A 115343-nucleotide genomic window follows, 5' to 3' on the forward strand; every position below is an offset into this window, starting at 1 on the left:
ATTTTAATGAGTACTGGTTGAGCAACTTCTTCAAATTGAATAATATTTTCAATAATTTCTGTAAAATTCATAAATGAGCTTTAAATTGTAATAGGAGAATCAACATAGATAGTTGGCTCACCAATATCAAAGGCGATACCGTATTCCTTCAAACGTTGGGTAAGACTTTGATTGGCAAGAGTGAGAAGTTGACGCCGCAGTTCCATTGAAACTTCACCAGAACCTAAGATAAAAAAGGTAATTTGTGCCTGCGTTCTCTTTGTGGTTTTTAGCTTAGAAGGCTGCCCTACTTGCTCTTGCAAATCTTTAAAAATGACATCCGTGCTACGCGTATCAATGCCAAAGATATCAACTGTACTTTCAAGGATAACCTGGCGAATCAAAGCTTGTTCTTCATTCTCGATCACCCGATAAAAGTTTAAATAAATAATTGCCATAACTTTCTTAGCGCCAGTGAAGTTTTCAATGTTAACTTGGGTTAGTGAACTGTTAGGGACAATCATTACCGTACCTTTACCAGATGTGCGAATTTTGGTGGAACGCAAGCCTATTGATTCAACTCGTCCAAAAGTTCCATCCGGTAAGCCAATATAGTCATCAATAACAAAGGGACGATCCAGATAAATCACTACACCACCTAATAGTTGTTCTAGGATTTTCTGGGCGGCAAAGGCGATAGCAAGACCACCTACTCCTAAACTAGCTAATATTCCAAAAATATTGATTTGATGAGTTTGAGCAAAAAGAATAATTGCTATAACTACAATAATAATATTCGCGAATAACTTAGTAACAATCAGTAATTCACTATTAACTTTTCGTCCATTTTTAATGGCTGCTTCTAACAGATAAAAATCAAAAAAATACTTGAAGAATTGAGAGCCTAACCAGCTGACAGTAATAGTTAAGGCTAATCCGATAGGAATTTCTATAAGCCTAGACCACTTAGAATCTGGTAATGCAATTGCAAAGATATCGGTCAGAAAAAGACCAAAGGCAACTACCAGCCAACCTTCATAAGGCTTGACGACTTTTTGATAAGCAATTCTTTCTTTCAAAGCAGTAAAACGAGCTAGTTGCGATCGCGCAAAACTGGCAGTACACAAACTCACTAGAGGTAACATGAAGCCACCACTGATGAAAGCCAACAATCCAATCACTCCTAAAGTGCCGACTTCTAATCTCCTATCGTTACTCAAAACTTCAAGCAAGGAATCTAGCACTAGTAAACTCCTTTCAAATGATATATGCTATGAAATTTCACTGAAATAGAACTAAGTTTCTAGATATTCGAGCAATCCTCTAATCGGAATCTCCATTTTAGACTTAACTCTAGATTTGCCCTAAAATCAAGTGAATTCCTACTTTTCTGCCCATTTCACATATCCGCTTGCAGGTAGACTCAAACAGGGATTTAAGCTCTTTCTCTCCTATTAAATCAGTGCTCTTATTAAAGACTACAGCGACGTGAGGTATTCGTTCACGCCCTATTTTATTGTAGCTGTCAAGATTGACCACCTTTACACTTTTAAGCATCTTATAGCGCTTATTCATTTCATCTTCTAGCAGAGATAAAGCGCAGAGAGCGGAAACTACATCTTGGCAATTTGCACGCCACAACCAAGGGGTACTTCTCCCAAATTTTAGAAGAGAATCGTCACGGTTGTTGATAATTTGTACCATTTAAGCATTCATCCTCCAGCTAAAAAAATCAATCTTTGATGCGTTAGTTGTGAGCTTATATTGCTCTTGGCAGTGAGAAAAGATCGTTTTACACTTTGATAGGCAAATATTCCGAGTCAGTTTTTGATTGTTACAGCTACACTAAATTCTGTCAAACATCTGATAGGATAACCGTGCCATATTCAGATTTGTTAAACTTTTCTCTTTTTAGATATATATTAATTGAACTATGAAACTTTAACTAGTTTCAAAAGTTAGACCTAATGCTTGCGAAATTTCTAACTTTTGATAGAAGTTATAAATATTGTGAGTGTGTTCCACAAGTTTTCCACTATTTAGATATATCTTCAAACCAGAAGCGAGTGTTTTGTAGTGGAATATCTTGGCAAGCAATGGAATTATCCATGCAGTGGATTGGAAGCATCCCAATTTGGTACATTGCTCTCAGAATAGAATTCTGGGGTTATACAAACAAAATCCGCGCAAGCGGACTTTATATAAGGTAATAACACTCAAGAAATACAAATTGGATTCCTTGAGAACGCCTATTGCAAAATGATTTTAGAGGTTTGGAAATGAAGAATATTTGGTCAAAGCACCTTTTTGAGTTGCTGATTTTTTCTACAACGACAATTCTTGGAAGCGGGTTGTCTGCTCAAGCACAAACTGCACCGACTTCCGGTAAAATCTCAACTAAGGCTGCCGATTTGTTGACTCCACAGCCGACCATAAAGCCTACGAATGAAGCCTCTAATGAGGTGGCTCAAGTAGATGTTAACCCAGGTCGAACTACACGTAGTGGTTCTAGTTATATCGGGATTGCAGGTAACATTGGTCTGGGTGGTGACTCAGCTATAGGCGAAGGTAGCTTTATGGTGATTAGCAAAGTCGGGCTAACGCGAACTATATCTTTGCGACCATCTGTAGCGGTTGAAGATGACCCCGTTGTGCTTGTTCCTCTCACCTATGACTTTAACTTACGAAGGGAGGATGTTTTTGAAGAAACTTTTTCTGTAGCACCCTACGTCGGAGCTGGTGTAGCGATTGAAACGAGCGATGATACGGACGTTGGCTTACTGTTAACTGGTGGTTTAGATGTTCCTCTAAATAACAACTTCACGGCAAATGCTGCGGTGAATGCAGCCTTTTTGGATGAAACAGATGTGGGGTTAGTGCTGGGAGTTGGTTACAACTTTACTGGTTTCTAGAAAGATTAGAAAATTATTTTTCAGTTAGAGACAAAACTTTCAGTAAAACAAGATTGTTGCGCCTTCTGCCTTAGGCGCTTTTTACTTCTGCCTCCATGTACTAACTAACCGTTTAACAAAGTTGCACTATTTCTTTAGTAGTATTTTTAAGAAAGTAGAGGGTTCCTCCACCAGTTCTCCACCTGTTAGATTTAGACTCAAAAAATGAACAAGTTGAATTGTAATTAGTAAAATTTTACACTGGGTATATTGATATGGCTCTTTACCAGATTGAAGACTTTGATACAAATTACCACGAGAATTCACAAAATAATAATATCAAAAATATTGAGGTTTATTCAGACATAAATGACGAAAAAGTTGGCAGTATCAAAACTATTTTAGTTGATGATACAGGTCGTATACGTTATTTAGTAGTTGATACAGGTTTTTGGGTTTTTGGCAAGCAAGTATTGCTACCAATTGGTCGTTCTCGTGTAGATTACAATGCAAAGCGTATCTATGCTAAAGGGCTGACTAAAAACCAAGTAGAAAATTTACCTGAGTTTCAGGATATTGAAAAGGTTGATAGCAATTATGAACAACTGGTACGCAAAGTTTACCGTACTCCAATAGTAGATCCAATAGTAGAAATTCCTTTGGAGACATCAACGCCTTTAGAAGCATCAGCACCTTTGGATCTTCCACCAGCTTATGCTGAACCGAAAGAAAAACCTGTTATCAAACCTGCTACCAAACCTGCTACCAAACCTGTCACAACACCTGTTTACCAAAGTGATGCTTACAGTGATACTTACATTTATGAACAAGAACCTTCTTTGTACGAAGTGAATGAGCAGAATCATCAAAGTCTCAAGCTATATGAAGAACAGCTAATTGCAAATAAAAATCGTGTAAAGAGAGGAGAGGTAACGGTTGCTAAACACGTGAAAACTGAGACAGCACGAATTTCTGTACCCGTTGAAAAAGAACGAGTGATTGTAGAACGTACTACTCCTACGGACGTTGGTCAGGTAGTTTCTCCTGACAAAGCAGACTTCCGCGAAGCAGAAGTTGCACGCATAGAGATATATGAAGAAATAGCTCAGATTCAAAAGCAACCTGTAGTGAGTGAAGAAGTCAAAATTAAGAAGGTTGTTGAACAAGATACACTTGAGACTCAAGAAACGATTCGTCGAGAAGAACTGGACATTCAAACTGATGAACCCATTCAACAGGGATCTAGACTAAAACGCCCTCGGACGAATAATAAGTTGCATTAAGAGGATTTAACCATCATGTTAGCTAAAATTACGAAATTTATTCGCGCCAATCTCATGTCACTTGGTGTAGTTTCTGCCTTTGCCATAGCCCCTGTATTTATTGGCATTTCACCAGCAAACGCTCAAATTTATGTTGATGGATATCTCGCTGAATATAATCCTGATACAGCTCCTGTTTTGAATTTTGGCGATAGGGGACCATTAGTTAGAGATATTCAAGCTTTTTTACGCAGCAGGGGATACTACTTTGGTCGAATTGACGGTATCTATGGTCGAAGAACAGCTCAAGCCATTAGAAATTTTCAATTTGTAAATGGTCTAAGAGTGGATGGTGTTGTTGGAGAAAATACTTGGCAGGCTTTGTCTAATCGAAGTACATTTGACTATTATGGTTTTTACAACTAAGGATTAGGCAATGTTTTTAGAACAGGATCGTGCCATCCTCTTTATAGCGATCGCAGTTAGAAGAATTGCGATCGCGATTAGTTTAACGCTCATAACTCAGGGTGCAGCCAGATAAACAGCCCAACAGAAGCAATTGTTCCGACAAAGTGAGCGATGATACCACTCATATTTGCCATAGCCACAAAGATATCGAGCGAGCGAATAATGCGAGCCGGGTCATAAATTGCTACCCCTTGAGGTTGGGCAATGGATTTTGCCAGTAGCAATCCCAGAGCCGATGCACCTCCTATAATGAAGAGCAACATTCCCACAGAAGCTGCAATCACAGCAATTCTTTTTCCTTCCCAAGCAGTGGAAAGACCGGGAATAACAGTAACTTGCGGTTCTATATCAATGATATAGGGTTCGATTAAACCGTAATTTAAGAGTGTGTCAATCAATCCCAATAAACCTAGTAAAAAGTATTTAATTATTTTGATAATCCGCTTCATAAATTAGCTTGCGAATTCTGCACGTATTGAAACTTTCCTTGCAATCGAACTTGCTCAAACCCATCAACATCCAAACGATTTTCAAAAGAAGCAACCGACTTACCATCTACCCAAGCTTGCTGAAGTTCAAAACCGTGGAGGTGAAGTTGCACACTCTTGTAAGGAAAGCGGTACTCTCCTTGCTGTTGCCAAGTCAGTTCCAAACTCTTCTCGTCTCTGCTCAGGTGGAATTCATCTACCCGCCAATTGCCATATCCATCACCAGCATCACTATATACCTGACCTTTACAATTTCCTTCCTCTGGAGGATAGATATGGAGAATTAACCTTTCTTCCACTTCCATTGGAAGGATACTACCTGCCTTTGCTAGCAGAGGTATTTTTTCTAAAGGTGCTGCTATCTCAATTTGCTTTCCTCCTTTTATCAAAGCATCGTTCCAGAAGTTGTACCAGTATCCTTTCGGTAAAGTCGCTTTGCGTGAAGTCGCTCCTTCTTCTACAATTGGGTAAACTAAGAGTGCATTGCCTAACAAAAAAGCATCTTCAATATTCCACAGGTTTTGATTATCGGGCTCAATCCAGAACAGAGGTCGCACGGGGGAATGTCCAGTAAGAGTTGCTTCCCACGCTAAGGTGTAGAAGTAAGGTAACAGTCGATAGCGCAAGTGCAAGAATTCTCGAATAATATTGAGCGCCTCTTCACCATAACTCCAAGGGGTACGCGGTTTTGCATTGTCGGCACAATGGGTGCGACAAAAGGTAAAAAAACAAGCCATTTGGAACCAGCGCAGGTAAAGTTCTGATGAAGGATCTCCTTTAAAACCGCCAATATCCGGTCCAGTATAGGGAATGCCTGAAAGTCCCATTCCTAAAACTGTTGGTATCGTTTGACGCAAACCTTCCCAACTGGTAACTATGTCGCCCGTCCATGTCCATGCGTAGCGTTGCAATCCAGCCCATCCCGCACGTGCAACAATAAAAGGACGTTGCTCTTGTCTGTACTCACGCAAACTTTCATACCCCGCTTTTGCTTGCAGCAAGCCATAAATGTTATGTGCCTCCTGGTGGTTACCACCCCGTCCTTCCATAAAGTGTATGGTGTCGCATCTAGGTAGAGTGCGATCGCCCCACAAAACCAAAACTGCTGGTTCGTTCATATCATGCCAAAATCCTGTAATACCCAAATCAAGCAGATATTCATACTGGCGACTCCACCAATGACGGGCTTGAGGATTTGTGAAATCTGGAAAAGCACACCATCCGCTCCATACTGGAGCTAGCACTGGATTTCCATTGGGGTATTTGCAAAATACGTCTTGTGCTCGACCCTCTTCAAAAAGTTTATTCTTTCGATCCGCCTTGATTCCTGGACTGTTGATGGCAATTAACCGCACACCCCGTTCTGCAAGTTCTTTGCTAAATTCAGTCAGTTTGGGAAAGCGGTCTGGGTCGATGGTGAAGGCGCGGAAGTTTTCTTGGCAGTCAATGTCTAAGTGAATAGCGCTCAAGGGCAGATTGTGGGTTTTAAAGCCATCAGCAGTTTTTCTCACTTCTTCTTCCGTTTCATATCCCCAGCGAGACTGGTGATAGCCCAAAGCCCAGCGAGGAGGTAAGGGCGGACGACCTGTCAATTGAGTGTAGTGTTCTAGTACGCGATCGGGGGAACCAAAGGTCAAATAATAACGCAGCGCTCCTCCTTCAAAATCAACTGTTGCAACATCTTTGAAGGTGAAGGTTGCTGGATAAGAATTTTCGTAGAAAATGAGGTAACTGCCGTTTTGATACAAACTCATGTAAAGGGGAGTGCATAGATACAGTGGGTCGTCTCCCGGTCCATATATTCCCGGCCAATCAGAATTCCACATACGGTAGCTTCTGTTTGGATCGGATCGTAAATTGAAAGGGGCGGCGCGTTCTCCCAAACCATAAATGTGTTCGTCCGGACGCAACTTCGCCTGATGCACCCAACCCTCATTTTTGAATCGCGGCGATACCCTTACCTGTCTCTTGGGCGGCATTTCTTTCCGCAAAATTTCCCCGTTAGCGTCTTGAAATTCCAAACCGCCATCGGCACTCACAATAACTTTCAGGGCGGTACTGGATACTGCCCAACAATCATCCTGTTGTTGAAATGTCGTTTCAACAGTTGACCAATCATTACAGGCAATGGCATAAGGAATGGGAGGAACACCTAGTTTCCAATCCACTTTGACAAAATCATCTCTTAGAAAACAGATTTCAAGTTCGAGATCCTTGAAGTAGAAGCGCCCGCCCTTAGCGGTTTGCTCAGTCCGGACAATGTTTCCAGTTTTTTCAGAAGCTTCTAAAGTTTTGGAATTACGAGTTTGGCGTTCTAGGCGATCGCGTTGTAGTGGATATATCAGCGACCCTAAAAACCTTTGGAGTTTTATTAAACGTAGGTTTATTGATAGCAGTTTGAGTATCTTCATATTAATACATCTGAACCATTGACAACTACAATAGGTTCGCCACGAAAGAATCGTGCGTCACTTACTGTGAAGAACTTAAACCAATTCTCTGAATCGATCTACTTCTAATCTTCCAATAAGAAGTTTTTCTTTTTACTTCTATCAGTTTAGATGGAAGTAAAACGAAAAAGTTGAATAGCTCCACTTGATAAGAACGATGAGGAACTATCTACACAAGATAAGCTTGAATAGTGGAAAAGTCGTGAAGGAAAAAAGACAACTTTATCTGCGTCCGTCCCCGTTCATCTGTGGTAGAAGATACAGAGAGGCTGTGGCAGCAGGCTTCCAGCCACATACAGCTAAACTAGTTAGATGGCTGAGTTGATTGCAGTCGTTGCTAGTCTCGCCAAAAAGTCTGGAAACTCTGAATAAGAGTATCAATTCTCCACGAGTTTTCCACTATTTAATTGTTAATTTAGAGAAACATAGCAGTTCTATTTGCTCTGTAAAAATTATCAATCATTTCTAAATCTAGAGTACTAAGAAAAGAGAGAAGAGAGAATTTGACGCATGATTTAAGATTGCTAGAGTATCTTACTCGTTTATAGTTTTTTTAGTTGGAATGTAAACTCACACATTGCACCTGTTTCAAAAATCGTTAAAAAATTAGGAGTAATTATATGCATTACAAACAAGCAATACAAACATATTATCCATTCAGAAATACAACTTATCAGTCAAATCAAAATTATCAAACAATTAAACTTCAACCAACACAATATAATGAGGTCAAAGTCTTTGATACTTTTATTGAGCAAGGAGGAACTACTCTAGCTTTAATTGTTTTTTTGAGTGGGTTGCTAGCATTTTTAAATATTAAGATTTCAAAAGGAACATCAGAAAATTTATTTAATGACTCAGAAATTAATTATACTTATCCTTATGATTTGCCCTGCTCAAAATGTTATTTCTTTTCAAAAAACCACTATTTACCCTGTGCCGTCAACCCTACGATTGTCATGAGTGAAGAAGCAAAGAACTGCTCTGATTATTTATTTTACAAAAAATAGACAATTATCTTTAAAAATTTTTGTAAAATATGAAAATGCTATCTTAATTAAGTAGCATATCTTAACTTAAAAACATGATTTTAGTTAATTTTGCTTCTTCATTTCATTAAGTACCTTGATTAAACTTAAATTTGCTTCTGTTTTCTCATACATTTAAATAAATCTAAATTTTTTATGTATGAGTTTCTTCGCTTCTATGTTTTTTAGTCATATTTTCCATAATACTTAGATCTAATACTTAGATAATAATTCTACATCACAGTGGTTATGCTTGTTTAGTTAAAGAAAATGTTAATATATATATAAAGTTTTATGATTATTTAAATTAAATTTTATATATTTTACTATTCATTTTTCAGTATTTTTTTGTTGAGTAAGGAGTCCTATATGAAAACCAATTTTGTTCGGTCGAGTCTGTTATCTTTTGGTTTTATCTCAGCAATTTCATTAGCTGTTTTATCCTTTGGCAATCAACCCGCACGCGCTCAAACTTCTGAAAACTTCATAAACGTAAAAGACAAATTAGTTCAGGAATTTGGCGTAAATCCGAGCTTAGTTCGACCAATCACATCGTACTATCGTAATTTACCTATAATCGTAACACAGTCAACTCCGGTAGTACGATGAGTAGAATAGAGCGCTTTTCACCTGCATCAAATACATAAATGTTGGGTTTCGTTCCTCAACCCAACTTACGTTTTTCGTATTTTTAGGCAAAACCTACGCAGTATTGGATCGCTATTCCCATTGTCAATATGATTGGTACCCACTTTTCTGGTAAATTGACTTCGCTTGGGTTACTCAATTGGATTGAGTAAAAGAGAAGCGTAGCACTGATTTCATTGAGCAGCTATTCCTTTAGTAGTAATTGTAATAATTTCCTGAAATTATGCACGAGTTTTCCACTATTAAAGTTTAAATTCAGATTGTTAATAGTTACTCGTTCCTTATATTAAGTTGAGCTATTAAGTTGAGTAGCTCAACTTTTTCGTAAACTTGATATTCAAACGGGTTGAAGTGTCAAGATTTTTTTTAAGAATTCTTATTAATAACTGGACAATCTAAACATCAATTTTGAGATGTTCGGTTAATGCTTTATAAAGATGAAATTTATTCACGAAATTTCCACTATCTACCAATAACCTTTAAAAGTGAAATCTCTTTGTCGTTCATTTTTCAAACACCCTTAAACAACTAGTCAAAGTATAGAGGAGGTAGTCTTTATGAAACTCTCATTCAAATTATTTGCTGGTCTTGCTAGTGCTGTGGGTTTTGCATTTGGAATTCAGGTTCCTACTCTAGCTCAAGCCACCCCCAGACCAACTCAAGTCACCCCTACTCCTAAAGTTGTTCCAACTCCTAACATCAATAATGTACCTGCGTCAGATCTACCCTTCTTCACCAGTACAAACACTATTGTTGTACCCCGTAATGCCCAATCTATGACTGCTGGAGAAGTTGTATCCTTAAGTCCATCATTCGAGATGCTCAACTCTCTTTTGCAAGTTGCTGGGCAGAACTCCGATCTCATTTATGAAATCAATAATGATGATGACTTTTACAGAGTTTACGCTCCTACTGATGAAGCTTTTGCTGCTCTTCCAATCGGCACTGTTAAACTTCTAGTACAACCGGAAAATCGAGACTTACTCAAACAAATTCTTTCTTATCACATTAGACAATCAGAAGGAGAAGTAGAGATCCAAGAATCCGGTATTGGAGCTACTTCCACCCCTAACGAGCGGTCATCAGCCGTATCTCAAGAGCCTGGATTAACTGGAGAAGTAAATGAAGGGTTAGATGCACAGACCTCTGAAGAATTAGTAAGATACAAAGCTCTTGTCATCGGTACACCCCTTCAGGTGGACAACGGTGTTATCTACCCTATTAATCGCTTGTTGCTCCCACCCGAACTGCAAGCTCAACTGAATTCCAGTCTTTATCCTGAAACTACTCAGTTGGCTACAAGGAACTAAATTTTTTCTATGTTTGGTTGGAGCGATCGCAAAGCACATTATACTCCAACCAAGCTCCGCTTAATTGCCTCTAAGTGGAACTTTGAGGAGAGGGTTCTGAAAAGGAACCCTCTGGGCATAACGGGCGATTCCTTTACCAATCAATATATGGCGAGCGCAAATTCACAACTAGAGTCACATATGGTGAAAATGTCTTCTTCTAAATATGTTATTAATCATATCAATTCTCCACGACTTTTCCACTATTTAATTGTTAAGTTGGAGAAACACAGCAGTTCTATTTGATCTGTGTAAATTATCAACCATTCCTGAACCAAGAGTGCTAAGAAAAGAGAGAAGAGAGAATTTGACGCGTGATTTAGGATTGCTAGAGTATCTTGTTCGTTTATAGTTTTTTTACTTGGAATGACAACTCACATATTGCACCTGTTCCAAAAATCGTTTTTTTTTGCAATTTTTACAGTCTATGAATCCGTTTTCTTTGATAATAGCGCTGATTTGATGGGAGCCAAAGAGCTTGAATAATTCGTCAGAATTCAGAATTCAGAATTCAGAATCGATTTGGTTGGGGATTCCGACCCACAACCAATCATTAACCACCAAATTTACAATGCGTGGTGCGGTGTTTCACCACTTATTCATCCGCCAGTCCCACTCAGGTAATTCTGAATTCTGGCGACTGACTCCTGAATTCTTTCTTGTTAAATCCATATTTGAATCTACCTGTAAGCGGATAGGAAAAATCGGTAAGGCTGTCGGAATCCATGTAATTTTGGGGCATTTGTAAAGTTTCATTAAGTTAATAGACAAATATTTAGGGATCTGACTTTATCTTGTTTTTTTTCCTGCCCTATCTATGACCGTAAAGTTTTTAGTTAGGAGAGTTTATGAATCAACTCAATCACCTAAGCCAAAAAAGTATTGAGCTAGTGGAAACAATTTGGGCGACACTCTGGGTGAGGCTACTGATTGTTCTTTTAGCTACTCTTTTATCTGCAATTGCAGGTCCTAGTTCCGCGCTCAATCCCTATCTCTGTCCTGGCTTTTTGTACAGAGAGCCTTACAACCATAGGGTCTTGGTTCCTCAGTCATGCCCACCTAATACTATAACCCAACAGCAGCTTGCGCGAGCACAATCTCCTAATCAGTTCGAGGAATGCAGTTACACCAAGGGCTTGTCCTGTTCAATCGCCTCTGTTGTAGAATTGCAATAACGCGACATATGGGTGGCGGGCATTCGACGCCATCGTTCTAACTTTAGAGCATAGATAATCAAGTGTTTGGCGCTGTTCTTGATTGAAGCATATGGAGTTGACTAGTGCTGGATTCGGTGTTTTTAAATAAGGATGTGAGATTACAAATCGGCTGGCTGGGATTGGTTATGCTCTTGGCGTTCGTTAGTGGTGGTTTGTTTTTCTCTAAAAAAACGCTATAAACTCCCAAAACTCGGAAACAATTAATCGTGTAATCGTGTACGCGGATTCATGCCAATGCGAGGCTAAATCGCCAACAGTGTCGAGGATTGAATCACTCTTTTTTTCACGAGACTCAATCGCGAATAGTCTTCGTATTACACCGTTTATCTGACAATGCTTTTTCTAAGTGTTACACGGTATCACCTTTAGAAGATCCAGAATCACCTTGTTTCCTTGGACAGTAAGGTGTTAATTCCTCTCATCCTGACAAATTATTTATCTATAGTGCTGATACCTACGACTATCTTCATCGCCGCAAAAAAAGGAAAAAGCGCAAAAATTAACTAAATAAACTTTATGGTTGAGTGGATTACTAACGTTATTTCTTCCCTTGGTTATCTAGGAATCGGTGTATTGATGACGATAGAAGGCTTTTTCCCACCCTTACCCTCCGAGTTGATTCTGTCCTTAGCAGGATTTAGTGTCACTCAGGGGAAGTTAAGCAGTTTACTTTGGGTAGTTGTGGCAGGGACAATAGGCTCTGTAATAGGTGTTCTCCCCTGGTATTATATTGGCAAGCTTGTGGGTGAACAACGGTTGAGAGAGTGGATAGACAAACATGGTAAGTGGCTGAGGTTATCTGGTAAGGACATTGACAGAATGAACCATTGGTTTGGAAAATATGGACGAAGGGCGGTGTTATTTGGTCGGCTTGTCCCAACCATTCGCACTTACATTTCTATCCCTGCAGGTATAGAAGCGATGCCTTTGCTGCATTTCTTACTCTATTCCTTAGTAGGTATTTCCTTGTGGGTGGGACTTTTAGCATACGCAGGCTATGTACTAGGACAAAATTACCAACTGGTGAAAAAGTTCTTGAGCTTCATTGTTCTGGTTATAATTGCAGCAATCGTAATTGTTTATGGAAGTAGGTTCATCATGCATCGGATGCGTAAGCAAGCAGGAAAGAGCAGACGCTAAGTAAGCTTAATGTAGAAATTACGAATTATTTCGATACTACTGACTAGCAGCAATTTTCCTTTGTAAAGCATCAATTCGGTCTTCTGTCGCTGGGTGAGTGCTCAAAAATTTTGGTTGGTTCGGCTGTCTCTCCAACTTTCTCAAGAATGCAATTATCGCATTTGGATCGTAACCTGCTCGTCGTATATACTGCAATCCTTTGGTATCAGCATTGAATTCTGCTTCACGACTATTGGGTAGGTTTACAGCCAGTTGATAAGCTACACCAGCCAAGGCGCTACGATCTATATCAGCAAGAGAGGCTACACCTTGAGCTATTTGCGCTTGTTTAAGCCGATTGACGAGATCGTCATTACAAATGTGAGCAATTTCATGACCTAAAACTGCTGCTAACTGAGCCTCATTATCCACCGCATTCAGTAACCCTCTGTTGATATATACATAGCCGCCTGTCGTCGCAAAGGCGTTAATGCTTGAGTCTTGAACTACATGAAAGTTGAAAGGAGTTTCAGAACAGCCACTAGCTTGAACTAAGCGCTGACCTACTCGGCTAACATAATCATTGGTAGTGAGGTTGTAATTTCTGCGTACCTGTTGGTGAATGTCACTACCTAGTGCAACTTTTTGTTTTGTTGAGAGGTTAGAGATTTGGTAAAGCTGAATTCCACGCAAAAGTAATTCTCCTATGGAAATTGCACTTGCTGGAGCTGGAGTTGTTAATCCCACACCAACAGCGGTACCCAAGCCACCAAGAAACAAAGCAATACCTCTACGCCATTTAGAAAATTGAGAACCAATCATAGTCAAAATGTCAAAAGTGAATGTTTTCCAGTCAAAAAAGTTGGTTTAGTCTTTTTGTTATCAGCAACAATCTTACAATTAGGAGGATTAAAGATAACAAAATCTTTTATTTAGTAGATTCTATTTTGCTCAATCCACCTATCATGTTTCCTTAATGAAAATATAGGTCTCTAATCCCAAAGAAGAACTTGACACAAAGAAAGAGTTTGAGTGGTCAACTCCACTGCTACAAAAATCATTCGCTAGTAAGGTGTTTTCTTGAACCAGAAGAATTTTTTATCCTACTTTATACATTATAAACTAACGACTCCCTTACTGCTGGAAGATTCTTTATAAGAGTCAGTAGGCATAGCCCTACATATTTATACGGTAGGCACTCCAAAAAACGGGATTTTATAGCGATTCGGGAGTAGCATGGAGTTAGTATTACTATTTATTTAAAACATTTAAGTGGGAACATTTAGATAAATAAAGATGTTTTATTTTTTTAGCTCAGGAGTTATACCATTTGTGTATAAACTAACCTGTAGATTATGATTTCTCAGTTTCGTTTTATAGGTAGACTTAGGCAGGCTTTATCGAGCAGTTTGTTCAAGCTGAGTGGGGGTAAGAGATGTCACTAACGAAAGCGGTAGTGGCTTCTGACTGATAGCATTGACGTAATCTGCGCTTAGGTAGCGACGGTAACTTGATTGATCGATGACGTAAGTTAGAAAAAAAGGAACACTCAAAGCTTGAACGTAACTACGCGCCAAGGCAGGGCTAGGACCAGTAACCTCTGTGGGAACGGGAATAGCAGCATTCGGTGATTCTGCGATCGCGGGATAAGTCATTGAGCTTGAGAACTGACGTAGCGTGCGTAGACAGCCAAGTTATCATTCACAATGCCTGTCTTAGCATAGGCTTCGAGAGAAATTAATAGGGATAGACAGCAAACCCTATTTAGCGCTTTGTGGCAATGCTGATGGATATATACCTTCAACAATCAACACAGGCTTAGTGTTATAATCTGCTTCTAGCTGTTTTCGCAACTGTGGGTCAAAAGCAAAATTGTAGTCTCTCTCAAGCTCAGCGATAACGAATTGGCGAAGTGTACCAGTAGCAACAATCCTTTCGCCTTGTTTAATAGGAGCTTTGTCCTTTAGTTGATTTGTAACCAAGACTAACAATGGGTTATTGCCAAGGAGTGTATCATCTTCAAGAACAAATGCATTAGGACCATAAATTCTTGCAATATCAGCAGGTACAGCAATAACTTTGTTGTAGTACATCTTTGGATTTTCTGCGATTTCACCTGGTACCGGCGCTAGTGCAATCGATCGTGCAATAATTGCAGGTCTACCTTCATATTCTCGATACAAATCTTGTTGACCTAAATCCAAGCCGTACTCTTGCTTAATAGCATTGATGTTAAACTTAGCAACCGTACCCGTAACTTGCAATCTTGCATCCTGAGGTTCAGGTAAGTTAACAGGCTTACCTGTATTATTCACAACTGCAATTCTTTCACCACCAAAAACTTCCCTATCAGTAATTGTAAATACGTTATCACTCACCCTATTGATAGGTTGGCTTCTAACAGTAACGAGTTTACCGATGAGGGCATCTGTATTCTTGCTAACTTCTGGTGCAGTAACGTTTTCTTTTTCTGCTATAGTGTCTGCCGTCGGTTCAGAAGTAGTTGCTTGCTGCTCATTGTTGGCACAAGCGGGAAGAAGTAAAGCCGTTAATGCAATGGCTGTGGCACTTATACGAATATTCCAACTTCCTTTGTAATTATGATATTTATTCAGCATTGTCATTTTTCCTCCTTTACTCTTTTCCGGGTACTAAGATTACCGATGTAATTTCTTCTCCCCTGTTCGCTAAAAGCAGCTAACCCAAAGTAGTCCTTGCCTTACGGACTAAGCTTGTATAGCCGCGAATTCTATTCGCTAGGTATTTTGACAAAATTGGCATAGTACCATAGTTTAAGCATAAGTCTCAAAGGTGGAAAACTGGTGGAGAACGCTAGGAATTTTTCAATTGCCTTTCTATTTCTTATTTCTCGTACAACTGTAGAGTTTAGTGATTTCCAAATCAAGAAATAAATTATCCCGGAATGTGGTATGGGCGTCGTCACTGCCCAGTTTATAGGACGAGCTAGAAGCCCATTCCAAAAAAAGTTGAATATTTTTTAATTTGGAATTTCCTTAGATAAAGGTATGGCGAAATGGCTCAGTCACACTGATTTAAGCTCCCTTTGTTTTAAAGTACCTAACTTTGAAGTTTAATATTTTTACTTTTAATTTATCAAAATTTAACGTTAATTTAACCGCTGAGTTTTCAACTATTAATTAACCTAAAAAAATCTGGTTTTTCTTTTAAGCATTCAAACAAACGAACCTCAGCAAATTATATTGCCTGCAATCAAAGCTAGTAGTCTGATAAGACAACTTTAGATGGCTTGTAAGGCTTTAGCCCTCTTTAAGCGCTCTTGGCGCGACTGCAAACTCTTCAATTCTGGGTTGCTAAACCACTAATTTATGTACTCACAAGGTAAAAGCAAACGACTCTGTTAGAGCAACTTTCATCCGCTGATGCCGAAGTTATCACAAGACTTTTGTTGAGGGACTCTCTAGAAATTCAGTCTCCCACAATTGACCAAATACTGTAATCTCTGGGAGCATCCCAATTTGCAAAAAACACCCTTGCGATGTTCGTAATCGCGTCTATACAAACAAAGTCCACGTAGGTGGACTTTCTATAAGTCCTTGCCTTGCGGACTTAGATTGTATAGCCCCAGAATTCTATTCTGAGGGCAATGTGCCAAATTGGGATGCTCCCTAATCTCTTCAAGAAATTGTAATTTGTATAACCAAAATAAATTTTGAAGTTAGTGATTTAAACTTTTGTTTAAAATTTGTTTAAAATTATGTTAAAAAACAAAAATCAAAAATAATTTATTCCTCAAGATACACGAAAAGTTAGTTATCCATCTAGAAAATGTTAGTGTCTTTAATAAACAAGTTTTATTACTTTGTAACCAAAGTTCTGTAGCTGCAAAGTCAAAAAAATCACATACGAGTTTACGAAAATATTAATAACTTGTGTGTTGTAAGTTAGTCAGCGGAAATAAACAAAACTCAGTTAAAAAATATAAATTGTTCTGAAACTTTTATCCATAATGAATGACAAATATGGTTGTAAATAGTTAACGCTATTTATGCAGACCAACTAAGTGGAAATAATAAGGTTTTTCCTCCAGCTATTATCTCTGTTACTTTTCAATAAGCTTTTTTAAGCAAAGAGTGAGTTTAGTTCTTATTAATAAAAACTAGAAGTAGGTCATTTAAAAATGGAGAGTACAAAGACAATCAAACTGACAGTACTGGCTGTCATAACCGCAGTCACTTTCTTCCTCGGACTGACTCTATTTGAAGGAATTCCCGAGATCCCTGTAGATATAGATTTTAAACCGTTTTTTATTCCCATGTCATTCGTTGCTCTCGTTCCAAAGGGTTGGCCTCTCTTTGCCGTCTCCTTAGGAGCAATGCTTGGAGAATTCCTTCGAGATTTGCTTGAAGGTTATGAGATCGACGATCCCATTGGAGCAGTAGGCTACGTTGTAGGCTTTATGGCTGCAGGTTACCTCATTGGTAACCATCCTCTGAATAAATTTCTTGTTGCTGTTGGAGCTATAGTCGCAGGATTTGTCCATGCAGCAATTGAAGCCACAGCATTCATTATTTTTGACGAAGAAACCTTTAGAATTGCTGTCTTGGCTGCTATCGGAAATACAATCACTGACGGCATAATCCTGGGCGCTATCCCAACTCCCTTTATTGTGCCACAGCTCTATGGTCGTATTGAACGCTACTTGGGTTATGCACCTCGTGGCAAAGAACGACGCTATCGAAGACAAAGACAAGCTCATGCGAGTCACGGTTAATTAGCTTTTTTCAAAAGGAGCAATTTATGTCAGTAGTGAATGCAAAAAACTTTACGTTCACCTACCCAGGATCGGATGAGAGTGCGCTAAAAGAAATCTCTCTTGAAATCAACAACAGTGAGATTATCGGCATTATTGGACCATTAGGAGCGGGAAAAACAACACTTGGTATGGCGATCGCGGGATTAGCACCAAGCATTACAGGTGGTGAAACCTCTGGCGAGCTTGAAGTGAATACCAATGGTCGAAGAAAAGAAGAATCTCAAGATAAGAATCGCGATGGCGATGATACGAGAAAAAAACACGTTGGTATGGTTTTTGAGGATTTCGCCTCACAACTTGTGCAGTTAAAAATGATAGAGGAGATCAGAGTACCCCTGGAAAATAGCGGTGCTTCAGAACAAGAAGCCACTGACCGAGCACGCCAGCTTCTAAAGCAAGTAGGATTGAGTGATGTAGAGGACAATAGACGAATCTGGGATTTATCAGGTGGTCAACAGCAAAGGCTAGCAATTGCAGCAACTCTTGCAATCGATCCGCACATACTCATCTTTGACAATGTGATGGACAAGCTCGATCCTATGGGACAGGAGCGAGTCAGCAATGTTATTAACGACTTGTCTAGAAAAAAAACACTGATAGTCGTCGAGCGAGATCCTAATTTCCTCATGCAAATCGTCGATCGCCTTCTCGTCTTAGTTGATGGTAAAGCGATCGCTGAAGGTACTCCAGAAGAGATTTTGCGAAACGAGGAACTTCTGTCTCGTGCTGATATTGAACCTCCGATTAGCCTGCGCCTTGCTAAAGCCTTGAGTATGTCCTCTTCACCACTAACTTTTGAAGAGTTCCAACAAGCATACAAGGCTAGTCGTATGCAACAACTTTCATCTCTTAGAGTTGAAGAAAGCAAGCACTTTTTAGCAGAATCACCCCAAGCCAAAAACAATTTCGGTAAGCCAGCAGTTTCCATGGAAAAGGTAACATTCTGCTACTCGAACAAAAGACCCAGAGTGCTTCAAAACATCAGCATCACAATTCATGAAGGTGAAGTGCATGCACTGATCGGGCATAGTGGTGCAGGTAAAACAACTATAGTTAAGCATGTCGCCGGATTGGTAAAACCTAGCGAGGGTAGAGTTACGATTTGCAATATAGATACAAGAGACAAAAGTGTTCCCAAACTTGGATTAATGGTCGGAACTGTCCTTCAAAACCCAGATGAGCAGCTCAGTGAGAAAACGGTTAAGGATGAAATCGCCTTTCCACTCAAGCAGCGCCAGTACAAAAGAACAGGCTTATTCTCCAAGCAAAAACGCTATGACGACGACTACATTGAGAATCAGGTGTCACAAGTTTGCCAGTTAGTGGGAATTGAGGAAGATCTGTTAGAGCGCGATCCACTCCTACTTCCACGTGGAATGCGAAAACTTGTCACGATCGCAGGAGCCTTAGTTGTCGATCCAAAGGTTATTCTCCTTGACGAACCAACACTTGGTCTTGGTGCGACATCTATTAGAAAGGTTAAACAGATGCTCAAACACCTGCGCGAGCACGGTAAAGCAGTGCTTCTGGTAAGCAACAACGTCAATTTTCTCACTGAGGTTGCTGATACAGTAACCATATTAGAGCAAGGACAAATTGTCATGCAAGGTCTCATGCGTCAAGTGTTTGCAGAGAATAATTGGGCTAAACTTGCTGAGTTACATATACAACCCCCAGACGTTGCTCAACTGGCTCATCACTTAAATATGAGCGCATTAACGCACGACAACCTTATCTCACAACTCTCAACTGCTCGCAATCTCAACTGAAGTGGGAAAAATTCATGACTTCTTCCAGTGTACCTACCCTTTACCAAGAGCGCAATACATTTATCCACTGCCGCGATCCGCGTGTAAAGATCCTGTTGCTCATTTTGCTTTTCTTTTTCTTATTCCTGGCAGGAAGCTGGCAATGGATGCTAGTGTTAGTCATCTTAGGGCTTATCCAGGCTGCGATCGCACGCACTCCCTGGAAGTGGATGGCTGTTTTGTGGGCAATCCACATACCAACTTTCTTGGCACTGATTCTTATCCCGGCTGCTGGTCCTTTATTTGCAGGAAACTTTGCTAAAGTGGCGGAAGTTGCTACTGCTGAACTACGTCTTATTCTGGCATGGACAGCAGCAATTCTTGTCAGCGTCAGTATGCTCTCTACTATGGATGCTGAAGATTTAACCAAAGGTATCCGAGGACTTCATCTTCCATCAGTTGTTGCTTTAGCGTTCGGTTTGTCCTATCGACTTTTATATACCACCTTGGGAGAAGCATTCCGGATTGCTGATGCTATGAAGATCAAAGGCGTTGACTTAGACCCCAAGCACTTCTTCCGTTTCATTTGGAATTCTTTGAGGATTTCACTACCGTTGCTGTTTGCTGTCGTGCGACGTGCTCCGATACTGATGTCTGCACTGCAGATGAGGGGATTCAGAACGGGTCATGTGCGACTAGGAGCTATCGACTTTTGGGATGCAGTCTATTTTCTCATTGGTCTTACGGTTTTTGGTCTTGCTGTGTGCGATCGCTTTGGAGTACTTTCAATTCCTGTATTATAAACTGCTCAAAACTCCACAAGTTTTCCACCTTTTGAAGATATTCTTTAAAAAAAATCCTTGCAATCAAAGAGGATTTATCAAATATTGAAACAGAAAAGTAGACACTCAATTAAGTAGGAGTTGATGCAAATGCCTCTTGTAAAAATTGATGATTATTATCCTGAATATCGTGAAAATAACGATATGGATGACATAAAAAACTTTGATGTTTATACGGATGGTGATGACAAAGTTGGATCGGTTTTTGATATTTTAGTTGATGAGGATACAGGTCGTTTACGCTATCTTATAGTAGACACTGGATTCTGGATTTTTGGCAAAAAAGTCTTGCTTCCTATCGGTCGCATCAATGTTGATTATAATGACAAAAAGATTTACGTTCAAGGTCTAACCAAGCAGCAAGTTGAAAATCTGCCTAACTTCGACGACTTAGAAAAGGTTGATTACGACTATGAAGAGCAAGTTCGCAGTATATATCGTCCGACGGCTGCTACTTCTGGCATGACTCAAGAGACGACTGCCTATGACCGAGACACTTATAACTATTCGCTTGAACCGTCATTATACGATATTGACGAACAGAACAATCAAAGCCTGAAACTTTACGAAGAAAGGTTAGTTGCTAATAAACAACGCCATAAAGCAGGAGAAGTTTCTATTAGCAAACACGTAGAAACAGAAACTGCTCGTGTTGCTGTACCCGTTGAGAAAGAGCGAGTAGTCATTGAGCGCACAAACCCCACAAGTACTACCTCTAGCAATCCTAAAGACGCTTTTCGTGAAGGTGAAGTTGCTCGTATGGAAATTTACGAAGAAACACCCGATATCCGCAAAGAAGCTGTTGTCCGAGAAGAAGTTCGAGTTAAGAAAATCGTGGATCGGGATACAGTCGAAGCGCAAGAGAAGGTTCGACGGGAAGAGTTAGATATTGATACAGATGGTCGTCCAATAGAGCACAAGCAACTCTAGCATTGTCAAGGCTTACAGATGAAGTATATATCATATGCTGTAAGCCTTGGTAATCAATTCCATGTAAGTTTGGACAGACACAATGGTTGGGCTGCAGGAAATCTAGACTATAAAGTGCAAGTCACACCAGCAATTAAGAAAAAGGAGAAAATTAATCATGTTTTTAAAAACTTGGCGCTTGATTACCTTAATTCTTGTTGCACTATATATGGGCTTGGAGTTTAGCCATGCATTAGAACTGCCAGCTAAAATGCAGTACGATGGCTTACTCTACGTGACGGTTCAGAATACCCTGTATCAATACTTTGGAGCACCTGGTCCCGGTGCAATTATTACCGTTGGCGCATTGATCTGCTCGATCGTGCTATTGTTCCTCGTCCGCAAACGCCACCCTGCCTTTCAATGGACATTGGCTGGAACAATTTTCTTAGCACTCGCCTTTCCGGTCATCTATTTCTCGTTCATTGAACCCGTAAATCGAGTAGTTGAACAAACGACTCCCCAATCTCTTCCGACAAACTGGGTGGAACTACGAAATCAGTGGGAGTATGCTCACGCCACAAACTTTGTGCTGACGCTGATTGGCTTTAGTGCGCTGCTCATTTCCATCCTGGTTGATACTCCAGTAAAACATTCTCGCGATTCCGCAAAGCAGATCGCCTTAAATCATTAATAGTTTGAATAGGAGAGAGAAATAATCAATACAGAGGTTTTTTAGTGATTGCATGGATAGAACAGGCTATAATTGTAGTATTTGTAGTAACGAGTGAAAATATTATGAAAAGAGTTAAACAAGTTTCGCCTGCGGTAGTTCAAATTAATACTTCCCGAACTAACAAAACCCAAGTACCACAACTGCCCGATGTGTTTAACAATAGTCAATAGGGCATAAGTTAATATCTTTTTAAAGCGTTATAGCAATTCTACTTTCGTGAGGTACTCTAAGAAAGAATTAACCGCAGATGAACGCAGATAAATTGGTACCTCAGGAGATTAGGAAATGCTACATTAGGAAAGAGAAATTTTGGAGATTAGAGAAGGTTTTCTAGTTGGTCGTAAGAAAAGTAAGCGTTTAAACTGGCTCCGGTATATCCAGTAAATAACCAAAACAATGCACGACCGCTATCAAGTAGAGTAAACAACCACGCTTCTGTTGGTCGTTCAGTTGGAACAGCTATAGGTGTAAAAGTAATCCCTTGGCTACCCAAGACAATCGTAGCGATCGCTCTAGCTCGTGGCATATGAAAATCAGAGGTAATTAGGTAAAGATGGCGAATTTCATGACGTTTTAAATTATCGATTAGGGTAGTAAAGTTAGTCACTGTATCGACAGCTTCGTAATTCAGATGTATCCGGTTTTTTGATATATTGGCTGCCTGAAAAATGGGACATATTCGTTCGGGAGGTAAACCCGAAGAAACCCAGATATCTAAAGAAGAATGTTTCTGGGCAAATTGAGCTGTAAATTTTGGTCTATCGGGGCTACCCCCCAGCGTTAGAATAGCTTGAGGACGAGGTGCTTGATGATAAGCTATAGTCAATCGCAAAAGAATGGTGCTGTAAACCAAAAAAGGTATAGCAGCAATGTTAATAAAAAGGAAACGGTACTTGTTTAGATTTTTAGAAATAAAAAACATCTGTCCTCCTATAAAATTTTTATCTATCTACATTCATGCTATCCCATAACTTTATGCTTAGTTGACTGTCTTCTGGTGAAAGCTACTGAATCTAGCGCATGACTTTAATCATCCTTTAGTTATGCAAGGCTAACTTTCAAGTAGTATTTTTTAAAATGTTTTAAAGTTTTCCACTAGTTTTCCACTATTAGCATTTAAAATGCAAAAAGAGCAAGTTTTGATGACTACTTAAACAGTTAAGCGGCTCAACTTTTCCAATGGGTTGTGATGAACATTTGATTGTATTATCGGCTCTTGCGATCGCGATTTGTGAGAATATTTTTCGCCGTATTTGCAGTTATTTATTTGTTGCAATTTATTAGAGTTACAGGTTCAGGTACAGATTCTTACTGAAGAGAAGGGCATTAAAAATGACACAGATGCAAAATCAATCCACAGCTTTTGGACAACCAGGACAAAAACCCTGTTGGACTCAAGGCAATAAAGACGGGGTAGGAACTGCTTGCGCCGTCTCCAGTCGCACTTGGTTCACCCTTTCTAATGGCATTCTCAATGAAGTTTATTACCCTACCATTGACCGTCCCCAAATCCGAGATCTACAATACTTGATTACTGATGGCTCTAGCTTTTTCCATGAAGAACAGCGCCATCTGCATACCAAAACTGAACGTATCGTTCCTCACGTTCTTGGATACCGCATTACCAATTCCGATCCGGAAGGACGCTACACTATTACCAAAGAAATCATTACTGACTCGCGAGATTCATGCATTTTGCAACACACGCGCCTTACAGGTCATCCAGAAGTACTAGCAAAACTTCAGCTATATGCGCTCTGTGCGCCACACTTGGGTATCGGCGGCTGGAATGATAGCGCCAGAATAGTAGAAGTAGCAGGAGTAAAAATTTTAACAGCTCAACAAAATGATAATTGGTTGGCAATGACAGCAACGGTTCCCTTCACACGCGCCTCTTGTGGCTATGTCGGTGAAAGTGGCGGTTGGACAGACTTGGCAGATAATTTCCAAATGGATTGGGAGTTTCAGCAAGCCCAAGGAGGGAATGTTGCTCTGACAGCCAAAATTGACCCAAAGAATAATCAAGAATTTACGTTAGGGCTGGCCTTCGCTAGCCACCTCCACGACGCAGTGACAACCCTTTTGCTGTCCTTGGATGTACCTTTTGAAGAACAAAAAGTCCGCTATATCAACCAATGGAACAATGCCTGTGAAAACCGCCTACCACTAGAACAAGTATCGGGGGATGGAGGTAATCTTTATCATAGTAGCTTTAGTGTGCTGCTAGCACATGAAGACAAAATCTATCCCGGTGCAACGATCGCATCGCTATCAATTCCTTGGGGTAATGCCCACGGTGATGAACAACAAGGAGGTTATCATCTGGTTTGGCTTCGCGACATGGTAAATAGTGTAACAGCACTACTGGCAGCCGGACACAAAACAACTGCCTTAGAAGCATTGATTTACCTCGCTGCTAGTCAACAACCAGATGGTGGTTTTGCTCAGAATTTTTGGATAAATGGGGAGCCATACTGGACAGGAATTCAGCTTGACCAAGTAGCATCTCCAATTATGCTGGCATGGCGACTTTATCGGCACAATGCCTTACGCCAATTCGATCCTTATCCAGTAGTGATGCAAGCAGCTAAGTACTTAATTAATTACGGTCCCGCTACCCAGCAAGAACGATGGGAAGAAGTTAGCGGTTATTCGCCTTCAACCCTTGCCTCAACTATTGCTGCACTCATTTGTGCAGCAACTTTTGCCCGCGAACGAGGAGATAAGAGTACTGCTCAGTTCATTGAAGAGTACGCCGATTTCCTAGAAAGTCACTTAGAAACTTGGACAGTAACAACTGAAGGAACTTTAATTCCTGAGATTAAACGGCATTACATTCGGATTAATCCGGTGGATGTTCACAACCCATACCCAAATGAAGACCCGAATCAAGGAGTGCTATCAATTGCTAACCGTCCTCCTGGTAGTCAGTGGCAATTTCCAGCAAAAGAAATTGTCGATGCAGGCTTTTTGGAACTAGTACGCTACGGTATTCGCTCTCCCTACGATCCCGTGATTGTTGATTCTCTCAAAGTCGTAGATGCAGTACTGAAAGTTGACACTCCCTTGGGTTCCTGCTGGCATCGTTACAATCATGACGGTTATGGACAACGAGAAGATGGCGGTCCTTTCTTGCATTACGGCAAAGGACGAGCTTGGCCTTTGTTGACTGGAGAAAGGGGACATTACGAACTCGCCGCAGGGCATGATGTGCAACCTTTTATACAAGCAATGGAAGCCTTTGCTTCAGACACGGGATTGTTACCAGAACAAATCTGGGATGAGCCAGATCAGCCAAACTCTCATTTGTACTTTGGAAAACCTACAGGTTCAGCAATGCCTCTCGCATGGGCACACGCAGAGTATATTAAACTACTACGTTCTGCCCGAGATGGCAAGGTGTTTGATTGGATTCCAGAACTAGTAAATCGTTATTTGGGAAATTCCAAACCAACTCAGTTTCTTGAAATTTGGAAATTCAACCGTCAAATCCGCAGTGTAAAGGCGGGATACACTCTGCGAATTCAAGCATTGGCTCCCTTCCAGTTGCACTGGTCGAATGATAACTGGCAGACGATACAAAACACTGACTCAACACCAACTGCAATTGATATTGCATTCGTAGATATTGCTATTTCTTCGAGTCAGCAATCCCCCATTAACTTTACCTTTTTCTGGACTCATTCACAAAACTGGGAAAATTGCAACTATCAAGTAACCATAATGAGTTAACAATACAAGGGAGAAAACTTTATGGCTAAGATTGGATATCATGCTTCCCACGAACAATTCAAACCTAGCGAATTATTAAAGTACGTACAGATGGCAGAACAAGCAGGCTTTACCCTTGCTCTGTCTTCCGATCACTTCCACCCTTGGAGCGAAAACCAAGGACAAAGCGGTTTCGCTTGGTCATGGCTGGGTGCAGCAATGCAAGCTACTTCGGCACTTTCCTATCGGGTTGTGTGCGCTCCTGGACAACGGTATCATCCCGCTATTATTGCCCAAGCAGCAGCAACTTTGGCAGAAATGTTTCCCAACCGCTTCTGGCTCACCGTAGGTAGCGGTCAAGCACTTAACGAACATATTAGCGGAGAACACTGGCCTTGCAAGAGCGATCGCAATGCCCGTCTCAAGGAATGTGTTGATGTTATCCGCGCTCTTTGGGCAGGGGAAACAGTCACTCATCACGGCAAGGTATACGTTGAAGAAGCAAAACTTTATACCCGACCGCACACCCTTCCTGCAATCATTGGTGCTGCCATCACTGCTGAAACTGCGGAATGGCTGGGCAATTGGGCAGATGGATTAATTACCATATCTCGCCCACCAGAGAAGTTACAAAAAGTTGTCGATGCCTTCCGTAGAGGAGGTGGTGAAGACAAACCGATGATTTTGAAAGTGCAGCTTTCTTATGACCGTGACGAAGAGACAGCATTACAAAAAGCACATCAACAATGGCGCAATAATATTTTTAAGAACATCGTGATGACAGAATTGCGAACTCCTCAACAATTTGATGCGGTAGGTAAATTTGTGCAGCCAAAAGAACTACACGAACACGTTCGCATTTCAGCAGACATTCAACAGCATATTGAATGGCTCCAAAAAGATATTGAACTGGGGTTTGATGAACTAATTTTGCACAACGTCAACCGGGAGCAGGAGCAGTTTATCGAAGTTTTTGGTGAGAAAGTTCTTCCTGCTTTGACAGAGGAAAAAAAATAGGATTGCCAAAAGGAGGAAAATATGTCTAACCGACAAGCGAAATCACTAGAAGAGAGAGTTACCGAGTTTGTAAAGTGTGCTCAACGTCGAAATATCCGTGAGACAGTGGTTGCAGGCGCTCTCATTGCGGTCTTTGCTTTTATTATGGCTTACGATATTTATAAGCAGCCAGAAGACACTCTCTCAATCATTGGGATCGGAGTGATAATCTTCGCTCTGTTGCTGAATATTACCATCATTTGGTGGAAACTGCACATCCCCAAATCGGAGCTATCTACGTTCCCCCCAACTCAGTTTCCAGACAATTGGAAGCAACATCTGACCCATCAGGCTCGTATGCTCAGGCTCGTTTGGCTATGGTATCTTCTGCCTTTATTCTTAGGACTTGTTATTTATTTACTGAGCGTTTACGACGCATCTTCGGGTGCTATTATAATACCACTTTTGATTGAAGTAGTTGTCTTTACCGGAATCTGGCGGTTGAACCTAAAAGCAGCCAAGCAGATCGAAAGGGATCGTAACGCTTGGTTTGCCAACGCTGATTCGCATAGTTTTGCTCCTTAATACAGATAACCTTAAATTTGCACCTGTACCGAGCGATCGCCCGTTAGTCATGAATTCACAGGGTCATGACTTAAATGTTTAACAATATTTTCCATTCTCATTAAATCAAGGAGATTGCTAATGATTGAATACCGAAATAATCCCAACAATAACATTGTGGAAATTAGCGTAGAAGGGAAAATTACTGAAGCCGATTTCGACCACGTTATCGCTCAGTTAAAAGCTGATATTGAAAAGCACGGCAAACTTCGAATCCTTGAAGAAATTCGCAGCTTTACTGGCATCGATCCAATCGCCCTTTGGAAAGATGTTCGATTTGGATTTGCCCATGTCAATGACTTTACCCATGCGGCTGTCGTCGCTGATGCCAAGTGGATGCGGACTTTTGCTGAAGCCGTAAGCAGCGTTTTGTCTGTCGAGGTGAAAGCCTTTGAAGCATCACAAATTGAGGCGGCACGCACTTGGCTTATGAATATATAATCTCCGTTCTTATGAATAAGATGAATCTTGGTCTCGGTATTGGCTTAGGCGTAGGTATCGGAACTGCCATCGGTGTAGCAACAAACAACATCGCTATCGGACTTAGTATAGGAATTGCGATTGGTATTGCAATCGGTCTTCAAGGCGGTAATGACGACAAATAAAATTCGTTATTAGCCTGTTTGTCCTTAGTGGTGATGGAAGTGGTTCGACGAGCGATCGCCCGCAATGGCGCAATTCTACCCCGACGTTGATGGGCGGACATTTGTCATCTTAGGCGCAGGTGCAGCCGGGATTCATGCCGCTTTATCTTTGCGAGTAGCTGGATATCAAGGGCGAATCGTGATGATTACTCAAGAAAATAAATTGCCAAGTTTTCAAAAACATGATTAATTCCTTTTTTTCATAACACCTTTTCTTATCACCATCAATACGCTTGCCCAATGTTTTATGCAGATATGTGTCGTCACTCGTCTGTTATCGTAACGCTTGGTTTGGCAATTCGCATACTGCTCACACCCTGTGACTGCTAGCACTTCTCCCGATCTTGCGCGTCCCCTCTTTTATAAACTATTACTGGGTATTACTAGTACAGCATGGAGGTTAAAAGTTCAAGTTATATGAGTTACGCAAATAAAAAATCAAAAGGATACATAGCATCTGTAGTTGGAGGACTCAGTGGTGCATTACTATTTATAGCGTTAGGACTTTTTCTAACAGGGTTTTACATAACTCAAATTGAACTCCCTACTCTCGCAACAACTCCCCTAATATTTGGCTTTACAATATGTGCTAGCTTGGGAGAAATATTAGGTTGCTGGTTAATGCTTCGCTGGAGAAGGTATAAGTTGGCTGGACGTACCACAATACTTTTAGCTGTCTTAATTATTCCTAGTTGGTTATTATTTTTAGGACTCATCTTTTTAACGCGATCGCTAATTTTTGCTACATCTATAACGCTGGTTATTTTGCCATTAATTGCTCGACTTTTAACTAATAATCCTAGCTACTTGAGGATTTTATCTAAAATTACCAATACTTTTGCTAAAAGACCATAGTGAGAGCCTTTTATTATGACTGTTTCGACCAAACCTTTTTCTAACCGTATCGCTGTAGTTTTCGACTTTGACGATACCCTTGTACCAGATACCGTTGATAGTCTGCTCTCTAGCTTGGGTATTGACGCTCTTAAATTTCGTCAGGAGCGAATTCAACCCTTGATTGACAAAGGCTGGGATAAAATTCTTGCCCGATTCTACGCCCTGATTGAAGAATCAAAACGACAAGACAACAAAATTACACAGGAATATATTGCCAAATTTGGTCAAGAATTAGCTCCCTTTGATGGTGTTACTAAAATGTTTGAGCGTTTGCAACAAAGCGCTAGTGAAACTAACCCAAAGGTAGAAGTTGAATTTTATCTCATTACCTGCGGTATGGTGGAAGTTGCTTGTCACAACTGCATAGCCCCAAATTTTAAAGGAATGTGGGGCTGTGAATTTCACTACAATCAACATGGTGGAATCGAGTTTTTGAAGAAAATTGTGACCCATACCGAGAAAACCCGGTATTTATTTCAACTAGCAAAAGGAATTCAGCATCAACAAGATGATGGGCAGACTTTTGTCTATCGAGATGTACCAGCAGAAGAATTGCACGTACCACTCACGCAAGTCATTTATATAGGAGATGGTGCATCAGATGTTCCCTGTTTTTCCCTGATGAATCAAGAACAGGGTACAGCTATTGGTCTTTATAAGGACGATAAGCCAAAAGATTGGGGGCGGGAATTAAGAATTACTCAAAGTCAGCGAGTTGCCAACCTCGCACCTGTTGACTATAGCGAAAATTCTGAACTGATGCGATCGCTAACACTAGCTGTAGAAAGTATCAGCAAACAGATTTCTTTACAGCAATTGAGCGTCGGTGAGTAGAACTTCTAAAAACAACTCCATCATTGGAATGACGAAATTCTCCGCACACGTTAGATATCTATCAAAGTACGGTGCAACCATGTTAAAAAAATTCGGTAACTCTAATCATACAAAGACTCCTCATTGGATTGTCACAGTAACTGGAGTAGCATTGACTGCAGGTTTATTTTCTTGCCAACCAACTCCAGGGAATCAAGTTTCTCTTAGTGGCGCTGGAGCATCCTTTCCTGCTCCTTTGTATCAATCTTGGTTCAATGTGTATAACCAACAAAACCCAAATATCAGAATTAACTACCAGTCAATAGGTAGTGGTGCTGGTGTTAATCAGTTGATTTTATGTGTCATTCTGCTAGTTGCGCTGATTGAAACCTGGGCAAACTTAAGGATTTACGCCCTTAAGGTCAGGAAAACCGACAGCACCTTGTTTTTGATGGATATGAGGGGTCACTAAGACCTGTACAGTATCACGCCCACTAGGGACTTTTGTTTGCCGTAGCTTGCCGTACAACGAACAGTTAGTTCGTGCCTGTTTGATACCAAGACTATAAAATTTGTGGCGATTAAAACCACCACAAATGTTTATCTTCCTAGCTACCTTTGCCCAGGCTCCCGACTTCAAAAGATCCTCTGGTTTTTTGAAGTAAGTAACTAGGGCGGCGGGTAATGTTTCAGTCCTACCCTGACCACGGCGTGCTATTACCAAAGCAGCAGCGCAACCAGAATTAAGACCGTAAACTGCCATATATTTCGTAGTACCAATTACTGAAGTATAGGCAGCATCAACTTTTATCAGTTCTACACTAGACTTAAGGCATTTAGACTCAATCATCTGGGTAAACTGACTATACGCCATGTTGGAAAGCATCCGCGCATATTTTGCACCTTTTTCTTTCATCGATGCTTTCTTCAGGGCAAAATCCAAATCTTCAATAACTATAGGAACGTGCTCACTAAGTGCAATCCTGATTAACTCAGATACAGCTTTACCGATTATGTCCTTAGTTTGTAATGAGCGCTTATCTTGAACATTGATTTTAATAGAACCGTGGCGCTTTAAATTTCCATGACGGTCTATCAATGTCCAATCTATGCTACCAGGATTAAAGTCTATTCCTAATGCACCATTTTCTAAGGAAGACTTTATTTGAGGGTCAGGACTTTCTAATGTTGCGTTAACATAAAACTTACCATCTCTGTTGACTATTTCGTAAGTGACTGGTAGCTTGCTACCATTCCTAGAAGTCTCTACCTTCTCTCCATTCTTCCCTTTGCGAGTAGACGTATAGCGCACGTTTTCTACTGCTGCTAACAGCCACTCTTCACCATAAGAAAAGTTGATATCATGCAAAGTAACACTATCACCATACTTCGCTCGAAGTCCGGGAGTACAAGTGATAGTTAACGTGTGTTGTTCAGCGTCATATCTAACTAACTGATTACCTGCGTGAAAGTTCTTTGAGCCTATGAAGAATGAGCGGTTAGAACGGGCTATACGCCAGTCTTCCAGCCACTCTTTATGAGAATTGTACCCGTTCTCTTCTAGCCTGTACTGCTTCTCAAATAACTTAGATGAACCAAAAGTTACGCTAAATGTACCGGAAGCTTTTGATTCTTTTAGGCGTACTATCTTAGCTTCAAGCTTGTTAATTTTCTGTTGCTTGTAGTGGAGTTTCTTTTTGAGTTTCTTAACGGTTGAAGTCTGTCCAGCAACAGTAGCCTTGTTAAGCTTGAATTCTAACTTTTTAATTGTCTTACGTACACCTTTGGTGCTGTCGTAAGCCTCATCTATATAAAGGTCTACTAACTCTGCTTGAGAAGCATAAGCGGCAGACGCTTTGTTGTAAACATTCTTAGCTTCTGAATTAGATAAACCAAATCGTGTTTCTAGCTCTTTACAAATTTGCTTCTCTAGTTCAGATTCTTTAGTTTTGGTTTTACCAATACGATTACGTTTTGAAAAAGCTGTGCGAGTAGCTTGTCCAAAAATTACAGCATAGTCTTGCAAGTAATCCAATGCTATTTTATTATCATTTGAATCAGTAGCTAAGGTTTGAATAGTTATTATGGACAAGCGCTCATCACCTCCTTTTTATTCCTAAGCTTACTGGTATTATACAGAATTTTCTAGATTAATTATCAAATTAGCACTCAACCTACTAGAGGAGGGGTATTACAATTAAATGGAGAGACGCAACTCAAAACACTGCAAACAAACTTCAAAGTTCAAGCGCAAAATGTACAAGCCGCTGACCTCAGTCGATTAGTTGAGTTGCCAATTATCTTACAGGCGGGTCGAGTAGATGGTGACCTAACAGTTCAATACCAACCAACGGCTCAGCCAGAAATCGCTGTGACAGGAACAGCTAATGTCGATCGCGTCACTGCTCAAATTCAAAACGTTCCACAAAAGTTCACCGATGCAAGTGGGAGATTAGTCTTCCAGGGTCAACAGGTTACTTTAGAGAACCTGAGCGCAAACTATGGTAAAGTTCCCCTTGTAGCAAATGGAACAGTTGGTACTCAAACAGGATTCAATGTCATAGCTCAAACCAAACCAGTGAGTGCTAAAAATGCTGAAGACACACTGAATGTCAATTTGCCAGTTCCAGTAGAGGGAGAACTGCAAGCAAACATTAAGTTGACCGGATCGATCGAACAGCCAGTTTTGAGCGGAACCGCTAGCACTACAAAACCTGCTCAAATTGACCGCGTTCCTTTTAAGGATATTAGCACTGCCTTCCGATTGAACATAGCAGAAACTGCATCTCAACTTGCTGTATCCAACCTGCGGTTAACCCCAGTTGCAGGAGGACAAATCGTCGGGAACGGTCAAGTTCAACTCGGACGCCAACAAAATCAGGTGAATTTTGATTTTCAAGCCCAAGGTGTTCCAGCAGATGCGATCGCACAGAAATATGGCTTCTCAACTCCCATTACCATTGGTAATGTCACCGCCGATGCCCAAGTTACAGGCTCTGTCAGCGGTAAACAGCCTTTAAAGCTTTCTCTCTCCAATGTTCGAGCGACTCCACCAGTCGGAGGACAAATTACGGCGAACGGTCAAGTTCAACTCTCACCTCAAGGTAACGTAGCACTCAATATTCAAACTCAAGGTTTACCAGCAAATGCGATCGCTAAAGCTTACGGCATTTCTGTTCCCATCAACATTGGTGGTGTCAGCGCTGAAGCTAAAGTTTCCGGCTCTGTTGGCGGTTCGCAGCCTTTGGAAGTAGCTATTTCCAAAATTCAGGCGACTCCACCAGCCGGAGGACAAATTACAGCAAACGGTCAAGTTCAGCTCTCACCCCAAGGTAGGGTGTCATTGAACGTGCAAGCACAAAACCTCCCAGGAGACGCAATTGCAAAAGCTTACAACACTTCACCCCCCATTGATATTGGCAATGTTTCAGCAAATGCCAAAGTGACTGGTACCCTGGGTAACCTGCGAGCAGTAGCCTCTGTGAAAGCACCTGAAGCCACATATCCCACCACTGGAAAAGCTGTTATCTCCCAACAGGGGGATAAAATTGTCTTCCAAGATGCTGTTGTGAACCTTGCTGGTGGTACAGTTACCGCTAGAGGTCAGGTTGGAGAAAGACGCTGGCAAGCTTTTGTGGACGCCGAACAGATACAATTAAGTCGTTTCGCCCAAATACCACAGCAGTTCCAAGGAGTGTTAAGTAGTGAGTTGAACTTGTCGGGAACTACTACTTCCTTCCAACCCGAAACTATCCAAGCTACAGGACAGGCAAGTTTAAAAGGTGTAGCAGGAGGTACAGTTAACCTAGATAATATCACCTTAAATAATGGGCGTTGGCAAGCGATCGCGAATGTATCTCAACTTGAACTCAACCAAGTTTCAGAGCAGGTGCGGGGACAACTTAGCACCAACCTACGTGTTGCAGGAACAACCTCTACACGCCAACTTTCAGATATTCGAGCAGCAGGACAAGTACGCTTTTCAGAATTAGCGCCCCTCGAACAACCATTGACCGCTCAAATTCGATGGAATGGTCAGCAGATTATTGTTGAACGCGCAACGGCACCAGGATTGAGCGCTGATGGTACAATAGCCTTAAATGTGCCAGAAACAGGGACACCGCAAATCGCTGGATTTAATTTAGATGTACAGGCACAAGGTTACAATCTCAAACAGATCCCCGTTAACCTTCCCGGTAACATAGCTTTGGCTGGGTTGTTAGACTTCAACGGACAAGTCACAGGTACCCCATCTTCTCCTAATGCTCGAGGAAACATCCGGCTACGAAATCTTAACGTCAATGGTTTAGCCTTTGACCCGTTACTAACTGGGAATGTAAATTTTCAGGGAGGAGAAGGGACAGAGCTGCAACTTGCAGGTACCCAAGACCGGATTGCAGTTAATCTAAGTCAAAACAATCGCCCAATTTCATTTTTCATCAGACGTAATGGAACTGTCGCAACTGGTAGAACTGAGGGAGAAACCTTGCTCGTCAACGTGCAAGACTTTCCTGTGGCGGTTCTGGAAAGCTTCATTCCTGGCGATAATCTCAATTTACAACCTCTAGCCGGAGAAATATCCGGGGATTTAGCGATTAATTTAGACCAGTTTACAGTTGTAGGAGACGTAGCGATCGCCCAACCTAGAGTTGGTAGAGCCACAGCAGATGAATTCCGTGGGCGTATTAATTTTGCTGATGGCGTTGCAACGTTAACCGATGGGGAGTTATTTCTAGATGATAATCGCATATCCGTAAGTGGAAACTTACAAACTGGAAACAATGCTCAATTTCAAACCCAAATTAGTTTTGACTCTGCCAGAATCCAGAAAATATTACAAGCATTCAACATCTTTGGTTATCAAGACCTTTCTTCCGGATTGCAGGCTCCGGAATTGGCGGGAGCAGAAGTACTTCAAACAGAGCCGATCGGTTTACCCAATTCAGATTTGCTCACCCAGTTAGAGTTTTTCGAGAAAATAGAAAACCTAGTAGCACAACAGCGCACCCAGCGTGAAGAAAGGCAGAGATTGCCAACACTGGCAGAATTACAGGGGACTCTCACGGGACAAATTGAGATAGCAGGCTCGTTGCAGACAGGATTAAATGCAGACTTTAATCTTCAAAGCGCTCAGGCGCAATGGGGAGAATACACTATTGAACAATTCATAGCTAGAGGAACTTATGCAGATGGGATCGTCACACTGTTACCCCTGCGTGTTAATTTAGGTCAAGGACTACTAGCTTTCACAGGACAGTTAGGAACTCAAGAACTATCCGGACAAGTGCGCGTTTCAGATCTACCTCTATCATTATTACAGCCTTTTATAGAAGAATATCCAGTTGATGTCACAGGTCAAGTCAATGCTGTCGCCACTCTGGGAGGGAGTTTAGAAGATCCCCAAGCAATAGGAGAAGTGACGTTGGTAGATGCAACCGTAAACGAGCAACCCGTGCGCTCAGGAGAATTGAGCTTCAACTATAACAATGCTCGTTTCAATTTTGCCAGTACCGTGTTAGTGGCGGGTACGCAGCCATTGGAAATTCAAGGAAGTGTACCCATTGCCTTGCCGAGCGCTGACACGCAGCCAGATAGCAATCAAATTAGCGTCACAGCCAACGTGCAAGATGAGGGCTTAGCGCTGTTAAATCTATTTACCGATGCAGTAACTTGGGTCAATGGAACCGGACAACTGAATGTAAAAGTTGGAGGTACCTTAAACCAACCAACGATCGCGGGAAATGCCACCGTTCAAAATGCAACTTTGCAAGCCACAGCGCTGACTGAACCATTAACAGATGTGACAGGAACGTTGCAATTTAATGACAATAGGGTGATAGTCGAAGGCGTTCAAGGGGAATACGAAGGGGGTCGATTGACTGCGGAGGGAGTTATCCCCATTTATGAAGCAGCTCAAGCACAACAGGCAACTACTAATAATCCTCTCACAGTATCGCTACAAAACCTGGAATTGGAAGTACAGGAGTTGTATCAAGGCGATGTCAGCGGTGATGTCGTCATTGGGGGAACAGTGCTTAACCCAGAAATTGGCGGAGAGATTCGCTTGAGCGATGGACAAGTCAAGATCGGACAAGATGCTAATACTCCCCCTACATCAGCAACCACAGCCTCTGAAGAGAGCACAGAAGCAGATAGTTCAACGAGAAGCGCTGCAACTACAACCGCCCGTTCACCCATACCTATAGACTTTGAAAATTTACGGCTTATTCTAGGCAATGATGTTCAGATAACAACTCAGCCGTTATTTGGAGACTTTATCCCAGGAGGCGATCTCCTGAGTCAATCCATACTAAGTTTTGAAACAAAAGGCGACCTAAGCATTAATGGTACCTTAGCCAATCCCCGCCCTCAAGGTGTTATCCGTCTTACAGGAGGACAAGTTAACTTATTTACCACTCAGTTTACCTTAGCGCGGGGCTACGAACACACTGCAGTCTTTACTCCTAGTGGAGGACTCAACCCCGTCCTAGATGTCCGACTTGTAGCATTTGTACCAGAGACAACAGGAGCATTATCGACTGGAAGCCGTATTCAAAACTCTCCTTTTTCTGCTGAAATTAGCGATATTCCAGCTGTCACCAGTTTAGGGACTTTAGAAACTGTTCGCGTTGAAGCCAGAGTCAGAGGACCCGCTAGTGAATTAGCTGACAATCTGGAATTGACGAGCACACCCGGTCGGAGTGAATCAGAAATTATTGCGTTGTTAGGTGGTTCTATCATTAATACTTTAGGTCAGACAGACTCAGCATTGGGAATTGCTACCTTTGCTGGTTCTACTTTGTTGAGTGGTTTGCAAGAAAACATTAGTGCAATAGGACAAGCGATCGGCTTTAGCGCCTTCCGCGTGTATCCCACCACTGTCGCCAATGAATCATCACGAGCTTCGGTATTGAGCTTAGCAGCAGAGGGAGTGTTTGATATTACTGAAAATTTCTCTGTCTCCCTATCACGAGTGTTTCTGACTAATGAATCTTTCCGTTACAATGTACTCTACCGAGTCAATGACGACATTCTGATGCGAGGCTCTACCGATTTGGAAGACGAAAGTAGATTTGAAATTCAGTATGAGACAAGGTTTTAAGTGCAAGACGAGCATTTAGTATCAATAGTCCTCTCACTTCTTACCTCTGCGTACTCTGCGCCTCTGTGGTTAAATAAATTACTTTTAAACCGCAGAGGCGCTGAGAGCGCAGAGGAGAAAGATGAGGAATTGCCGCTTGACAGGGCGCTTGTGAGCATTGCCCACCCTAAAGTGCTTAAAATTTTTGACGAATGATTTAGGATTGCTACATTACGAAAGGCAAAACCAATTTCAGCTATAGTGAAAAACTCAATGTAGAATTTAAGTACAAGCTAACAATATGAATTAAACACTTGAGCCTAAAGCTGCTGCTACTTGGTCAGCCAGTTTATGAGGATTGAAGGGTTTATTGATCACGCCTGTTACCCCCAGTTGAGCAAACAAACGGTGGTCAGCACTTTGTCCCCTAGCTGTCAGTAAAATCACAGGGATATCCCTAGTAGCTGGATTTGCCTGTAGCTCTTGAAAAGTAGTTGGACCGTCTATCTCAGGCATCATGACATCAAGAAGAATGGCATCGGGCTGAGCAGTCTGAGCCAATAACAGCCCTTCATGACCTGATGTAGCAGTTAACACTTGCCAGCCTCCCATAATCTCTAAACAGGTCTGAATCAACTTGCGAATGTCATCTTCATCATCAATAACTAGGATTTGCTTGGCTGTCATTGTTATTGTCTTCCGTTCTATTGTTCTTACCATTGTCTTGCAATTCTTCAAAACTTTTTGTCCTAACAATAACTGGACTTAACTATACTTTTTCAGGAACTGTGTAAAGTTACTTAAGGTTCCACTACCTCTGTTACAGAAGTTTGCTTTCATTTCTTGTTATCTGCTATGTATATATATAGGAGTTTTTGCGTGTCCTCATAGAGAACACTTGAACATCCGTTAGTCTAAACTCCAGTAGTAACTTCCAGGAATTGTGACTGCAACTCTTTTCAACTTATGCAGAGCGTCATGACAAATTGCCAAAGGCGCTGTTTTGCCATAAGTCCATCTTTCTTGATTAAAGCTTACTGCAAAGGGTAGACCTGGAAAAGCATTAGACTCACAACGAGATATTTCAAAGTGAGGACACTCGTAGTTTTCCAAAACGTTGGCAACCAGTTCTAAGGCTGCGTTAATATCTGTTGAATATGGACGTGCGGGTAAATTAAACTGTTCAGATACAATCTGGTCTAAATCAGCGAGCGAGTTCAGCTGAATAGTTTCAGTAGCGTATCCTTTCATTGTTGTTTTCATTTTGAGCTTGCTTGATGGTTTTGGAAAAGAATATATTTGAGCGCCCATAGTTGTCTATCTTAAATTAACAGCAAGAATCGGCAGTTCTAATCGGGATATACCACGTATTTTTAATTCATTTTTAAAGCTAGAGCTTAAAAGTGGAAAACTTGAGCAGAAGAGTAATTCTCAAGAATTGTCACTGGGGGCATTCACCCAACTACTTTACGAATCTATCAAAAACGCAGCAGTTGAGCGCGGTTGAAAGAAGTCAAATTTTTCCATACACGCGACATAATAGCAGTAGTAGGTGTCAGTTGCCCCAAGTACATCTGCGATATAACCAGCGAAAAAAGAGTATGCTGAAATTGACGCGGTTCCACCTGCAACGCTATGGCGTTGCTGTAATAACGGTTTTACTGGCTCTGGTACTTACACGACTGCTATGGTCACTGCAAAAGCTGTCCCTGTACCCACTGTTTTTAGCTGCTGTTATGGTGAGTTCTTGGTATGGCGGTCTGGGAGCGGGGCTGCTGGCAATTGTTCTATCTGCTTTAGCTAGTATCTACTTTTTTATAGCTCCAATTCATTCGCTGGCTGTTACCATACCTAGCATAGTAGGGCTAATTCAGTTCGTGCTAGTCGCACTGTTGATCAACTCACTAAACGTGGCACTGCGTTTTGCTAAAAAGCAAGCTGAAGTTGCTTTGGCAAAGCTTCGCTCGTCTTGCCAAAAAGTCTGAAGAATATTAAGCGATCGACAACCCCCATAAAACAATTTTGGCAATCTTGCGAGGTGCTCCACAACTTTTCCACCATTTAGAGATATCCTCAGACTAGAAGCAGTTAAGTAGCTTACAGCAGTTTTTAAATCAATGAACCACACTATGCTCTTGTGGTACGGGTGTCCTCGCCCGTACATCATAGAGGTCGGGCGGAGGACGCCCTGTGGTCTTTTAACCTGAAAATTGCTGTTACTGGCTTTCAGCGACTTAACCTCCACTATCTATAAGCGCTAATTGTTGGGTGTTGCACATTTGAAATGATTTAGAAAGAAACATAAAGCGTTCAATAACTAAATCAATTTCTTCACTGTGCAATGCTTATTTTTTGCACGCTCCTTTCACTGCAACCCGATACAGGAATTGTATGTGAGGTAAAGCTTAGAACTCATTTCATAATTTGGAGGATTTTGACAATGTTTAATTTATTACGTTCTTTATCAAGTAGTGCCGCTTTGCTATCTGTTACTATGACAGCCGGCGCAATAGCTACAGGTGCGATCGCTACTCCCGCAATTGCTCAGACGACTTCTCCATCTCCCACACCAAGTGCAGATAACAAGTATTTTGATGTCAACTTTTTTGATGTTGCACCAAGTTACTGGGCAAAACCATATATTCAAACTCTGGTTCAAAACAACATACTTGAAGGTTTTCCTGATGGAACATTTAGACCAGAGCAGCTTGTAGAACGTGCAGAATTTGCTGCAATGATTGCCAATGCTTTTGAACAAAATCAAGTTCGACCGTTAGGTGACACTGGATTTAGAGATGTGCCTGCCGACTACTGGGCAACTTCTGCTATTAAAGAAGCTTTTCAAACAGGATTTATGCAAGGCTACGGTGGTGGGCAGTTTTTGCCAAGACAATCTATTACCAGAGCACAGGCGATTACTGCTTTAGCACAGGGCTTAAATTTGTCTGCTGATGGTACACCTGCGGAAATTCTCAGAAGTACTTATAAAGATGCCGGATGGATACCAGCTTATGCGATCGATCCGATAGCGGCTGCAACAGAGGCAAATCTTGTTGTTAACTACCCAAATGTACAAGCGTTGAATCCGCTCAAATCTCTTACTCGTGCGGAAGCAGCAGCACTTTTACATCAAGCCTTAGTGAAGCAAGGGCGGTTAGAACCACTCGCTGATAATGTTACAGCTAGCCAGTATATTGTGGGTCGCAATAGTGAGGTCAATCAAAGCACCTCAAGTACTGCATCTACAAGCCCTGGCAGTTGATGAAGTTTTACTACTACCTAACTTTAACTGGAACCAGTTAAGAAAATAGCAAAACCTGTTTGCTTGGACATTGGAAAGCAATCCAATGTCATGCGTGAAAAATTCTGACAGAGGAGGGTGTTATGACAGATGAAGAAATGAGAACCATTATTATAGATAACTTCGCGCTTGATGACCGTGTGAACACAGCTGAAGTTAGTGTAGTAGTTGATAATTCCAGAGTCACCCTTACAGGCACAGTATCGAGTTACAGGGCTAAACGTATTGTTGAGGAAGATGTTAGAGAGGTTGTGGGAATCCTTAAGATTAACAATCAACTATGGGTGCAGTATCCGCTTATGACTCCTGTCCTTACAGATGAAGAAATCGCATCAAATGTTGCAAACGCTCTCACTAGGAACCCAGAGATTGACGACAATAAGATCGATGTCAGCGTTATAGGAGGTTTATTGACTCTCCATGGTACAGTAGATGCTTTTTGGAAGAAATTTCAGGCGGAAGATATTGCCTACTCGATTACTGGGGTCATTGATGTTATCAATGAATTAGCGGTTGTACCTACTAAAAACGCTCAAGATGAGGAGCTTGCAAAATGCATTGAGAACGCCTTGGAACGCAATATGGATGTAGAAGCTGAAGATGTAAACGTGATAGTAGAGAATAGTAGAGTTTCTTTGATAGGTTTTGTTCCTAATTGGGCAGCGTGGCGAGCGGCGCATAATACAGCCTCCTATACTACAGGAGTCATTATGGTAGTAGATAAGCTCGCCATTCGTTATCCAGATAATTGATAAAGTGCTTCTTGCAATCTGCGCTTTGCTATCGTGCTCAATCCTAAAAACGGTCTAACGGCTTTCTTACAAGTCCGAACTCCAGAATAGTGTAGTGCTCGGTTCTACAATACCGTTATCGGACATTTGCTCGGACTGAGTGCAGGGTTTCTTGCCGTTGTGCTTCTAGGTGCTAGGGATGCTCCTGCCGTTCTCTCTACTAACCAACTTGTTCCCGTTCGGGTGTGGGCGTCTGTCTTGGCGATCGCATTGAATATGCTAGGAGTGTTATTCTTACGTGCTTCTCATCCTCCTGCTGCTGCAACCACCCTCCTCGTTGCTCTTGGTGGCTTCAAACCGACAGTACAAGACGCCCTAACGATAATGATTGGAGTTTTGATTATTGCAACAATTGGTGAGGGACTTTGACGTATTCGACTAAGGAAAGTAGTAAGTTAATAAGCATCATACATAAATGAAATTTGCATGAAATACCAGTACTTCATAGGTAACAAATATTCCTTATTGCTATTGATAGACGCATTTGTATCTCTACATTTATAAAGTAAGTTTAAAGGCAATTATGCCTGCAATTTAGTAAATACAGAGGTAAAAATCATGGCTATACAACAACTTACCTTGAATCAAGTTAATCAAGAAATGCAGCAGTGTATTCAAAACTGCTTAGATTGCCATAGTATTTGCTTGAATACTGTAAATTACTGTTTGCAAAAGGGCGGTAATCATGCAGAAGCAGCTCATATTCGGTTAATGCTTGATTGCGCTGAAATTTGTGAAACCAGTGCTAATTTTATGCTGCGGACTTCTGACCTTCATACCCGTACCTGTGGCGTTTGTGCGGAAGTGTGTGAGCGGTGCGCTCAAGATTGCGAGCGCATGGGTGATGATGCTCAAATGAAAGCTTGCGCTGATATGTGCCGCCGATGTGCTGAATCTTGTCGGCAAATGTCAATGGCAACTGTATAAGTCACTAGAAACGCTGGCTACTGTAATCCGGTAGCCAGCAAGTGCGATCGACGCTGATGCAGAGGCACTGGCAATCTGAGCCATGTTCAAAACAATACCTTTGCCAATTTACGAGGGTGAATGGATGTATTCACTCTTTTTTCTCTGCAGCTTGGTAAAAACAATTAGTCTTAAAAATTCCTGCAAGGTTTCCCATAAGGTTTGCGGGAGCGAGATTTTGAAAAGGTTATTCATAAGGGAGGAATTTATCCAGAATGACCGTTGAAATATCGAGATTTTGAACCGTACTACATCCAGGCAGAAAAACTGTATGACGTCCACGCTCAGGAAGGAGAAGACCCAACCGAACCTCCTCGTAGCAAGCCATATCCTTATCTGCCTGTAAGTCATGAGCCGGATATGCAGTCCCTTGCTGATGGCATCCGCAAACTAGGTTATTATCCATTTTTCTGCTGCCTAAAATGTCTCAAGAGAATAGTTCTTCATACTTTTTTACACCCTATGATTTTCATCCGATGTATCCATTGTTTATTTTCTTACCCGGTATGGATGAAACGGGAAAAGAACTCATGTGTTTGCAAACAGCAGGTCTAGAAACCGCATTTGATGTACGTTGTTTTGTGATTCCACCTGATGAACTCACAAGTTGGAATGACTTAGCTGAAAAAGTTGTGACTTTAACTCAATCAGAGTTAGAAAGGACACCACGATCATCTGTGTATCTTTGTGGTGAATCTTTTGGTGGTTGTATAGTGCTGAAAATTCTAGAGAAATTTCCGCAACTGTTTACTCGGGTGATTTTAATTAACTGTGGGTCTTCTTTTTCTCGGGTATCTTGGCTCAATTTTGGTTCACTTTTGTTTTCTTTCACGCCCGCAATTTTTTACAAAATCTTCTCATTTGTATCTTTGCCGTTTCTGGCTTCTTTAAATCGACTTTCATCTACTGCTCAAAAAGCCTTGCTAGATTCTGTCTGTTCTGTACCTAAGAAAACTGCTAACCAGCGCCTATGTCTTTTAAGAGAGTTTAAAGTTGATGAGACAAAGCTTTCTCAGATCGTGCAACCTGTCTTACTTATTGCTAGTAAAAATGACCATCTTTTGCCTTCTGAAGATGAAGCAAAACGTTTAGCTAAAATTTTCTATAATTCTCGACTTGTGATTTTGCCTAATGGCGGTCATGCTTGTTTAGTGGAGGAAGATATACATTTAATAAAAGTTTTACGAGCAGAAAATTTTTAATTAATTACCCATCCTTCAAAATAAAGCTTAAGCGATGTACGATCCGCTTCATTGATTCCCTATAGTGAAGGCTTGTTCTCATATCTGTTAGAAGCGACGACGCACAGGCGGTATATTACTGCGTAATGCTTGCCACGTTAGCGTTCCTACCCTACCATCACCAACCAATCTCTGCGATCGCTGAAAGGCAGTTACTGCGCTAGCAGTCTTAGGACCATAAATACCATCAATAGCTCCGTCATAAAACCCCAGCCATTGCAAAACAGCTTGCACATCTCTCACAGCCTCTCCACGAGATGCACGTGTGAGCAAGGGGGCATTCAGGGGAGAGTATTCTGAAAGTCTGCCTGCTATTCTGGCATTATCATTTGTTTGTGCCCTAGCAGCAGGTGCAAAACTAAAGGCTTGCATCCCTAGAAACAATGCAAAAATAAAGCCCCATGTTAGAATTATTGAGTGCATAAATCGACTATTCATAACCTCATTTTCCTTCAATCTTTAGAAATTTTGTTAATATAAAATCCCAATTCATACTAATAGATTAAAACAATTTGTGGAAATTGTTACTAAAAATACTGCCTCGATATACGTAATTTTTTAAGATAATAAAATACACAATATATCTTGCAAAAAAGGGAGCGATCGTAACTGATTTTAGTAGCGATCGTCCAATCTAAAAAAAGCCTTGGAACATGGCTGAAAAAGATATTGACTGGGAAGTTTGTCAGCAGTTTATCACATTTCTGCCCTATTGCGGTTCTTCCGACTTATCAGGCGTTCTTCATAGGTTCTGAGATTGCGATCGCCCAAATCGTAAAAGTAAGGCTCTTGTAAATAATTGTAGGTAGCGGCGTTATAAGAAAACGGGCTCAAAGCCGTTGTTCCTACTAACGGGCGATAAACTCCTCTAACTCGCTCCTCATAATCATTGTCAAGTGCCAAATTTTCACTAAATTCCGGCAAATTTTTCACTTGCTCTTTGGTCAATCCTGAAACATTCAATCGTTTATCATCATAATCGAGGCGAGCTAAACCAACTGGAAGCAATACTTTTTTGCCCAAAATCCAGAAGCCTGTATCAACTATGAAATAACGGAAACGACCATCATCTTCATCTACTAGCACGTTGGTAACAGAGCCAACCCTATCACCATCGGCATAAACACCGAAGTTTTTGATGTCATGACCATCAAAAATGTCATTAGCGTAGTTGGGATCGTATTCATCAAGTTTGTACAAAGCCATGTTTTTATTTCCCTAATTACTATTATTTATTACGTTCAAGTTCAAACATTTTGATATTAAACCTTAATAGTGGAAAACTAGTGGAGACTATCATTAGTCTTTGATAATTCGTCCGTTAACTTATCAACAACTCACTAAGTCTTCGATCCAGCGAACTGGATACCTACCTTCGGTCTGAGCTAAAAGGTATCGAGTTGATGTATCGTTAACGCTTCTGGCATTGGGTAACGCCCGTCGAGTTTCTTGAGGTCTGTATAGTGGCGGGTAGATGATGCCAAGTCTTTGGGGTATGTCTGCTCATTCACGCCAATAAACTGACCGTGTTTGCGTGCTCGACCCAGAATAGACCGCCATTCATCTATCGAAGCAATACCAAGAGAGCGAATACCGTTTGAGAACAGGTTGGCGTAAATTTCATCGTAGGGCTTAAGTCCTGTGGATGATTAAAAACAATCCGACGAATACGAAAGCCATGCTCGCGGGCAAACTGCTCCACATCCTCGCGTAAAGCTGGTTCAAAACCCCACTCTGACTCTGGCAATCTGCCATTAGGAGCGGGCGGGTTCCACTGTTGGTGGTCAGAACGATATCTTTGGAGAAAGTCGGCGATTTGCTGGCTATTTTGAAAATATTCTTCTGGACATAGGTCACCTTTGCCGCCAAACTGGAATATATGGCGCTCTCCTGCATGACTAGATAACCAGGTGTATTGGCACTCTAGTAAAAATAGCGTTGCACCGGGCGCTAAATTCTCCTTCAGGAACTGCTTGAATTCCGCGCCCAAACGAATTCGCTTAGTCCGGAAGTAGGTAACAGCAGGAACTTTCAAGCGGTCTTGGTTGGGGTCGTGCATTTGGTATACCCACAGTACGAAATTTATAACGACTTTTAACTTAAAAATGGGGAGTATATGTTAAAAGTTACAGGGAAAAAAATTTATATTTTCCAACTTTACTTTTTATTGGTATTAGTGTAAGCAATTTATGGTAAGTAATTAGATAATTCCTCATGGATGCAATTGCGATCGCATGACTTTAATAATCCTTAGTAAGGTTCTCCAAGGACTTCAGGGCTTTCCCTCGTTTCTTGACTGGCGTGAAAAATTATTGAACCAAGCACGAAGATTGCTAGGCTAGCGCAAATTAATACGAAGCCACGTATCAATATATCACTGGGACACGGTTTTTTCATTCTTCTGAGTACAGCCTCTATGGTTTATTTATTTCAGGTTACAATTAAGATTTCTCTCTTTTGTTATAGTTTTTACACTGTGTAGCCAATCCGGCAAATCATCTGGAAGTAGTACCTGTAGGAGATGGAAGTGGTTCGGGTTGTAATGTAAATTGCAAATTCTGCCCATTACGTAATACTTCAATTTGCAGATTGTTATTTAAACCACTCTTTTCCAGAATCTGCTGAACTTCTTCAGTAGTGTTAACAGGTTGATTGTTAATTTCTTGGATAACGTCTCCTGCAAACAATCCACTTCTTGCAGCCGGAGAATTGGGAACAATGCGAACAACAAGAATTCCTCGCTCTGCCCCAATCCGAATATTACTGTTTGGAGAATTATTTATTCTTTGCTTAACTTCGGGTGTTAAGGTAAGCGTCTGAAGACCTATGTAAGGATATTCAACTTTCCCCTAGGTAATTAGTTGTTGAGCAATTCTTTGAGCTGTGTCGATAGGAATAGCAAAGCCTATACCTTCAGCTCCTTGAATAATCGCGGTGTTGACTCCTAATACTTGACCGCGAGCATTTAGTAATGGTCCACCAGAATTTCCGGGATTAATTGCAGCATCGGTTTGAATATAGCTACTGGGTCTGCTAGAAAGATTTAAAGAACGGTTGATAGCACTGATAACACCGACTGTTACTGTTTGCTGTAAACCTAAGGGATTACCAATAGCAACTGCCCACTGTCCTGGTTGTACAGAGTCGGAATTTGCGATTTCTACCGTTGGCAAGTTCTCACCTGGAATTTGCACAACTGCGATATCAGTTACAGGGTCTTTCCCCAACACCTTACCCTCAAAAGTGCGACCATCCGAAAATGACACCGTCACTGTATCTGCATCATTAACAACGTGAGCGTTAGTGAGAATTTGACCGTTGGGATTGATAACAAAACCAGAACCAAGACCCCGCACAACTCGCTCTTGAGGCTGTGCTGGTAGAGCTTCGCCAAAAAAGCGCCGAAAGAATGGATCGTTAAACTCATCGGGCAATTGTGGAGTTTGAGTTCTTACGGTTCGGGAAGTATTAATTTGAACTACCGCAGGTTCTACTTTTTCGACAACTTCAACAACAAAGTTGCTATCCTCAGCAGTTGGGGTGAGAGGTCGCGAACTTTGATTTTGTGGCTGATTAATTACTGGAGATGGAGAAGAAACGCCTGGAGGACGAAGTTCTCTGGACAAATCTCCATTACAGCCACTCAAAAAGCCCACAACTAAGCCAACAAAAGGTAGCAAAGGGTAAGTTGTTGGTTTTTGCCAAGAAAACGTACCTATAGTCTGACTTTTTTTAGTTACAGCGATTTGCATCTTTATCTTTAGTTCTCAGTTGAGATAGTTCAGTTCGTAGAAGTAAAATTATTGTAATTTCAGCGTAAGTATCAATAGTGGAAAACTGGTGGAAAAAGTTTGTAATTTCTTAGTTAAATTTTTATGTGTTCTCGATAGCAGCAAATTGTTAAGTAATTAGATAGAAATAACTACAAGTTTGCTCTGGATAGGGTTTGGTTTTTCGATCAAATTTTATGTCATTTATTTTGTCTTGCTACTTTTTCTGATTTTCAAAGATGACTTTTAATGAATTTCTTTTAAGATTTTATACTTGTATTAAAGGCTTCTAAATATTGGTATCTATCTTCTATCTATGGGAAGAAAAATTATAGCCTACTTTTTCCATAAGTTTATCCGCAAGTTTAATGAAACTTATCTCTGCTATTCCTAACTTTAAGGTGGTAAATATTTTAAAAGTTAATGAAGTTACACTATGGATAATTTAAGCTCCAGTGAGATTAACATTGCCCTATTGACTCTAGGCGGATTGGTGTTAGTACTGGGACTGTTTTCTGGTTTTCTCAAAAAGCGATTGTGGCTTTCTGACCCCCTGATGGCACTGTTAGCTGGAGTGCTGTTAAGTCCAGGAGTTTTTGGCTTAATTCACCTGACGCATTGGGGTAAACCGGAAACAATTTTGGAAGAGGGGGCAAGACTGGCAATTGCCATTCAGGTGATGGGAGTAGCACTGCGCCTCCCAAAAGAGTATATATTCAACAATCGGCGCATTCTGTTTATCTTGCTGGGGCTGTTAATGCCACTGATGTGGCTAGCTAGTGGATTGCTGGTGTACCTGATCTTGGGTCTTCCTGTCTGGGTGTCCTTGTTAGTGGGAGCAGTACTCACACCCACTGACCCTGTAGTTTCTAGCTCTGTAGTGACCGGGAAAGTGGCAGAGGAAAACTTACCCGATCGCATCCGCAATGCTATCTCTGCTGAATCTGCTGCCAATGATGGGCTGGCTTACCCCTTTGTCTTGCTACCAATTCTCATATTGACGCGCCCAACGGGAGAAGCTCTTTGGCATTGGTTCGGAAAAACCCTGCTTTGGGAAGTGGGGGGAGCTTTACTTGTAGGAGCTTTAATAGGCTTAGCGGCAGGGAAACTCTTAAAGTGGGCTGAACGCAGGCAAACTGTGAATAAGCCCTCCTTTCTGGCTTATACTATTGCCCTTTCGCTAGTGGTACTGGGGTTTGTCAAGTTGATTGGTTGTGATGGTATCTTTGCAGTTTTTGCCGCCGGAATTGCGTTTGACCAAGTTGTAGGTGGTCAAGAAAGATCGGAAGAAGAGGGGGTACAGGAGGCAATAGACCGCTTTTTCACCACAAATATTTTCTTGCTGCTAGGGTTGTATCTTCCGTGGCAGAAGTGGCTGGAGTTAGGATGGAAGGGTATGCTGTTGGTTATTGCCGTACTCTTCCTGCGCCGACTTCCAGCTGTCCTAGTGTTGCGTCCGTTTTTAGGCAAGCTTAAAAAGCTACCTGATGCCTTATTCATTGGCTGGTTTGGTCCCATTGGTGCAGCAGCACTCTTTTATGCTTTTCTTTCTATGCGTAAGACAGGTTTGGAGGAACCTTGGGTAGTTGCTAGCTTGGTCATCTGCGCCTCTATCCTTGTTCATGGTTTCACTGCTACACCTTTGGCTACACTGTACGCAAAGATTCATGAAAAGCGTTCAGCAGATAGGTTGAGCCACTCCGCACACTAAGGCTCCCGTATGTTTTAGGTGTTTCATAATTAACCGAACTTAATATCAATTACTAGTTCCTAGCACTCCAAGTAACTGAAGCAGATAGATAATGGCAAAGACGGCGAAAAAGACACCAGCGATCGCCGTTGCGCCTAAGGTAAACTTGGAGGGACGCAATTCCTTTGGCAGCATCCGGTAGTTTAGGTAGAGAGTTAGCCCAGTGACGATGGGGATGTGGGCAGCTTCAATTGCTCCTGCCGTTTGCAACAAGCCAACAGGTCTACCGAAGAACAAGTAGATAGCGATCGGTAGAATGGCTAGCAAAACCACAATATAAACACGTTGTAAAAACTTTTCGCTGTTCCATCGACCCCGGACTCCAAAACCTTGCAGAATAATTTGTGTGCCATCAGCAAACATTCGCCCAAAGCCATCTTCAACTGATAAGGTAGTGCTACAGAAGGTAATGAAAACAATAGCCACCATAAACCAGAAGCCAAATGGCCCCCAAAGATTGCCAAGCAGACTACCCAAAGTTTCCGCGACCTGATTTTCTTTTGGGACTAGCCCCTCTGGACGCAGCAACTCTCCACCAAGAATTAAAAAAGACAGCGCCGCCAACAGCGCACCTACCACCGCTAAGGTGTTGGAGAAAGTCATCAGAGAAATCCAGCCGCGCAGCTTTTTTCTTTGCTCCTGACTGAGTTGCTTTGGGTCAATTGCCTCTTGTCCTTTGATACCCGCAGCGCCGTACCCTTTAGCTTCCACCCAATAGGAGTACCACATCAAGCCGGCTGCTCCTGCTAGCATAAAACCCAGCCAAGGTAAGATTTCTTGATATTGCACGTTATTAGGAATTTGAGGAACTAAACCCCCTGCCAGTTCCCCAATGTTGGGGAAGACAAAAATGGCAGCAACTACCACTGCGATTGTACGGGCGATCCCCACATAGGAAGAAATTTTTTCCACTACGTTGTATTGCCCTAAAAGGACGATCGCTGCCGTCACAATGATGATAATTACTGTCCACATCTGGACAGTTCCTCCTGTCATTAAAATCAGTGCTGTGGCGGCAGCACCCGATAATCCTGCAACGGTAGAGATGGCGACAAACACCTGCGGCACCAAAATCAGCCAGACTGCCCAGTTTTTGGGACCGGGAATTTGCTTGAAACCTTCGAGTATCGTTGCCCCCGTACATACGGAAAAGCGACCTACCTCACGGTTAATAAACCATTTGAGGATTACGGCAGCAAGCAGCGCCCATAGGAGAGAATAGCCGTAAAGAGCTGCGATTCTAGGTGTAAACAGTAATTCTCCTGAACCTGCTGCCGAAAGCATCCACAAAAAACTCGGTCCCAGCCACAGAAAACGCTGCCAACCCTTTGGCGGCTGCGGTATCTGTCGTTCGCTGCCCTCACTCTGCTTGTTAGATGTCTCTGTTGAAGAAGTATAATTATTTTTACTGCTCACTTTTGTGTTATCTCCGCTTGCTTGTGGGACTTATTTCCAAAGTCGAAGGCATGAGCTATTCGCTAATGACTGCAATGATGATAGTTAACTAATAAGGTGTCATCACTTATTGCTGCAAACTAATGTTTTCTGGGGCTATACCCAGACGGTCTTCTTCTTCATATTCGGGTCTTTCACAGCTAGCGGCAACTGCTAGAAGTGCTCCTATTGCCAGCCAATGACTCAGTTGTTTTGAAACAGTCATTTTTCTTATCTCCTTGTCAGTTTTTGTCTGAAGTTGTTTGCTTTTTATGGAAAAAAATTAATTAAATACTAAAAATTCATCTTTAACAAATTCAATAACCTGTTAAAACGGAATGTTTAAAAATTCAAGAAAAATTTGCTATGCTCAACTTAATTGGAGGACTGAGGCTATGTTTACAAATTCAGGTTAAACTTCAATAGTGGAAAACTTGTGGAGAATTCAAGCACCTTCTCTGAATTAGTTGACTCATGACTGCTAAAAAGCGTGTAATACCGTTTTCAGATGAAGATGCATAGAAAAAACTCCGCCATCTGTGGCATCTTACTCATAATTGGTTGCAAAGATTAGTAATACTGGGCACTCCTCTAGTTTTGGGAATCGTACTACTTTGGCATCCCAGATTCTCTCGATATGGCGCTCCCATTAAACTTGGAGTTCCGGTTGGATAACCCCTGCGGTTGCGAACTTCTGCAAGTAGTCCAGCCCTACCCAATCGCTGAGTAATGGCGTTAGGACGACAAACTTGAGGAACCACAACTCGTTGGTTGTAAGGCCATTCGTAGTAGATACTAGGGCAGGGGTTACGTGGGTAGCCTGCAACTTCAGCTACTCTAATTTGAGATAATGGTAACACGGCTTGTGTTCTAGACATATTCTGCTGCCTGGGCAATTGAGCCACAGGTTCAGCCAAAGCAGCATTGGGAATAGCTGAAATACCGACGAGTATGCTACCAAACGTGGTTCCAATTAACCCTGCATATTTTGTAAATTGTTGAAAACGATTCATAAAAACCTCCTAAAGGATTCAATTGACTATTGCAAGACAAACTGCAAACGGTGCTGTTTTAGAGCCATTTCACAGCAGTTCATTCATGTAGTTGTTAGAAACTGCCGTGCAAGTCGCAAAAGCTTTACAGTGCAAAGTTTCTAGAAAAATTTTCTAATTTTGTCTAGAGCATGGAAATTTTGACGGATTGTACGCGTTATTTTTAGCTGTACCAATTCAACCATTTGGTTTTTGAGATCGCCGATCCCTTATAACTATGTTTCAAAATGCTGTGCCGAATAACTTAAGGTTTAAATGGTATAGCTAATACTCAAGGAAAAAGTTTTTCGACCATCATGTAGCGGCAAATCACAACTTTGCTACTGCTGCATCCAATTCGCGTATTACAATTCGATATTAAACAACTTAGCAATTTTATTCTTCATGCTATTGAAGAATAAATTAATCTATCTAATGGGAGAAGATAAGTTAATAGTTAATAAACCTACAAAACTACCAAGTCTTCTCCACCAGTTTTCCACCATTGGAACTTAAACTCAAGCTATGTCTTGCTTTTCACAACTACTCTTGAAAATTAAGCCAGCAACGGAGTACAGCAACAAACCTGTACCTGTATAAGTTTCAAAAGATGTGTATTTCTAAGCAATTTTGCAACAAGATGTATGGCATCATTTCATGAATTTAGCATTGGATTGTGTAGGGCAAGCCATAAGTCTCCTTACCAAGAAGATAAGGCGTTATGAAGCAAACCAGCTCTAACGCTTATATCTCTTTCCTGTTCAGCAATTGGACTGCTCCCTAATTTTTAACTACAATTGCACACTAGAACCTTACTTTGACAAACTAAATGATGCCCGAGCTAAAACGTATTAAGAAAGGCTGGCAAATTAAGAGGAAGCATAACAGAACAGAAATATAAGAAACCTGCAAGCAGATTTTCCAGCCAAGAAATTTTTAACCTGTGAAAGTTAAGGACAAGAGCTATGCCTTTTCGGATTTTAAGCTTGGATGGTGGAGGTATTCGAGGAGTCATTGCTGCTAAGATGCTAGCAGCAATTGAAAAGCGAATCGATCAACCTTTGAATGAGTACTTTAATTTGATTGCTGGAACATCAACAGGAGCCATTTTAGCAACTGCGATCGCCATAGGGCGCAGTAGTGAGGAAATTGTTGAATTATACAAACAAAAAAGCTCAGCTATCTTTCCTTACAGAAGCCGTTTTTCCTTAGCGCGAATTCCCTTAATTTTGCAGTACGGTTTGTCCGCTCCCAAGTTCTCAGACGATGGTTTGATTCAAGTTCTTAAACAAGCTTTTGGGAAAACAAGACTTTTTGATGTCCTTTCACCATTACTGTTAATTCTCTCCTACGACACGATTACCCGAAAACCAATTATTTTTAAAAGCTGGCGTCAAGACAAAGATTATGAGAATGTACCGCTCTGGGAAGCGTGTGTCTGTTCGGCATCAGCTCCAACTTATTTTCCAGCACATAAACTAGACAAAAAAGTTAATGGTATAGTACAAAATGCATCTGCATATACAGTCAAGCTAGATGAAAATGCGTCAAAAGTTGACGATGTATATAACAATACAAATATTTTCATCACTCGTGGTACGGGCGGCGGTCAAGCTCGCACCCTCGTAAAGTATGAGGGATTTACTCGAATAGCGAAGATAAACCAACCTTGGGATGTTATTCCTGACAATACCTCTACCTACTTAATTAATTTTTTATACTCTGCCATTGATGGTGGTGTTGCTGCCAACAACCCCTCTGCTAGTGCTGTTGCTGAAGCACTGAGGTTAGGCTACGCAATTGAAGATATTACCGTCCTTTCAATAGGAACAGGCGATCGCACGCGGATAATTCCTTACAAACAAGCGCGAGAATCGGGTCTAATAGAATGGGCACAACCACTGATTGGTGTTTTGTTTGATGCCTCATCAGACGTTTACGAGTACATTGCCAACCAAATAATGCATAATCGCCTCTTACGCTTGCAATTCAAACTCGATCGGCAGCTAACGGGGCAACGTTTAAGCGATGATATTGATGATGCAACTCAAGAGAATATCAACAATTTGATAGAAGCGGCAGAGGTTTATATTAACCAACAGCAGGTACAAAAAAAATTGCAAGAATTTTTGCAAATGAGTTAATAGTCAAGAACTACCTGTCTGTCATTCTGTAGCAATCCTAAATGTTTTGTAAGAAAATACCTAGTCATACTGGTCGAAATTCATGTAAAATTTTATTTGCTCTTAGCGATTAAAAATCGTTGCTATACAAATAAAACCTGCCTACGCAGGTTATTTTAATAAGTCCACGTAGGAGGACTTTGTTTGTATAGTAGCGAATTATATTCGCCCTATGAGTTATCAATATAGCTTTTACAGAGGTGTTGTGGAAATCCTCAAGCTACGATCTCTAAACCTAAGCTAAAATTATCAATTTATCCTTGCCTCGATACCAACTCGATTATTCGCTATTTCATTGGAAAGCCACCCTGCAAATTGCCTTTCATATTCATTAGCCTCTTTTTCCAGTTTATTATTTTCGTAAATTTGACCTGCCCTCTTGAACTCCCTGAAATAATAGTATCCAAACTTATCGGCACCGCCAAATTGCTTGCACTGCTTTGAGTGTATAAGCTCATGAGATAATAGCGTAAGCTGACCAAGATCGCTAGGTTTGTATGATTCTTCAAGATAAATGCGTTCGCAATAGGTTTGAGCAATAGAATCAACCAGTCCAATATCTATCTTGAAATCAGCATACAACCAGTCATCGAGCAATTTCGCGTTATAAATAACTACAACACGGTCAACTAAACCTCCAAAATAGGAGAGCAAATATCGCTTCTGCGTCTCGTCTAAGCGTTGGCTAATACCATTATGGGTTCGCATCCATTGAGCTGCTGCTGGATACGCCACAGCACCTGCCTGACCCCATGCTTCTTCAGTAAACTCCTGAATATATGGATTAGAAGTTATATCTGCCCAATGATAACGTTCAGCTTGAAACACCTGCAATTTTAAACCTTCACTATTTAGTATAGTTAATACTATTACAATGCTAATTAAACCAAAGCGAATAATTTTTTTCATAACATAGATTTATGTTATTTAAACTTTATTTAACCTCCTCATTTCTTGAATTCTGTTATCCAAAAAGAGCTTGGATTTTGTAGGGTGGGCAGTGCTCACCAATAGCGAATGTGCGGCATAGCCCTACCTACTTGGCATTTTTTATAAGTCTTTAGTTGTTGAAGAAGCTACCTGACCGTTGCCATCTCGTTGTGCCCGTAATTCAGCAAGCCGCCTGAGTGAGCCGCCAATACTGCGAGGCTTAGGGACAGAGCCTTTACCCGCAGGCCAACCTTCACGTTGAGAGGAGCGATCGCCATCTGTTTCCTCAGTTTGATCGTGGAACAGAATTTGCCTGGTTGGAAAAGGTAAGTCGATCCCATTTTTGACCAGCTTATTCTTAATTTTAGAAATAACTTGGTCTCGTGAGGTGAGATCGTCAGCACGCCGTGGCGGTTTGATCCACCATCGGGCGCGGATGTTGACAGTACTTTCGGCAAGTTCCACTACTAGCGCGTCAGGAGCTGGGTCTTTCAATACACTGTCTACACTGTGGATTGCCTCTAAGATTAACTGCTTTGCTCGATCGATATCATCCCCATAACCAATGCCAACATCGTACTCAATGCGGCGGTTTTCAAAGGCAGTGTTGACAGTAATCGAATTAGTGAACAGTTCCGAGTTTGGAATCACAATACGACGACCATCGTAAGTTCTAATTGTGGTTGCTCTTGTTTGAATATTTTCTACCGTTCCCTGAAAGTCTTTAAAAACAATTTGGTCATCGATTTGGAATGGCTCAGTTAAGAGAATTAAAATACCTGCTAAGAAATTTTGCAGAATATCACGGAAGGCAAAACCAATTGCTACACCGCTGATTCCTAGCAATTGAACCAAATCGCCTGCTTTAAATGAAGGAATCACAATTGACAGGGAGATAAATAGACCAAGCAGAATTGTTAAACCCTGAGCCAACCGTCCCAATACCAACCCCAGATTTCGGGCATGGCGGCGATTGCGAGTCAACCGCCTGACCAGTTCCTTAATGCCTCTGGCAATAAAGAAAAAAAGGACAAAGACAATTAACGCCAGTACAATGTTCGGTAGCAGAACAATGAAACTGTTAATCATGCTTTGAACCTTATTCCAAGCTGCGGATATCTCTGCATTCATAGAGTTTCCTCACTTATCAGTCGTTGTTAATGTTAGTAAAAAGTAGTCAGGTTGAATTCCTTTTTTGGCTCTAAATTTGTCTCAGCCCTCTGAGTTCTGACACAACAACTCCTGAATTTCCTTCCGCAATGCCGCAATCTCAGCGTGAAGTGCTTCTATAGATTTTGTTCCTGCTAACTCTGCTTCGTCGTCATCTGCATCACGACCAATAAAGAACGTGGCTAGAGTTGCAGTGACGTAACCAAAGACTGCAAACGCATATAACGCTAAAAAAAAGCAAAGTACGCGACCCTCAGACGTTTTAGGCCAATACTCAGAACCCATGGTCGTCATTAACATTGCTGTCCACCACAAAGCATTGCCATAGTTGTTCAGCCCAGATCCATCAGCAACGTTGTTTTCAAATGCATACATTCCTGCTGCTCCTACTAGCGTAACAATGACTGTCAGCGCTACGACATAACCAAACCCCCGACGGCTGATACTTGCCCCTAAAGCCCGCATTCCTCGGTTGATACGAGTCATGACTCGCAACAGCCGCAGCCCTCGGACAGCTCGTGCTGTTCGTAGTGCCTTTACTACCCGTACAATCCGGAAAGTCCGTAGAGCTGGCAGTAGCAGAGAGACAGCAGTTAGCCAGTTGCCCTTGATATAAGGGAGTTTGCGGGGAGCAAGGGCGAGTTTAAACAAAAAATCTAGGATAAAGATAATCCAGATGGTAGTGTTAACGGCTTCTAGCAGAGGGTTTAGTCCCCAGATTAGCTCAATAACGAAGAGTGCTAACCACGTAAAACCCAATACTAGCATGGGAGCTTCCAGCCAATCCTCAAGCTGTTGCAAGACTTCGTTGCGCTCGCGGTCAAGAGCTTGTTTTTCAACAAGATTTAGATGTTTCATAGATTGCGCCGAGCGTTTTGTTGAGACGGGAAACAGGTTGTCATAAAAAGGTTGCTTGCTAGCAAATACCCGTGAGACCGAACGCGAAAAATTGTCAGATGCAGTGTTTGGAGAAGAAAATTGCAAATATTTGGGAGCCAGACAGATAAGGAACTACCAAACTTTCCTCCCTACAGAGTGTTTTGGTTTATTGCGGAATTGCTGAGGGGTACACTTCTGTGGCAACGAGTACAGGTTTGTTGCTATACTCAGCTTCTAGCTTCCGCCTCAAGTCCAAATCCCAGGTGAGTTCGTAATCCCGCTCAAGTTCAGCGACGACAAAAGGACGAAGCACACCTGTCACTGCTACCTTTTCACCTTCAGTCACCTTTGCCTGTGGAGTCGGGTGTAAGACCAGCAAATCTTCTCCACCAAACAATTTGTCTTCATCCAAGGTGAAGGAATTCGCGCTTCTAATGTTTTCGACTTCACCTGTCACAGCCAGTCTTTTACCGTAGTATTGCCTGGGGTCTGTGGTAATTTCACCAGGTTTGGGTGCTTGTGCAAGGGACTGTGCAATAATTGCAGGTTTGTTTTCGTACTCTGCGTACAACTTTGGATCTAAATCTAAATTGTATTCTCGCTCAATATCGGCAACCACAAATTGACGAACCGGACCTGTAGCCTGAATTGGTGTACCTGAGTCAGCAGGCAAAACAAACGGTTTCCCTGAAGCATTGACAACTAGGATAGGTTCGCTGCTAAAGAATTGCTTATCCCTAATCGTAAAGGTTGATGGAGTGATTTTCTCCACAGGTGTACTTCTAACCGTAACGGTTTTTCCAATCAATTGGTTTGTGTTATCGACAACTTCTTCTGTAGTGACATTGTTTTCTGGTGGTTCTGGATCGCGTGCTTCCAAGTTATTGGTACAAGCGGGAAGCATTACAACCGCTATTGCTAGAGCAATAGCCCTTTTGGGATTCCACAGTTTGTGGATGAAATTGTCTTTTTGAAGAAATCTATTCATTGTAAAGTCTCCTTCAATTCGCTGTTAATTCTGCTCGCAATCGATCTACTTACAAGAATTTGGGAGTGGGTATCGCGATCGCCGAGCGCAAGTACGGGAGTTAGTGCCGTTTTACAATCTCATATTTATCTTGTCTATCTTGTCAGTTTGTGGCTCAACTTAAAGGGCTGAGTCAGCCGATACAATGTGAAGTTAAGCTGCAATAGTGGAAAACTTGTGGATAATTCAAAGGAATTTTCAGAATATCTACTAAAGAAGTAGTGCGGCTACCTCAATTTGAATAGCTGACGAACTGAAATAAATGCTGCCCTCTACTATTGCTCCACCTAATAGAGTAACCCATCGGGAGTAGTACGATCGCAAACGAACTTGCTGCACCATAATTAGAGCCAATTCTGCTATTATCAAGATATAAACCAATTAAAAATTTCTCAATTATGGATATTTTTAAGTTAGTTGAAAGAGCAGCGATCTAAGAATAAAGAAATTAACGTTTGCGGCTCAATTTAATTAAAAATCCTACTAAACCTACTATAATAGCGATCGCTAATAAAGGCACTAGATTAAATCGTATGCCGGAACCGCTTGCCTCATTCTTCCAGTTCAGAATCCACAAGCTACCAATACTAAGTTCAAAGGAGGACACTTGTAGAAAAAGAAAAAGTGCAGGCAACCCAATGTGAATTGCAAGCAGTACCAAGAATGTTCCCACACTCAGGCTTAGCCAATTTTTCAAAAATGACCAAATATTTTTCATGTCTCAATCCATTGATTTTCCAGGAGCCGATACTTTGAAAAAGTTCGATTGTGACTCAAACTAATTTTTAGACTTGCTTGGTTTGAGGACAACACTATATTTGTTGCCTAAATTAGACTGAAAAAGTGGAAAAATGGAGCAGAAATATAGCAATCCTGCGAAATCATTTATGAAAAAACGCCAGAGAGAATAGAATATGCTGAAATTGACGCGCTCTCAATTAAAACACTATAGCGTCCCCATAGTAACGGTTTTGCTGGCTCTACTACTGACACGATTGCTATTGTATCTGCACAAGTTGACCATTTACCCACTATTTTTGGCTGCTGTTATGGTGAGTTCTTGGTATGGTGGTATAGGACCGGGGCTGTTGGCAACTGTTTTGTCTGCTGTAGCTAGCACTTACTTCTTTAGACCGAGCTACTCATGGGCTGTGAGTTTGTCCAGTTTAGTGGGGTTAGCCCAGTTTGTGTTCGTGGCACTGCTGATCAATTCGTTAACTTCGTCTCTACGCTTTGCACGACAGCAAGCTGAGATGAATGCGCGTGCAGCCCAGCTCAATCACGAGCGCTTACTTCAAAGTCAGGCAAGCTTGCGCCAAAGTGAAGAGCGTTACCGTTTGCTAGTAGAAGGAGCCAGAAACTACGCCATTTTCATGCTCGATCCGAACGGTTACTTTGTTAGTTGGAATATTGGAGCAGAACGTATTTTAGGCTATCAGGAACAAGAGATTCTCGGTCAACCTTTTGAGCAAATTTTTACACCGGAAGCAATTGAGCAAGGCAAACCTCAGCAAATACTGAGGAAGGCACTCGCTGAAGGTTTTTCTAGAGAAAATCGCTTGCACATCCGTAAGGATGGCACGCATTTCTGGGCGCATTGTGTCATCACACCCCTACAAGATGAGAACGGGAGTTTGCGCGGCTTTGCAAAAATTATGCAAGATATCACCGAGCGCACGCAGGTTGAGGAAGAACGCCAGCAACTATTGCTACGCGAACAAGCTGCACGCGAGTCAGCAGAGGCAGCAAACCGCTCAAAGGACGAATTCTTAGCAATAGTCTCTCATGAACTCCGTACTCCCATGACCGCAATTCTGGGATGGGCTGGGATGTTACAAACAGGTATGCTAGATGAGTCTAGGGCTGCTGTTGCAATTGAAACGATTGAGCGGAACGCCAACTTGCAGATGCAACTTATTGAAGACCTGCTTGATATTTCACGTATTGTTAGGGGAGATATTTCGCTAAACTGCCACTCAGTTAACCTAATGGACGTGATAACCGCAGCTATCGAGGTTGTGCAAGGAGCCGCGAATGCTAAGGCAATTCAACTGGAATCTGTGCTTGATACTTCAGTAGAGCCAATTTGGGGTGACTCAGATCGCTTGCAACAGGTCGTGTTAAATCTACTTTCCAATGCAATCAAATTTACACCCAACGGGGGACGGGTTGAGGTACGATTGTCAAACGAAGGGAGCCGGGAACAATCTCCCCACTCCCCAAGTTATGCCCAGATTCAAGTCCGTGACACGGGTAAGGGTATCAGTGCTGACTTTCTACCCTACGTTTTCGAGCGCTTCCGTCAAGCAGATGGCACAAGTACTCGTTCCAATAAGGGGCTGGGTTTAGGGTTAGCGATCGCACGTCATCTAGTAGAATTGCACGGCGGTACTATCCAAGTAGAAAGTCCGGGCGAAGGACAAGGAGCAACGTTCACTGTGCAGTTGCCATTGGTAGCAGTTTCCTCACCAGAGAATTCTCAACTAAACAATCGGGATCGGCAGATACAACCGTTGGCTGTGAAAGAAGACTCAGAACCATTAGACAATCCTCTGAGACTCGACGGGTTGGGAGTGCTAGTTGTGGATGATGAAGTTGATGCGCGGGAGTGGATTAGCACGGTGCTTGCGGAGCGTGGAGCTCGAGCGATCGCTGTTGGCTCGGTAGGTGAGGCGCTTGCGGCACTCGAACAATTCAGACCAGATGTACTGGTAAGCGACATCGGGATGCCTGATGAGGACGGCTACGCACTAATCCGCAAAATCAGGGAACTTGAGCCGGAGATAGGCGATCGCATTCAGGCGGTTGCACTTACGGGGTATGCCAGGGAAGAAGATTACACAGAGGCTATTAACGCCGGATTCCAGTTACATATAGCTAAACCAGTTAGGGCAGCTGAGTTGGTTGCGGCTGTCGCTAGCCTTGCCAAAATGCCTGAAGAACCTTAAGCGATAGGCAAGCCCTAAAAAGTAGTTTTGTCAACATAATTGTCAGATCCACGAGTTTTCCACCTTTCAGGGCTATCTTGAATCCAGAAGTAGTTAAATAACTTAACTCACGTTCATTACTTAACCTCAATTTCTTCTTTCACTAATTGTTGGGCGTTGTATATTGTGCAATGCCTATTTCTTCTTGTAAGGTTGGCAAGAAGCAGAAGTGATGGGGTTTCGCTGAGGCGTTGCAATTTTTTACAGCAAAATAAAATTCTATGACGCACAGCCAATAGTTATATATGTATCCAGTCCCCTCTGGAGACGGGGTTGAGTAAAAAAGTAGAGTTTCTCCTTTTACTTTTTACTGACCCTGCACCATAACACAGCAATTGTACTTGCGGTGAAGCTTGAAAGCTAGCCTCAGATTGAGAGGATATTAACGATGTGTAGTTTTTTACGTTGGTCATCAGGTAGTACCTTATTATCCATTGCTATGACAATAGGTGCAATGGTTCCTATAGCGATTTCTGCTCCTGCCATTGCTCAGACAGCTTCTCCATCTCTAAGTCAGAGTGTAGAAAACTTTTCTGACGTTGCACCTGATTACTGGGCACGTCCATTTATTCAAGCCCTAGCTCAGAGAAACATTATTACAGGCTTTCCTAATGGAACCTTTAGACCAGAACAACCTGTGGAACGTGCAGAATTTGCTGCAATGATTGCCAATGCTTTTGAGCAAAATCAAGTTCGACCGTTAGGTGATACTGGATTTAGAGATGTGCCTGCCGACTACTGGGCAGTTTCTGGTATTAGAGAAGCCTTTCAAACAGGATTTATGCAAGGCTACGGTGGTGGCTTGTTTTTGCCAGAGCAACCGATTCCTAGAGCACAAGCACTAACTGCCATAGCACGGGGATTGCGTTTGTCTGCTAAGGAGACACCCGCAAATACTCTCAGAACTTACTACGAAGATGCTGGATGGATACCAGCTTACGCCATCAATCCCATAGCAGCTACAACAGAGGCAAACATTGTTGTCAACTACCCAAATGTACGGACTCTCAACCCGCTTAAGACTTTAACTCGTGCGGAAGCAGCAGCATTGTTGTATCAAGCTTTAGTACAGCAAGGAGGCGTGGAACCACTAGCTAACAATGTTGCAGCTGCTAATTACATTGTGGGTCGTAATAATCCGGTTGGTCAAAATACAGCAACGACTTCCACAACTTCCACGACAGAGCCTGGGGACATTTATACCCTCTCTACACTGAATTTTACAACACTAAGTTCTGCATTTAAAGCAGCAGGTTTAGCAAATATTCTTAGAAATGGAGGTCCTTATACTGTTTTTGCTCCGACCGACAAGGCATTTGCTGCTTTACCTCAAGAAACTTTGAGCAAATTATTACAACCTGAGAACAAAGAAATCCTTGCTAGGATTTTGAGATATCATGTGGTGCCTGGTGAAATAACTGCCAATGAACTTAATGGTGGAGAATTGAAAACCCTTGCAAACAGACCTATTAATGTTAAAATTAATAGAGAGAGCAATCAAATTGCGGTCAATGATGCGAGTGTAATCCAGCCCAACATTCAAGCAAGCAACGGCGTTATCCATGCAGTTGATGAAGTGTTACTACCGCCTAACCTCGATTTAAATAAGTTAGGAAGGTAGGACAGCCTGATTTCTTTTAAAGAAGTTTATCGCAAACGCAGCAGTGAATGCGGCATTTTTGAACGAAACTAATGTAGGACGATCGTGATTGAGTTGGCTACAACTTCACTGGTTCCTAAAGATATCTCTAAATTCTTTCTAAGGATAGAGACAAAGTTCTCCTGCATTGCGAGATGGTTAGCGACAGGAGGAGATTATGCGCCAACTGATTATCCAAGTACCACGCGGACAAGGACAAAAGGTTCTTGACATTGCTAAGTCTGTTGATGGAGTGAACCTTGCCCAGTTCGAGGCAAAAGGCAGTGAGGAATTAATTGATGTAGTACTGGTTCACGTTTCCAATCAGCACGTTGAGAAGTTATTGGCAAAATTGGAAAACATATCAAAAGAGCACATTACACTGAGCCCCTCAGGTGTTATAGCTCTACATCCCCCAGAGAATGAAGCCCCTAATCAGGTCACAAATGTGGAGGAACGCAGCCCAATTGAAATATTTCTCTCTGGTTTGCAAAGTGTTGGTTCTTGGAAGGGTTTTTTAGGGTATGCAGCGGCTGCGGGTTTTGTTGTCTGGTCTGGTTTGTATACCAACACGCTTTACTTACTAACCGCAGCAATGCTGATTGCTCCATTTGCAGGTCCGGCAATGAATGTTGCAATTGCTACAGCTAGAGGCGATCGCCAACTTCTGGGGCGCAGTATAGTGCGTTATTTTGCAGCATTAGCAGTCACGATCGCGATCGCCGGAATACTCAGTTTAATCATGCGGCAAGAAATTCCCACAAGCTTGATGATTGAAAACAGCCAAATTTCCTCAGTAGCAGTGTTGTTACCTCTAGCAGCCGGGGCGGCGGGAGCACTAAACTTGATTCAATCCGAGCGAAGTAGCTTGGTTTCTGGAGCAGCAACTGGAATGCTAGTCGCCGCTTCTCTCGCTCCTCCTGCAGGTATTCTAGGTATGGCAAGTGTACTTGGGAGGTGGGATCTGGCTATTGATGCCTTGTTTCTCCTGTTACTGCAACTTGCGGGTATTAATTTAACAGCTGCGTCTTTGTTTCGAGTGTTTGGTTTGTCTGCACAGGGGGTACGCTACAAGCGGGGCAAAAGCTGGTTGTTTCCTGTAGCATTGGCGTGTACTGCGATCGTACTGAGTGGCTTGTTAACCTGGCAGTTTACCAATTCCCCAAATTTGCAACGCTCTTCCCTTGCTCAAAGAGCGAATGCAGAAATTCAAGAGGTTGTCAGTCAAAACCCTCTCGCCGATCTAGTAGAGGCAAATGTTCGTTTTACCCGTACCAATATAAAAGGTCAGAATACATTGCTCAGTGTCGTTTACGTTCAACGTCGCCCCGGTGTCACAGCATCTTCTGTTGAAATTCGCTCCCGCCTAACTCAAGCAATTCAAACTCGTTTACTACAACAAAACTTCAACATTACACCTTTAGTTGATGTCAGTGTACTTGAAAGTCGTTAATATAAAAATATAGAGTGGTTCCAATACTTGTCGCTTAAGCCTAAAAATACAAAAACACGTAGGTTGGGGAGCCACTCACATGCGGGGGTTTCCCCCGTTGAGTGAAGTGGCGTTTGAGGAACGAAACCCAACATTTACAGACATTTGTTGGGTTTCTCCATGGGAAAAGCCCAACCTACAAAAATTCTCAGCCCTTGCAGTATTGAGAGTGTTTCATTCTAGTATAGCAATTCCCACTTTCGTGAGTACAGGATATTGAAGTAACCTCAGCCTGTAGCCGATGGACGCAGAAAAATTTCTACCTTAGCAGTCTTCTCACTTCTTACCTCTGCGTACTCTGCGCCTAATAAGGTTAAATAAATTACTTTTAAACCGCTCCAGGCGCAGAGAGCGCACCAGAGAAGATGAAGAATTACCACCTAATGCAATATTTTATGAGTCATCTTGACAGGGCTAGCATTGCCCACCCTACTTACTAGGAAAGACTGTATACTAACTCAGATTGAAACTTCAACATCCAGATAAATAAACAAAGTATCAAATTGTTTTCATTATGTCAAATCGTTTTTCTAATTTTCACCTTCACCGTCGCTTTGCTTATCCTTGTTTGTCGCTTTTGATGGCACTTGGTATTGTTGTTGCTTCACCTGAAGCATCCTTAGCAATTCCTTGGTTGGAATTACTCCTGCAAGGCGCACAAGTCGTTCAGTTGTATAACATTTCTGAAGAAGAAGAAGTTCAACTTGGCCAACAGATTAATCAACAATTAATTAGTAGCGGTCAAATACAAATTTACCGCAATCAACAAGCTAATCGTTATGTGGCTCAAATTGGTCAGCGCTTGGCTGCAAATAGTACCCGTCCCAATATTCCCTACACATTCCAAGTCGTTCAAGACGACAGTATCAATGCTTTTGCAACTGCTGGAGGCTATGTATATGTCACCACTGGTTTATTGAGAGCAGCAGATAATGAAGCTCAATTAGCAGCTGTACTAGCTCATGAAATTGGTCATATTGCTAGCCGACATTCCATTGAACAAATGCGGCAAACAGCTATTACACGGGGTCTTGCCAATGCAGCAGGTTTAGACAGAAGTACTGCAGTTCAGTTAGGAGTTGAATTAGCACTGCAACGTCCTAGAAGCCGTAAAGATGAATACGAAGCAGACCGAAGGGGAATCCAAACTCTAGCACGCGCTGGCTACGATCCAAGAGCGATGATTGCATTTTTACAAAAGTTACGCAATCAACCGACTCCTCCAACATTTTTAAGTACACACCCTGCACCTGACGATCGGATTGCGGCTCTAAAACGTGAGATTGATTCTTAAGCTGCTTCATCATAAATCCTTAAAAACCGTTTCTTGGTGGAGAAGATTCCTTAGGGTTTGCCAAGAGAGATCGCTCCTATTGTGTGTTTTGGGTGGATGGAATTTTGTGCTCTATGGCATATTTGTTAAGTCGGTATTGCTTTGGCACAGTACTTGGTTGATTAACTCAGCAACTTACTGCTTTGGATATTGTAATTTCTCAAGGGATGATGGCTCTCGCAATCTTTGGTGGGCAGGCTTTTAACTTACGGAGAAGGTTGGCATAATAATCATCACGCTCACCCAAATGTGGCAAAAGCTTATGTTGAATACACAATTAAAAGGTCGTCAACAATTGCGTGCCTCCAACATAGCTGCCTTTTTTGTTGGGACTTACTCTTGCAAAAGATTTGTCAAAACTGCCCGAATCAGAAAGGTTAATTAATTCTTTTTCAGACGCAGACAAAAAGATAAACCCTGCTCACCAAGCCAGGTTGCTAGTTTGATTGACGCAAGGTTCGGTTCAAGATCCAAAGCCTTCGCAACGCGCTTGGCTAAACCATGTTCGTCATATTCGCCTTCAAGTCCCATATATTCTGGAGGTGGCGGCGGTTGATGCTCTCCTGCCTTCTCTCGCAGCGAACGATCGTACTTACCCGTCAGCCCTGGACTCATTTGCTCCTCAACCGCTTGAGGATTGTGGTTGTTGTTTTCTTGGCTGTCGGCTTCTTGTCCAAAGTGCCTTTCTAACCAACTCATAATTTCTTCCCTCCTTGGCAAATCTATTTCTTACGTTAGGTAATTTCTTCTGGGTGTTGCATCCCTCATTAGGAGTTAGTCATTGGGAAAAAAACCTAGATTTGTTGTCTGCTAATTGAATATCTCCGAATCACTACCAATTTGGCGAGCGCTTGAAGGAGCGGACGTTGAGAACAGCGGTTCCTTACACTTTAACAGCAAGGCAGACGGAAGTAGCACTGAGGTGAAAGTGATGATAGAATACAACCCACCGGGTGGCATGGCTGGAGCCTTGTTTGCCACAATCTTTGGCGAAGATCCAGATCGACAACTCCAAAAAGATTGATACCGCCTTAAGCAAGGCATTTTTAGGATTACTTGGAAGAAGCGAGTACCGATTTCAGCTAGGCAGGTAGAGGCGGCTACTGGTGTTTGAGATGAGTGTGAAAGTTATTCTTTGATGGAATGCCCAGTGATGGAATGCCCAGTGGCAACGATCGCTTTCTCTGCATTCGGTAGGCTTAATTTCATGGCATTGCCTTTAAATAGGTGGAAGACCCGTAGACTCTAATTGCTTCTCTGCTTGCACGGTTGCAGGTTCAACAAGAGCTTGGAATCCAAAGTAAGTTGCGATCGCAGCATCCTTCGCATTACCACCATAGCGAAGAATCATCCACCGGGCTTCGATTGCTGCAAGACACCCGGATTGATTGGCATCAATGTCATCTAGTGGAATAGTTCTGGCTCCACGGTGAACAATGATACAGCGATCGCATGACCTTTGGAAACGGTTGATCGTCAATGCTTATATGACGACGTTAGCATTTGCAGTGAATGGATCTGTTGTCTTAAGAGCATCCTTATCAGTATTTTGGGCAAGTCGTTTAAATCGTTGTGAGAAATCCGGAGTTAGTATGTCATATACAACTTTTGGGAGATGGTTTATAAAACAGCATCTCTTAACTTGAAAACATAGAAGGATATAGAAGGCTCACAAATTAATCCCTGTTAAGAGGTGAAAAATTATTTAACCATTTTTAAAATGAAATATTTCTAAAATATAAACATTTTTGATAAAAAAGAAAGAAGACAATAATGAAATACCTTGTTTCCATATTAAAAGACGCTGTTCCTTTACTTACATTTGTTAGTGTTGTCTTTTCTAGTACCAGTGCGTTCGCGGCAGAAACTGTTGTTTTTCAGTATGGTATTTTTCGTGAAACAATACCAGTAAGTGAACTAACAGCCTTAGCTGAAACTGGAGAGGTTTCGCCAAAGCTAAGGTTCTTTTTTAATCAGGCCGAGCAAGACCCTCAAGCAGTTCGCAATACCTTAACACGAGAAGTTAGTGCTAACCCAGTGACGTTGGATCGTGTACTGAATAATCGTATTGGTATATTTTTATTAGACCAGATTAGTCAGACAATTCATACTCCCTCAGGTAACGCAGACAGACAAGCTTTGCGATCGTCTTTAGTATTATCAGCTAGTAAAGACAACAAAGTATCGTTGATTGAAATCATCCAAAATTACCCAACGACAGAGGTTCACGTTGAGGGTAAACGTCTTGTCCGCACATATGAGCAACTCAGTCTTCTTGCAGAACGTTTAGAAAATTTTCTTATATAGCAATCCTATTTGAGATATAAACAGAAAAACTCTAGAAGGCTTGTAAATAAAAGCAGAGACAAATGTAGTGTTTGTAATTCATTGAGGAGCGCTATATTTTATGTAAGCACTAATACAGTGCAAGTGTAAATCAAACCAGGAAAAACCTTTGTCGTTGTAGAAAAAAATCAGCAAACCAAAAGGCACTGCGACCAGATATTCTTCATTTCTAAACCTCTAAAATCATTTTGCAAAAAGCGTTCTCAAGCAATCAAATATGCGTTTGTTGAGCGTTATTACCTTATTAAGTTGTTCACTTTAATACCTAGTGGGTCTATTTGCAAGCGTTTTCCATTGTCCGCCCTTAAATTCATTTTTCTCCTCTTGGCTGATTTCTCTTTTCTCTTTCTTCTATTTTGGGATTGGCAGCTTTACTGTAAACGTTGCCCCTTGTCCTATTCCGGAGCTATGGGCACCGATAGTACCGCCGTGCATCTCTACTAAATGACGTGCGATTGCTAAACCCAATCCTAGCCCCTTATTTAAGCGAGTACTTGTGCTATCTGCTTGGCGGAAGAGGTTAAAAACATACGGTAGAAAGTCAGCACTCATACCTTTACCCGTGTCGCTTACAATGATTTGTGCAACTGTTGGGGAGTGAGGAGATTGCTCCTCACTCCCTACTCCCGATTCCCTGCTCTGTTCCTTTGATAATCGCACATAAACCCGTCCGCAATCGGGTGTGAACTTAATTGCATTAGAGAGTAAATTTAACACGACCTGTTGCAAGCGGTCTGAGTCGCCCCAAATTGGCTCTACTGATATATCAAACACGGACTCAAGTTGAATAGCCTTGGTATCTGCGGCGGGCTGCACAGCCTCAATCGCTACTGTCATCACTCCAACTAAGTCAACCCAGTCGCAGTTCAACGAGAGTTCTCCCCTGATAATACACGAAACATCAAGGAGATCGTCGATTAGTTGCATCTGCAAGTTGGCGTTGCGCTCAATCGTCTCAAGCGCGAGAGTTGCTTTTTCCGAATCTAACATACCTGTTTGCAACATCCCAACCCACCCAAGTATTGCAGTCAAGGGAGTGCGTAGTTCGTGGGAAACTATAGCTAAGAACTCGTCCTTTAAACGGTTTGCGTTTTCTGCTTGGGCGCGTGCGGTTTGCTCTTGCACTAACAGTTGGTTGCATTCATACCAAGAACTAACCGTGACAATGACAACCGCTAAAAACAATGGGTAAAGGGCAAACTTCTGCAGCCCCCACAGCCGCTTTATTCATAGCACAGCAAGTATTACCCCTACTATAACAATGCTATAGCGTTGTAACTGGGAGCTTGTCAATTTCAACATATTTTGTTCTCACCAAATTGCAAGTTTGCCTGGAGCAGCTAACAACTACTAAGTAATTTAATTATTTATGTTTACGAGTCCCTACAGTCACCAATTCTTAGCTCTTGTTTACTGTATTCTAACTGTTTCCAGAGCACCTTAATTCGCTCGTAGGTTTTTTCATGAGGGACAAAGTGCTAATTCTATGTCCTGCATACGTTGCTGGAAAAATTGGTGTTATTGTCGATAGAGAAATGCTTTCTCGTGCTAAATTTAGCGGTCGGTGGCTCATTCAAGTAAATTCTGAAAATATTGTGGTGTCGTTAACTCCAAAAGAATTTGAAGTAGTTAACGATGAAAATGAAATATTTTAGATGGGTTGTATTCCATCGTCACTTTCACCTTGGTGCTAGTTCAACACAGGGCAAATACAAATGATTGATTTAATCCTCTTCATAATTGATTGTCAACACGCTTGGCTTAAAGCGTTTGATAGTGACTTCTGTCAAGCGTGCTCCCTCGCTTTCAAGGTCTTCGATATAGCCAGGACGAGCAACCTCTGCTTCTGAAGCACTAGAGAAAGGACCAAAATAATAAAGGCTTCAGCAAAGGGTACAAGCAGCGAACGACAGGAGTTTTGCAAGAATTCGCACCTATCTTAACTCTCTCAATCGACCCGAACTCAATTATGAAGATATTCAACAAGACTTTGCTAAATTGTTTGACGATCCGCAAGCGGGATTTGATGCATTGCGCGATGGCCTCAGTCAGTTCGATCGTAATACTCTAGTCGCCATCCTCAGTTCTCGTGAAGATATTTCTCAGGAAGATGCTAATCAAATTATCAACCGTATTGAAGCGGCAAGGGATAATGTATTGCACCAAGCCAAACGCATCCAGTAGGAAGTTAACAAACGCCTTTCTGACATCAAAGAGCAAACTAAAAAGCAAGCAATAGAAACTAAAAAAGCTGTTGCAGGCGCTGCTTGGTGGCTATTTAACACGGCTAGTGTTTCTCTAGTTGCTTCAGCAATAGCCGGTGCTTTAGCAGTTAATGGTCTTAACTTACAGCATTTTTTAGGTAAATGAAGTACATCGGTAGGGGCGCGGCGCAAGAGCGCCCTTACAACAGTCTGTACCTCCTCCGCGTTGCAATCTGCTGTATTTGTTGGTTAAAAATTTTGCAATTTCCGTTTGAAAATTTAGCCTTTCTGTTGAAAGGCTTTTTTATTGTGGCATTAACAGTCGAACCCAAGTAACTTCCCAACATTCAAACTTGGTAACCATAGTTCACCTACGCCACCAAAGGAGTTTTGTTGTTATAACTGTCAAGAGGAAATTGAAGCGAATAAGTAAGCACGCTTACGCCTGTTCGCTGTAGCCAATTGTTGAGAACACTTTTTGGATTGACTTTTTCTACTATGGGACAAACCTCCAGTTGTCAAACTGTGGGCGGTAAAACAATTCTTTGCGCTAATCCCACTTGCTTCAGGCTGACGATCGCCCACCAAGTCATATCAATTTCCCACCATTTCCAGCCCGCTTTTGCTACGTTAGGATAGGCATGATGGTTGTTGTGCCAACCTTCTCCATAGGTAAGAATTGCTGCCCACCACAAGTTCCGAGAGTTATCGTCTGAGTCATGGCTGCGGTAGCCAGTGATGTGGCTAGCAGAGTTAATCAACCAGGTGCTATGCCAAAGTAGAACCGATCTGACAAAGAGTCCATAGATTACAAAAGACCACCCGCCTAGCAGGTATAGCCCAACTCCAAGCGGAATTTGCAGCAGGAGAAAGTAGCGATCGAGCCAACGATAAAATGCATCTTTTGCTAAATCTGGTGCAAATTCCCGATTGGATTCGTACTCCAAAAACTCTGGACGTTTGTAGAGTATCCAACCCATATGGCTCCACCAAAATCCTCGTTTTGCTGAGTAGGGATCTTTATCAAGGTCTTCGGTGTATATGTGATGCCTACGATGCCCCGCAACCCAAAAGATTGGACCACCTTGTAATGCAAGGCAACCCAGTAGCGCAATGGCGTATTCCAATCCCTTTGGAACCTGCAAACTGCGATGCGTCAGCAACCGATGATATCCCAGGCAAATGCCAATACTACCCAATAACCAGTGCAAAAAGATGGCAACTCCCAGAGCAGACCAGGAGAAAAACCAGGGAGCTAATAAAGCCAGGGCATGAACTGCTGCAAAAAACGCTACACTCGTCCAATCCAACGCGAGTGGCTGACTGTCATTGTGGTCAGTATCAACGATATTGAAAGTCATAAAATTCTACTAACTACTCCTTGGCTTGATCTATCTACTTATTACGCTTTCAGGCTAATCAGGAATCATGCTGCTAATACTCCATCCAACGATTGAAGCACTTACCCTACTAAGGAATAGAACTTTGTAACATTCCATTGTGATGGACAATACTAAGTAAATGGTTTTACTTGTTTGACAATTTGATCGTGATACTCTAATCGCCCTCTAGTTGCTTCAGCAATAGCTGGTGCCTTAGCAGTCATTTAAGATGAGTTGACAACATCCTTACTTAGTAAACCACAAACTTTGGGAAATGAACGTAAAATCAGGGTTTCAGCCTTTATGGACAAGGAGGTAAACGAGCAACGTTTGCAGAGTGGGAATTTAAACAAGTATCGCTTTTAGCATCGTCCTTAGATTATTAGACGGTATTTTCCCTTGCACCACTGTTAATTATTGTTATTGCAACTGTTGGTGCAGTTTTCGGGGAAGCAGCAGTCAAGCGTGAAATTGTCTTACAAGTTCAAAATTTTGTTGGTTCTCAAGCCGCGCAAGTCATCGAAACAGCGATCGCCAATACAAAACAACCCGATATCGATTCTAAATCCAGTGTCACCTAAGGGTCGAACTTGTTCCTGGTCAAAAGCCCTAGCAATCATAGCCGCAAATTCTGCGCGTTCTACAGGCTGCTCCGGTCTAAAAGTTCCATTGGGAAAGCCTTCAATGATTCCTTTCTGAGTGAGAGTTTCAATGTATGGTTTTGCCCAGTAACTAGGTGCAACATCAAAATAGTTAATGTCTGAATAGTTAACACCTGGATTCGATGTTGGAGATGGAGTTGGAGAAGGTGTTTGAGCAAGTACGGGAGCAGCGATTGCACTGACTGTCATGGTAACAGATAGCACGACGCTACCTGATAAATAACGTAAGCAATTAAACATCGTAAACATTCCTCCAATGGTAAGATGAATTTTTGGGCTTCACCTCAGTACAACTTTTGTATCGAAGATGCAATAAATCAAAAGAAATAAAAGGGGTGTATTGACCTTACACCCCGTCTTCAGAGGGGACTATATAGATAAAATTTGACTATACATCTGATAAAGTTCATTTTCACTTCATTTCGACTCTTAAAAATGCAACAATCTAGTGCTCTTTACCTAATACAAATTGGAAAAAAGAAAGCAATAGAATAAATAAATAGAATAGTGAGTTGAAATTAAGTAAGACCTACGAGGATTTTTTAATACCTATGGTATAAATTCTAAAATTTTTTCTCAACTTCACCTAACTATTTATAGATTAAAAAAAGAAGTAGTAAGTAGGGGGTAATGAAGGAAGATTTCATACATTCGTGTTGAGCTATTATTTGTAGGTGTCTAATTTGAAGATATCTCTCAATAGTGGAAAAGTTGTGGAGTTCCCTCGCAATATGTCAAATTAATTTGATCGAGAACCGATTGGTTAGAATTGCCTCAACTTTTTTTCAACACAAATAACTAACCAATAGAGGAGTCAGCGATTTACAACAGGTACTACGCTCTAAAGTTGATGTTATTAATTTATTAATTTATCCACTTCTCCACAAGTTTTCCACTATCTAAAGTTATATTCCTGCCATAATCACTCACCCATAGCTAACCAAAGCACAGTGTATGATGACGTTGCAAAATATTTACACGTAGCAGACATTACAAACTGATGAATAAACAGATAGGACACACACGTTGGGCAATAGCTGAAGGTTATATTCCAGCATATAGTCATGGATCAGAACCTCAATTCACTAGTCATGAAACAGCTTGTCTGTTGAATACTTCAGACAAAGATGCTCATGTAGAAATTATGATTTATTTTAGCGATAAAGAACCTGTTGGACCGTATCACGTAACGGTTCCTGCAAGACGCACCAAACATATGCGTTTTAACGACCTGACTGACCCAGATCCCATTCCTCGCGATACTGACTACGCGTGCGTTATTGAATCTGATATTCCGATTGTTGTTCAGCATACTCGACTTGATTCCAGACAATCTGAGAATGCTTTAATTAGTACCATTGCTTATGCTAGCAGTCACTAAAAACACAGAGCCATGCAAAATATTTCGTATAAAAACGCAATTGTTTACTCCCTGTAAATTCAAATACGCTTGTTGCAATTACTGTTGAAAGGATTGGAAAATGCTTACACCAGTTTTCACTTAAATGAACCACATTGTTTATAAGGGCTTCCTCCTCGCAGTCAACCTTAACGAGTGTTGCAGCATAGTTAGCCTGTTCGAGCGTTTCTGCAATGACAACGCCAATGTGCTGACCGTGGTAGTGAATTGTTTCGCCTTGCAACGGAATCAGTCTCTGACCCGTTTTGCCTTGAGTTGGTTTCAGATCTTCTGGTATTTCGTTGAGCTTTGGTGCATTGAGGTGTGTCATGACAGCGAGGACACCAGGTAACCTTTCTGCTGCCTGAGTGTCAATTTTGCGGATACGCCCTTTAGCGATTGTACTTTGTAAGATGACGGCGTGAGCCAGTTGCGGTAGACTAAATTCGGCTGTGTACTTCGCTGTTCCAGTCACTTTGACTCGTCCGTCAACGCGATCGACAGCTTGACCAATAAATTCGCCCATGTTTGTTTCCTTCACAATTCTTTGTTTCTCACGCTATTTCTGCCAACATTGACAATGCCCGCACTATCGTTCTTTGTGCTAAATCTACCTTAAATTGGTTGTGCTGGCGCAGTTGGGCATCGTGAACGGTTGCAGTGGCGGCTTGCTCGAAAGTGTTACGATTTGGTGGCGAACCAATGAGAATTTGTTCTGCTTCGTGCGCTCGCCAATGTTTTGTACCAACACCACCGAGTGCTACCCTTGCTCCTTGAATCGTACCGTCAGAGCATCAGTACAGTAGCTAAAATGGGGCACTCGTCCTTTCATCTTGCTTTTGATAGTGCTTTGGATCTTTCCTAGCTCGTGATAGATGTCAGATGGCTGTGAACAAGACATAACTGATTGTAGAGATTGGTATTAACGAGCGGGGGTGCTTTTAAAAGCAAAGATTCGACATGAGAATTCTCTTAGTTGAAGATGATAATTTACTTGCTCAAGCTGTTGCGGCATATCTCACAGAACAACGTTATGTGGTTGATATTGCTGTTGACGGTCAAGATGGTTGGGAGTTGGCGGCGGTCTGCAACTACGATCTAATTTTACTAGATGTCATGCTACCTAAGATAGATGGCATAAGTCTTTGTCGGCAATTGCGTCAAGACGGCTATCAAATGCCTATCCTGCTGCTTACGGCAAAGGACACCAAAACTGATAAAGTTATGGGTTTAGATGCTGGAGCAGACGATTATTTAGTTAAACCTTTTGACTTTCAAGAGTTAGCAGCCCGTATTCGTGCTTTACTCCGTCGGGGAAATTCTTCCTTACCTCCTATTCTAGAATGGGGAAATTTGCGCCTCGATCCCAGTAGTTGTGAGGTGAGTTATGCAAGCGAAGCCTTGCATTTAACATCAAAGGAGTTCAGTATTCTGGAGCTTTTTTTACGCAACAGCCAGCGCGTATTTAGCCGAAGTGCCATCATCGATCAACTCTGGAGTGCTGATGAAGATCCGCCAGCAGAAAACACAATTAAGTCTCATATTAAAAGTCTGCGGCAGAAGTTGAAAGCAGCAGGTGCATCCTATGATTTCATTGAAACGGTTTACGGATTGGGTTATCGCTTAAAGCCTCTGTCTCACGAACAAACTTCTCAGGTTTCCGAAAAAGAGCCCAATTGGATACAGCAGCAAGCTCTGTTGGCAGCCTTTGATAAGGCGCGAGAGGATTTTAAAGCTAAGGTTGCAGAGCGCATTGCAGTTCTAGAACAAGCAACCAATGCTTTAAGAAAAGGTGTCCTTGATGTCCAACTACGACAAAACGCAAGGGAAGAAGCACACAAGCTAGCAGGTTCCTTGGGAAGTTTTGGTTTTGCCAATAGTTCGCATTTAGCTTATGAGGTAGAGCATTTGCTTGAAGGTGAAGCACTTATCGATCGCGTTCAAGCTCTATACTTGTACGAAGTTGTGATGAAGATGCAGCAAGAAATAGAGCAAAATTCGGTCGAACCAAGCTTTGTTGAGCCACTGCCAACTGAGCAATGCCAGAATGTGCTATTGGTGGTTAGTGGCGATCGACTTGTCGTTGAGTCGTTGGCAAAGGAAGCTGCTTACTTCAATTTCCAAGTAAAAACTGTTACAGATACTGCCAATGCCAAACGTGCGCTCGACAATGCCCAAACCTTTGATGAAACATCCGAGCGTTTTTATGCAGTGATACTTGACCTCTGTGGTTCTCATAACGTTCGGGAAAGTTTAGAGCTTGTAGCAGAATTATCCAATCAAACACCACCAATACCAGTGTTGGTGTTTGTAGACCGAAATGATTTTACTAACCGCATAGAAGTAGCAAGAGCAGGTGGAGGTGGTTTTTTAGACAAATCTATGCCTCCCAAGCAAGTGTTAGAGCAAGTTATCCAACTACAACGCCCAAGCATTACTCAGGCAAAAGTCATGATCGTAGACGATGACCCACATGTGGTGACCCTTATACAGAAATTACTAGAGCCAGTGGGACTGAAATTAGCAACTCTTTGCGATCCGCAGCACTTTTGGGAAATCCTGACAAAATTTTCTCCGGATTTACTGCTTCTAGATGTAAAAATGCCGAATATCAATGGTATCGAGTTATGTCAGGTGGTGCGTAATGACCCGCACTGGTGCAAACTTCCAGTGCTATTTCTGACTGCTCACACAGAAGTAGAGACTGTTGAGCAAATATTTGCAGCAGGTGCTGATGATTGCGTGAGCAAGCCGATTGTAGGAGCACAACTGGTCACTCGAATTCTCAATCGGTTACAACGAACCGAGTTGCTTGGGAACTAGCTAAATATTTTGGTAACACTGCTCAACATTCCACCAGTTTTCCACTTTTTGAAGGTATTGTCAAACCAGAAGCATTTGCTATTTTAGCCTAACTGAAATGCTCATAAGTAGCTCAAACAAATGAAATGTAAGATGCCTTAGGCTTGTAGTTGGGATTTATGCGTTCGCCGCCCTTGCGTGCTGTAGGCATAGACAGCGCAACTACGAACATCTTATGTTTTTTTAGGTTGAACTGCTTATTAAGAAGATTGGTGGTGCTTCTGTAAGAGTTAACATATTTGTCAATCTTGTAAGGAGGAAAAATGGCACTTCAACAACGTAAACGTGCAGTTGGTACATTTTCTAGCAGAGAAGAAGCCGAAGCGGCGTTAAATGACTTGAGAAGTTCTGGTTTCAACATGGATAGAGTTTCTATCTTAGCAAAGAAGTCAGAGCACAATGACCAAATTGCAGGAGCCGATGTCAAAGACCGTGGTGATGATGAAGCTCAAGAAGGTGCTGGGATTGGTGCAGTAGCAGGTACCGTCTTAGGTGGTCTCGGTGGCTTACTCGTAGGTCTTGAAGCTTTAATTATTCCAGGAGTTGGTCCTTTTCTCGCAGCTGGAACCATAGCAACAACCTTGGCTGGTGCTGGGATAGGTGCAGCCGCAGGAAGCCTTGTAGGAGCGCTAACTGGTGCTGGGATTCCTGAAGAGGATGCTCGAGCCTACAGCGATCGCATATCTCAAGGTGACTACTTGGTGATGATTGAAGGCACGGAGGATGAAATTAACCGTGCTGGCTCCATTTTACGAAATCGGAATATTCGTAATTGGAACATATATGGCGTATCTCACGAAGGACAGAATTACACTTCTGATGTTGCTCCTCCTATAGGTCGGGCTTCAGATAGATACGAAGATAGAACTGCTCCTGGATATGAAGAGAGAATTGCCACTGAAGATGAACCTGTGACAATTGTAGATAAGCGAGAGCAAATACACTAGATTCTTTCTCTCAAAAATGGCTCGTATCATGTTCGGAGACATAAATTATTCATCTTGTGGAACGGGCGGTGAGCCTAGTCCTGTAGCGGCTTTCCCGCCGTAGGGAACTAGCATATAGCCCTTGTGGGCATAGCTTTCAGTGTCGCGCTAGCGACGAGAGCGTCTCCGTAAAGAGATACCCGTAGGGGACGCCCGTTCTATATTAAAGTCTAATATGGCATCACACTTTGCAATATTTTGTCAACATGACGCTGCACCATTAGCTATTTTTAAAACGAGCCACAATGTAACCAACAAAAATCAGAAACACTGCCGTTATAGCAATTGGAATTGCAAAAGGTAAGTAAATTAAGTGAAGTGGATTATAAGATAACATTTTCCCTAATCTATCAAAAAAGACTTGTAACTTCCCTTTAAATCCAGAGATAGATTCTTGATAATTCCCTGGCACCTTACCCCGTGCCAACAAATTTTTTTGCCAGTAATAATCGCAACCAATCAGGAAAAAACGTTGGAAAAAATGAGATAATCCATTTGGCGGTGCGTGAGTTGCCCTAGCTAGTGGCTGTCGCCAAAGAGAATAACCGTTAGATAGTATATTTTGAGCGTGAATGACACAATTTCCTCGATAAAGTGGAAGCTCAACTGGAATGGGATACTTTAGGAGAAAATTCCGTCGAAAAGCTACATTATTTAGAAAATACTGAGAGGTTTTTGTTAAATTTTTCTGCCCTGAGTACTGAGGAAAGATATAAGTTAAAGCCATTGCAGTCCCGTAAGGTCCCCAACCTCTTACTGTTGTTTCTCCTGCTACAACTTGGATATTACTGTCCAAAACAAACGGAGTTAGAAGATTTCTCAACCAGTTTTTCTCATAAATACAATCTGAATCGCAGTAAACAATAATTTCCGCTATAACAAGTTCCGCTCCTATCATTTTTGCTTTGTAATAGCTAGTGTCCGATGGCACTTGATGAACTACAATCCAAGGACACTTCTCTTGTATTTGCTTCAGTTTTTCCTGTGAGAGATCGCCGCTATCAATTAGCAAAACTTTAGGAATATGAGTATGAAAAATGTCTTGATTTGTAATAGAAGTTAAAGAATCACAAAAATCAGAAATGTCAGCATTTGCCAAATTTTCCGTCTCTAAAACTAAAGAAAAACTTGGTAACTCTATTACAGGCAATGCTTCCGCTTGTCCCATTTGTTGACCTTAACAAAATTAACTATAGCAATTCCGACTTTCATAAGGTACAAGATAATGAATTAACCGCAGCCTGTAGCTGACGAACGCAGACAAATTTGTACCTCAGCAGATTAGGAAACACTATATATAATCTTGAATCTAGCAAAAGCTATTTATTTTTTTTATAACTTTCGATACTTAAATAAATTGTTATTGAGCAATGTTAATCCTACACGAAAGTACAACTTCATCTGCGTGCATCGGCTACAGGGTGCGGTTAATATTAAACTTCAACTGACACTTCCTGACGGACTTTCTGAGAGTAAAAAGAAGCAGATTCATCTCCGCGATCGCACTCTTGAGCAAACTTAATCAGATGGTGTCCCACAAGCCCAACATGAATTAAACCTTCTATATTGCCAGTTTTTAATGCTGGTATTGCCATATTCCAGAAAATTTTACGATAATTACCAAAAACACCCACTCTAAATATAATATTTAACAAAATTGTCAAACCTTTTTTGATATTATCCCAAGAAGTGCGGGCAGGGCTGTTAGGAACTGCGATGCGATTGGGATAAGTATGCTGCATATTATAAGCAAATCGCTGATACAAAAATTCTGGTTTGTATGCTTCTGTAATACAGCGTCGCCACATATTAATAACCCGTTCGTAAGGCATTAAAAAATTAATATTTGATTCTCGATTTTCTTCAAACACGAGCCGTCCTTCTCGTTCCAACCGTCGCCATAGTGGAGTTTTGGGTAATGCATAAAGTAGGTTAATGGTTAACATGGGAATCTGAGACAGCCGAATGAATTCGAGAATTCGATCTGGCGTGTCAGGTGTATCGGTATCAAATCCTATAATGATTCCTGATACGACTTCCATGCCATAACTATTCAAAATTTTAATTGCGTCTAGAATTGGTATACTAAGATTTTGTGTTTTAGAAATCGCTTGGAGAGCATCAGTTTCTGGCGTTTCAATACCACAAAAAACGGTACAAAAATAAGCTTCTCGCATCATTTCTAACAATTTGGGGCTTTGTGCCAAATTGAGTGTTGCTTCACAGGCAAATTGAACTGGATATCCATTGCGTTTTTGCCAGTCGATCAGATGAGGAAGCAACTTTGTGATGGCACGGCGATCGCCCACAAAGTTATCATCGACAAAGTAGACTGCACCTGGATTGCCAGATGCGAGCATAGCATCAAGTTCGACTAGAACTTGCTCTGGTTCTTTAAGACGAGGGTTGCGTCCGTATAATTCAGGAATATCGCAAAATTCACAACGGTAGGGACAACCACTAGAAAACTGAACATTTGCAAGAAAATAATGTTTGAGATTTACCAAATCATATGCTGGAATAGGAAATTTGTTCAGAGGTAAACGTTCTTTAGTTTCAAAGCGAATTTGCTTTTCGGGGCGTGTCACGTGTGTATCCAAATATTCAATCATTTGGTCAGTCGCATCCCCTAGTTCTCCTAAGTGTAAAATATTAAAATCGGGATAATACTCCGGGCAACTAGAAACAGAAGGACCTCCCACAACTGTTATTTTGCCTTCCTTGTGAGCGATTTCATTAATTTGATTAATCTGTAGGCGTTGAATGTGCATTCCACTCACAATGACTACATCAGCCCATTGGTAATCCAATCTTTTTGCCACTTGTACGTTTTCATCAATAAATCGAACCTCCCACTGTTTGGGTAAATAAGCAGCTACAACTAAAATACCTTGTGGTGGCATAAAAGCTTTAACACAACTCATCAAGGGGTAAGCATGATGGAAAGTTCCAAATGACCGACTGTATTTAGGGAAGATACATAGAATACGTCGGTGATGACGCGGAATGTAGGTTACAAGCAAATCCTGTGGAATCATAACTTAAGGTGTGTTTGACAGATTAGTAATTATAATAGTGGTCTGTTGGTAAAAACACTTTTGCCTCCCTTTTCTACAACAAAAAATGTAGGTAAAGCCAAATTTTTAAGTAAAGTTTCTTTTTTAGGATTTTCAGTAAACAAGAAAATTCGGTCAGAGCTTCTCCACAAACGCCGAATATCTTCATCATTCAAAAATATGGCTGGAGTATCCGGGTAACGAGAACCAAACTCCATTGTTAGAGTACGACCATTGAGAAGATAGATGGGTTGGTTAACATAGAAACGGAGAGATGAACCTGTTTCGTAATTGCCATTGAGGACAATTTTCGCATTTGGTTCCCATCGCTGTTTAATTTCCTCAGCTAGAATCCGCGACGACAGTACAGGCTCGAACTTAATGTACGCTTGGTTAGCACAAATAAAGAGTAACCCCATAGTCATCACCATGACTGTTACTGTATGTATGTGTTGTTTGTTATGACGGAACCAAAATGCTAGTAGAAAACCTAAACCGAGAATGAAAGCCGATCCAATGGCAGGATCGCGTAATTCTGCCAAAACGTAAGGAGTGAAGTCAAATAAATGTCCGAGAGCTATTGTATATCTTTTGTCATCAGAAGAGGCTATATTGAGAAAAGACGAAATATCTCCTGTTGCTTGGACGTTGCGAACCTTCCAAAGTAGTATTGCCATTATGGTAGCAAAAGCTATCCCAAAAATGGCTAAAATACCATTCATCCATATTAAATATTTTCTCGTTTTTATTCCTTCTTCAGCTTCAGTTAAGGCAAGACTTAATAACAGAGCAAGAGCTGGGTAAGCTGGAAATGTGTAATACTCAAGACCGCTAGAGATGCTAAAAAAAACAAGAATAACTCCCGCCCACAACCATAAGTAAAGATTCACTTGCATCTTCTTGTTTGCTAGAGCTTTCCAACGAGGTCGCTGTGTTATAAGTAGTGGAAATCCCAAGCTCCAAGGAAATAACCAAACTAAGTGCAGCAACCAGTAATTTAAAGGAGGCAGTTTGCCATAGTCCTTGGGATAGCGTTGTCCAAGAAATCGTAAGAAATGCTCGTTAACAAAGTAATACCAGAAAAAATGTTCGTTGCGAATCCCAACAAGAATATGCCACGGCACTGCAATGACTAGGAACAAGATACTACCTGAAAATAATCGTAGTTCTCTCCAAGCTGCAAGGTTACCAGTTAATAAAAGAAATAAAAATATAGGACTAACTGTTAAGACAATACCGATTAGCCCTTTTGTTAACACTGCTAATGCTATGGCAATATAAAATCCATAATAAAATCTTTTGGATTTACCAGTACCAAAAAATGCTTTTAAGAAACAAAAGTGTGCGGTAGTAAATAACAGAGTTAAAAGTGCCTCTGGGATCATGAAGCGAGTAAATAAAAACATCCCACAACAGAAAATCAGAGATGCAGCAGCATAAAGACCCACTTTCCGTGAGTAAGCCCATTTCCCAAAAGTATATGTCATCCAACCTAAAAGCACGATCGCAACAACAGTAGGAAAACGCACGGCAAAAGCATTGAAACCAAAAACTTGATAAGCACTGGCAACTAACCAGTAAAGTAGAGGTGCTTTTTGTAGATAACGAACTCCATTAACATGCATTGTTATCCAGTCGTTCCGTTGTAGCATCTCTCTGGCTGCTTGAGCGTGCGTGCCATCAGCATTATCAATGACAGAAGGTTCAAAAGAAATGGAGAGGTAAATAATCGCAATAAAAACAAGTAACAGAACGATTGGTACGTGTTTCCGCATAAACTTATTTCTATCTATAGCCTTTCTCAGTCTAATGAGGTACACCCCCCTTTCATCCCCCCTTGCTAAGGGGGGACAGAGGGGGGTAATTTTTGTACCTCACCAAGTTGAAATTTGCTGAAATTACTTAATCTAAGCTGATAAAACTTTTGTAGAATCTACTGTGAGTAGTATTAATTTACCACTTCTGGTTAGCTTCAATTTTCTACCCCGCCACTTGAAGGTACTGCCAATAAATCCATAGCACCACAATCCAAAACTTAAGAGATCTCGTAAAGGTACTAGTAACAAAAATTTTCTAGCTACTGGATCTTTTAGGCTTTTAACTCCAATCGCCCATGCCATGATGAATCTTGTCATCAATACGATCCCCGGTATTACCCAGGAAAAAATCGCTCCGTATGTTGCTATTAAAAATAATATACTGATGGCTGTGCCGTAAGTAAAGATAAGACCTAAATAGCCCCAAGGACGAGAAACTCTCGTACAGCAATTCCAACGGATTTGGCGATGGATTAAGTCAGCTAAGTTTTCGGTGGCGATCGTATGGTCAATAATGTAATCTGAGAGCATAACCTTATAGCCTGCTCGATCGCTAAGATAACCGAGTTGAAAATCGTCTGCTAAGTAATCAGCAATTGCTTGAAACCCTCCTATCTCCTCAAGAGTTGTTGTGCGGATTGCAAGAGTTGGACCGAGAGCAAACTTCATTCCTTCTAGAAATCTTGCAACTAAAACACCAGCAAGGTATTCAGTTGATATCCCAATAGCTTCAAAGATTGCTATCCATCCTCGAACTTGGGGACGGTACAAGCAAGTTACAACTCCAACACTAGGATCTTTCATTGGTTGGATAACCCGCTTTAAGTAATCCGGTTGAACGCGGATATCACTATCTGCAAGAAGTAAGAGTGGATACTTAGCTTTGGTTTGTGCGTTAGCTAAGTTGCTTACCTTAAGATTGGTACCGATAGTGCGATCGCTAATAACCAGACAAATATCTACTTCTGGGAAGTCATTAACAATGGTTTTGACGACTTCTACACAGGGATCGCGTTCATCACGCACGCTAAAGATAATTTGATATTCTGGATAGTCTTGTTTGCAAAATGAGGCAAAGTTTTCATATGTCTCAATATCAAGACCACAAATAGGTTTCAATATAGTGATGGGTGGGTGAAAGTCGATATCAATTTGCGGAGTCAATGAAAAGAACTTAATTGCTGCATAAATGGCATAGCAGTTATACCAAATCGCTGACAAACACAGCACCCCGAGCAAACATTGGTAAAGATATAACATTTGATTTCCTAGAGTCGCTATTACAAATCTCCAACTTTCTCTTGTTTTAAGTCATGTTTTTGTGGTGTGCAGAGCAGCGCCGTGCGGTGAAGCTAGCCCTGCTGGCGGGTTTCCCGCGCCCTGGGGACTGGTGAACCCGAAGGGGGGTTCCGGGTTCCCCCCGTTGAGGCGACTGCGGAGCTTCTAGCCCGCCACTGATAATTTATTTCTTGGACAATTCCTTAAGCTCTTTGATTAACCACATACTGCTTGCGCTTAGCACGTAAGCTAAGATACTCTCTAGCTTCTTTATAAAGACGATGGCGTTCCTCTGAGTTGAAAAGAGCTTTCTTGACAATGCGAGCAACAATCCGAGGACGGAAGTAGTACCTGCCATAAAAGTCTTCTACTGCTGCCATCATCTCAGCACGTGACAAACTTGGATACTCAAAGTGAGGTAGCTGGTGTCCAGTTTCATCTGTCATTTCCCCATCGGTTCGCAAGTACCCATTGGATTGGACAAAATCGTATAGTTCAGTACCAGGATAAGCATGAGCTACAGAAACTTGTATCGTCTCGCAATCGAGTTCTTGGGCAAACTTTAAAGTTTCTTCAATGGTTTCTGGAGTCTCACCAGGTAGCCCAACAATAAAATCACCATGAACGGCAATACCTGATTTTTTGCAGTTTTTCTTGAATTCTCGTGCTTGCTCGACCGTTGCTCCCTTTTTAATATTTTTGAGAATTTGAGGATTGCCTGACTCAAATCCCACAATAAATAGCCGACAACCAGCAGCACGCATTGCTTGAAGTGTCTCTAAATCAACGTGGACGCGAGAAGTACAAGACCACGTGAAGTTAAGAGGTTTAAACTTTTCGCATAGTGCGAGCACTCGCTGTTTGCCAATGGTAAACGTGTCATCATCGAAAAAGATCTCTTTTATATCGGGAAAGAGTTGAAGTGCGTGTTCGACTTCTTTAGCAACATCGTCCACTGCTCGCTGTCGCCATGCGTGACCATCAAAAGTTTGCGGCCATAAACAAAATGTACACTTAGCAGGGCAACCGCGTGTCGTATAAAAAGAAATGTATGGGTGTAGTAGGAATGGTACGTTGTAGCGGTGTATGTCCAAATCCCGCTTATAAATTGGCGTTACCCATGGTAAAGCGTCCAGATCTTCAATGGGTAACCTGTGTTCTGTATGTACTACGTTGCCGTCTTTTTTGAAGCTTACACCCTTGATTTCTTCCAGAGGTTTTCCTGAAGCAAATTCTGTCACTGTATAATCGAACTCTTTGTGAGTTACAAAGTCAATTGCTTCACTTGCCATTAAGCTTTCTTCTGGCAGTGTAGTCACGTGTGGACCAACAAAGGCTATTTTTAACGAAGGTTTTGCAGCCTTCATCTTTTCTGCCAAATGCACGTCGCTGTAAAATCCTGGTGTGCTGGTGAAAACAACTACAAAATCATATTCAGTGGCAATTCGTATTGTCTCTTCTGGCGATATGCCATGAGGAGGCGCGTCTAGTAACCGACTTTCGGGGATCATTGCTGCGGGATAGGCAAGCCAGACTGGGTACCAGTACGATTCAATCTCGCGTGTTGCGGGCCAACGAGAACCTGCTCCGCCGTCAAATCCTTCAAAAGACGGTGGGTTGAGTAGCAAAGTTTTCATCATAGTTTCTAGTCACCCTTACGGTTTGTGATTGGCACATTTGTAGATGTTCTTAAGTATAAAGTTACAACGGACTTGGAGGATTTTTTTTTTCTGGCGTTGGCAGTCGGTCTATCCAGTCTTCGATTAACTGTGTCATCGTTTTTTCTTTAGACTCAGCATACAACTTCAGTTTGTTGTATCGGCGCTCCGACAATCTAAACCGCAACGACTTTTCTTTCATATTTGTGTACACGTTGTTCTACAAGTATGGTAGTATAGCAAAAACCCAACTGCTCAAAGGGTGAGCGCAATTTGTGTTCGTTCGCTGCTGTCTACCTTCATGCGTTTGATTTCTTTTCTTCTGCGTTCTTCATGGGAAATGGTGGCTATTGCGGTTGTCACCGGGTTCCTAAGTGGCGGTAGTAATGCTAGCCTCATTGCTTTGATTAGCAGTGCAGCAAATAATAGCGCCAATTCACGTCTTGCGATCGTCATTTGGGGTTTTGCAGGGCTTGCTCTAGTTGCACTCATAACTAGCGTTGTTTCCCAGATGTTGCTAATTCGTATCTCTCAAAATGCAATTTTTCAATTACGAATGCGTTTGAGCAACCAGATACTAGCTTCAGAATTAAGTCATCTGGAACAATTTGGAAATCCTCGCATCTTGGCAACTTTGACAGAGGATGTCCAAACAGTTGCTAATGCAGTTCACGTGATGCCACATCTCTGCATTGATATTGCCATTGTTATAGGTTGTTTAACATACATAACATGGCTTTCTTGGCTAGTCTTGTTTATGGTTGTAGGCGTAGCAGTTGTAGCAATTGGAAGTTGTCAGTGGCTATTAAATCAAGGGAAAAAATACCTTTCTCTTGCTCGTGAAGACCAAGATATGCTGTTTAAGCATTTTCGTACAATTACAGAAGGAGTTAAGGAGCTTAAACTCAACTACAATCGCCGTCAAGCCTTTCTTTCAAAAAATTTGCGCTCGATAGCAACTACGTTTAGCCACCATAATATTAAAGGTCTTTCTTTTTATGCAATAACTACAAGTTGGGGCAGGTTAATATTCTTTTTTGCAATTGGTTTTGTGCTTTTTTCACTTCCCAATATACTCACTCTTAATCCTCAAACACTTACTGGGTTTATCTTAACCTTCACCTATTTAATGTTGCCAATGAATAATATTGTGGAGAATATCCCTATTATTACTAAAGCCAACATTGCGTTAGATAAGATAGAATCACTTGGCTTTTCTTTAGAAAGTAAAGCTGAGATATCCACAGAACTATCTGAATTTAAGACTTTGTGGAGTGACTTGCAACTTTTAAATGTGACTCATAATTACAACATAAACAAAGAAGATGGAGCCTTTGTTATCGGTCCAATTAATTTGACTTTTACTCCCCATCAACTCGTTTTTATTGTTGGTGGAAATGGTAGCGGAAAATCTACTCTCGCTAAAATCATTGTAGGGCTTTACACTCCTGAATCTGGAGAGATTATATTTGATGGAAAGGTTATCGACGAACGAAACAGAGAGTGGTATCGCCAGCATTTTTCTGTAGTATTTTCTGACTTTTATTTGTTTGATGAGCTTTTGGGATTAGATAATATCGCTCTTAAAACTAAAGCCCAGGAATACCTAAAATTACTTCAACTAGATCGTAAAGTAACAATAGCAAATGGAAAGCTTTCTACTACAAACCTTTCCCAAGGGCAACGGAAGCGACTAGCATTACTCACTGCTTACTTGGAGGATCGACCAATTTATTTGTTTGATGAGTGGGCAGCAGATCAAGATCCAGCTTTTAAGGAAATTTTCTATACTAAACTTTTGCCAAGCCTAAGAGATAGTGGCAAAACAATCATTGCCATCACTCACGACGATCGCTATTTCCATGTAGCCGATCGCATTATTAAACTGGATTATGGTCAAGTTGAATTTGATAAGTTACAGACTGGTTAGTGGTTAGTAGGGACGCAAGGCATTGCGCCCGTACTGATGCTGAGGCATAAGCTTGAGAACATGGAGAGCGATTTTGGCAAGTGTAGGCAACAGTTGAGGTCGGAGTAGTTGTTTGTCAAAAACGCTCATCCTTTTGGTGTTTTCTGCAAGACAAGTCGATAAAAATAGTTCGGGAGTTAAATTATCCATAAAGTTCATAGCACCGGTAGCAGTAAAACCTTTATTCCGCTCTTCATTTGAGCCTTTGAAAGCTGCAATTTTTTGCTGTAATGCTCTGTTATAATGCCAAAGAGCATAAACTCCCCGCAACCAATTGGCTTTTTTCCCTTCCTGAATTTGTAAATAAGTGACCCAATTAATAAAGAACGTAATATGACGGGCTTCTTCATTAAGAATTGGGTCAAATATATGGAAAAATGCTTCAGGCATATAACCAGCTTGACGGGCAATTCCAAACATTCCAAAAGCTAAGAAAGAGTCCAAGCATTCTCCAAAACCAAAGTCTATAAAAGCCGTTTGGATATTGTTAGGAATGACAGGTTCGGAAGTTTGAGAAATTGGAATCTTATAATGCTCGATGAGAAATTTAATCAGTTGGAAATGACGGGTTTCCTCCATACCTTGAAGGGCAATTGCATCTCGTAATAGCGGGTCGGCGATCGTCTGTGCAAAAGCGTGAACCATTGCTCCAGCTTTCTGTTCCGTACTCAGAGCCTCCTGCCAAAAAGGAATACTACGCAAGCGTTCGAGAGTTACACTGTCTACGGTTGGCCAAGAAAGTTGCTCCGGCTCAAACTTGATATGGCTTTCAATAAAGCTGCGACAGAAAAGTTCTTTGTGATTTTGGCTTCCAAGTTTCATTTGTAAATACCTTATTTGTCAAGTGTTGTTTGTTTGCCAAAGCCAATTTGCACATCAGGTACTGTTTCACAATTTTGATATCACACTTTACATCCTTAGTCAAGGATGGAGTGCTTTTCGAACCTTTGCTTATTAACTCATAAAAATACCATTTTTGTATAGAAGAGTTTTATAGAAATAGCATTACGGTTACTGCATTTGAAAGTCAAGGTCAATTTGTCAAGATATGAAAATATTGAACTATTCCTAAAAAAGGGTGCTGTGTGTGTGAGTAAGTGCGAGGAGCTATTTTGACCAATAGGCAAAGCGATACAGAGGCGAAATTTTTTCTAGGATGAAAATTATTTGCTCACTGGTCACTTGGTCAGGTGGTCACTGTTTTATGTACTCATTTGAGTTAATCGATCGATGAGTGCAATAACATCACTACGGCTCAATTTTGGTTTCCCGTTTACAAGGGCTTCAAGAGTGCCATAAGCCAATGTTAGAGGAATCTGGCAAAAGTCCAAAGCTGGTCCTAGAGGAAGAGAACTGATATAAGCATCTGCCATGGCTAAATTGCGACGGGCATACTGATGCATTCTTTCCTCAGACCAACTAACTGGATAAAAATCGACCCCACGAGATAAATCTTCCTTGTGGTTGCGGAGAATATTAACTGCTTGCAAGCCCCGACCAAAACCAATTGCGTGGGTACGGTTTGTCTGTGTTCCATCATACCAAGCCCACAAATCGGAAAGCATTAAGCCAACTGCACCAGCAACTCCAAACGTATAGCGATCTAAATCCAATTCATTATCGATCCTCCAATTACGTTCTGCCCAGTATGCCATTCTATCTGCCATAGCAGCAGTGGCATCCCAAATTCGAGGTGCAATTGTTGCAGGCGCAAGTATTGCCCATTCTCGAATCCGCAGGGAAACCTCTGGTAGTATATCCTCATGAGTGCTCAATCCTTTGTGGAAGGCATCAATAGGAAAACCATCTACTCCTGCTTGTAATGTCAAGCTAATTGCTCGCAGCAAATTTGCTTTGGTAAGGTTATCTAGTTCTGTATGGTCTTCAATTTCATCAATTGCCCGCAAACACAAGTAAGCTGATGCTACGGCTTCCTGTAGACCTATTGGTAAACGAACTATTGGGATATAGAATGTCCGGCTCGTTTCTCTAAGGATATTTAAGGCGTCTCCATACAAGTCCATACGATGCAACTCCATTGAGTATTGTTAGCTTGCTTAATATTGTTGGTTAAAAAGTAACTACTCAAATCAAAAAGTTGGTATTGCTGAAATAGCTATGCTCGTTTACCTGACAACTCTCATTTTTCATGAGTTACTGGTAATAAAGCAAACCTAATCCAGCAGTCACCAACTTCTGACTCCAAGGACAGATACCGAGCAGTTATTTTCTTCCTCAGAAGATTAAAATCATTCGCCAAAAATGGCATCGCTTTCCACCTGTTGGACTTGTTAGCTATAGCTCATCTTTAATTTTTGGCATTCACCTGTAATATGAACGCTCACCGTGCTAAATGTTACCCAAGCTGTACGGCTCATCTTTTGCAAGCTACTCTCCTCTATGTGCAACGGCAAACGGTTATACACCTGCATTGATTTCAAATAACGACGATAATGGAGGGTTTAAAAGTTCCCAACCAACTCCTGCTTGCTATCAAGACACCAAAAGTCATCAATACTCCTACTCGCAAAATCGCGATTGAGAGTCTTTACTTGTCTGTAGATCGAGCAGAGCATGGTTAGGAAAATATTAAGTTACATTAACACATATATCACTTTCCCAACGTAGAAAAGCTGAATCTTATTAGGGCATCGGGTAAGAGGGCATTGAGCATTGATTTGCGTTATCCCCAGTCTTCAATCTTTAGTCTCTATCTTTAGAATATCTTTACACGGTAAGCTAATAATTGTAAACTTATAAAACAATATATAACTAATGGCTAAAAAGCAAAAGTTTCCTTACCTAGTTGGTTCCAAATGGACTGCTCGGACAAAAATAGATGGCTGGCGACACTTCCAAGTCGTCAATCGCAAAAACCAAGGTAAGTGGGTCTACGCTGAGATGGTCGCTTCTTGCGATCCCAATGTCCGCTTTTGGATAAATGCCAAGTTATTACAAGACACCTCACAATGGCAGTCGGGTTGGCAATCTCTACAAGAAATGCAGGTCATGGAAGACGCTTCTTGAACTTTGTTCCAATTAATGCTAGGGCTTTGTCCCAATTTTTAAATTGTAATTATTATTTACACTTTTCAAAGCGATCGCTAATACATTCCACTCAGATCGCCGATAACTTCTGGGGATACACCAGGTCACTAGGTGGTGATACCCCTTATTTTCCAATCCCTCATCTCTCGATCTGGTGGCTCTTACTTGAAAATAGGGGCTAGGGATTAGGGGTTAGGGAAAAGGGATTTTCATGATTGGCGGTGAAATTTTTTCATCGCGACTGCTTCGCTTAGCTAGCTGCACCCTGGAGGCGGAGCCTCTTAAAAGGCATTCCCAGCCTGAGGCTGGGAACGAGGCGATTGAGGTGACGAGGTTCAAGGTGAACGAGGTGGGGGGTCTGGTCTATCAAGAGCTAACAGCGCTCTTCCAATAGTAGGGGTTTTGTCGATTTTTTTGTTTTTGTAACTATTTTTATAGAAAAAATATATAAAATTTAATTAGAAATAGTTTTAACTAATATTATGTTTTTTTAAACAAAATAAATTTATAATCATTTAATTAATGTATTATGGGCTTTCTAGAAGCATAATTCAATTTGAGACCCTCTTTCTTTTCCAAGTTATTTGCACAATAATGGCATTCACATACCTCACAAATCGCCTCCTGGGCTAGGTGAAGGCAAGTGTTTAAGCCAAAAGTTTGACAAAAAAACATAAGAGGCAAACAACAGTGAAACTAGCAGTTTATGGAAAAGGTGGTATCGGTAAATCCACTACAAGCTGTAACATATCCGTCGCCCTAGCCAAGCGCGGCAAAAAAGTGCTGCAAATTGGTTGCGACCCGAAACACGACAGCACCTTCACCCTCACTGGGTTCTTAATTCCAACAATTATTGATACTCTTCAAGAAAAAGACTATCACTACGAAGATGTTTGGCCCGAAGATGTTATTTATAAGGGTTACGGTGGAGTAGATTGTGTTGAAGCAGGTGGACCCCCAGCAGGTGCGGGATGTGGCGGTTACGTAGTCGGCGAAACCGTAAAATTACTGAAGGAACTCAACGCCTTTGATGAGTACGATGTTATATTGTTTGACGTTCTCGGTGACGTTGTCTGTGGGGGTTTTGCAGCGCCCTTAAACTATGCTGACTACTGCTTGATTGTTACCGACAACGGCTTCGATGCTTTGTTTGCTGCAAATCGCATTGCTGCTTCAGTTAGGGAAAAAGCCCGGACTCACCCACTGCGTCTGGCTGGATTAATTGGCAATCGCACCTCCAAGCGGGATTTGATAGACAAATACATCGAAGCAGTACCCATGCCAGTTTTAGAAGTGTTGCCTTTGATTGAAGATATTAGAGTTTCTCGTGTTAAGGGCAAGACTTTGTTTGAGATGGCAGAAATTGACCCCTCTCTCAACTACGTCTGTGATTACTATCTCAACATTGCAGACCAAATTTTGGCGTGCCCCGAAGGTGTTGTACCCAGCGACGCTCAAGATCGGGAATTATTTAGTTTGTTGTCTGATTTTTATTTAAATCCGGGTAAACCACAGGTTCCTAATTCAGAAGAAGAATTAGACTTGATGATTGTATAAATCATTAAAGTTCCACCGATGGGGGACAATATGCCTTTTTTTCATAGTTTTACGGAATCTCTCAGGCAAAAGTGGTTACAATTTTTCCAAATTAACCGGGATTGGATAACTCTCCATATGGAGGTAGAGTCTGTTTACACCCCCGATGGTGGTAAGCGACCTCCTTCTTACCTCATCTTGGGAGTAGCTAACGCGTTAGAACCAAAATTAGCGCAGTTAATGCTGCCCTTTTCTAGACTTAATCCTGATGCTGACACCTTAATTGAAGTGCTGGAGTTAAATTTCGACCCAGATATTGCTCTTGGTAATCGTTTTATTCCCAAAGTCGAGACAGATGCGAATAGCGAAGAGTTAAATTCGGATGAGGAGACATTGACTCATTCGCACTTAAATGGCTATGGGGTAGCAGCAGTTGATTTAGATAGGGATGAGGAAACTCTTATGGTTGTAAATACAACTATAGAGGATGTCACACCAGCAGATGAAGCGCAAGAACTTTCAAACGGATTCGGATATGATTCCTTTGATAGCAATGAAGATAATGAGTTAAACAAATCTGCTATAGATGCTGTTGATGATTTTGGCGATATATCCTTTGATGAGTTGAAGGATGAGGACACCACAACTTCTGAGACAAAATCTACTACAAATGGTAACGGTGACCTTTCTAAAGACCTAGTAGATGATATCTGGGGAGATGAATCCGCCGCCAAAAAGGACAAAGAAGACGCGGATAACGATACGTTGTTTGGGGAAGACTTATCATCTACTGATTTGGATGATTCAGACATTGCTAGTCTCTTCCCCAAGAACTAAGGAATTATGAATTATGAATTATGAATGATAAAAAATTCATAATTCATAATTCATAATTCATAATTTAACAATTTAGGGGAGAAAACACCAAAATGACAGTTGCTCAACCAGAAGCTTTAACTTTTGAGTGCGAAACCGGAAATTATCATACTTTTTGCCCGATTAGCTGCGTAGCTTGGCTTTACCAAAAAATTGAAGATAGCTTCTTTTTAGTTATTGGTACAAAAACTTGTGGCTACTTCTTGCAAAATGCCATGGGAGTGATGATTTTTGCAGAACCCCGTTATGCTATGGCGGAGTTGGAAGAAGGCGATATTTCTGCCCAGCTGAATGATTATGAAGAGTTAAAGCGGTTGTGTTTGCAAATTAAGCGCGATCGCAATCCCAGCGTGATAGTGTGGATAGGCACTTGCACTACAGAAATTATCAAAATGGATTTGGAAGGCTTGGCACCGAAGCTAGAATCAGAAATTGGTATTCCCATTGTTGTTGCACGTGCCAACGGTTTAGACTACGCCTTCACCCAAGGAGAAGACACCGTATTAGCTGCAATGGCAGCACGTTGTCCCGATAAAGCCCCCACCGTAGAAGCTGAGAAAAACGAACGCAATGCCATTCAAAAGCTGCTGAATTTTGGTAAGAAAAAAGAAGACGTTGCTAGCGAGGAATCTGAATATGCGGATCATCCTCCGTTAGTCCTTTTTGGTTCTCTCCCCGATCCTGTCGTCACTCAGTTAACGCTAGAACTGAAGAAGCAAGGTATTAAAGTTTCTGGCTGGCTACCTGCTAAACGCTTTACCGAACTTCCCGTTCTTGAAGAAGGGTATTACGTTGCTGGAGTCAACCCCTTCCTCAGCCGCACTGCAACGACTTTAATGCGTCGCCGCAAATGCAAGCTGATTGGCGCACCCTTCCCCATCGGTCCCGATGGTAGTCGCGCTTGGATTGAAAAAATCTGCTCGGTGTTTGGCATTACTCCCAAAGGATTGGATGAACGGGAAGCTCAAATTTGGGAAAGTTTGGAAGATTATATAAAATTGATTCGTGGCAAGTCTGTTTTCTTTATGGGCGATAACTTGCTCGAAGTTTCCCTAGCAAGATTCTTGGTGCGTTGCGGAATGACGGTTCCTGAAGTCGGTATTCCTTACATGGATAAGCGCTACCAAGCAGCTGAGTTGGCATTTTTAGAAAAAACTTGTCAAGAAATGGGCGTACCCCTACCCAAGATTGTGGAAAAGCCAGACAACTACAACCAAATTCAGCGCATTTACGATTTGAAACCAGATTTGGTCATTACGGGTATGGCTCATGCTAACCCATTAGAAGCAAGGGGAATCAACACCAAGTGGTCTGTAGAGTTTACCTTTGCTCAGATTCATGGCTTTACCAATGCCCGTGATATTCTGGAATTGGTCACACGTCCACTGCGCCGGAATAATAATCTAAAAGATTTGGGTTGGGATAAGTTGGTGAAGGAAGAAGCTAAAATTTAACCTCATACCATTTTGGATTTTAGATTTGGGATTTTGGATTGGGAAAGCTTTGCCCAGCCTAAATTTCATACTTTGGTATTCGTCTTAAAAAGAAATTTGTAGTATTTGTATAGGAGCGTTGCGATCGCGAAGCGCAAGCTGTACCCGGCTTATCGCTCCTATTGTTTTTATATATAGCAAAATTTATGAATGCTACACCCGCCAAAGATGAAAACCAGGAAATGCTGAAGTGGCTCAACCGCAATCGCGAACAGTTAAAAGAGTATGCCCATCAGTACATTGCCTATAATAGCAACGGCATAATTGCTCACAGTAGCGACTTACATCAAGTTTTAGAGTTAGCAGAAGCGTCTGGAGAGACGTTTGCTATTTATTTAGTACCTGGTTTTACTGGCTCTATTGTTATTTTACCCATTCGGTTACGCTCAGTCAGCCGCCATGAATGGCTACCTAACTATCAAGTGAATCTCAAGCACAGAGATTTGGAAATCAAAGCAATTATGTTAGTTAATTCAGGGGCTGATTTTAGTTTAATTTCACTCAAGGCTGGTCAAGATTTAGGATATGCCTTGGCTGACGGAGAACAAACATTATTAGCACAAACAGTAGGCGGAACTGTTGAGTATGTTTTACGCAATGTTGAAATGACAATTGATGGACACAACTTTATAGCCCCTGTCGCATGGCTGCAAAACAACACTACAGATGTCATGCTTTTGGGACGAGAGGCTGTGTTTGATAAGTTTAATATTGAATTTAGACAAGCGGAAGAAAAAATTATTTTTTCATGGCGTAAAGAGTTAAAGCAGTGACATCAGAGGTCATTACGTAGGTTGGGTTGAGGAACGAAACCCAACATTGAATCGAATTGTTAGGTTTCCTTGCTCAATCCAACCCACAATGTCTTAATGTTTACATTGATGCCATCAAGAATTGGGGTGAAGAAAGAGCAGTTCCAGCATCAAGACAATATATGGAGTAGCAGCTTTAGCGATCGCTCAAAATGAATTTTTCTAAAAATTGCTTAAGTCAATGGGGACTTTATTGACCTTGATGAAATTTCCCTGTTTTTGCTTCATGCTTTACCCTCTTTTTTCAAAATCCTCACCAAGTAGCAAATATACAAGCACGTATAGTGTGAATAATATAGTTATTTATGAATTGCTGGAAAAATGTTTTGAGGTTATAGTTCAGTTAACCACTCAATATGATTTTTTGGTATAATTATGAACTTGTATAATACGGAGGAATTACAACAACTTGCGCTGATTACTCAAAATCTTTGTTTTTGTAGAGAGTGTGATAGTGAGGTTAAACCATTTATTTGGGAAATAGCATCCAAGGGAGACTTAACTGTAGAAAAGCTTTTAGAATCAGAGGGATTCTTATTTCCAGTAAAAACTAGTGATTTATTGGAGTTTATTTCTTTAGAAACTACTTGGAGCGAGTATGGTAGGCTGACGCCAATTGAAACAGCATCTTTGATGAAATTAAAGTATAGAGTACTTATCAACTTTTTAAAATATCATCTAAAAACAATAAAAATATATATAGTCAGTAATTTAGGATACGGTGATTCAGATAAGCGCAAAGAACAACTCAAAAAATCTAGAATTGGTAATCCCGATTTATATAACTTGCCAGTTAATCAACTTAATAGTCTTAAGAGAATGGGGCAACTCTGTATTGAACAAGAAGCTTTTCACATTATTGTTGGAGAAACTTGTGAAGGAGAGTGGATAGGTATTGCACCTGAAATGTCCGGGGAAACAAATAAAAAAGGCAAGCAACTTCTGCCATTGCCAGAAGAATCTAAAAATCAGAACACAATTTCTTTAAAAAAACAGATTGAGACACGAGTCAAAGAATTAGAATTTTCTGTGCTTGAGTTTTTAGCTTTTTCCAGAAAAGAAAAGGCTATTGTAGAAAGTTCCGATACAAAAGAACACTTAATGTACCGATTGTTTAGCTCCATAAAATTTTTGAAGGTATCTACATTTTCTAAATATAGTTCTATCGAGATTAGGACTTCTAAAGATTTTCAAGCTTTAGATGATTTTCTAGAGTTAAATTTAACCGACCTACAAGAGTATACTATAGGTTTAAATGTCATATTTTGTATTTATAGTGTTGGTCGTACAACTGCGGGTGACTGGGTAGGTATCTCAACAAAAGCCAATTGGCATTAAAGTCCTGACGATTTAAGACTTTTTCAGACTGTTCTTTTTCAAGAGATAGCTTAATGTTAATTAAGCCGATACCGCAGACAATGTGCGAAAACTGAAGCTTAAAAATAACTTTTTTTAAAGAAGGAGAATCAAAATGGTTAACTTTAAATCCGGATTCGTTCAGCAAAGTAGTAGTTCCACATATTTAGTGCTAGGGGATTTCTACACCTTTTTAGCAACTGGGGAAAGTACAAGCGGAGCATATGCACTATTAGAAATAGTGATGCAACCGCAAAGCACTGTACCACCTCATATCCATGACGAAGCGGACGAAGCTCACTATATTCTAGAAGGCGAAATTGAATATCAGCAAGGGAATCAAACTATCGTCGCTACTCCTGGTAACTTTCTTCACTTTTCTAGAGGTCAGTCTCACGGTTTTAAGAATACTGGGTCAAAGCCTGCTAAAATCTTGATGTGGGTTACACCAGCAGGCCCCGAACAGTTTTTTGCAGAAGTAGGGATACCAGTGAAAGAAATCACAAGTGAGGAAGAAAAGCCCAGCCTCTTTGCGCCCCCCACTCCTACTGACATTGAAAAAGCTATTGAAGTCGCTACGGCAAAGTATAAAGTAAAATTTGTTCTCTAGATTTAGTTATGCGCTAACAAAAACCCTGGCAATCTTAAGGATTTAACCAAGGGAAACCGATCGCAATTGCTGGAGTGTTTTCACGCATCAGTAAGAAAGCACTCAAGTTTGTTGCTGCTCATGCACCAATTAACACAAATAAAGCAACGCCAATCATCACAATCAACGTTACCTTACCACCAGGAACAAGGGGTTTAACAGTACTATGTAATTCCTCTTGTTCTTGACGTTGCTTCCAACTCATTAATGCAGGGAGAATTCCTCCTAAAACTGAAATACTAAAGGTTCCAGCATAATCTAAAGCTACGAGAAAGATATTGGGATTCAGTGCTGATAAACTCATGGGAGGCAAAAGAATCAGGGAGTAAAGCGGTAAACGTCTGGAAGATCCTTGAGGTGTTGAGGGGAAAATATCTTTGAAAAAATCTAACAAGCCGTAAACAAACCCAATAAACGATGTCACGATCGCAAACTCAGAAAAAATAGAAACTAAGACTCCCAGCCATTGTCCAGCACTTCCCGATTGTAGAACTTGCAACGGATCGAAAGTTTTCCCACCTGCTGAAAGCTGAATTGTTTCTACACTGATACTTCCCAATATCACTGCATTCCAAGCCAAGAACATGACAAGGGGAATAGCAGAACCAACAACGATAGACTGACGAATTTTCGGAGCATCTCCTTCAAGTTGACTGACAATTGTAGGAATCACGTTATGGTAGAACAACGCTACAAACATGACAGAGATAGCAGGAGGGAGTGCTTTCCAATCCTGAAACACAAATGATGATATGTTAAGGTGGGTGACTCCTAAAAACAATAGTCCCAGAAATGAAGTCAACACGATCGCAACAAAAGCGCTGTTTAATTGCTCAATAAACTTTTCTCTACCAAGATACAAAATTCCACCAAAAAGGAGAGTAAAAGCTGTCGTTCCTATCCAAGTCGGGAAAACATAATGTATCCCCCAAATTTTTTCTACAGCCGATACTAAAATATCTCCACCTTGGGAAACATATGCCACAAGTAAGGCATAGTGTAAGAACAAATACGCTCCGCCTGCAATTCTTGCTCCCAATGAACCCAGCGTCCTCTCCACCATCACCAACAGCCCTAAACTCGGACGTCCTACACGACGCATTGTATTCAAAGCCACTTCTGCAATTAAAAGCCCTGAAACCAAAGCATAAAGCCAAATACCGATGAGTAGAACTGTAGATGGTACGACTCCAGACGGTAATGTCACTGCAGGTAGGGCTAGAATCCCAGCCCCAATTGTTGTTCCAGCAACCAGCGCTGTACTTCCCAAAACGCTACCTGGTTGATGGGTTAGTTTATTTTCGTAGAGTTCTAGGTTAGAAAACAACCGAGTGACATCCGGGCTGTTAGGTTTCAGTGCTGACTTCATGGGTTTTGCTGAGATACAGGCTTTTTTAACAATATGTTAACTTATATAACCTATTGTAGCAAAATATCTCTTGTTGCTAAGTTTCATTTGCTGTGAAATTCAGCTTTAGCCTTTTTAGAAACGATTTTGGATTGCTATACAATAGAAGCTATATTTACAGAATGAGAGATGAATTGAGTAAGAAAAAAGATATTCAGCAAGTAAATGCTATTGCGAGAGAATTCAATATGACGGAAGAAGAGAGAAGAGAATTCAGAGATTTTTTGGAAGAAGAGAAAGCATCTGGTCGTGGTGGTACAAAAAATGAATGCGGAGATTTTACTTCTGAAGAATTGAGACGAAAAGTTCCTGATTTTTTAGAGCTATAAAAATTTAGTTAAAGATACAAAGATGACCACAAATTTAGTTAAGAATATATCAAGACCTGGCGATCTAGAACCACTTGTCGAGATAATCAGTGGATTAATTGGAGAAACCTGTTGGAAAGCAAGCTTGAGTTATGGAGATGAATTGACTCTTCATATTGGAGAAAGAATTCCTTATTCACAAAAAGCAATGAGAAGAAAGGAAAAAGGAGCATGGATACTAGGTACGCAAGCAACTCAATGGCAAATCGATTCCCCAAGCGAAACTATTGTTACATCTTCAGATGACTCTGAAATCATCAAACAGCGACTTGATACGATCGCAAACAATGCGATCGCTGCTGTAGAAATTAACTACCAAAACCTTGGTCTTAGTATAACTTTCAACAATAAATATAAATTAATTTTGCTGCCAAATAATGAAGATAATGAAGAGGATATTGACTTACCATATTGGGAAATTTTTACTCCTTATCAGATGGTTCTTAAAGTTGGCTCTGGCTCAAAATGGTCTTATACTAGTTCACACAGCAGATCCTTAGCGTTATGAGGATTTGTATAAGTTAAGTTCTGGAAGTTACAGGATTTGCGATCGCAGTTATTAGCACGAATTCACGCGTCAGTCAGAAGAATTAATTTTGAAGTAGTACGGGAAATTAACGCCTGAGCATGACCATATTTTCATCAAGTCCTTGGCGAAATAATTCTAGCCTTTGATGACCTTCTAAATCTCTTATGTTGAGCGGACTAACAGTAAATGGAAACAATGCAGGTGTTTGACTGATTCTACCTAAAGCTTGTATCTCTGAATGACTGGCGACTAAAGCTGCTTCTATCAACCATGCGGCTAACCCTTTGTTGTCTATGAATTGAACTTTTGCAGGTTGATAAACACCTTTTTCTGCTGTGTCTTCCAGAACACCCCAATCAACACAGCATCGTAGAACTCGTCTGGTTGCTCTTGATACTGTTTCACGTTCGCCGAGTTTTTCTTTGATTCGTCTTTGTACCGTAGATGCTGCAACTGCACCTTGTAGCCGTACCAAACGTCCAACAGTTTCAGTAACAAGTCCGAAAAAGGGGTAAGCAGCCATAGTCATTCCCCAATGAAGGGCTAGATGTTGATGGTGTGGGGTGGTTCTTAAATATTCTAGCCCTTCATTCCTTAAGGGTTGCAAGCTTTCTGGAACTACTACCCAAATTTTGAGGAGGATTGAAATTGTCTTGGCTCGACTGCTCGATCTATTATGATTGCCGACTGATAGCTTGTCCCGCAAAATTTCATCTAATGCGGTTTTGATTTCGTTGTGCGTAGAACCAGCTAATAACAGTTTGGCTGTCAATTCCAACCACTCTAACTGGATGCGCTGACTGTAGCCAACTGAAAGCTGTTTGCTCATCGGGTTCAACCTAAAACGTTAATAAATGGTACAACTAACTCTTCAATAGAGATACCCCCATGAGCGACAATTTTTTGTCCTTCTTGCACGAAAGCTTGGCGTGCAGGAGCCAACAGTGGTAAATATTTTTCTGGTAGCCCTGTGGGTTGCCATTCGATCGCATTGGGAAATTGGCTTTTGACTTTTGCCCTCAAGGTAGCATTAGGGTAAACTCTAACACGTTCTCCACGCAGATCGGCGATCGCACCTTCTTGTGGCTGTCCGATACCAGTGGCTTCTAGGTTCCCATGATCTGATGTGAGAAAAACTTGGAACCTCTTTGACAGCAATAGGTTGAGAAGTTCTGCCATAAAGCCTGTCTCTGCCCATTGGCGAACTTGGTTGTGCATACCAGCCGTGCCAAGTTGCATCCCGTGCATAATCTTATCAACTTTATCGACTACCAAACCCACGACTTTTAGTTTTGGATGGGACAAAACTTTCTCAACTTCTAAAAGACTATCTGCTTCTCCCAGCCCTTTCCTATAAGCTACCTGGGGTTTGATAATACCTTGGTCAGCCCAAAATTGTGTCCAAAACAACTCTTCCTTTGCTGTGGTTTCAAGGCTATTGGCAAAATAGATAGGAGGTTTTCCTGCAAATATGGCTTGTCGGGACACGGAGGTGATGGTTGGTATCCAAGCAAAGGTTGCTTCTTCATGAAACTTGAACTGGGGGTATTGTGTCAGTAGAACATTTCGCAGAATTAACCACTGGTCAAAGGCTAAACCATCTATAACTACCAGTGCTATTTTGTTTGTATTTTCTGATTCATACAGCCGTGCGAGAAATCGCGTAATTTGATTTACCATAACAGGGCTGGTAGCTGACTGATTGTAGAGACCGCTATAGCGGGAACCGACCCAAGTCAAAAAGGCATTATCAACCTTTTCTTGTAGTGTTAGAAACATCGCTGATAATGGGTTTGATGTTGTCTCTTGATGCCATAGAACCAGGAGTTCTGCCCAAATTTGAGCAAACTTGAGCCATTCTTGATATTTGGCATCTTTAAGAGGTCGGGAAGACTCAACAGATTCCATTAACTTCTGCAAGCGCTGCTTTCGCTGAACGACTGGATCGATACGCAAGCCCACAGCTAACCATGATTTTGATTGCTCTTTGACACTTGTCAGTGGCAAATCATCAACGCTGACAGGTTGGAGATATCCTTCGGAGAAAAGATTGTCGATGTATACGCGAATGTCTTGATTGTCAAAAGGTATCTTAGTTTGGACTGCATATGTACCTTGTGATTCAGCAGTTTGCCTCAAGGGTGTCAGTTGGCGGCGAACAAAATCAGACCACTGTTCTTGTAGAAAGGTGAAGAAGGCTTGACGGTCTGATACCATCGTATCTGACAACCAAGTGGGAAATAGTTTTCGTTCTTTCAGCTTTTGAATGAAGTGTTCGTCTAAAATAGCTGGTAGACGCTGATTTCGGTAATGCCGGCGTAAGAGAATGAGTAACAAATCTGATGGCTGTTTGATGAGTTGTGGATCGATGTCGAAGACGTAACGCAGGACAAAATCTTTGGTGGCGTTGTCTCCTAGGGGATTTTTTGGGTTATGTTGTGTTTGTGCTTGATATAAAGCGTCAAAATCGCTGCGATCTAGGGCATTGACTGCGGTATAGCTGAGATTGGGAAATATGTTTCCCAAACTGAAGGAAAGCTGCCGTCCTTTGTGTAATAAATCGTAAGGTAAGCTACGTAATACGTGTTCTTCTGCTTTGACTAGCACAACCAAGTCTTTTGCTTCACCACGTTCCTGACGGGGACGGTACTGAGATTCGTAGAAGTAGCGGAATGCGATCGCATTCTCAAAGGTAATTATCTCAAAACCTCGTTGTTGAATTGCTTGCAGTACTCCCTCTTCTGACAGCAAATTGTCCGGGTCAGCAACCAGTGTCAGAGGTGCTACTTGAGGGGTAAATTCTGCGAGTATTTGGTCGCGCCAACTCATACGATTTTGGATTTTAGATTTTGGATTTTGGATTGAACGATTATCTGCAATCTTCCAAAGTATTTAACCAATTACAATATTCCTCACAGTAAGGTTTAATGGTAATGATTTCAACATCAGAAAAAAATAATAGTTATGCAAAACCTCACTAGAATTACCTGCAACCCAGAAGTAATGGGCGGTAAACCTTGCATCCGAGGGATGCGGGTCACTGTCGGTACAATTGTTGGGTTAATGGCATCAGGACATACTCCTAATGACATTCTCACAGCATATCCCTATCTGGAAGAACCAGATATATATGAAGCACTTGCCTATGCATTAAGACTCAACTCGAATCAATAGTAATGGCACTAGTTCGGGAACCACTTCTGCCATTTGCTGTATTTGCTCGTTCCAAGTTTTTTCTTCTTGCGCTAACTGTACCAGCCGATATTCTCTTACTTGGGGTAATCCAATGCGTTCAATGGCACGGCGACGTGCTGTCATGGCATATACGCACTTTTCTTTTTCTTGGTCAAGATATTGGTGATGTTTTTGCACCAGTTCATCATAAATCTTCTTACCTTGAACTAATGCTGCATCCCAGACGTGAGTGAATGTGTTTGTTAGTGAGAACCGCTATATAACCTTTTTTGCTCCTCTGTTAATACTACTTAAGCAAAGATTCCCTATTGGTTAAAGCTTATTTATAGCAGTCCCAATACTTGTCGGTTAAGCCTAAAAATACGAACACACGTAGGTTGGGTTGAGGAACAAACCCAACATTTACAGGCATTTCTTGAGTTTCTCCACGGCGCTCCCAACCCACAAAAATTCTCACCCCTTGTAGTATTGATAGCAGTCCTATTTGAGTTATAAAAATTATGAACCGCAAAGACGCAAAGAGCACGAAGAAAAGAGAGAATTGTACAAAGAATGTAGAATTAGTATATACCAAATTATCACTTAACTTTTGTATGACTTATAAGATATCAATTGTCAATCCCATTTTAATCGCAGTTTCATGGTCTACTAAAGTAACTCCTTTTATATCAAAAAGTAATAATCTACCTGCTAACTTATTATTTAATCGAGTTTTTAAAGGGTTTAATTCAAGTTTCAATTTTGCATCAATTATCTTTAGGACAAAAACTATTTTTATTTTTTTAGGATGGGTGGGAAAATTTTGACATGAAGTTAGCAAATCTGCACAAATTTCTTTTCCTTGAAGAGAATTACTTAACCAAGCCGATGATAAAATTAACAAAGTGTCTGTTACTTTATTTATTAATTTTTCTAATAGATAGTCAGGTAGTTTTTCCGAAGGTGACAAGTGGGAATAATCTTTGATGTCTAGTAACCACAGTGTCTCTTTTGTAGCATCCCACCATCCAAAATCCATCTCCGATAAATTTTTTCCTTTTAAACTTATATAGCTAGCACAGTCTTGTAATCGAAAACTATCTCCATCAGGAAGGGTAATTCTCAAACCACTTTCTTCATAAATGGGCATATTTAAGCTTGCAAATCTAAACGTACATCTTCTTCATATAATTTTATAGATGCATCTATTATAGGATTGTCTGGCATTCCTTCTTTAAGGTCATTGAATTTAATGTTAATATCTCCGTCAGATTTTTCAAGACAGCAAAGCTGGATGCTTTCCTGATGTTTTCGTGCCAAAATTTCAAATTCTTTTAGCACAAAGTAACTATGAGTAGCTAGATAAATTTGTACACCTGTCTGACTCAAACGAAACAGCAGATCGCAAAAAGGAATTATAGCACATGGATGTAAGTTTGTTTCGGGTTCGTCAATAAATAAAATAGTGTTCTTTTGAAGGGTTTCATTACGTATTAATAATGCCAAAATACCAATTCTTTTGATACCTTCTGGAATTTGAGAAATTTCATACTTCTCTCGTCCTTGCTGAAAAATAAACCTTTGATTCTCTACAGAAAATTCTCCTTGAAGTATATTTTGTAAGGCATCTAATATATCTTCAAAAGGTTGAGCGAGTTTTTTATTAGAAGCTGGTATTCTTAAAGCCCTTATTATATCTTGATAAGTTTGGTCAAAACCAAATATTTTTAAATGCTCATTTACTGCTGCTATAGCATCAAAAGATGTGAGAACTTCTTTTGTTGGTATATATAATGCGTTCAAATCCAAATTTATATTGACTGATTCAGTACATTGAAGAATAGTCTCTTGTAAATCCTTTTCCAAAGAAAAACTATATTCATCGCCTTCAATTCTAGTACGAACCGTGAGGCGATCGCTACCTTTACGGATAATTTCACCAAGCGAGCGTTTAGTCGGCTGATAAACCGAAAACAATTTTTCGGATAAAAAGCTTTTCCAGGTTGTACTATCTACTTCTGAGCTTTTATGATACTCTTCGATACTTTTGGCAATAGAGTAAAGAAGTTTTAGGAGATAAGTTTTACCAGTACTGTTCTTGCCAATAAGGATATTAATTTTTTGATGAGCTTGCCATTCTAATCTTGAGAATAGTCCTAAGTTTTCTACAAGAAGATACTCAAACATTATTGGTTCCTACTAAATTGAAAGTTAGTTGTACTGGTTCGAGTTTGGTACAGTAGAGCTATAGCGATCGCTCTAGGTAGAATATTTACATAATAGTTTTGGGCTGTTTGTAAATAGGTTATAGTTAACAGGTGAGTTCATTGGTTTATCCTATTCCTCTTGGAATCGCTCGTGTATTTCCTGTGCTGCTTCTTTTGCTAAATCTTGCAGATGTAATTTCATTCGATATACTTCAGCTTCGCAATCAATCAAATACTGTTTCTGTAAATATTCGCACATTACCAGTGTTTCTTCTTGGGTAGCATCAGTTTGACTACAAATTTCTACTAGCCTCATTCCGGAAGGAACAGTGCCTAAAAGCCTCAAGATTTTTGCTTGTTCAGGGGTAACAGTAGCTCCCAAACGCTTCTTCCAGAAAGGGTCTGCAATTTCCTTTAAAGGACGAGAATCCAATTCAATACGAAAGCGGTTGTGCTGTTCATCAGTTTGAATGAGTGGATCGCGGCGTTTAGCGTTATGCCAAACGCGATAAACTTCCCGCAAGCCAGAACCACCAAGTTCTGCATAACCGATAAGTTTTAGCGCACGAGCAATCAATGGGTTTCGAGCAGTACTAGTTCCGCCATTTATCAAAGCTTCCTGCGATACTAAAGATGAACCAGCATTAACCATGATCGTAATATGTGGAGCTAATTCAATTTGTGCTACAGTCCGTTGGTCATTGTAATCTTGATGAATTATGAGATTAATTAAAGCTTCGCGAACCGCAACGTAATCAGCAGAACCAGTAGTAGATTGAAGACTATCAGTGGATAGCTCCTCAATTAGTGGATTGTGACGCCCGATAAAGTCTACTGCTTTTCGGAGTGCCTGTAGTACATTTTCTGCTATTTCCTGACGCTCATCCCAACGATTTTCTAAACTTTGTCTGGATCTTAAATCTAGAATATCTCGTCTAATTTGCTGACGAATTATCTGAGGTTTTCCAAACAGAAGCCGTAGCTGAAGCAAATCATCTGGTGTCACTTCTCCACGCCCATCTAGTAAGATTTGGCGAATCACTTCCGAAGGTTTGTTCCAATCAATTTGTATCCTTTGCGCTTCTAATATATCAAAGTTAACAAAATTCTTTAGAAGATTACAGTACCATTTCAAAGTTCTCTCATCTAGTTCTGCCCATTCTACTCCTTGAGTGATATTTGCTTTGCCCAGCAGAATAAGTTCTCGCTTTTCTTGCCAAGCTTCTAAAAAGCTTCTACCATCATCTTGAGTAATCTTTTCTATAGGAACTGGGTGTCCTTCAAGCACAAGCAGTAAATCTTCTGGAATTGAAGGTATGCTTGGTGGGTTAATTGCAGCTAGAGATTTGTAACTGAGTTGTTCGGAAGAAACTTTATCGATAAGGTAGATACTTTGAGCAGCGCGATCGCGCTCTAAACCCCATACCAACATTGGATAAAGTAAAAGTGCGCCTTCCTCTGTACCGACATAAAGTTTCTTGTCGTCCATAAAGGCTTCGGAAACAGCAATTTTGTCTGGAATCGGTTCGCTTTGTTCTCCCATTAGTAGTAATCGAACTATATGAATAATCTTGCGAATTGAATTTTGGGTATCAACTAGAAATAAAGGTAGAGAACAAAGTGGTGAAATACCTTCTAGTAATTCTTCTAGAGTTGTTAGTGGTTTCTCTGTGTTGAGAATTGTTGCTGCATTAGTTTCATTTAACCCCCGAAGATCGTGACCAACTTTGTTTCTCAGTTCTAGTAACGTTTCTATTTTGCCTTTTGCTCTACTTTTTTTGTTACGAAAACTTTCAGAAAAGAGAGTTTGCAGAGGATGAGAAGTTTTGAGAGCACAAATAGCTTGAACGACACTGAGGAAATGACCAAAAGAGAGATTTCCCCGAAATTCTACTAAAGTAGGAGGTATGGGAATGTTAGTATCTTCTCGTGCAGCAAAAGAAGCAATGGCTAGTGCTGAAAGATAACGAGTAGTAACTTCTGCACAGCGAAGAATTTGATCTAGTTGTTCTGCTTGGGAACGATTGCGATAAACATTGCCATAAGCATAGGCAATGGGTTGAGGGTAGGTTGATAAAATTTGAGTGAGCATAGTTTATATTTCCTCTCCTAGTCTGGTACAAGCTAGGGTATACCACCTTAGTAATTGTGGATCATCCTGAAGCACTGTTTCAGAAATCTTTTTGGCAACCTCGATAATTATTTGATAATTTCGCTCTTGCCATGCTTTTTTAAAGCCAGTACGTACAGCTTCTAAACGAAAGACCTTGAGTTTTTTCTGTTTGGATTGACGATATTCCTCAAATTCTTTGAGTAAAGTTTTTTCACGTAATTTTTCTAAGTCGCTTGTCTGGTTGGGGTCTGGAACATACCATCTACCTCTAGCAGCCTTTAAAAGTTCTGTATCTTCTATTTCTAGACTAGTTTCACTATTTGACAATTCATTTTCAATTTGGCGAATCTTCTCGCGATGGGTAGCAGATTGTTTCAGCCAAGAAACAATTTGTTTGGGAACATATCCTTTACCCTCGTAATAGAGAAAATTTTGTGCCAGAATTTCGGAAAGTTCTAATTGTTTTTCTGATTTAGACCATCCAGATTTGACTTGTGTATATTGTGGATAAAGGTCTGAGTAAGTTTGGGGTTTTTTCGTAAGTTGTTGCTTTAGCCACTGCACAGCAGTTTCTTCATTAATAACAATAAGTTCTAACTGGAGAACCTCTTTAACAGTCCTGCGTTTTTTATCATATTCTGCTGCTTGTTCTGGTAGAAAATACATTCCATCACGTTCCACAAAACGTTGTGCTAATCCAGTATAAAATTCGGCTGCAGAAAGGGGAACTGTCATGCCTTTTTGAACATAAAACGCAACCATCCTGTCAAATAATAAGTAATTTTGCCGTTCAGCTATAGTTTCTGCTTGCCCATTTTTAGCAAGAAATGATTTAACGTACCGTAAACGGTCGCGGACATATTCCCACGCTGCGTCTTCTGTAACTACTTCTAAGTTAAAGAGTTTCTCTAAGGTAGTATTAGGTTTGTAGGCAGAGATAATCAGATCTTGCTTTACAGCATTACTGCTATTCACTTGCTTAAAAGAGCTTTGTTTTTTATCTAAAGTTCCTACATCAGCAATGATAAAACCAGCAGATTGCATAGCTTCTTGTATAGCATTCCAAACACTGTTTTTGGAATTATGGAACTCTACTGTTATCCAACATCCAGGTTTAAGAACTCGATAATATTCAGCAAAACAGCCTACCATTAATTCTTGATATTCTAATAATCTTTTACTCTGTACTTTGTTTTCAATAGCTTCTAACTTATTGTTAGTTACTACCTTCAGCCAAGCTTCCCATATGAAATTAAGCTCAGAATACATTAAATTACCACCAAAAGGTGGATCTGTAAAAATATAGTCTATAGAATTACTTAACAAAGAAAGGTTGGATGCACTGCTAGTCGTAACTATTGAATTTGAAGAAAAATGAGATAGTACTGCTAATAGTTCCTCATATAATTTCATACGTCTTTCAATAGCACCAAAAATAGGATATTCATGACTTATTGAAGGAATATAAAGTGTACCTGAAGTGCCAGCAGTATGCTTTCCTTTTGGTGCCCATCTAAACATTTTAGAAAGAGTACGAATTATTGCTGTGATTAAAAATAATGTACGTTCTCTAGCTTTGTTTATTGTTACACTTAAAGTCCATAAATTACGCTTAGTATAAAAGTGATGAACATGGGTAATACCAATATCATCATTACGGCGTGATTCTTCACCTTCTGGCATTCTATTAGTTGGATAGGAGTCATATACATTCTTATTTAAAATTGTTTCAATTAATGCTAAATCAAAGACATCAGGAATTTTTCTATAACGTTTTTTACCTACACTATAGTTAATTAATACTGGTACTTGCTTTGCCTGCTGTACAGTTTGATTTATAGCTGTATCAAAGTGTGTTACCCACGCTCTAGATATGTTTCCCTTGCTTAAATTTGCATCACAATGCGGACAACAAAATACTTTTCGTACTTTGTCAATTTCAGTATCTACAGCTACCTCCCAGTACACTATCTCACCTGCACATTCGGAACAGGTAAAAACATCAGACCAAAGAGTATAATTAATCTTTCCTAAAGAAAATCCTGACTTTTGAAGTTCGGCTTTTGTATTCCCTGTTTTTAAGAATGAAACTGCCTTATCAATTTGTTCTGGTTTTGGCTGATGCAGTGTCAAATACATCCAACCACATTCTTCTTCAACTTCTGCTAGTATTCTTTTTGCTTCCCGTTCAAATTCAGTGATATCTACAGGAGTGTTGTAATTGTAAGCAATAAACGTAGCAGCAGGAGAAAGGTCATTTAAGATAACACGACGCGCACCTAGTTTTGAGAAAGGTTTCTCATTTTCATCAAGAATAGTGCCATCTTGTTGCACTCTATAACCCAGAGATTCAACTGTTGCTTTATCACCGCATAACTGTGCAGCTACCCCTGTCATACCAGTTCCACAAAAGCCATCAAAGACAATATCACCTGGTTCTGTATAGTGCAAAATATAACGCATAATTGCCTTATGTGGCACTTTTGTATGATAGGAGTGAGCATTATAAATCGCATCGTTTTTTCCCTCACTTACATCTGCTGCAAAGGGTTCGCGATGATAGCTTTCACTCTCAGGTGAGGTGTTGTCTTCTCGTTCCTGATTCCAATAGTTAATAAAGTCTTCAATAAAAGGATTTGGACAAGCAGTATAGTAAGGTGGGTCAGAAAGTGCCAGAATATCTTCGTCTTCACCAATCGGAAATCCTTCAATTTGACGAAATTCTGGCTCTTGTAACTTCTCCTGCAATTTTTCGATAAAATATGCTCGTCTGGCTTCGTCGCTTTCAAAAGTCATGCCAAGGCATTCGACTGAGCCTTTTATTTGTGCGGTTGTCCCATCGTTTTGAAGTTCAAGATTAAGTGGTAACTGATTTCCTTCCATTATTTTAGTTCTTTTATTATGACAATATATATTAGATGTTTCGTTCTTGATATTAAGTTGTTTGGTATTTTTTTTACTCTACAACAATCCGAACCTTACCAGAATCTTTACCCTTAGCTAAATGGCTGAGATAGTCATCGAAGCGTTTTTTCATCTCTTGGACGGTACAAGGCGAACCCCCATTTAGTAACACCTTCTGCAAATCTTGTGTCTTAACGACTACTTTAACCAACCCAGAAAGAACTTCTTGAACTGCATGAATAAAGTCATTTGTCAACGGATTGGGAAGAACTTGCGATCGCAAAAACTCATCCACAATTTGTCTTTGCTTTGGTTTCAGCAAATTCAAATTTGCCCGTGTTGTTGGGTCATCCAAATTAGTCAACAGTGTCTGAGTCCAATCATTCAAAAGCTGCTCTAACTGAGTTTCCAAATCAACCAACAAACTGCTAGCAGGCAGATTTATTGTCTCAGTTGTCGGCTTAAACTGACAGTGAGGACAAATAGCCGTTGCTTGCATTTCCTGTTCGGTCAGTGCAAAACAAGTTTTGACTTTAGCCAAATCCTCCTGAAAATCCTTCAACTGGCTTGCTGGCATCAAGTCAACTGTCGTTAACTTCTGCAAACTTTGCAATCGCGTATCTTTGGTTAATTGTACTTTGCGTTGGTCATCATGCATCCCCAACCGTGCGCTAGCGTGCAATGCCATGTAAGTTTGGATGTAGTTCTGTTTCAAACCCGTGAGTTTTTGTAAGGTTTGCTGGCGGAACGTTGCACCAGAGCGTTTCTTGGAATTCAGTATGTCTGCAAGAATTTCCTCCCTCACTTGTCGCATCTGTGTTAACCAAGGATTCTCAACTGGTAACAGCGCCTCAGCTGTATCGAGATAAGATGCTACCGATCCCAAGTGAGTCACCAGTTCTTGCAATGCTTCAATTTCTTGCAGTGTTTGCAACCCAGGGCGGTAGGAACTCACTTCTTGTTCTTGAGAGCGAAAATTCTTGAGTTTTCCAGGAGTTGAGTAAGCTTGCAACGACTCCAAAAAGGTCTTCGTCCTATCTAGGCTAGAGCGATATTCATCCTGTACAATATCGGTTAAAAGATGGCGACCCCAAAAAGTTAACCCCGATTGCAGTTTTTGCCGTGCTAGCACCAATTTATTAACGTTCTCACTGACAGCTTGTTGTAATTGCTGAATTGGTTCATCCTTACCTTGAGTGACCAACTGCGCCATACCTGGTGCTAGTCCCAACAGTTCAAATAGTGCTTTCAGTGCGGGTAAATTCCAATCTTTTGGTTGCTCAATATGTTTGAAATTAACTAGTTCTTCAACAGAAGTCGTCACCAAACTATCCAAACTATTGGCATCAAATTTTTTCCCAGGAATAGCCAAGGCACTATCCCCGTTGTAAACTAAAGCTGCTGCCAGCACAACCACCCACTCTGGTTCTAATCTATACTGAGTGGGAGCCATATACTCAACCCCGGAGATATCCTGAATGACTTCCCCACGGTTGAGAACTTGACCGGAACCTTTTTGCTTCAGTAAGGACAAAATGTAGTTAGCATACTTAGAGCGATGGACATCTAACTTGTCTCCATCCAACAGTTCCAAACCATCAAGCACTGCAATTGCTTGTTTTGTCTTCGTTGTTCCCTTAAGAAAACGCAATGCATCTTGTGCAGCCTGGTTTTTGTTTTCCCTTGTGATTAACAAGGAAAAAATTGGGTATTCTGGTGCTTGGTCTACAAAATGAGCAGCTAAACAGCTAGAACTTACCACATTCACAATATCGCGCACGTTGGCACGCGCACTAGTCCCCATCTTTAGACCTTTCATCCATTCCAATAAAGGTTTGGTTTTTCCTTGGTAAGTTACTTCAAAGGTAGTCGTCATGTGCTGCTGCAACCAGTTCACCAAGTTTCGCAGAAAACCTTTGGCTTTATCCTCATAACTTTTTTTTGCCTGTCCTGATGAAGTAGAAGCCAAGTCAACAGCTGCAGCATACTTCTCTAAAGTTTGCTGAAAACTTGTATCTGGTTTGGTTAAGTGAAAGAAAACCTCATCTGCTAACTTTTCTTTTTTATAGGATGGGGGATCGTAAGGCTGGATAAAGTATAGATAAAAATCCCTAGTCGGCGCAGCTGTAGATCGCTCGTTTGGCGCACCAAAAAACAAATACCCTTGGCGAGTCACTTTTTTGCTCACCCACTCCACCTCATGTTCCCAAATCAAATAACCCGTGACATAGGTTTGGTCGGGACGTTCTGGAACTATTTGCTTGAGAGCTTCATAATAATACCTATCCAACTGAGTTTTACCTAGACTTTCAGCTCGCTTTTCAATCAAAGCATCGTAGTCATCGGTTTTCTTCAGGTCAATATAATATTGACGATTCTCTGGATTGGCAGAAATAAACTGACCGCTAACAGTTTTGATAATTTCCCGCAACACTGTTTCTATCTGCGACAGCAAATCATCAGCCGGTTCACCCCCCAATTCCGCTACCATGGCGTCATACAAACACAAACTGTCCCGCAACTCATCTGGTGTTGCACCCAAAGGCGAGTAAATATCCCCCGTGGTCAGACGGTGAACTGAAAGCGCTGACACAATTCGCTGTGCCATTGGCTTGTAAGCAGGACGGGTAAAAGCTTGTTGAATGCGTGTTTCCAGTACCCCAGAGCAATTGATGACCTCCCGAATATCGGGAACTGACCGGAAGGAAGCATTGTCTTTGAGGGTTTGCCAATAACTATCGTAGGCAATTAAACCGGGGGAATCCTGAGAAACTTCTTTCTCCAAAAGTTTTCGCATTCCCAGGGAGAGAGTTTTGAGGACTTCGCGCCTTTCGGCAACAGTTATCCGTTCAAAAGTATCAATATAATCGGGATGGATGGGAAAAAGACGAACAAACTCGTCCATTCGCTCGTTCATATTGCCGTAAAACTTGGCAAAAGGTGTGAGATGTTGGCGAATTTTCACCTGTTGTTCGGCAGTTTTCTTCAACAAACGTTCGGCGACAACATATTTAATATCTTTACGAGCAATAGAAACCAGCTCAAAACGGTCTTTTACCCGACGAATTGCTTCCGCAGCAAACTGGAAGCGGTCACTTGCAAACAGCGTTTCTTGCAAACCAGCAATGAGTCGGAACTTCAAATTTTTACAAACTTCGCCAATTTCCCGAAGAAAAGTGAGGTCAAGTATCAGTTCCTGGTCTTTGCGGGTGCGTAAGTAGTCCAGCATTTCGTCCACTACCACAAGCAGACCGAGGTCTGGGTATGAGTCACTAAAAGCGACCATCATATCTTCAAACACACCTTTGTGATTGGGGATTTTGTTTCGAGGTGGAAACTGAAATTCAATTCCCCAATCAGATAATGCTTGTTCAAGTTGCACGCACACAAAATCCCGCAAATCCATTGTGGTGGAACCCAGTTCTGTGCGAAGTACTTTGAATTTACCCGCAATACCAGCTGCACTTTGGGCGACTTGCGGATTGTGTAAAGCTGTGGTGAGGTGAGGGTATTCTGCGATCGCACTTAACACTGACATTAAATGCGACTTACCAGTACCGTAATTTCCTACAATAAAAATACCCTTATTATCGGCTGGCTGTTCAAATTGTAAATTGGGAAATACTACACCTGATAGCTTTTCTGCCATTTCATCGGAAATGACATAAGTGGAAACCAGTTGCTCTGCCTCAGCGAGTGCGCTAGCATTTTGTAACTGAATAACAGTTTCAATAGGTTCAAATTGAATTAAATCACCGTATTTCATATAGTCACTTTTGTATGTAGTAGCGCTTCAGCGCCATAAAACCATATATTTTTTAGCGCTAAAGCGCAACTACTAACCACCACTCTCTATAGATTGATGACTATACAATCATCTGTAGGACAACGACAGTACTCTGGATGACCCGATTTAGCATAAATAAGAGAGTTGTTTTCAATGTTACCGTTCCAAACAGCAACAATTGTGCGATCGCCCTTGGCGCAAGCCGTACCCGGCTTATCGCGAGCTAATTTCTGAAGACGTTCTAGAGGTTTTAACTTGAGGGACTCATCAAACAAAATCTCCAGACGATCCAAGAAAACAGCACCGTTGTTAGTATTCCCAATAATTTCTGCTAATAACTGTTGCACTTGTGTTGCTCTGTGCAATTGCCTCAATTCCAGCAACCGCCCGCTCAATTCTAAATTGATATTAACGTATCGGCTGTTGGTGGACTCAGCTACCTGGCAAAAGTTAATGGTTTGAGAACGAGTTGCAGGAACCACAACAACAATCAATCTGTAATACCGTTCGACAACTTGGTCAAAATAACTGCTAATTTGAGACGATAATAACTTAACTGCTGTATCTTCCTCATTCTCCTTGGTCTCTTCCTTCCTTATGTCACTTGTCCCCATGTCTCCGTGTCTTCTATCTACTGGTATTTTTCATCATAAATGTACGTCTAAGGGTAGTAACAACAATTCGAGTGAGACGTAACGCTGTACAAAATTGTAACGAGACCCAGATAAATTATCGTTTGGGTGACAATAATAATATAATTGTACTGTTGGTTGATCTGTTACTTAACTAAAACTTTAGGGAATCCTAGTGAAGCAAAGCCCTCTTCCTAAACCTATGACTTCTCTAGCACAACAATTCCCAAAAATTTCTGGCTATACCTTGGTTGAGCAGCTGTATCTAGGTTTTAGGACGGCTGTCTATCGAGGAGTACAAAGGTCGCAGCAATGTTCGGTGGTAATTAAGACACTGCGGCACGACTATCCCAGCTTCAGCGAATTGGTGCAGTTTCGCAATCAGTATGCGATCGCTAAAAATCTCGACATCCCAGGCATTGTCCAACCGATTAGTCTAGAACCCTATGCTAATGGCTATGCCTTGGTGATGGAAGACATCGGTGGTATCTCCCTACGTCATTACATCCATACTTCCCCTCTAAGTGTCGAACAATTCTGGCCAATTGCCCTGCAAATTGTGGATGTCCTCCACCAACTCTATCAGCAACGGGTTATTCACAAAGACATTAAACCAGCTAACATTCTGATTCAACCAGAAACTGGCCAGATTAAGCTGATTGACTTTAGCATTGCCTCCTTGTTACCCCGCGAAACCCAAGAGATTCAAAATCCCAACGTTCTAGAAGGCACCCTGGCGTATATCTCACCGGAACAAACCGGGCGGATGAACCGGGGGATTGACTATCGCAGCGATTTCTATTCCTTGGGAATTACCTTTTTTGAACTACTCACGGGACAGTTACCATTCCCAGCTAACGAGCCAATGGAAATGGTTCATGCCCATCTCGCTAAGCAACCACTCTCTGTCTGCGATCTCAACCCCGATTTGCCCATCATGCTCAGTGAAATCATTGGCAAACTGATGGCCAAGAATGCGGAAGATCGCTATCAAAGTGCCCTCGGTCTCAAGCACGATCTGCTGCGATGCCAGCAAGAGTATCATGTTGCGGGCAAACTCGCGTGGTTTAAGTTAGGTGAACGGGATATCAGCGATCGCTTTTTGATTCCCGAAAAACTCTACGGACGAGAACAAGAAGTTCAAACCTTGCTCAATGCTTTTGGCCGAGTTGCCAACGGAGCCTCGGAATTGATGCTGGTGGCAGGTTTTTCCGGTATTGGCAAAACCGCCGTCGTCAATGAAGTGCATAAGCCGATTGTACGCTGGCATGGCTATTTCATCAAAGGCAAATACGACCAATTCAACCGCAATCTTCCTTTTAGCGCCTTTGTCCAAGCCTTCCGCGACCTGATGGGCCAACTGCTGAACAGTGATGACGCGCAGTTGCAAGAGTGGAAAGCGAAGATCCTAGCGGCAGTTGGTGACAATGGTCTGGTGCTTATCGAGGTGATTCCTGAACTCGAACAGGTCATCGGCCAACAACCCCCGGTACCAGAACTCTCCGGCAGCGCTGCTCAGAACCGTTTCAATCTGCTGTTCCAGAAGTTCATCACGGTGTTCACCACACCAGAGCATCCACTGGTCATTTTCTTGGATGACTTGCAGTGGGCTGATTTGGCTTCTCTGAACTTGCTGAAGCTACTTCTGACAGAACGCGAGCGCGGTTATCTGTTCGTCATCGGAGCCTATCGGGATAACGAAGTGTTCCCGACTCACCCCTTGATGCTGATGCTTGATGAGATCAAAAAAGCTGAAACCCCGATGCACGCCCTCACCCTGGAACCCCTGAGCCAAGCGGATGTGAATCAATTAACGGCAGATACGCTCAGTTGCTCTCTTGAACTGGCTCAACCGCTGACGGAGTTGGTCTATCAAAAAACCAAGGGTAATCCCTTCTTCCTCACCCAATTTCTCAAAGCACTGCATGAGGACGGCTATATTTCGTTTGACTTCCAGGCAGGACATTGGCAGTGCGATTTGGCAACGGTAAAGTTACTTGCGCTCACGGATGATGTCGTCGAGTTCATGGCACTTCAGCTGCAAAAATTGCCTGCTGCAACCCAGACTGCTTTGAAACTGGCGGCTTGCATTGGCGCTCAGTTCGATTTGGTTACCCTAGCGATTGTCAATGAGCGATCGCCCGAAGATACCGCGATCGACCTCTGGAAAGCCTTGCAAGAAGGAGTGATTTTACCCATCAGCGAGATCTATA

Annotated in this window: 99 protein-coding genes and 8 pseudogenes (1 of these 107 running past the window's edge); 56 read left to right on the top strand and 51 right to left on the bottom strand. The window is 41.3% G+C overall.

All coding sequences use genetic code 11. The features are described from left to right. Positions 1-80: 80 nt before the first annotated feature. Positions 81-1223: a mechanosensitive ion channel domain-containing protein gene (locus F7734_RS02300; RefSeq protein WP_166481688.1), complete on the bottom strand. Its 1143-nt coding sequence runs from the start codon at positions 1221-1223 to the stop codon at positions 81-83. 109 nt (positions 1224-1332) lie between these two features. Further along, positions 1333-1683: a hypothetical protein gene (locus F7734_RS02305; protein WP_155743203.1), complete on the bottom strand. Its 351-nt coding sequence runs from the start codon at positions 1681-1683 to the stop codon at positions 1333-1335. A gap of 575 nt (positions 1684-2258) precedes the next feature. Between F7734_RS02305 and F7734_RS02310 the strand changes: the two genes are divergently transcribed. From F7734_RS02310 to F7734_RS02320, 3 genes are all read left to right on the top strand, one after another. Continuing rightward, entirely contained in the window at positions 2259-2891 is a 633-nt protein-coding gene (locus F7734_RS02310; protein ID WP_155743204.1) for a hypothetical protein, read from the top strand. Positions 2892-3145: 254 nt separating this feature from the next. Continuing rightward, positions 3146-4153 carry a DUF2382 domain-containing protein gene (locus tag F7734_RS02315; protein ID WP_155743205.1) on the top strand — a complete coding sequence of 336 codons (1008 nt, stop codon included), beginning with the start codon at positions 3146-3148 and terminating at the stop codon, positions 4151-4153. 15 nt (positions 4154-4168) lie between these two features. After that, positions 4169-4558, top strand: a complete 390-nt coding sequence (locus F7734_RS02320) for a peptidoglycan-binding domain-containing protein (protein ID WP_243146639.1) — start codon at positions 4169-4171, stop codon at positions 4556-4558. A gap of 89 nt (positions 4559-4647) precedes the next feature. Here F7734_RS02320 and F7734_RS02325 read toward each other — a convergent pair whose 3' ends face one another. Together F7734_RS02325 and F7734_RS02330 are read right to left on the bottom strand one after the other, a co-directional pair. Further along, positions 4648-5049 carry a DUF3611 family protein gene (locus F7734_RS02325; RefSeq protein ID WP_155743206.1) on the bottom strand — a complete coding sequence of 134 codons (402 nt, stop codon included), beginning with the start codon at positions 5047-5049 and terminating at the stop codon, positions 4648-4650. After that, on the bottom strand, positions 5046-7499 hold the full coding sequence (locus F7734_RS02330) for a glycoside hydrolase family 31 protein (RefSeq protein WP_155743207.1): 2454 nt from the start codon (positions 7497-7499) through the stop codon (positions 5046-5048). The genes F7734_RS02325 and F7734_RS02330 overlap by 4 nt, the downstream gene beginning before the upstream one ends. 659 nt (positions 7500-8158) lie before the next feature. Here F7734_RS02330 and F7734_RS02335 point away from each other — a divergent pair. The 3 genes from F7734_RS02335 (at position 8159) to F7734_RS02345 (ending at position 10524) form a co-directional block, all read left to right on the top strand. Continuing rightward, positions 8159-8548, top strand: coding sequence for a hypothetical protein (locus F7734_RS02335; protein WP_155743208.1), 390 nt, complete (start codon positions 8159-8161; stop codon positions 8546-8548). A 387-nt stretch (positions 8549-8935) separates the two neighbouring features. Then, positions 8936-9175, top strand: coding sequence for a hypothetical protein (locus tag F7734_RS02340; protein ID WP_155743209.1), 240 nt, complete (start codon positions 8936-8938; stop codon positions 9173-9175). Between the two features lie 596 nt (positions 9176-9771). Continuing rightward, on the top strand, positions 9772-10524 hold the full coding sequence (locus F7734_RS02345) for a fasciclin domain-containing protein (RefSeq protein WP_155743210.1): 753 nt from the start codon (positions 9772-9774) through the stop codon (positions 10522-10524). A 627-nt stretch (positions 10525-11151) separates the two neighbouring features. Here the strand turns inward: F7734_RS02345 and F7734_RS02350 are convergent. Next, complete coding sequence (locus tag F7734_RS02350) at positions 11152-11319, bottom strand: hypothetical protein (RefSeq protein ID WP_155743211.1); 168 nt, start codon at positions 11317-11319, stop codon at positions 11152-11154. Positions 11320-11411: 92 nt separating this feature from the next. Between F7734_RS02350 and F7734_RS02355 the strand changes: the two genes are divergently transcribed. Then, a complete protein-coding gene (locus tag F7734_RS02355; protein ID WP_155743212.1) occupies positions 11412-11738 on the top strand; it encodes a hypothetical protein in 327 nt (108 codons plus the stop codon). 558 nt (positions 11739-12296) lie between these two features. Continuing rightward, positions 12297-12920, top strand: a complete 624-nt coding sequence (locus F7734_RS02360) for a DedA family protein (RefSeq protein WP_155743213.1) — start codon at positions 12297-12299, stop codon at positions 12918-12920. Positions 12921-12956: 36 nt separating this feature from the next. Here F7734_RS02360 and F7734_RS02365 read toward each other — a convergent pair whose 3' ends face one another. The 3 genes and pseudogenes from F7734_RS02365 to F7734_RS02375 form a co-directional block, all read right to left on the bottom strand. After that, positions 12957-13721 (bottom strand): M48 family metallopeptidase, encoded by a 765-nt coding sequence (locus tag F7734_RS02365; RefSeq protein ID WP_155743214.1) that lies wholly within the window; start codon positions 13719-13721, stop codon positions 12957-12959. Positions 13722-14296: 575 nt separating this feature from the next. Next, a pseudogene (locus F7734_RS02370) lies at positions 14297-14539 on the bottom strand (hypothetical protein); the annotation flags it as partial. A gap of 120 nt (positions 14540-14659) precedes the next feature. Beyond that, a complete protein-coding gene (locus tag F7734_RS02375) occupies positions 14660-15523 on the bottom strand; it encodes a hypothetical protein (protein WP_155743215.1) in 864 nt (287 codons plus the stop codon). A gap of 1535 nt (positions 15524-17058) precedes the next feature. Here F7734_RS02375 and F7734_RS02380 point away from each other — a divergent pair. The 5 genes from F7734_RS02380 to F7734_RS02400 all read left to right on the top strand — a co-directional run bounded on the left by F7734_RS02380 (position 17059) and on the right by F7734_RS02400 (position 21887). Further along, positions 17059-17652, top strand: coding sequence for a hypothetical protein (locus F7734_RS02380; RefSeq protein WP_155743216.1), 594 nt, complete (start codon positions 17059-17061; stop codon positions 17650-17652). A 26-nt stretch (positions 17653-17678) separates the two neighbouring features. Then, a complete protein-coding gene (locus tag F7734_RS02385) occupies positions 17679-19463 on the top strand; it encodes an ATP-binding cassette domain-containing protein (RefSeq protein ID WP_155743217.1) in 1785 nt (594 codons plus the stop codon). Positions 19464-19477: 14 nt separating this feature from the next. Next, positions 19478-20245, top strand: coding sequence for an energy-coupling factor transporter transmembrane component T (locus F7734_RS02390; protein WP_155743218.1), 768 nt, complete (start codon positions 19478-19480; stop codon positions 20243-20245). Between the two features lie 129 nt (positions 20246-20374). Continuing rightward, positions 20375-21214: a DUF2382 domain-containing protein gene (locus F7734_RS02395; RefSeq protein ID WP_155743219.1), complete on the top strand. Its 840-nt coding sequence runs from the start codon at positions 20375-20377 to the stop codon at positions 21212-21214. A gap of 157 nt (positions 21215-21371) precedes the next feature. Then, positions 21372-21887, top strand: coding sequence for a DUF1772 domain-containing protein (locus F7734_RS02400; protein ID WP_155743220.1), 516 nt, complete (start codon positions 21372-21374; stop codon positions 21885-21887). Between the two features lie 358 nt (positions 21888-22245). Here the strand turns inward: F7734_RS02400 and F7734_RS02405 are convergent, their stop codons facing one another. After that, positions 22246-22851 (bottom strand): YdcF family protein, encoded by a 606-nt coding sequence (locus F7734_RS02405; protein WP_155743221.1) that lies wholly within the window; start codon positions 22849-22851, stop codon positions 22246-22248. A 410-nt stretch (positions 22852-23261) separates the two neighbouring features. Between F7734_RS02405 and F7734_RS02410 the strand changes: the two genes are divergently transcribed. The 9 genes and pseudogenes from F7734_RS02410 to F7734_RS02445 form a co-directional block, all read left to right on the top strand. Then, on the top strand, positions 23262-25661 hold the full coding sequence (locus tag F7734_RS02410) for a glycoside hydrolase family 15 protein (protein ID WP_155743222.1): 2400 nt from the start codon (positions 23262-23264) through the stop codon (positions 25659-25661). A gap of 21 nt (positions 25662-25682) precedes the next feature. Continuing rightward, the gene (locus tag F7734_RS02415; RefSeq protein ID WP_155743223.1) at positions 25683-26657 is read left to right on the top strand and encodes a TIGR03885 family FMN-dependent LLM class oxidoreductase; all 975 of its coding nucleotides are present in this window, start codon (positions 25683-25685) and stop codon (positions 26655-26657) included. 21 nt (positions 26658-26678) lie between these two features. Beyond that, entirely contained in the window at positions 26679-27221 is a 543-nt protein-coding gene (locus F7734_RS02420; RefSeq protein ID WP_155743224.1) for a hypothetical protein, read from the top strand. A gap of 120 nt (positions 27222-27341) precedes the next feature. Continuing rightward, complete coding sequence (locus F7734_RS02425) at positions 27342-27701, top strand: STAS/SEC14 domain-containing protein (RefSeq protein ID WP_155743225.1); 360 nt, start codon at positions 27342-27344, stop codon at positions 27699-27701. Positions 27702-27721: 20 nt separating this feature from the next. Continuing rightward, the gene (locus F7734_RS60515) at positions 27722-27865 is read left to right on the top strand and encodes a hypothetical protein (RefSeq protein WP_166481687.1); all 144 of its coding nucleotides are present in this window, start codon (positions 27722-27724) and stop codon (positions 27863-27865) included. A 64-nt stretch (positions 27866-27929) separates the two neighbouring features. Further along, positions 27930-28094, top strand: a complete 165-nt coding sequence (locus tag F7734_RS02430; RefSeq protein WP_155743226.1) for a hypothetical protein — start codon at positions 27930-27932, stop codon at positions 28092-28094. Positions 28095-28321: 227 nt separating this feature from the next. Further along, positions 28322-28759 carry a hypothetical protein gene (locus F7734_RS02435; protein ID WP_155743227.1) on the top strand — a complete coding sequence of 146 codons (438 nt, stop codon included), beginning with the start codon at positions 28322-28324 and terminating at the stop codon, positions 28757-28759. 15 nt (positions 28760-28774) lie between these two features. Then, positions 28775-29635: a haloacid dehalogenase-like hydrolase gene (locus F7734_RS02440; protein ID WP_155743228.1), complete on the top strand. Its 861-nt coding sequence runs from the start codon at positions 28775-28777 to the stop codon at positions 29633-29635. 79 nt (positions 29636-29714) lie between these two features. Continuing rightward, positions 29715-29969: pseudogene (locus F7734_RS02445) on the top strand (phosphate ABC transporter substrate-binding protein PstS); the annotation flags it as partial. A gap of 45 nt (positions 29970-30014) precedes the next feature. Here the strand turns inward: F7734_RS02445 and F7734_RS02450 are convergent. Next, positions 30015-31706 carry an IS200/IS605 family accessory protein TnpB-related protein gene (locus tag F7734_RS02450; RefSeq protein ID WP_155743229.1) on the bottom strand — a complete coding sequence of 564 codons (1692 nt, stop codon included), beginning with the start codon at positions 31704-31706 and terminating at the stop codon, positions 30015-30017. 69 nt (positions 31707-31775) lie between these two features. On the opposite strand from F7734_RS02450, the gene F7734_RS02455 reads away from it, so the two are divergent. Continuing rightward, positions 31776-36716 (top strand): translocation/assembly module TamB domain-containing protein, encoded by a 4941-nt coding sequence (locus tag F7734_RS02455; protein WP_347566117.1) that lies wholly within the window; start codon positions 31776-31778, stop codon positions 36714-36716. A 285-nt stretch (positions 36717-37001) separates the two neighbouring features. On the opposite strand, the gene F7734_RS02460 is transcribed toward F7734_RS02455, so the two are convergent. Next, positions 37002-37382 carry a response regulator gene (locus F7734_RS02460; RefSeq protein ID WP_155743230.1) on the bottom strand — a complete coding sequence of 127 codons (381 nt, stop codon included), beginning with the start codon at positions 37380-37382 and terminating at the stop codon, positions 37002-37004. A 222-nt stretch (positions 37383-37604) separates the two neighbouring features. Further along, a complete protein-coding gene (locus F7734_RS02465; RefSeq protein WP_155743231.1) occupies positions 37605-37958 on the bottom strand; it encodes a hypothetical protein in 354 nt (117 codons plus the stop codon). A gap of 338 nt (positions 37959-38296) precedes the next feature. Between F7734_RS02465 and F7734_RS02470 the strand changes: the two genes are divergently transcribed. The 6 genes and pseudogenes from F7734_RS02470 (at position 38297) to F7734_RS02495 (ending at position 42955) form a co-directional block, all read left to right on the top strand. Continuing rightward, complete coding sequence (locus tag F7734_RS02470; protein WP_155743232.1) at positions 38297-38680, top strand: DUF4118 domain-containing protein; 384 nt, start codon at positions 38297-38299, stop codon at positions 38678-38680. 455 nt (positions 38681-39135) lie between these two features. After that, entirely contained in the window at positions 39136-39957 is an 822-nt protein-coding gene (locus F7734_RS02475; RefSeq protein WP_155743233.1) for an S-layer homology domain-containing protein, read from the top strand. A gap of 122 nt (positions 39958-40079) precedes the next feature. Continuing rightward, positions 40080-40748 (top strand): BON domain-containing protein, encoded by a 669-nt coding sequence (locus tag F7734_RS02480; RefSeq protein WP_155743234.1) that lies wholly within the window; start codon positions 40080-40082, stop codon positions 40746-40748. Positions 40749-40856: 108 nt separating this feature from the next. After that, positions 40857-41156 (top strand): annotated as a pseudogene (locus tag F7734_RS02485) (HPP family protein); the annotation flags it as partial. A gap of 189 nt (positions 41157-41345) precedes the next feature. Beyond that, entirely contained in the window at positions 41346-41714 is a 369-nt protein-coding gene (locus tag F7734_RS02490) for a four-helix bundle copper-binding protein (protein WP_155743236.1), read from the top strand. Positions 41715-42175: 461 nt separating this feature from the next. Continuing rightward, a complete protein-coding gene (locus F7734_RS02495) occupies positions 42176-42955 on the top strand; it encodes an alpha/beta hydrolase (RefSeq protein ID WP_155743237.1) in 780 nt (259 codons plus the stop codon). 87 nt (positions 42956-43042) lie between these two features. On the opposite strand, the gene F7734_RS02500 is transcribed toward F7734_RS02495, so the two are convergent. The 5 genes and pseudogenes from F7734_RS02500 to F7734_RS02515 all read right to left on the bottom strand — a co-directional run bounded on the left by F7734_RS02500 (position 43043) and on the right by F7734_RS02515 (position 46746). Beyond that, entirely contained in the window at positions 43043-43432 is a 390-nt protein-coding gene (locus F7734_RS02500) for a peptidoglycan-binding domain-containing protein (RefSeq protein WP_155743238.1), read from the bottom strand. Positions 43433-43690: 258 nt separating this feature from the next. Continuing rightward, on the bottom strand, positions 43691-44200 hold the full coding sequence (locus F7734_RS02505) for a PRC-barrel domain-containing protein (RefSeq protein ID WP_155743239.1): 510 nt from the start codon (positions 44198-44200) through the stop codon (positions 43691-43693). Positions 44201-44379: 179 nt separating this feature from the next. Next, positions 44380-44505: a hypothetical protein gene (locus F7734_RS65030; protein ID WP_279239650.1), complete on the bottom strand. Its 126-nt coding sequence runs from the start codon at positions 44503-44505 to the stop codon at positions 44380-44382. 53 nt (positions 44506-44558) lie between these two features. Further along, positions 44559-45053, bottom strand: coding sequence for a hypothetical protein (locus F7734_RS02510; protein ID WP_243146641.1), 495 nt, complete (start codon positions 45051-45053; stop codon positions 44559-44561). A 436-nt stretch (positions 45054-45489) separates the two neighbouring features. Continuing rightward, a pseudogene (locus F7734_RS02515) lies at positions 45490-46746 on the bottom strand (HhoA/HhoB/HtrA family serine endopeptidase). Between the two features lie 454 nt (positions 46747-47200). Here F7734_RS02515 and F7734_RS02520 point away from each other — a divergent pair. Beyond that, positions 47201-48475 (top strand): cation:proton antiporter, encoded by a 1275-nt coding sequence (locus F7734_RS02520; RefSeq protein ID WP_155743240.1) that lies wholly within the window; start codon positions 47201-47203, stop codon positions 48473-48475. A gap of 45 nt (positions 48476-48520) precedes the next feature. On the opposite strand, the gene F7734_RS02525 is transcribed toward F7734_RS02520, so the two are convergent. From F7734_RS02525 to F7734_RS02535, 3 genes are all read right to left on the bottom strand, one after another. Continuing rightward, complete coding sequence (locus tag F7734_RS02525) at positions 48521-49930, bottom strand: Nramp family divalent metal transporter (RefSeq protein ID WP_166481689.1); 1410 nt, start codon at positions 49928-49930, stop codon at positions 48521-48523. A 106-nt stretch (positions 49931-50036) separates the two neighbouring features. Further along, positions 50037-50174, bottom strand: a complete 138-nt coding sequence (locus F7734_RS02530; protein WP_155743241.1) for a hypothetical protein — start codon at positions 50172-50174, stop codon at positions 50037-50039. A 325-nt stretch (positions 50175-50499) separates the two neighbouring features. Beyond that, positions 50500-50961, bottom strand: coding sequence for a hypothetical protein (locus tag F7734_RS02535; RefSeq protein ID WP_155743242.1), 462 nt, complete (start codon positions 50959-50961; stop codon positions 50500-50502). Positions 50962-51944: 983 nt separating this feature from the next. Between F7734_RS02535 and F7734_RS02540 the strand changes: the two genes are divergently transcribed. Beyond that, positions 51945-53123, top strand: a complete 1179-nt coding sequence (locus tag F7734_RS02540) for a patatin-like phospholipase family protein (protein WP_155743243.1) — start codon at positions 51945-51947, stop codon at positions 53121-53123. Between the two features lie 288 nt (positions 53124-53411). Here the strand turns inward: F7734_RS02540 and F7734_RS02545 are convergent, their stop codons facing one another. From F7734_RS02545 to F7734_RS02570, 6 genes are all read right to left on the bottom strand, one after another. Then, positions 53412-54071, bottom strand: coding sequence for a hypothetical protein (locus tag F7734_RS02545; protein ID WP_243146642.1), 660 nt, complete (start codon positions 54069-54071; stop codon positions 53412-53414). A 141-nt stretch (positions 54072-54212) separates the two neighbouring features. Beyond that, entirely contained in the window at positions 54213-55223 is a 1011-nt protein-coding gene (locus F7734_RS02550) for a mechanosensitive ion channel family protein (RefSeq protein WP_155743244.1), read from the bottom strand. An 81-nt stretch (positions 55224-55304) separates the two neighbouring features. Then, on the bottom strand, positions 55305-56120 hold the full coding sequence (locus tag F7734_RS02555; protein WP_155743245.1) for an ion transporter: 816 nt from the start codon (positions 56118-56120) through the stop codon (positions 55305-55307). A 187-nt stretch (positions 56121-56307) separates the two neighbouring features. Continuing rightward, positions 56308-57129, bottom strand: a complete 822-nt coding sequence (locus F7734_RS02560) for a hypothetical protein (RefSeq protein ID WP_155743246.1) — start codon at positions 57127-57129, stop codon at positions 56308-56310. Between the two features lie 249 nt (positions 57130-57378). Further along, a complete protein-coding gene (locus F7734_RS02565; protein ID WP_155743247.1) occupies positions 57379-57537 on the bottom strand; it encodes a hypothetical protein in 159 nt (52 codons plus the stop codon). A gap of 79 nt (positions 57538-57616) precedes the next feature. Beyond that, a complete protein-coding gene (locus tag F7734_RS02570) occupies positions 57617-57886 on the bottom strand; it encodes a hypothetical protein (RefSeq protein WP_155743248.1) in 270 nt (89 codons plus the stop codon). Between the two features lie 196 nt (positions 57887-58082). Here F7734_RS02570 and F7734_RS02575 point away from each other — a divergent pair, with 196 nt between their 5' ends. The 5 genes and pseudogenes from F7734_RS02575 to F7734_RS63020 all read left to right on the top strand — a co-directional run. Further along, on the top strand, positions 58083-60116 hold the full coding sequence (locus F7734_RS02575; RefSeq protein WP_155743249.1) for an ATP-binding protein: 2034 nt from the start codon (positions 58083-58085) through the stop codon (positions 60114-60116). Between the two features lie 427 nt (positions 60117-60543). Continuing rightward, a complete protein-coding gene (locus tag F7734_RS02580; protein WP_155743250.1) occupies positions 60544-61776 on the top strand; it encodes a fasciclin domain-containing protein in 1233 nt (410 codons plus the stop codon). 196 nt (positions 61777-61972) lie between these two features. Then, positions 61973-63247 (top strand): DUF389 domain-containing protein, encoded by a 1275-nt coding sequence (locus tag F7734_RS02585; RefSeq protein WP_155743251.1) that lies wholly within the window; start codon positions 61973-61975, stop codon positions 63245-63247. Between the two features lie 553 nt (positions 63248-63800). After that, positions 63801-64580, top strand: a complete 780-nt coding sequence (locus F7734_RS02590; protein WP_155743252.1) for a M48 family metallopeptidase — start codon at positions 63801-63803, stop codon at positions 64578-64580. Between the two features lie 70 nt (positions 64581-64650). Next, positions 64651-64880: pseudogene (locus F7734_RS63020) on the top strand (acyl-CoA desaturase); the annotation flags it as partial. Between the two features lie 120 nt (positions 64881-65000). On the opposite strand, the gene F7734_RS02600 reads toward F7734_RS63020, so the two are convergent. Continuing rightward, on the bottom strand, positions 65001-65318 hold the full coding sequence (locus tag F7734_RS02600; RefSeq protein WP_155743253.1) for a hypothetical protein: 318 nt from the start codon (positions 65316-65318) through the stop codon (positions 65001-65003). A 115-nt stretch (positions 65319-65433) separates the two neighbouring features. Here F7734_RS02600 and F7734_RS02605 point away from each other — a divergent pair, with 115 nt between their 5' ends. Then, positions 65434-65643 (top strand): hypothetical protein, encoded by a 210-nt coding sequence (locus F7734_RS02605; RefSeq protein ID WP_155743254.1) that lies wholly within the window; start codon positions 65434-65436, stop codon positions 65641-65643. Between the two features lie 195 nt (positions 65644-65838). Here the strand turns inward: F7734_RS02605 and F7734_RS02610 are convergent, their stop codons facing one another. Beyond that, complete coding sequence (locus tag F7734_RS02610; RefSeq protein WP_155743255.1) at positions 65839-66099, bottom strand: hypothetical protein; 261 nt, start codon at positions 66097-66099, stop codon at positions 65839-65841. Between the two features lie 293 nt (positions 66100-66392). Between F7734_RS02610 and F7734_RS02615 the strand changes: the two genes are divergently transcribed. Beyond that, positions 66393-66926, top strand: coding sequence for an alpha/beta hydrolase (locus F7734_RS02615; RefSeq protein WP_155743256.1), 534 nt, complete (start codon positions 66393-66395; stop codon positions 66924-66926). A 390-nt stretch (positions 66927-67316) separates the two neighbouring features. Here the strand turns inward: F7734_RS02615 and F7734_RS02620 are convergent. After that, a pseudogene (locus tag F7734_RS02620) lies at positions 67317-68099 on the bottom strand (HAMP domain-containing sensor histidine kinase); the annotation flags it as partial. A 329-nt stretch (positions 68100-68428) separates the two neighbouring features. On the opposite strand from F7734_RS02620, the gene F7734_RS02625 reads away from it, so the two are divergent. Further along, positions 68429-68620: a hypothetical protein gene (locus F7734_RS02625; RefSeq protein ID WP_155743258.1), complete on the top strand. Its 192-nt coding sequence runs from the start codon at positions 68429-68431 to the stop codon at positions 68618-68620. Positions 68621-68689: 69 nt separating this feature from the next. Here the strand turns inward: F7734_RS02625 and F7734_RS02630 are convergent. Further along, positions 68690-68842 (bottom strand): annotated as a pseudogene (locus F7734_RS02630) (DUF1816 domain-containing protein); the annotation flags it as partial. 1 nt (position 68843) lies between these two features. Here F7734_RS02630 and F7734_RS02635 point away from each other — a divergent pair. Beyond that, a pseudogene (locus F7734_RS02635) lies at positions 68844-69335 on the top strand (MFS transporter); the annotation flags it as partial. A gap of 352 nt (positions 69336-69687) precedes the next feature. Here the strand turns inward: F7734_RS02635 and F7734_RS02640 are convergent. Then, positions 69688-70530: a fatty acid desaturase gene (locus F7734_RS02640; protein ID WP_038093672.1), complete on the bottom strand. Its 843-nt coding sequence runs from the start codon at positions 70528-70530 to the stop codon at positions 69688-69690. Positions 70531-71027: 497 nt separating this feature from the next. After that, positions 71028-71453 carry an S-layer homology domain-containing protein gene (locus tag F7734_RS02645; protein WP_155743259.1) on the bottom strand — a complete coding sequence of 142 codons (426 nt, stop codon included), beginning with the start codon at positions 71451-71453 and terminating at the stop codon, positions 71028-71030. 760 nt (positions 71454-72213) lie between these two features. On the opposite strand from F7734_RS02645, the gene F7734_RS02650 reads away from it, so the two are divergent. Further along, complete coding sequence (locus F7734_RS02650; RefSeq protein WP_155743260.1) at positions 72214-72594, top strand: sensory rhodopsin transducer; 381 nt, start codon at positions 72214-72216, stop codon at positions 72592-72594. On the opposite strand, the gene F7734_RS02655 is transcribed toward F7734_RS02650, so the two are convergent. Continuing rightward, complete coding sequence (locus tag F7734_RS02655; protein ID WP_155743261.1) at positions 72581-73138, bottom strand: hypothetical protein; 558 nt, start codon at positions 73136-73138, stop codon at positions 72581-72583. The genes F7734_RS02650 and F7734_RS02655 overlap by 14 nt on opposite strands. Positions 73139-73572: 434 nt before the next feature. Here F7734_RS02655 and F7734_RS02665 point away from each other — a divergent pair, with 434 nt between their 5' ends. Continuing rightward, positions 73573-75435: a response regulator gene (locus tag F7734_RS02665; RefSeq protein WP_155743262.1), complete on the top strand. Its 1863-nt coding sequence runs from the start codon at positions 73573-73575 to the stop codon at positions 75433-75435. A gap of 302 nt (positions 75436-75737) precedes the next feature. Then, on the top strand, positions 75738-76421 hold the full coding sequence (locus F7734_RS02670; RefSeq protein ID WP_155743263.1) for a general stress protein: 684 nt from the start codon (positions 75738-75740) through the stop codon (positions 76419-76421). A gap of 259 nt (positions 76422-76680) precedes the next feature. Here the strand turns inward: F7734_RS02670 and F7734_RS02675 are convergent, their stop codons facing one another. From F7734_RS02675 to F7734_RS60520, 6 genes are all read right to left on the bottom strand, one after another. After that, a complete protein-coding gene (locus F7734_RS02675; RefSeq protein WP_155743264.1) occupies positions 76681-77628 on the bottom strand; it encodes a glycosyltransferase family A protein in 948 nt (315 codons plus the stop codon). A 265-nt stretch (positions 77629-77893) separates the two neighbouring features. After that, positions 77894-79498: a B12-binding domain-containing radical SAM protein gene (locus F7734_RS02680; protein WP_155743265.1), complete on the bottom strand. Its 1605-nt coding sequence runs from the start codon at positions 79496-79498 to the stop codon at positions 77894-77896. A 29-nt stretch (positions 79499-79527) separates the two neighbouring features. Further along, positions 79528-81291, bottom strand: a complete 1764-nt coding sequence (locus F7734_RS02685) for a glycosyltransferase family 39 protein (RefSeq protein ID WP_155743266.1) — start codon at positions 81289-81291, stop codon at positions 79528-79530. Between the two features lie 132 nt (positions 81292-81423). Beyond that, positions 81424-82593: a bacteriohopanetetrol glucosamine biosynthesis glycosyltransferase HpnI gene (hpnI, locus tag F7734_RS02690; protein ID WP_155743267.1), complete on the bottom strand. Its 1170-nt coding sequence runs from the start codon at positions 82591-82593 to the stop codon at positions 81424-81426. Between the two features lie 221 nt (positions 82594-82814). Further along, on the bottom strand, positions 82815-84248 hold the full coding sequence (gene hpnJ, locus F7734_RS02695) for a hopanoid biosynthesis associated radical SAM protein HpnJ (RefSeq protein WP_155743339.1): 1434 nt from the start codon (positions 84246-84248) through the stop codon (positions 82815-82817). A 64-nt stretch (positions 84249-84312) separates the two neighbouring features. Then, positions 84313-84471 (bottom strand): hypothetical protein, encoded by a 159-nt coding sequence (locus F7734_RS60520; RefSeq protein WP_166481690.1) that lies wholly within the window; start codon positions 84469-84471, stop codon positions 84313-84315. A 99-nt stretch (positions 84472-84570) separates the two neighbouring features. On the opposite strand from F7734_RS60520, the gene F7734_RS02700 reads away from it, so the two are divergent. Beyond that, entirely contained in the window at positions 84571-86199 is a 1629-nt protein-coding gene (locus F7734_RS02700) for a cyclic peptide export ABC transporter (RefSeq protein ID WP_155743340.1), read from the top strand. Positions 86200-86202: 3 nt separating this feature from the next. Here the strand turns inward: F7734_RS02700 and F7734_RS02705 are convergent, their stop codons facing one another. Further along, positions 86203-87060 carry a ferritin-like domain-containing protein gene (locus F7734_RS02705; RefSeq protein WP_155743268.1) on the bottom strand — a complete coding sequence of 286 codons (858 nt, stop codon included), beginning with the start codon at positions 87058-87060 and terminating at the stop codon, positions 86203-86205. Between the two features lie 380 nt (positions 87061-87440). Continuing rightward, positions 87441-88262 carry a phytoene/squalene synthase family protein gene (locus F7734_RS02710; RefSeq protein ID WP_155743269.1) on the bottom strand — a complete coding sequence of 274 codons (822 nt, stop codon included), beginning with the start codon at positions 88260-88262 and terminating at the stop codon, positions 87441-87443. A 429-nt stretch (positions 88263-88691) separates the two neighbouring features. Between F7734_RS02710 and F7734_RS65035 the strand changes: the two genes are divergently transcribed. The 8 genes from F7734_RS65035 (at position 88692) to F7734_RS02745 (ending at position 95969) form a co-directional block, all read left to right on the top strand. Then, entirely contained in the window at positions 88692-88820 is a 129-nt protein-coding gene (locus F7734_RS65035) for a hypothetical protein (protein WP_279239651.1), read from the top strand. Positions 88821-89013: 193 nt separating this feature from the next. After that, positions 89014-89265 (top strand): TIGR02450 family Trp-rich protein, encoded by a 252-nt coding sequence (locus F7734_RS02715; protein WP_155743270.1) that lies wholly within the window; start codon positions 89014-89016, stop codon positions 89263-89265. A 711-nt stretch (positions 89266-89976) separates the two neighbouring features. Beyond that, positions 89977-90843, top strand: a complete 867-nt coding sequence (gene bchL / locus F7734_RS02720) for a ferredoxin:protochlorophyllide reductase (ATP-dependent) iron-sulfur ATP-binding protein (protein ID WP_347566115.1) — start codon at positions 89977-89979, stop codon at positions 90841-90843. 30 nt (positions 90844-90873) lie between these two features. Next, on the top strand, positions 90874-91659 hold the full coding sequence (locus tag F7734_RS02725) for a DUF5331 domain-containing protein (RefSeq protein ID WP_155743272.1): 786 nt from the start codon (positions 90874-90876) through the stop codon (positions 91657-91659). 92 nt (positions 91660-91751) lie between these two features. Further along, the gene (locus F7734_RS02730) at positions 91752-93152 is read left to right on the top strand and encodes a ferredoxin:protochlorophyllide reductase (ATP-dependent) subunit N (protein WP_155743273.1); all 1401 of its coding nucleotides are present in this window, start codon (positions 91752-91754) and stop codon (positions 93150-93152) included. 185 nt (positions 93153-93337) lie between these two features. Further along, entirely contained in the window at positions 93338-93964 is a 627-nt protein-coding gene (locus F7734_RS02735) for a retropepsin-like domain-containing protein (RefSeq protein WP_155743274.1), read from the top strand. Positions 93965-94378: 414 nt separating this feature from the next. Then, positions 94379-95341, top strand: a complete 963-nt coding sequence (locus F7734_RS02740; protein WP_155743275.1) for a nuclease A inhibitor family protein — start codon at positions 94379-94381, stop codon at positions 95339-95341. A gap of 133 nt (positions 95342-95474) precedes the next feature. Further along, on the top strand, positions 95475-95969 hold the full coding sequence (locus tag F7734_RS02745; protein ID WP_155743276.1) for a cupin domain-containing protein: 495 nt from the start codon (positions 95475-95477) through the stop codon (positions 95967-95969). A 118-nt stretch (positions 95970-96087) separates the two neighbouring features. Here the strand turns inward: F7734_RS02745 and F7734_RS02750 are convergent, their stop codons facing one another. Then, positions 96088-97377, bottom strand: a complete 1290-nt coding sequence (locus F7734_RS02750; protein ID WP_155743277.1) for an aromatic amino acid transport family protein — start codon at positions 97375-97377, stop codon at positions 96088-96090. A gap of 161 nt (positions 97378-97538) precedes the next feature. On the opposite strand from F7734_RS02750, the gene F7734_RS02755 reads away from it, so the two are divergent. Both F7734_RS02755 and F7734_RS02760 read left to right on the top strand, forming a co-directional pair. Then, on the top strand, positions 97539-97745 hold the full coding sequence (locus F7734_RS02755; protein ID WP_207713993.1) for a hypothetical protein: 207 nt from the start codon (positions 97539-97541) through the stop codon (positions 97743-97745). Positions 97746-97767: 22 nt separating this feature from the next. Next, positions 97768-98292: a hypothetical protein gene (locus F7734_RS02760; RefSeq protein WP_155743278.1), complete on the top strand. Its 525-nt coding sequence runs from the start codon at positions 97768-97770 to the stop codon at positions 98290-98292. 106 nt (positions 98293-98398) lie between these two features. Here F7734_RS02760 and F7734_RS02765 read toward each other — a convergent pair whose 3' ends face one another. Both F7734_RS02765 and pglZ read right to left on the bottom strand, forming a co-directional pair. Continuing rightward, entirely contained in the window at positions 98399-99142 is a 744-nt protein-coding gene (locus tag F7734_RS02765) for a hypothetical protein (protein ID WP_155743279.1), read from the bottom strand. A 5-nt stretch (positions 99143-99147) separates the two neighbouring features. Then, positions 99148-101142, bottom strand: a complete 1995-nt coding sequence (gene pglZ, locus F7734_RS02770; protein ID WP_155743280.1) for a BREX-3 system phosphatase PglZ — start codon at positions 101140-101142, stop codon at positions 99148-99150. Positions 101143-101277: 135 nt separating this feature from the next. Here pglZ and F7734_RS02775 point away from each other — a divergent pair, with 135 nt between their 5' ends. After that, positions 101278-101487: a DUF433 domain-containing protein gene (locus tag F7734_RS02775; RefSeq protein WP_155743281.1), complete on the top strand. Its 210-nt coding sequence runs from the start codon at positions 101278-101280 to the stop codon at positions 101485-101487. Here the strand turns inward: F7734_RS02775 and F7734_RS02780 are convergent. From F7734_RS02780 to brxF, 7 genes are all read right to left on the bottom strand, one after another. Next, a complete protein-coding gene (locus tag F7734_RS02780) occupies positions 101464-101685 on the bottom strand; it encodes a hypothetical protein (protein ID WP_155743282.1) in 222 nt (73 codons plus the stop codon). The two genes, F7734_RS02775 and F7734_RS02780, sit on opposite strands and share 24 nt — an antisense overlap. Positions 101686-102106: 421 nt before the next feature. Continuing rightward, complete coding sequence (locus F7734_RS02785) at positions 102107-102637, bottom strand: hypothetical protein (RefSeq protein WP_155743283.1); 531 nt, start codon at positions 102635-102637, stop codon at positions 102107-102109. Between the two features lie 2 nt (positions 102638-102639). Then, the gene (locus tag F7734_RS02790) at positions 102640-103674 is read right to left on the bottom strand and encodes an ATP-binding protein (RefSeq protein ID WP_155743284.1); all 1035 of its coding nucleotides are present in this window, start codon (positions 103672-103674) and stop codon (positions 102640-102642) included. A gap of 150 nt (positions 103675-103824) precedes the next feature. Then, positions 103825-105786: an ATP-binding protein gene (locus F7734_RS02795; RefSeq protein WP_155743285.1), complete on the bottom strand. Its 1962-nt coding sequence runs from the start codon at positions 105784-105786 to the stop codon at positions 103825-103827. 3 nt (positions 105787-105789) lie between these two features. Further along, positions 105790-108690, bottom strand: a complete 2901-nt coding sequence (locus F7734_RS02800; protein ID WP_155743286.1) for a DNA methyltransferase — start codon at positions 108688-108690, stop codon at positions 105790-105792. A 73-nt stretch (positions 108691-108763) separates the two neighbouring features. After that, on the bottom strand, positions 108764-112477 hold the full coding sequence (locus tag F7734_RS02805) for a DUF6079 family protein (protein ID WP_155743287.1): 3714 nt from the start codon (positions 112475-112477) through the stop codon (positions 108764-108766). Positions 112478-112563: 86 nt separating this feature from the next. Beyond that, positions 112564-113112, bottom strand: coding sequence for a BREX-3 system P-loop-containing protein BrxF (gene brxF, locus F7734_RS02810; protein ID WP_155743288.1), 549 nt, complete (start codon positions 113110-113112; stop codon positions 112564-112566). A gap of 220 nt (positions 113113-113332) precedes the next feature. Here brxF and F7734_RS02815 point away from each other — a divergent pair, with 220 nt between their 5' ends. After that, positions 113333-115343, top strand: the 5' portion of a protein-coding gene (locus tag F7734_RS02815; RefSeq protein ID WP_155743342.1) for an ATP-binding sensor histidine kinase. The gene runs 3386 nt beyond the window's last position; the window shows 2011 of its 5397 coding nt (coding positions 1-2011); it begins with the start codon at positions 113333-113335; the stop codon falls past the right edge of the window.

It is taken from the genome of Scytonema sp. UIC 10036 (assembly GCF_009725235.1).

Coding starts and splice junctions, on each gene's coding strand:
- F7734_RS60520 (WP_166481690.1), bottom strand. CDS start 84,471: ATGAAAGAAAAGTCGTTGCGGTTTAGATTGTCGGAGCGCCGATACAAC.
- F7734_RS02435 (WP_155743227.1), top strand. CDS start 28,322: ATGAGTTACGCAAATAAAAAATCAAAAGGATACATAGCATCTGTAGTT.
- F7734_RS02480 (WP_155743234.1), top strand. CDS start 40,080: ATGACAGATGAAGAAATGAGAACCATTATTATAGATAACTTCGCGCTT.
- F7734_RS02745 (WP_155743276.1), top strand. CDS start 95,475: ATGGTTAACTTTAAATCCGGATTCGTTCAGCAAAGTAGTAGTTCCACA.
- F7734_RS02555 (WP_155743245.1), bottom strand. CDS start 56,120: ATGAAACATCTAAATCTTGTTGAAAAACAAGCTCTTGACCGCGAGCGC.
- F7734_RS02335 (WP_155743208.1), top strand. CDS start 8,159: ATGCATTACAAACAAGCAATACAAACATATTATCCATTCAGAAATACA.
- F7734_RS02600 (WP_155743253.1), bottom strand. CDS start 65,318: ATGAGTTGGTTAGAAAGGCACTTTGGACAAGAAGCCGACAGCCAAGAA.
- F7734_RS02680 (WP_155743265.1), bottom strand. CDS start 79,498: ATGATTCCACAGGATTTGCTTGTAACCTACATTCCGCGTCATCACCGA.
- F7734_RS02740 (WP_155743275.1), top strand. CDS start 94,379: ATGAACTTGTATAATACGGAGGAATTACAACAACTTGCGCTGATTACT.
- F7734_RS02765 (WP_155743279.1), bottom strand. CDS start 99,142: ATGAGCAAACAGCTTTCAGTTGGCTACAGTCAGCGCATCCAGTTAGAG.
- F7734_RS02470 (WP_155743232.1), top strand. CDS start 38,297: ATGCTGAAATTGACGCGGTTCCACCTGCAACGCTATGGCGTTGCTGTA.
- F7734_RS02685 (WP_155743266.1), bottom strand. CDS start 81,291: ATGCGGAAACACGTACCAATCGTTCTGTTACTTGTTTTTATTGCGATT.
- F7734_RS02645 (WP_155743259.1), bottom strand. CDS start 71,453: ATGTTTAATTGCTTACGTTATTTATCAGGTAGCGTCGTGCTATCTGTT.
- hpnI (WP_155743267.1), bottom strand. CDS start 82,593: ATGTTATATCTTTACCAATGTTTGCTCGGGGTGCTGTGTTTGTCAGCG.
- F7734_RS02560 (WP_155743246.1), bottom strand. CDS start 57,129: ATGAATAGATTTCTTCAAAAAGACAATTTCATCCACAAACTGTGGAAT.
- F7734_RS02640 (WP_038093672.1), bottom strand. CDS start 70,530: ATGACTTTCAATATCGTTGATACTGACCACAATGACAGTCAGCCACTC.
- F7734_RS02530 (WP_155743241.1), bottom strand. CDS start 50,174: ATGACTGTTTCAAAACAACTGAGTCATTGGCTGGCAATAGGAGCACTT.
- F7734_RS02570 (WP_155743248.1), bottom strand. CDS start 57,886: ATGAAAAATATTTGGTCATTTTTGAAAAATTGGCTAAGCCTGAGTGTG.
- F7734_RS02725 (WP_155743272.1), top strand. CDS start 90,874: ATGCCTTTTTTTCATAGTTTTACGGAATCTCTCAGGCAAAAGTGGTTA.
- F7734_RS02305 (WP_155743203.1), bottom strand. CDS start 1,683: ATGGTACAAATTATCAACAACCGTGACGATTCTCTTCTAAAATTTGGG.
- F7734_RS02710 (WP_155743269.1), bottom strand. CDS start 88,262: ATGGACTTGTATGGAGACGCCTTAAATATCCTTAGAGAAACGAGCCGG.
- F7734_RS02545 (WP_243146642.1), bottom strand. CDS start 54,071: ATGAAAAAAATTATTCGCTTTGGTTTAATTAGCATTGTAATAGTATTA.
- F7734_RS02575 (WP_155743249.1), top strand. CDS start 58,083: ATGCTGAAATTGACGCGCTCTCAATTAAAACACTATAGCGTCCCCATA.
- F7734_RS02550 (WP_155743244.1), bottom strand. CDS start 55,223: ATGAATGCAGAGATATCCGCAGCTTGGAATAAGGTTCAAAGCATGATT.
- F7734_RS02540 (WP_155743243.1), top strand. CDS start 51,945: ATGCCTTTTCGGATTTTAAGCTTGGATGGTGGAGGTATTCGAGGAGTC.
- F7734_RS02590 (WP_155743252.1), top strand. CDS start 63,801: ATGTCAAATCGTTTTTCTAATTTTCACCTTCACCGTCGCTTTGCTTAT.
- F7734_RS02520 (WP_155743240.1), top strand. CDS start 47,201: ATGGATAATTTAAGCTCCAGTGAGATTAACATTGCCCTATTGACTCTA.
- F7734_RS02405 (WP_155743221.1), bottom strand. CDS start 22,851: ATGTTTTTTATTTCTAAAAATCTAAACAAGTACCGTTTCCTTTTTATT.
- F7734_RS02585 (WP_155743251.1), top strand. CDS start 61,973: ATGCGCCAACTGATTATCCAAGTACCACGCGGACAAGGACAAAAGGTT.
- F7734_RS02425 (WP_155743225.1), top strand. CDS start 27,342: ATGATTGAATACCGAAATAATCCCAACAATAACATTGTGGAAATTAGC.
- F7734_RS02490 (WP_155743236.1), top strand. CDS start 41,346: ATGGCTATACAACAACTTACCTTGAATCAAGTTAATCAAGAAATGCAG.
- F7734_RS02650 (WP_155743260.1), top strand. CDS start 72,214: ATGAATAAACAGATAGGACACACACGTTGGGCAATAGCTGAAGGTTAT.
- F7734_RS02310 (WP_155743204.1), top strand. CDS start 2,259: ATGAAGAATATTTGGTCAAAGCACCTTTTTGAGTTGCTGATTTTTTCT.
- F7734_RS02510 (WP_243146641.1), bottom strand. CDS start 45,053: ATGCACGACCCCAACCAAGACCGCTTGAAAGTTCCTGCTGTTACCTAC.
- F7734_RS02805 (WP_155743287.1), bottom strand. CDS start 112,477: ATGAAATACGGTGATTTAATTCAATTTGAACCTATTGAAACTGTTATT.
- F7734_RS02440 (WP_155743228.1), top strand. CDS start 28,775: ATGACTGTTTCGACCAAACCTTTTTCTAACCGTATCGCTGTAGTTTTC.
- F7734_RS02415 (WP_155743223.1), top strand. CDS start 25,683: ATGGCTAAGATTGGATATCATGCTTCCCACGAACAATTCAAACCTAGC.
- F7734_RS02625 (WP_155743258.1), top strand. CDS start 68,429: ATGAGGGACAAAGTGCTAATTCTATGTCCTGCATACGTTGCTGGAAAA.
- F7734_RS02755 (WP_207713993.1), top strand. CDS start 97,539: ATGAGAGATGAATTGAGTAAGAAAAAAGATATTCAGCAAGTAAATGCT.
- hpnJ (WP_155743339.1), bottom strand. CDS start 84,248: ATGAAAACTTTGCTACTCAACCCACCGTCTTTTGAAGGATTTGACGGC.
- F7734_RS02535 (WP_155743242.1), bottom strand. CDS start 50,961: ATGAATCGTTTTCAACAATTTACAAAATATGCAGGGTTAATTGGAACC.
- F7734_RS02655 (WP_155743261.1), bottom strand. CDS start 73,138: ATGGGCGAATTTATTGGTCAAGCTGTCGATCGCGTTGACGGACGAGTC.
- F7734_RS02760 (WP_155743278.1), top strand. CDS start 97,768: ATGACCACAAATTTAGTTAAGAATATATCAAGACCTGGCGATCTAGAA.
- pglZ (WP_155743280.1), bottom strand. CDS start 101,142: ATGAGTTGGCGCGACCAAATACTCGCAGAATTTACCCCTCAAGTAGCA.
- F7734_RS02730 (WP_155743273.1), top strand. CDS start 91,752: ATGACAGTTGCTCAACCAGAAGCTTTAACTTTTGAGTGCGAAACCGGA.
- F7734_RS02395 (WP_155743219.1), top strand. CDS start 20,375: ATGCCTCTTGTAAAAATTGATGATTATTATCCTGAATATCGTGAAAAT.
- F7734_RS02580 (WP_155743250.1), top strand. CDS start 60,544: ATGTGTAGTTTTTTACGTTGGTCATCAGGTAGTACCTTATTATCCATT.
- F7734_RS02500 (WP_155743238.1), bottom strand. CDS start 43,432: ATGAATAGTCGATTTATGCACTCAATAATTCTAACATGGGGCTTTATT.
- F7734_RS02750 (WP_155743277.1), bottom strand. CDS start 97,377: ATGAAGTCAGCACTGAAACCTAACAGCCCGGATGTCACTCGGTTGTTT.
- F7734_RS65035 (WP_279239651.1), top strand. CDS start 88,692: ATGGAGGGTTTAAAAGTTCCCAACCAACTCCTGCTTGCTATCAAGACA.
- F7734_RS02430 (WP_155743226.1), top strand. CDS start 27,930: ATGGCGCAATTCTACCCCGACGTTGATGGGCGGACATTTGTCATCTTA.
- F7734_RS02345 (WP_155743210.1), top strand. CDS start 9,772: ATGAAACTCTCATTCAAATTATTTGCTGGTCTTGCTAGTGCTGTGGGT.
- F7734_RS02375 (WP_155743215.1), bottom strand. CDS start 15,523: ATGACAATGCTGAATAAATATCATAATTACAAAGGAAGTTGGAATATT.
- F7734_RS02400 (WP_155743220.1), top strand. CDS start 21,372: ATGTTTTTAAAAACTTGGCGCTTGATTACCTTAATTCTTGTTGCACTA.
- F7734_RS02385 (WP_155743217.1), top strand. CDS start 17,679: ATGTCAGTAGTGAATGCAAAAAACTTTACGTTCACCTACCCAGGATCG.
- F7734_RS02360 (WP_155743213.1), top strand. CDS start 12,297: ATGGTTGAGTGGATTACTAACGTTATTTCTTCCCTTGGTTATCTAGGA.
- F7734_RS02790 (WP_155743284.1), bottom strand. CDS start 103,674: ATGTTTGAGTATCTTCTTGTAGAAAACTTAGGACTATTCTCAAGATTA.
- F7734_RS60515 (WP_166481687.1), top strand. CDS start 27,722: ATGAATCTTGGTCTCGGTATTGGCTTAGGCGTAGGTATCGGAACTGCC.
- F7734_RS02615 (WP_155743256.1), top strand. CDS start 66,393: ATGAAATACCTTGTTTCCATATTAAAAGACGCTGTTCCTTTACTTACA.
- F7734_RS02410 (WP_155743222.1), top strand. CDS start 23,262: ATGACACAGATGCAAAATCAATCCACAGCTTTTGGACAACCAGGACAA.
- F7734_RS02365 (WP_155743214.1), bottom strand. CDS start 13,721: ATGATTGGTTCTCAATTTTCTAAATGGCGTAGAGGTATTGCTTTGTTT.
- F7734_RS02340 (WP_155743209.1), top strand. CDS start 8,936: ATGAAAACCAATTTTGTTCGGTCGAGTCTGTTATCTTTTGGTTTTATC.
- F7734_RS02495 (WP_155743237.1), top strand. CDS start 42,176: ATGTCTCAAGAGAATAGTTCTTCATACTTTTTTACACCCTATGATTTT.
- F7734_RS02715 (WP_155743270.1), top strand. CDS start 89,014: ATGGCTAAAAAGCAAAAGTTTCCTTACCTAGTTGGTTCCAAATGGACT.
- F7734_RS02785 (WP_155743283.1), bottom strand. CDS start 102,637: ATGCCCATTTATGAAGAAAGTGGTTTGAGAATTACCCTTCCTGATGGA.
- F7734_RS02795 (WP_155743285.1), bottom strand. CDS start 105,786: ATGCTCACTCAAATTTTATCAACCTACCCTCAACCCATTGCCTATGCT.
- F7734_RS02390 (WP_155743218.1), top strand. CDS start 19,478: ATGACTTCTTCCAGTGTACCTACCCTTTACCAAGAGCGCAATACATTT.
- F7734_RS02330 (WP_155743207.1), bottom strand. CDS start 7,499: ATGAAGATACTCAAACTGCTATCAATAAACCTACGTTTAATAAAACTC.
- F7734_RS02665 (WP_155743262.1), top strand. CDS start 73,573: ATGAGAATTCTCTTAGTTGAAGATGATAATTTACTTGCTCAAGCTGTT.
- brxF (WP_155743288.1), bottom strand. CDS start 113,112: ATGGGGACAAGTGACATAAGGAAGGAAGAGACCAAGGAGAATGAGGAA.
- F7734_RS02800 (WP_155743286.1), bottom strand. CDS start 108,690: ATGGAAGGAAATCAGTTACCACTTAATCTTGAACTTCAAAACGATGGG.
- F7734_RS02505 (WP_155743239.1), bottom strand. CDS start 44,200: ATGGCTTTGTACAAACTTGATGAATACGATCCCAACTACGCTAATGAC.
- F7734_RS02700 (WP_155743340.1), top strand. CDS start 84,571: ATGCGTTTGATTTCTTTTCTTCTGCGTTCTTCATGGGAAATGGTGGCT.
- F7734_RS02315 (WP_155743205.1), top strand. CDS start 3,146: ATGGCTCTTTACCAGATTGAAGACTTTGATACAAATTACCACGAGAAT.
- F7734_RS02670 (WP_155743263.1), top strand. CDS start 75,738: ATGGCACTTCAACAACGTAAACGTGCAGTTGGTACATTTTCTAGCAGA.
- F7734_RS02325 (WP_155743206.1), bottom strand. CDS start 5,049: ATGAAGCGGATTATCAAAATAATTAAATACTTTTTACTAGGTTTATTG.
- F7734_RS02420 (WP_155743224.1), top strand. CDS start 26,679: ATGTCTAACCGACAAGCGAAATCACTAGAAGAGAGAGTTACCGAGTTT.
- F7734_RS02350 (WP_155743211.1), bottom strand. CDS start 11,319: ATGAAACTTTACAAATGCCCCAAAATTACATGGATTCCGACAGCCTTA.
- F7734_RS02320 (WP_243146639.1), top strand. CDS start 4,169: ATGTTAGCTAAAATTACGAAATTTATTCGCGCCAATCTCATGTCACTT.
- F7734_RS02465 (WP_155743231.1), bottom strand. CDS start 37,958: ATGAAAACAACAATGAAAGGATACGCTACTGAAACTATTCAGCTGAAC.
- F7734_RS02705 (WP_155743268.1), bottom strand. CDS start 87,060: ATGAAACTTGGAAGCCAAAATCACAAAGAACTTTTCTGTCGCAGCTTT.
- F7734_RS02380 (WP_155743216.1), top strand. CDS start 17,059: ATGGAGAGTACAAAGACAATCAAACTGACAGTACTGGCTGTCATAACC.
- F7734_RS02675 (WP_155743264.1), bottom strand. CDS start 77,628: ATGGGACAAGCGGAAGCATTGCCTGTAATAGAGTTACCAAGTTTTTCT.
- F7734_RS02735 (WP_155743274.1), top strand. CDS start 93,338: ATGAATGCTACACCCGCCAAAGATGAAAACCAGGAAATGCTGAAGTGG.
- F7734_RS02355 (WP_155743212.1), top strand. CDS start 11,412: ATGAATCAACTCAATCACCTAAGCCAAAAAAGTATTGAGCTAGTGGAA.
- F7734_RS02460 (WP_155743230.1), bottom strand. CDS start 37,382: ATGACAGCCAAGCAAATCCTAGTTATTGATGATGAAGATGACATTCGC.
- F7734_RS02775 (WP_155743281.1), top strand. CDS start 101,278: ATGCAAAACCTCACTAGAATTACCTGCAACCCAGAAGTAATGGGCGGT.
- F7734_RS02475 (WP_155743233.1), top strand. CDS start 39,136: ATGTTTAATTTATTACGTTCTTTATCAAGTAGTGCCGCTTTGCTATCT.